Origin of the sequence: Carboxylicivirga fragile (genome assembly GCF_050589805.1) — a bacterium.
Taxonomy (GTDB): Bacteria; Bacteroidota; Bacteroidia; order Bacteroidales; family Marinilabiliaceae; genus Carboxylicivirga; species Carboxylicivirga fragile.
This window is the reverse complement of record NZ_JBNGOY010000006.1, coordinates 1-115,343: the sequence shown is the minus strand read 5'-3', so window position 1 is coordinate 115,343 and position 115,343 is coordinate 1. Positions and strand designations below refer to the sequence as shown.

Genomic DNA, 115,343 nt, shown 5'->3' with positions numbered 1-115,343 from the left:
TGACTACAGTAAATATGTTGATCCATTTATTGGTACCGGAGGACATGGACATACTTTTCCAGGTGCAACACTGCCTTTTGGCTTGGTGCAATTAAGTCCGGATACGGGTGTTGAAGGATGGGATTGGTGCTCAGGTTATCACGAATCAGATAGTTCAATCATAGGTTTTTCACATACGCATTTAAGCGGAACTGGTGGAGCTGATTATGGCGATATCTTGTTGATGCCAGCTGTGGGTCAGGTAAAATATTTGCCTGGAACAAAAGGCGGTCCTGATGCCGGATACCGTAGTCGTTTTAATAAAAAAAATGAAAAAGCATCACCAGGATATTACGCAGTTCACCTGGATGATTATAAGGTTGATGTAGAACTAACAGCCACTTTGCGTACTGGCATACACCAATATACTTTTCCGCAGTCTGACCAAAGCCATATTATACTAGACTTGAAACATGGAATATCTGATAATGTAAGGGATTCTGAATTAAAAATTATATCAGATACCAAGGTTGAAGGTTACCGGTTCTCACAGGGCTGGGCCAATGATCAACGTGTTTATTTTGCCATTGAATTCTCTAAGCCATTTTCTCAATCTGAAATTGCAATTGACGATGTAGCAACAACTAACAGCAAACAAGCTAAAGGCAAAAATATTAAAGGCGCTTTTTTCTATAAGACAAGTGATCAGGAAGTTATTCTTGTGAAAGTTGCTTTATCTTCTGTTTCAAGTGAAAATGCCTGGGAAAATATGAAGGCTGAAAATAAAGGCTTTGATTTTGAGAAAACGCATTCAAAAGCACGAAAGCAGTGGAATAAGGAATTAGCCAAAATTGAAGTTGAAGGTGGTACCAAAAAGGATCGGATTGTATTCTATTCGGCAATGTATCATACTAAAATTCATCCTAACATTTTTCAGGATGTTAATGGTGAGTACCGTGGTATGGATATGAAAGTTCATGCGGCAAAGAGTCATACTAATTACAGTCTTTATTCACTATGGGATACTTTTAGAGCATTACATCCACTTTATTCCATTACCGATACAAAAACAAACGATGACTTTATTAAGTCGATGATGGCAAAATATGAAGAGTCGGGTAAACTACCAGTTTGGGAATTATGGAGCAATGAAACCAATACCATGATTGGTTATCACTCAGTTCCGGTAATTTCTGATGCTATTCTAAAAAACTATTATACAGGCAATGAGGAAGAAGCCTATAAGGCTATGGTAAACTCTGCTATGAGTGATGGACAGGGCCTTAAGGATTACAAGCACATGAATTATATTCCACGTGAAAAAGAAGCTAATTCGGTTTCTAAAACAGTTGAATATGCCTTTGACGATTATGCCATAGCGCAAGTTGCTCAAAAACTCGGTAAAGAAGAGGATTACAAACATTTTACACTTCGATCGTTAAATTACCAAAATGTATTCGATCCGGAAACACGTTTTATGAGAGGACGTGATGAGAATGGTGTTTGGAATCCTGATTTTGATCCGATGTCTATCTCCCTTTTTGGATCAGGTGATTTTACAGAAGGTAATTCTTGGCATTATTCCTTTTTTGCCCCTCACGATATAAATGGCCTCATTGAGCTTTATGGAGGAAACGAAGCATTTGTTGCTAAACTCGATGAGATGTTTGAACAAGACGCTATTAATGATAATGATCATGCCCATGATGTAACCGGATTAATTGGACAATATGCGCAAGGCAATGAGCCATCGCATCATGTTATATACGCCTATAATTTTGCCCTTCGCCCTGATCGTGCCCAAGAGCTGATTAGGCAAGTGATTGATGAGATGTATTCGGCAAATCCTGACGGTTATAGTGGAAATGAAGATACAGGCCAAATGTCGGCATGGTATGTTTTTTCTTCAATGGGATTTTATCCAATAAATCCTGTTAGTGATCAGTTTATTATCGGCAGTCCTTTATTTGATAAAGTGACCATCAACCTTGAGAATGGAAAAACGTTTGTAATTGAAACGCAAAACAATTCTGATAAAAGCTATTATATCAAATCAGCAACTTTAAACGGAAAGCCTTATAATAAAACCTTCATTAAATATGCTGATATAATGGAAGGGGGGCATATGAGTTTTGAAATGAGCACTGAGTCACAAGCATGGGGGCAATCAGCAGATAAAGCACCTTTAGAAATAGCTGCAGACGAAGACGATGTTATTGATTTTCCTGCACCTAAAGCCTTTATGCCATATCCTGGTACATCATCAAGGGTATTTCACAGAAAGCTTGATATTGAACTGCTTTCTGAAACACCGGATGTTACAATCTACTATACGTTAAATGGAGATGAGCCTAGTACTACATCTTTTACTTATACAAAACCTATTACAATCAACAAATCAACTGTACTCAAAGCTATTAGTATTAAAAAAGGCTTTGATAATAGTGATATTAAAACCATCAAATTCAGAAAGGCTATATTTAATACCGGCAACTCCGAATATCCTGTTATCAATTCTAATGTAAAACTTGGGAAAAGCTATAATCCGGGTATATCGTCGCTTATTGATGGTCGATTGGGTTCAAATAATTATAGAGATGGAAGATGGACCGGAGTTCAGGGCCAGGCATTTATGGCAACGATCAATCTAGGGAGAAAAAAAGCAATTACGGGTGTAACAATGAATTTTATGCAAAATACAGGATCATGGATCTTTCCTCCAAAAAGCATTAAGATATTGGGCTCTCTTGATGGTAAAACTTTTAAAGAAATTACAAAAGAATCGTATGCGGTGCCAACTGAACACCTAGACATACTTATCAATACCAAAAGTTTTAAAACAGAAGCCAAGGTGCAATACTTGAAAGTGATTATTGAGGGAGCCGGAGAGTTGCCAAGTTGGCATAGTGGCGCTGGACGTCCATCCTATATTTTTATTGATGAAATAACTATAGAGCAATAGTTAAATAATTCTATTAATCGAAAAACGAACATTATGCAAATGAAGTCGCTTGTAATACTTTTTTTTAGTATCGGTCTGTTTCAACATATAAAAGCCCAGGAACCTGTTGATTATGTTAATCCATTTATTGGGAGTGATAATTATGGTACTACCAATCCTGGGGCAATTGTACCGCGTGGTATGATTTCAGCAGTGCCATTTAATGTGTCGGGTCGCCCAAATAAACATGAAAAAGACAGCGATTGGTGGAGTACACCGTATTCTTCAGCAAATGAAACTTTAACAGGTTTTAGTCATGTTAATCTATCGGGTGTTGGTTGTCCTGATTTGGGTACTATAATCCTAATGCCCACCACCGGAGATCTCAAAATAAGCAGTGGAGAATATGCATCTACTTATTCACATGAAGAAGCAAGCCCTGGATATTATTCAAACTATCTGAACCGATATGATGTAAAAGCGGAAGTTACTACTAGTGTACGAAGTGCGATAAATCGTTATACTTTTCCCAAAGGTAGAGCAAATATCCTATTGAATCTTGGTTTGGGGCTTACTAATGAGCAAGATGGATATTTAAGAATCAAGTCTGATAATGAGGTGGAGGGTTTTAGGACTGTTGGTTCCTTTTGTTATAATAATCCTGATGAAATATATCCTGTGTATTTTGTTATTAAAGTCAACAAGTCTGCAGACAAGTATGGTGCGTGGAAAAAGCCACCTCTATACCATGGAGCAGAAGCTAACTGGATGTCATACAATGGTCAAACGCGCTTGTTGAATGAATACACCAAACCACTTGTTGGCGATAGTCTTGGTGCTTTTTTTAGTTTTGATTTTAAAGAGCCAACGCAGGTAGAGGTATTAATAGGTATTAGCTATGTTAGCATTGAAAATGCTCGTGAAAATTTGGAACAAGAAATAACGAATAAATGTTTTGATGATCTTAGAGCTGAAGCACGTGCTTTATGGAATGATAAATTATCCCGGGTTAAAATAACTGGTGGTACAAGTGACGAAAAAACGATGTTTTATTCCGCCCTATATCATGCCCAGATTCATCCCAATACTCTTAACGACGTTAATGGAGAGTATCCAACCATCGGTTCAGGCAACATAGGTAAAACAGACGGCACTCGTTATACTGTTTTTTCATTGTGGGATACTTATCGGAATATGCATCAACTAACCAGCTTGTTATACCCAAAGGAGCAGTTAGGCATGGTGAATTCAATGTTAGATATGTATAAGGAAAATGGCTGGTTGCCCAAATGGGAATTGAATTCAACAGAGACTTTTACTATGGTAGGCGATCCGGCTGCTATAGTAATTGCAGATACATATATGCGAGGAATTACAGGTTTCGATACCGAATTAGCTTTAGAGGCCATGCTAAAAAGTGCCACGCAGGAAAAAGATAATCCACTGAGACCAGAACTTAGTGATTATCTATCATACAGTTATATTCCTGTACAAGAAAAATACGATGGATCAGTATCAACAACTTTGGAATATGGAGCCGCTGATTTCGCCATTGCGCAAATGGCAAAATCACTAGGACATAAGAATATATATACGGATTTTACAAAGCGTTCGCAATACTATAAAAACATGTATGATTCAGAGCTTGGTGTAATGCGACCACGCTTAGATAACGGCCAATGGCATACGCCTTTTTCACCATTGGATGGGGCCAACTTTGAGTCTGTAACCGGATTTATTGAAGGAACATCATGGCATTACTCATTTATGATACCTTACGATGTTAAAGGTTTGATTAAACTTAATGGAGGAAAAAAGAGTTTTGTGAACAAGTTGCAAAGTGTATTTGATAATGGTCTGTATGAGCCAGATAATGAACCAGACATGGGTTATGCCTTTTTGTTTAATTATGTCAAAGGTGAAGAATGGCGAACACAAAAAGAAGTAAATAAAATTATTGATCACGACTACTCCAATAGTCCGGGTGGCTTACCTGGCAATGATGATACAGGAACAATGTCAGCTTGGCTGGTCTTTGCTATGATGGGCATCTATCCGGATGCGCCGGCTATTCCTCACTATACTATTTGTAGTCCTCGCTTCGATCTTGTAGAAATTCGCCTTGATGAAGAAATATATTCAGGAGAAACGTTTAGAATAGAAGCTATTCGTACTAATACTAAAGCCCAAGAAATAAATAAGATGGAATTAAATGGGAAAGCTTTAAACAACTATTTTATAAGTCACGACGATGTCATCAATGGTGGTACTTTAAAAATTTGGCTTAAGTAAGATAGTACCGGTAAAGGCATTATCGGACATTGAGCTTAGTTTTCCAGACGGAGTTACTCTGACCATCCAAGAAGAGTTAACACTTGGCGAAGGAGGAGATCCTAAAAACTATTTTTGATATGTTTACGCTTTGTTCATCCTTTATATCTATTCGTAAAATAGTAAACCCCGATTTATGGCAAAAGCGCCTGTTTTCGGGGTTTTGCTACATCATTAATACAGCTATAGTCAATTTGCAAAAGATGTATGTCATAAACAAACATTTCTAATTAACGCTTAAACCTCCCTACAAAACTTTAATCTGACGTAGTATTCACTATTGCTTTGTTGCACAAAGTTATTCCGGAGACCATGGCGCATTTGCACCATTCCAATGATCAAAATGCCCTAATTCAATAGATTCTATAAGAAATGGTTTTTCTCTCGATATTATAAAATCAAGGGTCTCAGCAATATTTTCAGGTTTTAAAATTTTAGCATTTGCATTGTCATTCCAAGTATTTACCCCCCACGAATAGATTGTAGAAACTTTAATTTTGCCAGCAAGTTCATTTCGTAAAACATGAGCAAATTGCATTATTCCGGCTTTTGTTGCAGCATAAATAGATTCTCCTACAATTCGATTTTTAGCAGACATTGAAGACATAAAAACAATATGAGGATCGTCACTTTCTAATAACATTGGAATGATCTTTTTCGTTAAAAGAAGTTGTGAGTGTAAATTAAGAGTAACAAGCTTATTTATATCATTATCAGAAAAATCTGAAATACTATCAATTACCATTACACCTACATTATTAACCAATACATCAAGGCCTTTTGTTTTTTCTTTTAGCTGATTTACAAACTTTTCAACATTATTAATTTCTGTAAAGTCTTGACCAAAAAAATGTGCATTTTTGATTTTACAATCATTAAATGAAGATATCTCTGATGCATGGAGAAACAATTCATTTTCTTTTGAAAGTAATTCGGCTTCAGACAATCCAATACCTTTGCTGGCCCCTGTTATACAAATCTTTCGTTTCATATTTTTCTGCTATAAATGGAAGAATAAATTGTTTATTTCTTATACTCAATTTCATTATTTAACCCAAAGCCACTGAAAATTAACTTCCTTCTTTTGCTGCGGTTCGATAATCATCTCAATAGTATAAAAGCCCTTTTCTGCGAAATTCATCGTTCCAACCCTGTTTGATCTGAAATTATCAATATACCATGCTTCATTTGGTTCAGCTACAGTTTGTCCTGTTGGCCTGATATTGTGCTTAAATATTTTACCTGATATTTTTACAGTGATATCGCCAGCACTTTCTTGATTCTGAAAGCTGTAGGAAACATCTAAGTTTTTTTCACCTACCTTATCAACATAAATCTTCCAAATAAATGTTTTATTGGAATTTACCACTACATGACGTGGTATTGTGCCAGAACTAGCCAAAGGCTCTACAACAATTGACTTATCATTTTCGAACTGATTGTCAGGCAAAAGAGAATATCCTCCATCAACGGTTTTAGAAACCAAACCATCCACTATTTCCGGTTTAGAGTTATATTCAACCACCACCACCGATATATAATTATCTGGCTGAAGGTATGGTAATGAAATCTCAGTAAACACTTTTGAGTAATTAAAGTTTAAAGACTTTTTTTCCTTGTCAGCTAGCAGGTAAACTTTTTCAGGAGAAGATGAGATTCCAGTTAAATGCAGCTTTTTATTAAGTGGCCAATTATCTACGTGAAGATAAATTTTGAATTTATTTCCATCTTGTTTGCAGGTTATTTTCCCCCAATCGTGTAGATCTTTATCTAAATCAAAAGCTTCAGCCCCATAAATAGCTTCACCATTAACATTCAACCACTTCCCCATTTCAAGCATACGATTCGATATTTCGTAAGGTACTTCGCCATTGGCTCGAGGGCCAATATTTAGCATCAAATTTCCATTTAAACTGACATTCCCAATAAGCGCTTTTAACAAACTGGATGTTGATTTCCAATTGGTATCGGATGAATGAAAACCCCATGAGTGTGCCACAGTTGCGGGCGATTGCCAAGGAAAATCCTCTTTTTTACTTCCCAACTGATTATCACCAAGAGTTTTGTAATCAACATCTGGATCTTCGTCAAGAGACAAACCAAGTCGAGAGTTAACAATACAGTTTGGTTGTAATTCACGAATAGTGTTTTTTAACTGTAGCAGTTGTTCTTTGGTTATAATAGAATTCGAGTGATGAATCCACATATCAAACCACATCATCGAAATTTCTCCATAGTTAGTAAGCAATTCCTTTATTTGAGGAATTACTTTCTCTTGCCAATATTGGTCGTATTCTTCTGGTTTAAGTTTATAAATTTCACGGTTATGATTCCAACCATATTCATGCTGCCAATCAATCCAGTGCGAATAATATAAACAAAGTTTAATTCCATGTTTTTTACAGGCATCAGCCATCTCCTGTATTATATCTCTTCTGGGGTTGGTGTAATTCCCCAGATCATAATCACTAACTTTACTGTCCCACAAGCCAAAACCATCATGATGTTTGGCTGTAATTGTAATGTATTTCATACCCGAGTTTTTGGCAAGCAACACCCATTCTTCCGGTTTTAATTCATTCCAATCAAATCGCTTGAGTAAAGTCACATACTCATCCATCTCTATCCGATTTCGGTACATTAGCCATTCTGAATAATTGTTGTCATTACGAAGTTTTTCGCCTTTCCAATACCCCTCAGCACCACTATATACCCCCCAGTGGATAAACATTCCAAAACGCGAGTGAGTAAACCATTCGGCACGTTGGTTGGTGTTTTTTTGCGAAAAAGATGTCGTGCAAATAATTAGTAATAGAAATCCAGTAACTAGCTTTGTCATTCTTATGTGAATTTAAATATTAAACACTTATGTCTGCCCCTTCGATAAGTTCGTCAAGCTTTACAAACTCAACTTTTATAATTGGTATTATATGCTATTAATTGCTGTAATAACTTTTCTTTTGGCTCTGCTTCTAAAAATTTATTAATTAACAAAATACGAGATTCATGATCTAAAGTAGAAGCACCAAACACTGGGACATTCTTATGCTGATCGTTAATTTAATAAAAATTGTGCTACCATATTAGTCACAACATTAGCAATCAATTTCTCTATTTTATTTTCAATTTATTATTTATAAATTATTTCTTTCCACAAATGATATTAAAAACGCTAAGCATTTCATCCAGTTTCTCAGGATTCTTCTTAGCCAGATTGTTTTGTTGAGCAATATCTTCATTCAAATCGTATAACTGATATTCTTTACTATTGCCCAGTTCTATATTAACCTGTGTGTTTTTAGCTACTCCATTATACGGTGGTATCATAAGCCATTTTCCTTTTCGTAAAGCCGTCTTTGTGCTTGCCTCTATGATAAGCTCATCTCTGCCTTGTTGGTTTTTTCCTGTAAAAACATCTAGTAATACTTCGCTATCCTTAGCTTTCTTGACGCTTCCAACAAGACTGGCAAGTGAAGAAAGCAAATCAATCTGACAAACCAGCGCATCCGAAACCTGCGGTTCAATTTTCCCTTTCCAATAAGTAATAAATGGGACACGCGTACCAGCTTCATATAAACTATATTTCCCACCTCTAAGTATACCATTAGGATTATGATTTCCAAGTTTTTCAACCGCATCATCATAATACCCATCATTTAAAACAGGGCCATTATCACTCGTGAATACAATTAAGGTATTTTCTAATAAGCCCTCTTTTTCAAGTGTATTTATAAACTCGCCTATGCACCAATCTGCTTCGGCAATAACATCACCTCTGGGCCCTAATCCTGTTTTACCAACGAAACGCGGATGTGGTGTACGCGGCACGTGTGGCTGCTGCATAGCATAATATAGAAAAAACGGCCCATTCTTATGATTTATTACATACTGTTTCGCTTTGAACAAGAAATGATCTGCCATATCTACATCGCTCCATTTGGCCGAATTCCCACCCTTCATGAACCCTATTCTTGGAACACCATTTACAATGCTATTATTATGCCCATGGTGCCATTTCATAGTAACTAATTCCGGATTGTCTTTTCCGGTTGGTTCTCCTTCAAAATTATTTACATAATCTACTTCAATAGGGTCATTAAGATCTAAACCAACCACAAGGCTATTTTCAATATAAACCGTTGGCACTCGGTCTTGTGTTGCAGCCATAATATAAGAGTAATCAAACCCTACTTCGTTAGGTCCTGGTGTAACTCTTTGATTCCAGTTTGTATGTCCGCTTCCTAAACCAAGGTGCCATTTACCAACAATACCCGTATAATAACCTTTTTCTTGTAACATTTTTGGCAATGTTAGTTGCATTGTATCAATTAGCAAAGGTGCTGTTGCTGGTAGAATTTTAGCATCTTTATTCCTCCAGGGATATACTCCAGTTAGTAATGCATATCTACTGGGAGTGCAAGTTGCTGACGAGGAATGTCCATCTGTAAATCGAACTCCTCCATCTGCCAGTTTATCAATATTTGGGGTTTGTATGTCTTTAGCACCGTAAGCACTAACATCCCCATAACCTAGATCATCCATATAAATAAAGACGATGTTCGGTTTTATAGTAGATTCTTTTTTTTCCTTTTTTCTATTATCTTGACATGCTGTAAAAATCCCACAAGCAATTATTATCAAAAGAAAGTTTCTGAATAGTGTCTTCATCATAGTTATCCCTCATATAGGTTAAAATACCTTATTCATATTTTATATAAAGAAATATCTTATCAATCAGCGATATAAGCTAGTTCTTGGCATCCAACGGTCCGTATGTTATATATAGCCTATCCCAAATAAGGGTCAAGTTATCCATTGATTTCCGGAACCTGGTATAATCTTTATTGTCTTTATTCGTCCATCCTACTTCGGCATAAGCCGCTATACGAGGGTACGTTTGACGTTCAACATGCTTATTGGTCGGCGTCCATTCGCTCCACATCTGGCAGCCCAAGCCAAATATGTTTTTATGGTATTGCTCATCCAAATCATCAGGAATTGGGTTAAATCCATATGCCTTTTTTAGGTCAATACTTCCGTAATCATAGTCCAAATAAGTATTAGTATGCAAGGAATTAATTATGCTATAACCTTTTTGTGCGGCATCGGTAATCAGATTAATGTCCCCTTTCCAGAAATGAACAACTACGTTTTTAGCTAGTTCTGTTTCAGCTTCCATATCAACCTTTTTCTCTTCAAAATCTTTATGAATATTGATCCCCATAATTTCGTTCCAACCCATCATACGTCGTCCCTTACTCTCGATGAATTTTGATATTTTATTGGTAAAAGCAATCTGTAAATCGGCAGGCGTATTTATGCCATTCTTTTTCATGTATTGTTGCACATGCTTCGATTCTTCCCATACTCTGTAACCAACCTCATCGCCACCAATGTGGATGACTTCCGAAGGAAACAACTCAAACAATTCGTTTAGTACATCTTTTACAAATTGCTCTACTTCAGGCTTTGTAATATCATAATTATCGTAATGACGGCCAAATTTAACCGGAACCTCAATATCTTTACCTGCTGTCCCCAACCATGTATATGCGGCAATTGCGGCACTTGAATGCCCTGGCATCTCAAATTCAGGAACAATAGTAATGTTTCTTTCTGCGGCATATTTTACAATGTCTTTTATTTGCTCCTGGGTATAAAACCCTTCATGAGCATCTCCCGATGTTTTACCACTTTTCCATGTACCAATCTCCGAATCGGCTCTTTTACCTCCAACTTCGGTAAGTAATGGGTATTTTTTAATCTCGATGCGCCATCCGGCATCATCAACAAGGTGCCAGTGAAAGACATTCATTTTTAACATTGCCATTTGGTCAAGCACTTGTTTAACGAATGTTTCGCCATGAAAATAGCGAGATTCATCAAGCATGTAGGCACGCCAGCCAAATGCAGGTACATCTTCAATTTCAACAGCCACAACCGTTGCTCCATTCACCATTTGCAGTAAGGTTTGAATGCCATAAAAATGCCCCCTATCACCATTGGCTGTAATTGTTATTGTTTTTTTCTTTGCTACGAAACGATATCCTTCTTCGCCTAAATTATTTGGTTCCTCTGCGGATTCAAATACAATTTTAGCTCCTTTACCTGCCGAAATACCTTGCTTACTTAATTCAGCGGTAAGGTACCCTAAGTGAATTGTTTCACCAATAACTTTAAAACCACGAGATAGATCAACACAACCTTCACCCGCTACCAGTTGATTTGGGTAAGGAATAATCTCAATTGGCTGCTCTTGACACTTGTTTGTTGTACACGATGCTATAAAAGCAGTTGCCACGGCAATAATCAGTAATTTTAGTTTGTTGTTCATAATTTAATTATTGATATTTTAAATATTATTTGAATTCTAAGCCCATATCCTCAGAAATCTCTTCTCTGGCAGTACGTATCAATTTAATGTCCTTTGCCAAAGGTTTGCCTATGAGTTTTGTATCTTTAATTTCCACTTTTTTACAAGCCTCAACTTTGAACATATGCGGATTGTAATGCCATGGCTTGAAGGACTTAATTTGCTCAATGGTGTTATTTTTGAAGTGAAGACCATTAACTGAACGAGCAAAAAGAATAGGTGCATCAAAAACCCTAAAGACGTTATTTTCGATGAAGATATCTTTGTGGTAGCAATCACCACCGAGAGCTGTTTTCGGAATCACAGGGTCAATAGAGATTTGAGCATGGGTAAATTGATATTTATTGGTCAGGCAAGCATAGAATACATTGTTACGAATGATCAATGGCCCGTGAATACCAACTGGGCCGGATTCAAACCAATAATTACAATCACCGGCAACAAGAATGGCTGAACCTGATGTTTGTACGTAGTTGTCTTCTACCAACATTTTCCCGGCACCATTAAAAAGCATGCCACGAGCCCGGTTGTTACGTACTGTGTTGCGACGAAAAATAACTTCTGGTGTCCAGGTAATATTCTCTATCCCGTCTTTGGCTTTCATGCGCGATGGGATTTCTTCTTCGAATACATACTCCATTTGCCAAAGATCAATATTCCTGAAGTTCTTCACTGTTAGCGTAGCATATGGCAGCATGGTTTCATTGTCGATAAGCATCACTTTGTCGCCAGGCCCCGCATTATCCAAGGCTTTGGCTTGTTCGTGTTTAAAATCTGCCAAAAGCGTATTCGATCCTATTTTTCGTTGAATTTGAACATATGTACCATGAATATTAATGGCATCATCGAACATGTATTCAAAGTGTGAATCTTCAACTGTGATTATGCCTTTACAACCAGCAAAATGAGTTCCATCGGCATAAGTTGTAATTCGACGCCCCCTTGAAGCTTTGACACGAAAATTACTCAAAGTGATATTTTCACTGCGTTGACCAATAACACCCATGGCACAGGCAAAATGAAGGTCAATATTTTCCAGCGAAGTATCTTTTGACCGATAGATGTGGAAGCCTGGGTTGTTACGATCTAAGTGGCGAGAAAGAATGACATCGCCTTTTTTATAATAGGAAGGCAATTTGTATTGAATTCTCACTGTACGTTCACCTATTTTCTCAGCATGCTTATCACCAAGGCTATTTCCATCAATTCCTCCGCCGTCGGCAGTGCAGTAGATTATACGTCCTGTTTCACCATCGTGTGCCTGAAGTGAGCCACCGAATTGTCCCCACCCTTCTCCATAGAAAAAGATACGGTTGTTGCGAATCTCAAACTTAGCCTCTTCAAGGAATTTAATATCGAAGAACTTATCGGTGATATTCACAACTGAACCTTGTGAGAAGGTTGGACGCTCCCAATCGATAGAAAAATTCTTGAGTGAGACATTCTTACAATCTATAATCTCAAACGGAATCATTTCTCCATGAAAGATAAATTCTGAGCCTTGACCATCGATGGTGATTCCCTCGAAGCCCTCCAGCAGAAAGGCAATTTTCTTGGGGTTTTCATCAGCATGATTGGCGATATAGATCTCTTTTTCAAAAGCCTTATCTTGCCAAAAATCGTAGCGTCCCTTTGGAAATACCAGGTTAATATCTTTCTGACCTTTTAGTGATTCCAGCATTTTACGCAATGCAACCATTGCATTTTTGTGCGAATCAGGCTGAAAACCATAGTCAGTAACATTAGTCGAGGATTTTAGTACTGGGGTTTCACCTTTAAACGAGATATTACCATCAACTGATTTGTTGACCTGGGCTCTGTTCCTGCCGTGGTGTTGAGTATTGAGACCTTCGGGATTGATTTGAGATGCCTGAGTACTCATTACTATCCCCAAGAGTGCAATCAAATAACTAATTTTCATAATTGTAATAGTTAGAGGTAAAACTTATGGTTTAAAATCAAATACTGCAGATTCAGTATGCGCTTCTTCAAAAAGAATCTTCATGTTTTTTATAATATCCGGGTGCTGCGATGCAATATTAAAAGATTCACTTATATCATCTTCCAAATTATATAGCTCTAAACTTGTTTTATCAGGATTTAGAACATTGTATTTCACAGCCTTCCATTTCCTATTACGTATGGCCTGCCTACCTCCCAACTCATGAAACTCCCAGTAGAGGTAATTATGTTGCCTTTGCTCACCTTTACTCAATAAGGTTGGCAACATCGATATTCCATCGTTAGTCTTACTTTCATATCCTGTTAATTCGGCAAACGTTGGCATCATATCCCAAAAAGCAGAAATATGATGACTTACTGTTCCTTTCTTAATCATTCCTGGCCAGGATGCAATAAATGGAACGCGAATACCCCCTTCATATAGATCGCGTTTATATCCTTTCAATTGACCGTTACTGTTAAAATAATCGGGTTGAGCACCACCTTCTTTATGTGGTCCATTATCAGAAGTAAATATAATAAGTGTATTTTTAGCTATCCCAAGTTCTTCCACCTTAGCCACTATCTCTCCAACTTGTTCGTCTAATAGGTGAACCATAGCAGCGAAAGCAGCATGTGATTCCACTTGTGAGCAATATCCTCCTTTTCGAAAACCCGGACCTTCATCAAGTCCTTTATAGTGATGCTCCGGTTCAAATTTCCCCCTATACATAGCCATGTATTTCTCTGGAGCCAATAACTCGGCATGAGGAATAATAGATGGTACATAGCAAAAGAATGGCTCATCTTTATGTTGTTCGATAAAGTCAAGTGTTTTATCATGTATAAGCTCCGGTGCATATACTTCGCAATTCAAACCTACATTAGCTTCTAAAACCAGACTATCCTGATTATCACGTAAGAAATACGGATAATAGTGATGTCCAAGCATTTGACAGTTGTATCCAAAAAAGGTATCGAATCCTTGCTGATTGGGATCTCCTTCAGAACCAGGATAACCTAAACCCCACTTACCAAATGCCCCTGTAGCATAGCCTTTTAGTTTCAGCATTTCCGCAATGGTAAATGATTCATTATTCAATGGATGCTGCCCTTCGGGTCGGCGCTCTTTATTGCCACGGATATATGTATGTCCTGTGTGTTGGCCTGTCATGAGTGCTGAACGGGATGGCGCACACACAGTACTGCCGGAATAATGCTGCGTAAAAAGCATTCCCTGCTCAGCCAGCTTATCAATATTAGGAGTTGAAAACCGCGTTTGCCCATAGCAACTTAAATCGCCATATCCTAGGTCATCAGCCAGTATGTAAATAATATTAGGTGATTGTTCCTTCTTCACATTTGAACAGGCTGTTATAGAAACCGCCATTAAACTTAGAAGAATAAATTTTAAAAAATAGCTTGCTGTCATTTGAAGTTCATTTTTAAAGTCATTTACTTTTTTTGTATACTCTCACGTAATCAAATATAACTTGATCTGGAAAATCAGCTTTCTCACAATCACCTCCCCAGCCAGTTAGCTCTGCGCTTAAAATCATGTATTCGGCTATGTGAGAAACTGCCTCTTTCGTTCGCCATGTTTCGATCCCATCCACATAAAATATGTACTCCTGCTCTGTCCATTCAAGTGCAAAAGTATGAAAGCCATTATGGACATCGTCGACCAGTACTCTTGTACCAGTACTTTTATGCTTTTTCTTATATCCGTTCCAATGCAAGTTATGGTATACATAGTCGAGCCCCTCAGCAATATGGTATTCAAAAACATCTATCTCGGTTCCAAAATCACCAGGATTATCGTGCTCTTGATGAATGGTAGGTGACTGCAACCAAAATGCTATATGAGGTCCTAGCTGCTGGTTCATTTTTGCCCTACACTCAAAATAGCCATACTTCGTTTGAAAAGTGTTTTGCGACCCTATCTGACCTATTCTATAGGTACTATCAACCTTTGTCACCCCTATTATTAAATGCCCCTTACCATCTACAAAACAATTCTCTTCAAAAACCACCCCTTTCTTTCGCAATTTACCAGTATCCCTATACTTCCATTTAAGAGTATCGATGGAGACACCTTCAAATTCATCGTTCCAATGGAGTCGGTAATTTTCCAAGATATGATTGGGGGTTTGCCCTTGTGTTGCATGTATGCATGAAATAAAAAAAAGTAATATTAAAACTCTCATATATTTTTAAGTTTATATTTCTAATCCGAATTATAGTTGCTACATATTCCTACCAATGAAAGCGTTCAAAACGCCATTTGATGAACTCCGGATTCATATTAACACCATCCTTATCAATTGGATGTTGCTCTGAATATTCCAATAAACTATTAGGCACTACACTATTGTCTGTTTTAGGATATGCCTTACCATCAACGGTTCGTTCCTGATAGTAAATTTTGAAATACTCAAGATAGGATTGTAAGCGACATATCCGTTCACTGACTTTATCATCACTTGTTTTGCTCAATAATAACTGAAGTTGATCAATTACCTTATCACATGACTGTTGCGACATCAGATAACCATCTTCATGCTTAGCTATTTTTGCTCCTTCCATAGGATGAATTATTTCCCAATGATAAGCCTCCATCATATAATTGTTCTGAACATCGAAGCGGATAGCATTCAGCACTTCAAATATATCATCAGATAACTCACCATAATAGGCCTCACAATAATTACGTAACTCCAGATCAACATCCAAATCAGAGTTCCAGTAGGCTTTTGCCATGAAATAATTATTAAATGCTGAACGCCACCAGTTACGGATAGGCAAGAATAATGACACGACACCTCTAAAGCCAGTGTCAACCACTTTACGCTCCAGCCAAGGGCCATAACCAGGAATCATCCAAACATTAGTACGCCACCTGTAGTTATCGCCAAGCACATATTCGAAATAATATTGGCCTTGACTTCCATTCTCATCCAATAGTTCAGACCATCGCTTTGCATTATCATCCAGGCGGTCACACATTAATACCGACAGGTTCTCAGGTATCTCCAATCCTTCGGGGGCACTAAAGGTTTGATCAACATAAGCCAGAAACTCAATGGTGGTTTTTGGATTAACTTTAGCAGCTTTTTTAGCCACCTTACTTATGGCCTTGTATATTGTTAATGGGTCTTTACACCCTTCACACTCGCAATACCCTCCGCCATCCAACGGCCAAGTACCTACAATATCAGCTTCGGGGTGCTGCCCAACATATTCAGCAACACGATCGCCAAAAAATTCGCTTGCTTCCTCATTTGAAAAACAAACCTGACCGGTTCCACTACGTTTTCCATTGACTAAAGCAAACCACTCCGGATGCTCTTTACCCAATGATGGTGGGAAGTAAACGTGTGTCATGTGTTCGCTCAACTCAAGTAACATTCCTCGCTTCATCAACTCTGGATACAACACATCCTTTACTTCAGGCCAATGCATGCATTGCGTCCCAATTTCATCGATCCGATCTTCCGATGTCATTAATAGGTTAAGTTTATTCTTACCCATCCAATCGATCATATCGGCACCCAGGTCAACCGTTTCACCATGTAACTCGTATAAGCCTAAACCACGATGTTCCACCGATGTTTTTTCATACTTTTCCCCGATTTGAAGAGATACGGTTGTCAAAGCAGGAATATGCTCCTCTGCTTCGCCCGGATATATCCACATGCACCCTATCTTCTCTAACAAAGCATATACGGCATAAAGCACACTCCGTTGATTTTGACCTAGTAACGTAAGTTTTTCTTTATTCACAGAGACAGTGAAGGCATCCACATTTATTGCATCATCTGTAACAACACCAAGTTTGATCGGGATGAGTCCCTCTAAACATTTGTTGACAACCTGCACTTTCACGCCCGAAATCTTATACAAATACTCCTGCAGTTCAGTAGCTGCAAACTGAAGCACTCCCTCACTATTTTCGGGAAGAACGATACATATATTTGACTGACTATCATCAATTAACGCAATGGAATCGGATGAACTTGATAATTGTGTACATCCCACCAAACCTACTGATCCAATAAGACTAATCAATAAAACAATAAAATATTTTTTAGTAGTCATAAGTGATTATATTTTTCATTAATGATGTTTCAATTAATCTATATTATCTCAGTAGCCAAATTAGGGCTCAATTAGTTGGTGATGTTTAATCATTAACCGCATCAACTACTTTATTACTCCCTATTGTTTTTTATCCGATCCAAAGCTTCAATTTCAAACCTAAAAGCTAGGATATATGGCTCCTCTCCTTTATCCCAGTGCCCATAGGCAGTACATACAAGAGTGCCATCAGGCAGCAGTTCCGCAGCTGGGTAGGCGGCATCCCCACCTTTTTTATTATCCTTAAAACGAATTCTGTATTGGCCTTCATACCCATGCTTCAGGTCATCCCAAGTACCAACCCAGCCAACCCAGTCGCCTTCGGTAGGACTATGCTCATTTCCAGGTCTGTTCCAAGGTGTTATATCTCTAAACTGCACCAACAGCCTGCCATTGGGTAAATAGATGGCCTGATGTCGGTCGCCACAGAGCGAGCCAGGCATTGGTTTGGGTGCACTCCAACTCTTACCTTCATCATTACTGAACATGATTTGACTGTTGTAATTTTTTGCATTCTCACGCAATAGCATGGCAATTTCAGAGCTGTCAGGACTATAAACCAATCCTCCCTCACATAAATGTGCTATGGAAGAGCGGTATATTTCTTCAGGATCACCCCAGTTTAGTCCACCATCCTCGCTATATACCTGATAAAGAATCATTGAATTCTCTGGCCCACGGATATGAAAGGTAGCCAGATAATGTCCCGCTGTGCGAAGCGGAATACAATCAGCCATGGCTACAATTCCTTTGTAATCGCCAATCGATGCCAACTCACTCCAACTTTCTCCCTGGTCTTCTGAAACTGACATACGTATAGCACCTCCAACATAATCCTGGCTACCGCTAAACAACAACAAACGAGAAATACCATCCTTGTCCACGGTTTGGTATAATGTTGGTACTTCTTTACTAGTAGCCCAACTCTCGGGAGTGGGCAAACGATCGGACCAAGTCAATCCACCATCACTTGATTTTTTATATACAATACCCCCTTTGCCATGCCCCTTAGGATAAACACACAAAATGGTTTTGTTGTCTTCCAGCAAAACAGTTGTAGGGTGACCTAAATATTGTCCGGCTTCCTTATCCACTATCACCTGCATTTGCTTTTCCTGATTGAGGTCAACAATTGGTATATTAAACCCTTGCTTACCCCACACAGAAGAAACACGCTTTTCGCTATAGTTACATGCCGATAACATTATGGATACTATTAACACCACTACACTGTTTAAATTCATCATTTTTTCAGTTATTTAATCATTATTTCATCCGCAAAAATCCAAGATGGCTTACCTGCTCCATTATGCCCCGGAGGACACACATTAGCTTTAGCTATAACCCGCACATACCTAACTTTCTTAGCTTTAAAGAAAGTTTTAAAATCATATACGAGTTCAGCTTCATTTGCATCAATCGGGTTTACAACTCTACCAACTTCCTTAAATTTCTTTCCATCAACAGATACTTCAAAAACCACTTCCTTAGGCATAAAAATCCAATCTCTATACTTCTGTAAACAACCAAGCTTAATATCAGAAATTGATTTGATCTCACCCATATCGAGTGTGGCAACCAGATCATTTTCGTTAAATGCGTGCCAAAATTTACCTACTGTTCCGTTTCCACGTATACCATCTGTCAATGAATTTGGACCATCCGCTAGATAATAAGTACTAACCGGATTGGTATAAAGAACATCACAACCAATTCCTTTATGCATCACAAAATTTTGACTCGATGGTTCTGTTCCAACCACAACCCCATTCGCTATTACTGAGGCTTTCAAAACCGCGGTTGAATTAATTTTGATAGCTTCATTGTAAGCTTTGCTTTTTAGAGTTGGATCCTGACCATCCAGTGTATATACGATCTCACCATCTAATACTTCAGTTGACATTTCAACTGATAGATTACCCGCGTGTGAAATTGGTTTAAAAGCCACTGTTGCATTTCCTCTGCAAAAGTTAAGTCCCTTTTGCTCATAAGCATTGAATTGACTATTGATACGTTTGTTAAAACTATCCCAATCCTTATTAGACTTAGGCGTCCACACGACTTCAGCTAAAGCAGCCATACGTGGCAAAACCATATATTCAAGGTGTTCAACCGTAGTCATATATTCGGTCCACACATTACCCTGTGCACCTAAAACAAAATGGGCATTGTCAGTTGATAATTCATGAGGAATAGGTTCATAATCATAAACCGTTTTTAAGGTATTAAAACCACCTATTGCCAGAGGTTCACCTGTAGGCCCAGCCTGATAGTGATCAAAATAACAAGGTTTACCAGGAGTCATTACAACATCGTGTCCCATTTTAGCCGCTTCGATACCACCAGCTTCACCACGCCAGCTCATTACCGTTGCCTCAGGAGCCAAACCACCTTCTAAAATTTCATCCCAACCAATCATCTTACGATTTTTACTAATCAGGAACTTCTCAATGCGTTTTATGAAATAGCTTTGTAGCTCATTCTCATCTTTTAAATTCTCGTCCTTCATTCGTTGTTGACAAAGCTCACACTTTTTCCATGAGTTTTTATTAACCTCATCGCCTCCAATATGAATATATTCCGATGGAAACAGCTCAAGCACTTCGTTTAATACATTTTCAAGAAATGTAAAAACGGCATCGTTACCAGCGCAATAATTCGATGACATATTGGTATAGTTTCCTCCTGTTAAAGGTAATTGTGGCTTTTGTGTACAACAATACTCAGGGTAAGCAGCAATGGCAGACGCTATATGCCCTGGCATTTCAATCTCGGGTACAATGGTAACATTACGCTCAGCTGCATAGTTAATTATTTCTTTTATCTGCTCTTGTGTGTAATAACCTCCATATGTTGGTTCTTCACCCGGTTTAGCTTGTGGTCGCTTATCCCAAACTAAATGATTATAATCAACACGCCAGGCGCCTACATCGGTCAATTTAGGGTATTGTTTGATCTCAATACGCCAACCTTGATCGTCTATTAAATGCCAGTGAAACACATTCATCTTATAAGAGGCCATTAAATCGATATATTGCTTAATAACGTCCGGACCAAAAAAGTGACGACTCACATCTAAATGCATACCTCTCCATTTGAATCTTGGATAATCTTCAATTGCCAGACATGGAATAATAAGTTTTGCATTGGTTCGTACTGCAGGCAACATTTGTAAAATAGATTGCATTCCATAAATTACACCAGCCTTAGCGTTGGCTTCTAATACAATTCCATCTGCTGAAACATTCAAATTATAGCCTTCATCTCCAAGCATATTTGCTGAAGTCAATTTTAATTGAATCTGATGTTCTGTTTCCTCATTAAATGATAATTGAATACCCGAAATAGATTCAATAGCATCAGACAAAAAATGGGCTGCTTGTTCTAATTCTGTCTGTCGTGAATTAAATTGTATCGAAGTTTTTTCTGTTATTTCAAAACTACCTGAATACATTTGCAATGAAACAGGTTTTGGAATAATATCCACACTTTGATTTGCCACGACTTTCAGACAAGCAAATAATATTAAAAAGGTAATTAAATTTCTTAAATACATATCTCGTAATTTTAACTCTTATTTATTTTTTCTTCTCACCAAACGCTTCTTGCTGACGCTCTACTTCTTTAAGTTTTAAATTATTCAACTCTTTCCTAACCCGCTCAAGTTCCTTTTTCATTTCTGTATTAAGCTCCATATTAGGTAAAGAATCTGGGACCACAACACTTTGCTTTTCACTCCACTCTTCGGAAGAGTATAAAAGCTTATCGGTACTTGAAACACTTGAAAACTCAAGCTCTGCGCTTATTGGCGTCTGACTGCCCTCGAACAAAACAGATGCCTGTACCTTTATTGTTCCTGCTTGTACTGAAGCCTTCACTAGTACAGGTGCTGTGCCCCAGTTAACTGGTCGTGGATTAGCCAATACTGATTCATTGCCTACAATCTGACCTTCGCCCTCTATCTCAAACTTGATAAAATAATTATTCAAGCGTTTGATATTTCCATTCTTATCAGTAATAGCGGCAACTATAGTTACACAATCCGAACCGTCAGCTTTTAAATCCACCTTCTCATTATCCAACCAGAGCATTATTTTCTCAGGGCGGCGAGCAGGTTCAATACGGTGGCTTGTTACCTTTATTCCATCGATGTATCCATCGGCTTGCATATACACTTCGTTTTGCTTTCTGCCTCTCGACAAGGCTTTATCATCCATAAAGTCATACACGTCTTTAAAAACAATAATAGGACTTTGGATTCCTTGCTCTTTCTTCTCTTTTGTATAGGTGTATTCCCTTCCTTTTTCAAAAACCTGCAAGCGCACTTCATCACAATTGGAGTAGACTGTGACATCAGGAGATGAGAAAGGCGTCATTTCATGAGCAATAAAAACCATTGGTCCAGTTTCAGCAATAAGATCACTATTTAAAAGAGATCGCTGTGCTTTGAATAATTCATATGAATACTTCGGCTGGCGAAACACATCCATAATACCGCCATAAAATGGATCGGGATGATAACCACGTTGGTGATCAAAAGAGTGCCACAAAGTACCTCCCACATGCTGACGCGTTGTTCGGTACAAAGCATCAAAACAGGTTTTTTTATAATCAGGAAAGGCATAATGCTTAGCTTGAATTAACATGGCTTGCTCACCCCAGGATTTATTAACACGGCTTGGTGAATTATGTGAGTTCCAATCATCGACATTATCTCCCCACTCACGCGTAAAGTATGTTTTATTTGGATCTAAGTGTTCTAATGCCCAATTGGTGTCACCTGTTTGTGGATGTCCAAATAAAATATCAAAGTGCTCATTACCTCGTGCTTCAGCATCACAGGCACAGTAACAATTAGGGTATGGAAATTCTTCTTCAACAATATTTCGTGTGTTTTTTGCAAAATCATCAGGATACCAGGTCTCATTTAAAATGGGCTCCCAAAGCCAAATACTGGCATGATTACGATCGCGACGTACCATATTTCGGATATCTGAATAAACACGCTTTTCAAATATTGGATCTTTATTCCAAAACTGCCACCCCGGAGTATTTACGATAACAAATAATCCCAATTCATCACAAGCATCCATAAAGGCCGGATCTTGAGGATAATGGGCATTACGAATTACTTTCATGCCTACATCGCGCAATTTCTTGGCATCGCGCCAATGCAAACTATTTGGTAAAGCATTACCCAAAACAGCAAAATCCTGATGACGATTAGCACCTATCATTGGTTGTGGATAAGGTTTGCCATTGAGCCAAAAGCCTTCTTGCCCTTTAAACTCGATACTTCTTATACCAATTCGTTTGCGGTATCCATCCACTACATTTCCTTTGTCATCCTTTATACGAACATGTAATTGGTATAAATAAGGTGAGTCGGGCGACCATAAGTGAGGCTTTTCAATATTTATAGTTTGTGCTGTAGAACCGGCTGATTGACCCTTAACTTTTAGTGCAGCATTATTTGAAGCCACAACTAGTCCATTCTTATCGATCAATTCATAGTTAACTGTACCTCTGAATCCTGACTTTAACTCATTTCTCAAATGTGCTTTTAGCTCGATATCAGCTTTTTGCTCCGACACATTATTGAAGGCTACTAAAAGTCCTCCGCCTGCTACTTCATTCTCATAATTAGGATTTGTTAAATACACCTTATTATGAGCCACTAACCAGCAGTCGCGATAAATTCCTCCGAAATAAGAAAAATCCAATACTTCCTGAGCTTTACCGGGAGGATACAAAGGATCATTACTATTATCGGCCCAAACAGCAATTACATTATCACCATCCCAATTGATATATTGAGTTATATCAGCAATAACAGGCAAAAATCCACCAAAGTATTCTTTTACCAAATGCCCATTAATCCACACTTTTGATTTTCCCATGATAGCCTCAAAGTGCAAAAACAGTTTCTTACCTTTTAGTTGTTTGTCAGCTTCAAAATGCTTGCGATACCACACCTCACCTTGATAATTTATACAACCACTCGCTTCGGTAGGTAAATACTCAATACCATGTGGTACGGCTACAACATTCCATTGGCTATCATCAAAATCTTTTTGAAAAGCACTTTCCTGTTGCCCTTTATGAAAACGCCATGCCACATTCATAGAATAAACATCACGCCCAGTATTAGCCAACTGAAAAAAACCGGCTGTTGAAAATTCCGGTTGATGAGTTGCAGAAACATCAACAAAACACAAAAAACCTATTACTAAAAAAAGATACCTCATCACATTATTTTTTTTCACTTACTAGTTATATTCATAAACATTGTATGGCTTCGAATGGCCATCAACTCGTAATAACACAATACCGTGACCGGGAACATCAAAACAAAGGCTAGAATCACGAAGGCTTTGTGACGTCTCTTTCTTCCATAAGTCGCGGTACTTATAGCCTTTACCCGAATCAATTCCTACGGACTCCAAATCAAATTCAATGGATTGCATTGTGTCGGTTCTGTTGAGTAATGCTACTGCCACCTGGCCACTCACTGTAGATACCAAAGGCTTACCCCACACTTCTAATTCGCCATGATCGATTAGGCGGCGAGCTTGGTAACAAAACGGATCCTGATTTAAGGCAATTACTTCTTTATTGGTCAGAATTGCCAGAGTTTGTCGCGATATACTACGTAGATCGTTACCTGCCATAAGAGGAGAATTTAGTATGCTCCACATTGAAAAATGAGCCTTATCTTCTTCAAAACTCATACCTCTCCCAACCTGTAACATATCCATATCGTTGAAATGCCCTGGAGATGCATACTTCCATAGATCTGCATTTTTGTCGATGATGTGTAATATTGACTCAAACTTGTTTTCAATATCACCTGATATACGCCACGAATCAGCAATATTTATAGCCCACGTACCAGGGAACTCCCAACGACAAATATTATAAATGGTACCTGGTTTAATCTCATTAATTAAATTGGATATTTGGGTATACCTTGTTTGCTCATCCAAACCTAACCACTGACCGCCACACCAGTCTACCTTTATAAAATCATATCCCCATTTTTGCAGCATTAATGTTAAATCTTGCCTATCATGACCAAACAAACCCATACCAACACCAATAGTATCTTTATCCCAATAAGAGGCACAGGTATTTATTCCTGCATCGGAATAAATACCTGCTTTCAGTCCCTTACTATGTATATAATCTGCTACTGCCTTCATTCCATTTGGAAATCGGGTAGGATGAGGAATGATATTACCTAAAGAATCGCGACCGCCAAAAAAGCCATCGTCGATATTCACAAAGGTGTATCCCGCATCCTTCATCCCGGTTGTAATCAATGCATCGGCCTGCGACTTAATGATGTCTTCATTGATATTAACCCTGAATTGATTCCAACTCGCCCAACCCATTAATGGAGTTAGAGGCTTAATAGCTGATTGCCCACCCACGGTATTGCTATTCTCTACATTATTCCTACAGCCAGTAATTAAAAAAACTACCGTTACCAATAATATTAAAGGTTTTTTCATCTTTATTCTTGTATATTTTAATGATTCTAACTTTTTATTCCTTGATACAACGTATTGAACATCCACTAGTAATTGGAGGAGTGGAATTAATACTGATTTGGAGAGATAAAGCATAAGTACGATACGTAAGAAATCCCCTAGAATTCTCATTTTTCTCATCAAATAAGCTAGATGTATATAAAGTAGTCATTTTATTTGTTCCCAAGAACATTTCGCTCTGGCGGATGCCTGTTGGTAGCAGGGAGAGTCCGCTACTATTGTCTGCTCCATCATTGGAAGGCTGCCAGTGTAGGGAGCCCGCCTCACGCAACATGCCACCCACAATAGTATTGCCCCAATCGTATGTAATGCCTTCATCAGTATTTAGATGGCTTATCAGGTCAAATACGTCTTCTTTTGTAGGGATGCGCCAGCCCTTGGGAGCAACTTGTCGCGCATCGGCCACCACATGACCGTTGTACAGCAGACCAAAGGTGGCGATGCTGTCGATGTGTTTGCAGTTATTTACTGCACAATAGGCAGGTTCTTCAATAGCGTACCAATCGCCGTCGGGATGAGCCACTATTGGATCGCCATTACGGAAGTGTTTTGAGCGCAGATTTTGGGCCATCCACACCTGGTTTCCTATTTGTATGGTGCGATACTCGTTCCCATCAATATCGGTCATAACGCCATAGGTTTTATCGGGATTAAACACCGCGTTGGTTTGGCCTTTACGTGGTTCTGAATCACTTTTCCCACAGCCAACACCAATAAACAGCGGCAGTAATAAAGCTATACGAATTAATAATTCTCGTGTTCTCATAAGTATAAGTTCTATGTCAAAAAATTAATAAAACAACCTCACTTAATTGTCCCTTACTACGTATGTTTTACTTAGTAATTACGCCCAATTCACCAACGGCGATCCAGTCCTCATTATAAATACCTTCTTTACTTTCGAACTTAAAGTATCGAGCTGAATATGATCGTTGAAAGCGTATTTCTTGTTTCACAGGATTATTCTTGATATTACTGAATTCACCCTTCGTTTTTACTTTCTTCCAGTCTTTACCATTGTTACTCACATAGAAAGCGTATTTAAAAATCGTTCCACTTTTGTTGTCATCTGTACGTGGTGTATAAGTAAACCCTTTCAAGGCTAGTTTTTCACCCAAATCGACACTTATATGGTGAGGGTGTTTAGGAACATCCTGTCCCCATGGAGTATGCCACATTGTATTTGGGTTTCCATCAATGGCATTTTCAGCTCCAAAATCACCTGCTTTATAACTATAATCAATCACACTCCATTTGGCCTTGCAAATATCATATTGTTGCGATTTTGTTCCGCTCGCTTTTTTAAAGTCTTGTATAAACGCTTTAGCCTTTACCGTACCACCATTAGGCAATGCAAAAGGTTTTGTATATACTTTTGATTCAGCACTTGGTTCACTACCATCTAAAGTATATGTTATTACCGGGTGAGGTGTTTCGGCAACAATGCTAACTTCACCATCAAGAGATCGACTAATTATAGGGTCAGACAGTATATCGGGGGAGTTAAATAAGCCAAAGGTATTTATCATAGCACCATCTCTGGCTTGCAGAATGGTCAATTTTATTTGTTTAGATGTAATACTTGGAAATCGTAATAAGCGCTTATATCCAATGCTTGTACCTGTAACTACTTCTTGCCATTTATCATCTATTTTAACTTCTACCTTAAAACGTTCAACACGCTGGCCTTTGGCAATGTACTCTTGAAGCATTACAACATTCATCTTCTTAGCCTCTGGTAGCTCATAAACAACGCTTGCCGGTAATTCATTCAATTCCCAATATGTGTCATAATCACCATCAATTGCTTTATTTGCATTTTTATCTCCTAGTGCCTGAGCTCCGGCGCATAAGTTATTCTCAAATGTTTCATCAAGGTAGGTTTTAAACTCCTTCAATCGAGCAACATCATTTTCGTGAATTAAACCACGGGTATCGGGTGGAATATTTAATAACAATACAGCATTCATACCCACCGAATTGAAATAGATATCAACCATTTTAGTCAGTGATTTCACCTTATCATCCTCATGTTTATGATAGAACCAGCCCGGACGAATCGACACATCTACTTCCGCCGGATACCAAAAGAGGTGATCCGCTTTTTCAATCATAGCTCGACTTCCTAAATCTTTAGATGTAGCCGACAATCCCAACTCATCATTAATGGCTTGCATTTGAGGAGTAGCTCCGGGAGCAAAAGGAGTAACACTCCACTCTGTTTCGCGCCCATAACCTGATTCGGTACCAACCCAGCGTACATCTTCACCACTGACTGCAACCACAGCATCAGGCTGTAGCTTTTTTATTGTATTATAATATGATTCCCAATCGTACTCCTGCTTTTTTCCATTGGGACCTTCACCACAAGCTCCATCAAACCAAACTTCATCTACTTTACCATACCATGTTAAAAGTTCGGTTAATTGCTCATTAAAAAAATCGTTATAACGTGGTGAGTCACCATAACATTCGGCATTACGATCCCAAGGAGAAAGATATACTCCAAACTTTAAGTCAAACTCATCACAAGCTTCCTTCAATTCTTTTACCACATCGCCTTTCCCATCTTTCCATAGTGTAGATACTACTGAATGCTTTGTTGTTTTAGTCGGCCACAGGCAAAAACCATCGTGATGTTTGGCAGTTAAAATAACCATTTTCATCCCGCCATCTTTTAAGGTTTTAACCCACTGACGAACATCTAACTCTGTTGGGTTAAAGATAGAAGGTGATTCATCTCCATGTCCCCATTCCATATCGGTGAAAGTGTTTACTGTAAAATGAATAAAGGCTGTCATCTCCAGCTTTTGCCAATCTAGCTGCTGTTTTGTAGGTACAACATGCGCTGATTTTACTACTTTCTCTTCCAAGTCTGTCCCTTTTTCAAATGCCAGGAGCTTTTCGTAAGAACGCTCTTTCTCTATTGTACAAGCAGATAAACTTACAATCGAAACCAAAATAAAAAACTTCCAATTCATCACTTATGCTTTATATTTATTTAAATGTTTTTGATCAAGTTATAATGTTTCATCGGGCCATGGTACTTTTTGCCCTGATGATTTTAATATTGGTCGCTGAGCATTAACACTACGTAAATAGTTACCTAGTTTCTTACTTAACTCTTTTACTTTTTCAGGTTCTTGCTCTGCCAAATCAGACAATTCACCAATATCATCCTGAATATTAAACAATTCATAACTCTGATCTTTATACCAGTATATTAATTTCCAATCTCCACTACGAATCGTACTTGTTGCGCCAATACCAGGTCCTGTCGGCCCCCAGTTATTTGGAAAATGCCAGAACAGATCCCTCTCTCTTGCTGTAGTTCCCTTTCCTTTTAGCATGGGCACAAAACTTTTACCATCAATGGGCTGAACAGTTTTATAATCGTTAACCCCGGCCATTTCAAGGATAGTTGGGTAGAAATCTTCAATAATTAAGTAATCATCACATTTAGTTTTAGGCCTAACTTTACCAGGCCATTTCACAATCATAGGCTCCCGTATACCGCCTTCATAGGCTGAACCTTTCCCACTGTTTAATGGTTTATTATGTGTATGTTGTTTACCAGATCTTGGGTGTAAACTAAACCCGCCATTATCAGACATAAAAAGCACAATCGTATTCTCTGCTATTCCTTCACTATCGAGGTATTTCATAAGATCAACAAGGCTTTGATCCATGGCCTCAATCATAGATGCATACATGGCCTCAGACTCAGGTAAGCCCTTGTCAATGTATTTTTGATAGAAGCGTCTATCCGCTTCCAAGGGAACATGAATTGCATAATGAGACATATATAGATAGAATGGCTTATTTTTCTGATGGGCAACATTCATAGCTTGTATAGCTTCGCGTGTCAGTGCTTCAGTAATAAATATTGAATCGCCATGGTATTTTTCCAAACCAGGCACTCCCCATGGTAATGTATGTGCCCCCTGCTCTTTATTTCCAAAATTCTTTGTCCCCAAATAACTACCTAATCCTCCAGCAGCGTGGCCTGCTATATTCACATCAAAACCACAGTTAACCGGATCAGCTGCTGGTGTACCAACAGCACCAAAGTGAGCTTTTCCACAATGAATCGTATAATAACCATTATTCTTTAATATTTGTGGTAGCAATGTTGCATGAGTTGATCGTTCGATTGTATCGGTAGCTTGCACTCCATTCACATTCCATTGCGGATAATCAAGTATTTTACTCTTCCCATCCTGGGATACATTTCTTTTGAGTGTCCAGTTTGTCACACGGTGACGGGCTGCATTCATCCCACTCATTAAACTAATACGGGTTGGTGAACAAACTGAAGTGGCATAAGCCTGAGTGAACATCATCCCTTCAGAAGCCAACCGTTCCATTCCTGGCGTGTTATATATTTCATTATAAGGTGTTTTTTCTGTCCAGAATGGAACTGATGTGTCCTGCCAACCCATATCATCAACCAAAAAAAGGATAATATTTGGTTGTTCTTTTTTCTCAACACTAACACAAGATGATACTAAAAGAAATGCGGCTAAAAATCCAAAAACAACATACGCTTGAAGTCTACTTGTCATTATCATAGTTTCGTTAATAAATATTTACTGTTGTATTTTAAAAACATAAGCATAATCACAGGGCAATTCTTCAGGTGAAAGGTGAGGTGTTTTAATGATCACATTCTTACCTTTTTGTATGTATTCCATATTTATATCTGTGCCTAACAAAGTAATTTTTGCTTTACCATTTAGTTTTAAATCCCTGATAAGCAATTCATCTTTAGGCCACTTTGGAACAATGGCATAAACAGTGTTTTCTTTTTTTGTGAAAAATATTTCTTTAACAGCATATCCTGGCTGTTGATCAATGGTTTGCTTTAGTATAAAATCGGCGGGTAAATAATGGGTGCCTTCTGGTTTCCAATTCTTTTTACCCTTTTCTGACCACTGACATACTCGCTCCCACTTGCGTGTTCCGTATATGGCTTCGCCATTTACCTTTAGCCACTGTCCAATAGCCAATAATCGATCTTGCATTATGGGTGGAATATTACCGTATTTATCAGGACCTATATCGAGTAAGAGATTACCACCATTACTAACCACATTTAACAACATATATATCAATATTCTAGCTGATGCATAGTCAATGATATCCTCATTAATATTATAGCCAAAAGAAAAACCAATACCCCGACATTCCTCCCAAGGATGCGATCCATCGAGTCCGTCCTGATATTCTGTGGAGAAGTAACCACCATGCTTAAAACGACTACCTTTTCCCCAGCGGTCATTAATAACTACGTCCTCCTTTACAACTGATTCATTAAATAACCATGCCAATAACTCAGGCGATTTCCACTTCTCCGGTCCCATATCCCAATCACCATCGGACCAGATAAGATCAGGTTTATAATTCTCAACCAAATCTTTAAATTGAGGATGCATATGCTCAATTGCATATTCTTCCTTATTCTTTAACCACAAAGGGTTGTACCATTCGTAAAGCGAGTAATAGGTTCCAAACTTCACATCTGTTTCTTTCACTGCTACTTCTAATTCTTTCAAAAGATCGCGCTTGGCGCCGGTGTCTTTTGCATTCCATGGAAAGCCCCATGAAGTATTTGCCTCTTTACTTGGCCAGAGACAATAACCATCGTGATGTTTTGAAGTTATTACCATGTATTTGGCTCCTGCATCTTTAAATAATTGAGCCCACTCGTCAGCATCAAAATCACGGGCGGTAAACATTTCGCCAAAATTGTAATAACTAAAATGTTGTCCATAATTTTGAACATGGTGATCATACACTTCTGATCCACTAAATTTTCCGTTTCCAAAAAGGGTTTTGCTTTGTAGCCAATACTGATACCATTCAGAGTAGGTGCCTTTAGGACTCCAGGCTGGAACAGAGTACGGTCCCCAATGAATAAATATTCCAAACTTAGCATCCTGAAACCAAGGTGAGACGGGTCTTGTATCGATGGATTTCCAGTTTGCCTGATAGGGTTGTTGTGAAAAAATACCATTCATAGAAACCAGAAACATAAAAAGAAAAATATATTTCATATGTTAATTTAATTCATTTATACATTAAGATAATTTTTTATCATCCATTGTTTCTTATTCAGTAGTCTCTGAATTTACTTTCACTAAAAATCCACAAACACACAATAATTCCAGCGTATATACATATCAATTCTTATCATACTTTCTCATTTCTATTAAAAAAAACGAATCAAATTGCAAAGAGAAAACTTGTTAAAAAATAATTTCATCAGGAAAAACAACGACTGTTCTTCCACCTTTCATATTAACAATTGCAAAAAGCTCAGTATTTGAAAACATAATGCTCAAGTCTTTTATTGAATCTTCCTGATAGCATTTTGTTAGACCATCTTCATCAAAAAAAGAAATACATTCAATCATCTTTGTGTTGATACCAAAAAAAGAAACCTTTTCCTTTAAAATGTCCACATTTGTTAAGTGACTACTTTCCATATTTTCATTCAATTATTAACTACACTTAGTGCTTAAAACTAAATCAACCTGTTCTTGAGTATTAAAACTTACTCTATAAATAAAAGTACACTTAATAGTCAATATTAACTTAACATCAGCAGATAAGGGTACCCCACCCATATTAATGAAGTACCCCTAAAGTATTTAACTAGAAATTAATCATTAATCTATCGGTTGCCCATTGGCTTCAATTGGCCAAGATGGATTTTGGTAAATCACAGAACTACTAACATCACCATTACTTGTCAGTAAGAAATGCTCAAAAGCAATAGGTGATAAATAATGAGCATTGTGCCAATTATAGCCATCATAGGCTAAGTTATTAGTTTTAATAATTTGATACGGTCTTAAGTAATTGCTATTCGTTGGACTTGAAACATTAGGCGTTTTACCGTCAGTTCCTTCTGGTATTAATATGGATTCTCCTGTTTCATCATCAATGTACCAATCTTCCATAGCTCCACCCCAAAGGTTAAATCCTTCTATCTGGTAATTCTGTAATTGATCAAGACTTCTCCAACGCTTAATATCTCTATAACGATGTCCTTCGGCAACCAATTCACAACGACGTTCACGACGAATGTTATAAAGGGTTGCGTCAATTAATGTACCAGCTGAATAAGCTCCCCAGTCTCCTTGTCCTTCTATGGACATATCGGTTGATGCAATTGTAACGTTAAAATCTGAAGCTACACCTGCGCGAGTTCGCAATGCTCTCCAGCAATTTTCAGCCGTTGCATCCAACGATCCATTAAGCTCATAGTAAGCCTCCATATAATTTAAATAAGCTTCTGAAGCTCTGAACACAATTGAGCCGGTGTAACTGCCAGAACCATCACCTTGAGAATCATCACGATTTACACCTTTTTTAACAGCATAACCCGTTACATACTTAACTTCAGGAATACCAGTTATATCAGGATACTCTTCAACATTAACATCTGTAATTTGCTCACCAGGTGCTTTCATGAAAAGTTTCAGGCGATCATCGCGCATTTCTTTAACCACATTTACAGTGGCATCTCCTTGATAACCCGATCCCGCAGCGTATATTGGCAAGCCATTTTCCATCAAAAAGCTTTCAACAAAACCCTTTGTATAACCCGTATTGCCTCCATTTCTCTGCAAATAATGTTGGTTTTGGTGATATACATTCTCCTCAACATCATATGAACGCCAGAATAAAACTTCACCAAAATCTGTCATGTCATTTGATGCAAACATCTTATAATAAGGGTTATCAAAGATTTCTAAGCCTCCATATTCACCATTATTTGTGGCTAAACTAGCCTCATCAACAACGGCTTTTGAAGCTGTAAGTGCTTCGTTTAAAAAGAAATCTATTTCAGCATCAATATCAATTGTAAAGCCACTTAAATAATCGGCATTGGCACCAGGCCATCCCTGACCACCCGGAACATGTGCAGTACCCTTATGGTATTTTAACCAAGTACCTTCGTGCAAAGCTACACGTGACTTAAATAACTGTGCGGCTACCTTTGTTAAACGATTATTGCCCCCTACAGGTGAATTGTTCATAAGCATTATTGCTGAATCTAAATCAGCAATAATAAAGCGAGCTACTTCGTTACGTGGACGACGTTTAGAGGCTTCAACTAACTCTTCCTCATTGTCCGATAAGGTTTTTTTAATAATAGGAAAATCACCAATTGCTTGAACCTTGTTGAAGTATTCATAAGCACGTAAAAAATACACCTCTCCGATATAGTGCTCTATATTTTCAGGATTACCAGCGATGCTTCCACTTTTCCATTTTGGTACAACATCTCCCAAGAAATAATTACACTGGCGTATTTGTCCAAAACTCCATGAACCACCATTTTCACCAACACGCCACTCACCTGGTAAGAAACGTGCATTAACGCCCGATGTAGCTTGATTATCGGTATGGTTATCGTAATTAAAGGTACCATTTCCCCATCCACTATGAGTTGGAAAGTCATATTGATTGATGGCATATGCTGCCAATTGATCTTCTGCATTTAAATACACCTCTGGTGTCACCTGATCCAAAGGGGCTCTATCCAGAAAATCATTACAACTACTTAAAAAGGCTATTGAAAGCACTCCAAAGCTGTAGAATAATAATTTAAAATTATATTTTTTCATTGTTATAAACTGTTTTAATTTTTATTACTTCTTTAATTTTGTAAGTACTATTTGTCAGGTGGTTAATCCAATAAATAGTATTTAGAATGTCAGACTCAAACCTCCAGAAATTGTCTTTGATAGTGGGTAAATTTTCCCATCACTCCAACCTCCATCAATTGTTTCTGGATCAAATATTTTAGTCATTTGGGTAAAAGTGATTAAATTCTCACCCGACACATAGAAGCGTAACTTTTGAATGCCATATTTTTGCGTGAAGGTCTTTGGAATAGTATAACCCAATTGAATGTTTTTCAAACGAATATATGCTGCATTCTGCAAGTATTTTGTCTGTGTCTGAGTATTTTTATTTGACTCCCATGACATAATCGGGCGTGGATAGTAACCATCAAGATTTGCGCCCATTTCATGGCCTTCAGGCCTGAAATAATCCATATGTTCTTCGAAACCGGCTGATTGCCACATGTTACCATTGGCTCCCCAAAAATAAGGCCCTCCCAAAGCATAATCGCGTTTTCCAACACCTTGCCATAACATTCTGAAATCAATACCTTTCCATGCGGCATCCACATCAATACTATACTTATAGCGAGGTGTCCTATTGCCAATTATGGACTTATCACCAGTATCTCCTAACACTCCACTACCACCATTAATAACTCCATCATTGTTTAGATCTTGGTACATGATATCACCAGCTGCCCAGTTTCCACCAAGTACACTCTGATCATGATTCGCTAACCAATTATTCATTTCTGCATCGCTTTTAGCAATACCTTGGGTTGAATAACCCCATATCTCACCACTCATTCGGCCGGCATACCATTGATCAATTCGGCCAGTCTCATTCGGATAACGTGTTATTTCCTGTTGATCATCAGCCAAAATACCTCTTACACCATAAGATACTTGACCGATTTTATCGCGCCATGCAATCTCCAGTTCAAATCCAGTTGATTTCATATCAGCATTATTTATCTTAGGAACTGATGTCCCCAAAGTAGCTGGCAATTCAGGTGCTGGCCCAACCATATCTTCCGTGAAACGTTGGAAATAGTCAAATACTAAATTTAACCTATTATTTAACAATCCGGCATCCAAACCAATGTTCCACGATCGAACCGTTTCCCATGTAAGCATTGAGCTAACCAGACCAGGACTACTTGCTGTGTTAGGGCGTACTCCATTAACTAACCACGAGCCATTGGCTGCACCTACAGGCATAGTAGTATAAAAAGGGTACCATTGTTTGGTATTTTGATTACCCAACTCACCCCATGATCCTCGGACTTTTAAAGTATTTACTTTGTCTAAAAGTGGTTCCCAGAAATCTTCACGAGCAATGTTCCATCCAACAGAAACTGATGGGAATAAATTCCAACGTTGCTCCCTTAAAAAACGACTTGTCCCATCGTAACGTGCATTCAACTCTACCAAATACTTTTCTTTGTAATTGTAGTTAACACGACCGAAAAAGCCTGCTGTTGCCCAATGTCCATAACCTCCTTGAGTAATTTTATCATCTCCCGAAGCTGTATTTATGGTCGGCAAATCAGGTGTAATCAAATCGTTACGATAGCCACCAAAATCTCGATTATTAGTTTCCTCACTCTGGAAACCTGCTAAAGCTCTTAAGTTGTGCCCATCACCAAATGACTTTACATACTCTGTGTATAAGTTTGGACTCATGTATGTCGTCTTTCGTGCATATTCATTTGCCCTCGTACTACCTGGTGACATCCAACCAACACCAACAGCATAAGGATTACCTTGCACATCGTGCGAATATGCAGGGAGCACATTACTGTTATTAAAATAGGTATCGGTGCGGTAATTAAGCTCTCCAATTAATTTCCAACCTTTTAGAACTTCTACATCAACGCGAAACTGTTGATACATCTGATCCTTTTCAGAAATGTTTCGTCCACCTTCACGCAGTTGCAAGATCTCACCTCCATCGGCATAAAAACCATTGGGGTCGCGCACTGGGTTTGTTGGCCAACGTCGTGCAATATTATGGTAAAACAAACCAAATTGATGGGTCGCCTTTTCATACTTTTCACGGATAAACTTGGTGTTGTAACGGATGCTTACATTTTCACCCAATTGAGCGTTGACGTTTGCCGTTAAGGTGAAGCGATCGAAAGAATCATTGGCATGTTTCAACAAACCATTTTGCCCTAAATAATTAGTTGACAAATAATATTGAACTTTATCACTACCACCGCTTAGGCTTAAGGCATGCTCTTGAGAAGGTGACCAGCTTTTATAATGTTCGTCAAACCAATCGGTATTCCCATTGGAACCCGTATACTGATTCCAACGATCGCCATTGTTGTTAGGCACTGTTCCATAATCAATTTCCCCCCTTTGGTAAGCCAAAATTCGATCCATTGTTTCATCATCAAAAGCAGGGTTTTGTCCTGCATTAGCTTTTGAATCATTCCAATATTTAGCGAAAGTATATGAATCAAGCATATGTGGCTTCAATAAAGGATCGCTCCAACGGAAGTTATTATTGTAGTTGATCTGCATTTTACCTTCTTTACCACGTTTTGTTGTAATTAAGATAACGCCAAAAGGTGCACGAGAACCATAAATGGCAGATGACGCTGCATCTTTCAATACCGATATACTCTCAATATCCTGAGGGTTAAGAGAATTCATATCACCTTCCATTCCATCAATTAAAATTAATGGACTTGAATTTGAACCTTCTCCAATAGTACCCGCTCCACGAATGTTAATTTTTAATGGGTTATCTAATTCCCCACCTCCCGAAGAGGTAACATTTAATCCTGGAATAATACCTTGTAGAGCCTGTGATACATTTTGTACAGGTCGCTCTTCGATCTTATCTGATGTTACCGCAGACACAGCGCCAGTTACATTAACTTTTTTCTGTGTACCGTAAGCAACAACCACTACTTCATCCAGCCCGGTAACCTCTTCAATTAATGTCACATTAATTGAGGAGCGTCCTGAAACTTCAACATTTTGATCCTTAAAACCAATGAATGAGAAACTTAATATTGCACCTTCAGAACTCACTTTAATTGTATATGAACCATCACTACCAGTAATAACACCACCTGTTGGGTTGCTTTGTTCAAAGATATTTACACCAGGCAGTGGCTGCCCCGTATTATCTTTTACAAAACCGTCTACTGTAAATTGTTCCTGCAACTGATTATTTGTTGCAGAGACTGCAAAGCTAATGCAAAATAAAAGTACACTCAGCACCTTCATTACACGATACATTTTTCGTCTCCGATTATCTTTAAAATAATCCGGATAAACTGATTTTTTTTCCATAAAATTTAAGTTTTAATAAAAAACATTAATTAATCATCGTGGGTAACAATCAAATGCACCCACTTCTTTTTCGAGTTTTAATTACTTTTAATTAAACTATAATCAACTGAATTTTAGATTCATGAGGCTCAAACAACAATACTAATAGGTAGCCAGATCAACATCGCCATACGCAACTTGTAATTCATTAAGTTGTTTTTTAAGCTTTTTAACCATAGGCTGCATGCCACTATCGTGGAATATATTTATCATCTCGTCAGGATCGTCCACTAAATCATAGAGTTCCCACTGATCAATATCGTCGTAAAAATGAATGAGTTTATACCGGTTTGTACGAATCCCGTAATGCCGTTTTACCATATGTTCATTCGGGTACTCGTAATAATGATAATAAATGGCATCTCTCCAACCTGATTGTTCATCCTTAAATAAGGTCACGAGCGACTTTCCTTGGATATCGTTTGGCATATCCAATCCTGCCAACTCCAGAAAAGTAGGTGCATAATCAATATTTTGAACCAGTTTATGCGATTGGCTATTGGGTTTAATTAATTTAGGATAACGCATAACCAAGGGCGTACGCAAAGACTGCTCATACATAAAACGCTTATCAAACCAACCATGTTCGCCCATGTAAAAGCCTTGATCAGATGTATAAACAATCAGGGTGTTGTCTAATTCTCCATTTTGTTCTAAATATGTCAGAAGTCGACCCACATTATTATCAACAGAAGCAACACACCTTAAATAATCCTGCATATATCTTTGATATTTATACAAATCCAACTCCTTACCCTTCAGGCCCTTTCGCTTAAAATCAGCAATAATTGGGTCATACTCTTTATCCCATGCTTTGCGTTGCTCATCTGTCAATTTTGAAAGCATATATGCATAATTGGCTCTGTATTTTGTTTGAATATCACCCGCTTCATCGAGTAATTTCAAATCATACACCAGATCCATATCTTTGGAAATACTCATGTTTTGCTCAGCCGCAGCTCGCCGTCCCTCATAATTATCAAAGAATGTTTCTGGTACATCAAATTCTATTCCTTTAAATAAATCAAAAAGAGCGGTATCAGGCTGCCAAATGCGGTGCGTTGCCTTGTGATGTACAAGCAGACAAAAAGGCTTATCGCTTTCTCTATTTTCCAACCAATCAATACTTTTATCAGTAATTATATTTGTTACATACCCATCAGATGAAATAGTATCTCCATTATGAATAAAATTAGAGTTATAATAATCACCTTGACCGATAAGGACTTCATAGTTATCAAAGCCAGTTGGTAAACTTTTAAGGTGCCACTTACCTATCAAGCTAGTTTGATAACCGTTTTGTTGCAATAGTTTTGGAAAAGTCTGTTGTGCCCCATTAAAGCGGACCGAATTATTTATTTGACCATTTTCATGACTGTGCTTACCTGTTAACATAACGGCCCTGCTAGGTGCGCATATCGAATTTGTAACAAAACTATTTCTAAAGACAATTCCTTCGTTTCCTATTCGATCTAAATTAGGTGTTTCAATAAAACGTTTGTCATAAGTACTAAATGTTTGCAATGAATGATCATCACTCATTATAAACAAAATATTTGGCTTCTTTTCTTGCTGTTTCTGCTTTATACTAACTTGACATGCTCCTAGTATTAGTAAGCAAAATAAAACAACAGAACCATTCGTTATTTTTCCTAAATTCATAACTAATTCTTATTTAAACGCCAGAACATTTCTGGCTGATCTATACTTAACCATATTAAAAATCATTCCACAGGGAGTATGGAATAAGAAAACATATAATTTTTAGGCTTAATTCTATATTGCGCAATAGGCTTAGCTTTGATTGACCATGAATTCTGTCCTCCAACTCCCACTTGCTCTAGATCAATATTAACCGTCAAAAATGAGGCTTCTTTCAACTCATTTATATGCCTAGCATTCTGAATATTTTGCGCGGTCCATGGCCAAACAGATGTACTCAGAGGCTGATTACCTTGAATACGTATACCATAACCATTTATATTTTTTAACTCTAGCCATCGTACACTGGTAAAATTACTACACTCCTGAGGCGTGACGTAATGGTGAATAAAATCATTCACTTCTCCCTCAAACAGACCTATATCGGCTGCAAAAGATCGATCATTGTAATTTTCCCAAGGCCCTTTTCCGTAAAAGGTCATATTCTGCAACGTATTATTTACCTTTAATTCTGATCCAATTCGTAAAGGCATGGGCAGGTTCTCATTCATTTCTATTGATAAAGTCACATCCACCTGAGCCTTTTGGTCAACCTTATAAGTAGTAGCAATTAAAAGGCTATCAGAGTAATGTTGTTTGACTACTATTTTCCAATATTCTTGTTTTGAATCGTCAACCGTAATATCTACCTCCGCAAACATGTCCGAAAACTCTTGCCAGAAAGCTGAGGCCTTATGTGATTTCCAACCACGAAAATCATTATCGGTTTGCGGTCTCCAAAAATTAGGTGTTGGTCCTTGTTCAATAACTGTGATGCCTTTAAGTTTATAATCTAGCATTTGACCGCTTAACTTTGACCATGACAGTTCAAAGCCCGCTCCCATAACCTTTATGTGCTTACTATTCTCCTTTAGTTTTAACCTATTTGTACCAACCTGATCATTATTTGAACCGAACTCGTAATCACTTAATTTAAATTGTTTCTTTGCCACCTCAAACCCAACATTAGAATATAGAGTTTCAGTTTTATGGTGCATGCTTATTCGCAGCCAATACTCCTTATCATTTTTTTGTTTGACCTCATGAATAGGTATATGCAACTGTTGAATTTCTCCAGGTTTAATGATAACATCTTCCAAATGACCAGATTTTACTACTTTACCTTCTTCAGAAATAGTCCATTTAAAATAATAGCCTTTTGTTGATGAATGACTAAAACGACTTTTAACATTGATAATTCCTGCGTCTAAATCATGTGGTGTAAATTCGATTGGTTGAAAAACATATTTACATTCTTGAAGTTGTGGTTTAACCGCTCTATCGGGTCCAACTATTCCATTAATACAAAAATTACCCAGGTTTGGTTTATCCCCAAAGTCGCCACCGTACTTCCAATAAACAGTACCATCCTCATCAACACTTCTGATGCCTTGGTCAATCCAATCCCATATAAAACCACCTGATATATTGGGGCTAGTATAAACAATGTCCCAATATTCTTTAAGGTTTCCCAAAGAATTACCCATGGCGTGTGCATATTCGCACATTAGTACTGGCCTAACGAGTACTGTATTATTAGCTAAAGCTGATAATTGTTGGAGTGAAGGATACATGCGACTCACCATGTCAACATAATATGGATCAGTGGGGTTGACCATTGTATTTTGATACTTTTCTTCCCATTTTGAAGAATTTATTGGTATATAATCCGAATGCATAGGAATACCTTGTGCCCCCTCATAATGGATTAGCCGTGTTGGGTCAAAATCTTTAATCCAGGCAGCAGCTGAGGCATGATTAGGGCCACATCCCGATTCGTTACCCAAGGACCATGAGAAGATTGAGGCATGATTTTTATCTCGTTCAACCATACGAATAACGCGATCCATAAAAGCCGTATTCCAAGTTGGATTATTCGCCAACTTACCACCAATACCATGCGACTCAATATTAGCTTCATCCATTACATAAATGCCGTATTGATCGCACAATTCATATACATAAGGATCGTTCGGATAATGAGCTGTACGCAGAGCGTTGATATTATATTGCTTCATTAATTTAATATCTTTTCTCATCTCGTCTCGTGTCATTGTTTTACCTCCTGTATCACTATGGTCATGCCGATTCACCCCTTTTAATTTAACAGCCTTACCATTTACGCTGAATACACCTTCTTTCGTATAGCAATATTCTCTAAACCCAATTTGAGCGCTGCGAACTTCAACTGCCTGATTTTTTTCATTTAGGAGTGTAATAATTGCTTTGTAGAGATATGGGCGTTCGGCACTCCACAACTGAGGGTTCTTAAGTTCACTTTGCATCATTCCAAAAAACACATTATCGCGTGGAGGATACCTTTCATGAATTATATCTTTAACCGACTTCCGCAATGCTTCTTGTAAAACACTTTTATTATTGCCATCCAACAAATCTACTTCTAAGTGCCAGCCATCATAAGTACCATCAGCACCAATTATCTCTGGTCTAATCTGAAAACAAGCTTTTGTATAATTATCATGTAAGGATGAACGAATAAAAAAATCATTAATATGCACTTTTGGTTGAGCCATTATATAAACTTCACGATGAATACCACTCATTCGCCAGTGATCCTGATCCTCCAGATAACTACCATCCGACCATCGAATAACCTGTACTGCCAACTTGTTCTTTCCGTCAATTAAATATGGTGTGATATCAAACTCACTTGGCAAACGACTGCCTTGACTATATCCTACATACTCACCATTTAACCATACACTAAAGGCAGAGGAAACACCACCAAAATGAATGATAACTTGTTCACCTTGCCATTTATCTGAAACGGCAAACTGACAAATATAGGAACCAACAGGATTTTTGCGATCGATATATGGTGCATTAGGCGTAAATGGATACACTTCATTGGTATAAATAGGTGTTCCGTAACCTTGCATTTCCCAACAAGATGGAACATCTATCAAAGCCCAATCCTTGGAGTCAAAATCAGGTTTCGAAAACTCTATACTGCTTGTTTCACTATGTGGCGTAAACTGAAAAGACCATTTTCCATTAAGGAATTTCACTTTTGCTTTTTCACGAGATAAACTTATAGCCGCTTGTTTTGATGCATAAGAATAGGAAGTTGCCCGTGCTGGCAACTTATTTTCTTGTATTATATTCTCATTCTCCCATTTATTTGTTTGCCCATAAGCTTGCAGCATTACTGAAACAAAAAATACAATGATTGTTATCCGATTCATATTATAATTATATTGCAACCTGTTAATTTTTGTTAAAACAAACTTACTAGAAGTAAAACTTTTTTTAACTGAGGAAACAGTCATTAAACAGCGATTTATCATTCATACTAAAGAATGTCAATTCAATCAATAACAGGGGACACATCAATCACTACAACTCACAACGAGCTCAATAGTTGATGATTACAAATGCATGCAAAAATCAAACAAACATGCATTCAGACCTTAATAAGGATTTTTGTATTTTTGGAAAGTAATACATAATACAATGCCGAAATATATACTAGGTTTTCTATTAACCTTTTTTCATGCTGCCTCAATATTAGCAGCCGATTACTCTATTAATGTAGATTACATTAATATGCAAGATGGTTTATCAGACAATAATGTAAACGCGATATTAAAAGATAACAAGGGTTTCATTTGGTTTGGGACTTCTGATGGATTAAACCGCTACGACGGTTACCAGATAAAATCATTTTATCCAGTAAATGGTTCTGTTAATATTTCGGTTCTTTACCAATCGCCTAAAGGTTATATTTGGGTTGGCACCGCAGATGGCTTACATATCTTCAATCCAGAAAGTGAATCCTTTATTTCTCACATAGAAAATCTACCTAACATACCTTCATTTTCTATATCTGGAATAGCTGGTGATATTAGAAATGGCATTTTATTAACAACGCCTTTAGGTATAATATGCTTAAATTTTGAAGATGAAACTATTGATGTAAAAACCATTAGGTGCAACCTTTATAATAAAGGTAATACATCGGGCCTTGACTACGATGTTCTTTCCAATATTACTAAAGAAAGAGATGGGGTATATTGGTTGGGAACAAATACAAATAAAATAGTAAGGTTCGATATCAACAATCATGCTTTCAAATCATTTTCTCTTCCCTCCTTAGAATCTAGCAATTCACAATTCATCATAACAAAACTGAGTTACATACACGGCCAATTGATTATTTCGACCATTGGCAATGGCGTATTTATTTTTGAGCCTGACACATATCAGATTACTCAATTAGAACATGACTCAAATAATACAAGATCCATAAGTCATCGTGATGTTTATGGTGTCGAGAAAGATAATCGAGGTGACTATTGGATCGCGACCTGGGATGGTTTAGATCAAATATCAAACTTGGATAATTTATCTGATATTAAACACTACAATTGGGATCATCCTCTGTTTACTGATAGATTTGAAAATAGAGCTATTTCAATACTATACGATCCATCTGGTGTCATTTGGGTTGGTACACACGGAGGTGGAGCCGTAAAAATTGACATTGAAAATCAATTTTATCGTTCTAGTCGTTTTAATAGCTTATATGAAGTGCAAGATTTCACTATCGATAACTCTAAAAACTTGTATATCTCACTTTATCATGGTGGAATTAAAAAAACATCCCTTCCGCTTCCCCTCGATAGCTCCATTCATTTTGATCAATTCTCAACAAGGCATGCACACAGTAGACGTATTCCTGAAGATATTATTTTATCGTCAACAAAAGATGAAAATGGTGATATCTGGTTTGGTACTATCAAATCTTCACTACTGAAGTACGACCCAAATATAGATCAAATAAAGAGAGTTGATATAAAAATAAGTAATTTCCCTGATTGGCAAGGTCGCATTGAGTCTCTACTCATTGATTCTAAAGGCCGATTTTGGATTGGTAGCAATAATGGTTTATTACTATATGACCGTATTTCCGAAGCATTTCATCTTACACAATCAAACGACAAGCCTAAATATCACTTGTCAGGAAATCATATTAGGGTAATCCTTGAAGATTCGGATAGCAGCATATGGATTGGAACCAATTTAGGTCTTAACAAACTCATATACCATGAAACAGATTCTTTTAAATTTAACTCTTTTAATGACAAAAACAGTTCGCCTCATACACTTCATAATAAGGAAGTTTGGGCCTTACATCAAATGCCAGATGGAAAACTATGGATAGGCTATAGAGGAGGCTTGGGTTATTTCAATGCCAAGGAAGGTAATATTCATTTTTTAAATAAACGAGATGGCTTATGTCATAATTTTGTGACTTGCTTAACAAGTATAGGAGATAGTACTTTATGGATTGGAACTAATTCAGGGTTATCTAAATTTGATATTTATTCTAAAAAATTTATCAATTACTACATTGCGAATAATGTTAGAGCTGTTCAAAAAACAGACACAGACCAACTTATTTGGGGCAACAATAAAGGGATCATATATTTTCATCCTGATAGCATTCGTAAAAACACTTTTATATCTCCGACTGTAATTACAGAGATTCGAGTTAAAAACCGAGCTATTGAAGTGAATGAATCATGGGACGGTCAGACTATCCTGAGCAAGGCTGCGCCCTACACATCTGCCATTACGCTTAAGCATCCGTTCAACAGTTTTGCCATCGATTATGTAGGCCTCTCCTTTTTACATCAGCAAAGTAATAAATATGCATACCGTCTCGTTAATCATGAAACAAATTGGATTCATACCAATGGTACACAACGAACTGTCACTTACAATAATTTATCTGCCGGCGATTATATTTTTGAGGTAAAATCATCTAATAATGATGGCATCTGGAATACCAATACGACTTCTTTAGAGATTAGCATTCAACCACCTTGGTATTCAACCCTGTGGGGCATAGTTACAATTTTCCTAATTGTTATATTGCTAATATATACAATCCTTAAAATAAGAATAAGGCAAATTTATAGAGAACAGCAACTAAAGAGTCAAGCAAAAGAGTTAGAACATAAATTAACTATTGAAAAAGTTGAACGCGAAAAAGAACATGATATCGCCGAAATGAAAGCACGTTTTTTTACAAATATATCCCATGAGTTACGAACTCCTCTAACACTTATTACTGCCCCACTAAAAGAAATCCTAGATAATAAAGACATATCTAAAACAATAAAAAACAAACTCAAAATTGTAAATCAACATGCGCGACAACTCCATCAGTTAATATCTCAACTATTGGACTTAAGAAAAGCGGAAATGGGAAGCATGGTGTTAAATGTATCAAAAAACAATATAGTTAACTTTGTCAAAGAAGTCGAAAACTCCTTCAATCAATACGCACAAAAACAAAACATTACAATACACATACTACATTCCAGACACAAGATACCAATGTGGTTTGACACAGAAAAATTACGCATCGTTTTATCAAACATAATTTCGAATGCCATTAAGTTTTCACCAACAAATGAGACCATTACAATATCAATTGATAAAGAAGAGGATTGGTGCAAAATAAGCATAACGGATAAGGGACCAGGCATTGAACTCAATCAACAGGAACTAATATTTGATCGTTTTTTTCAAGGGAAAGAGAGCAACAATATAAAACAAACGGGTACTGGTATTGGTCTATCCCTTGCGCGTGAATTAATCCACCTACATAAAGGATCTATTAATGTGGTAAGCAAACCTAAGCAAGGTGCCACCTTCAACATAAAAATTCCAATAGATAATAAACTTACCAATGAAAGAAACACATTAAAGCTAGGCGACTTAAAAGAAATATACATTTCCGAAGAACCATTTATTGATCAGGAAGACACATCGAGCACTCAAGACATCTCGAATAACGAAAAGAAACGCCCTCAACTCCTTATAGTGGAGGATCATCCTGAATTACGTCAATACATTCGATCTATTCTTGATGATGAATTCGAAATATATGAAGCCACAAACGGACAGGAAGCGTTACAACAAATAAATAATAAAATACCTGTTCTCATCCTGTCGGATGTCATGATGCCAGTAATGGATGGAATAGAACTTTGCAAAACCATAAAAACAAACCAAACGCACTGTCATATTCCTGTGGTTTTATTAAGTGCAAAAAGTACTGATCAAGATGTATTAACAGGTCTGGAAACTGGCGTTGATGACTATATAACAAAACCATTTACACCAACAATATTAAAAGCCAAAATTAATAACATTATAAAAAGTCGAGCTCAACTAAAAGCATATTATGGCAATAAAATAACGCTATCTCCTAGTGAAATAGAAATTGATCTGCATGAAAAAGAATTTATACATGATGCCATCCAATTTGTTGAAGGCAATTTGACTAATCCTAAATTTAATACCCAATTACTGGCTGAGCATTTACATATGAGTCAACCAACCTTGTACAGGCGTATTAAAACAATTACTGGTGAAAATATTTCGGTTTTTGTTCGTTCCATTCGAATCAAAAAAGCGGCGCAAATGCTAGTAAAACAAAATATTCCAATTATAGAAATTTCGGAACAAATTGGATTTAATGATGTGGCCTATTTTAGAAAGTGTTTCACAAAACAATTTGGTGTAAATCCATCAAAATACAGAGCAAAAAACAGTGGTGATTAATAAAACAGTTCTCTCACCTTTATGTAAATACAATTTTAAATAATGAACTTGTATATGAAAGATTAATTGTCCCTTAAAACTTTTAACATAGCACTTGGAGAAAAAAATTTCTAAGGTTGTCCCAACCTTCTTGCCATTAAAATCGTCTTATTAAAATGAACCATTGCAAGTGGCTTTTTAAGCCTATTCTAATAGTACTTATCTTTCTTTATTCATGTCAGAAGAAGGAATATACAGTACCAGTTAATGTTGAATTAGAAGTTGCTTTAAAGAATGGCACTTCAAATCATTTATCATTTGATAGTGGTACAATTTTATTCAAACAAATTTTTTTTGACGGTCATAGAACTCAAGGGGGAGATGTTCATTTCGCCACTAAAACTGATGATGAAATTGGCCCATTTCAATTCTTCTTTGACCATCCTGCACTTATAGAAAATTTTGATATCCCGCAAGGGGTTTATTCTTTAATAGAATGGGAACTTACCCTAGATGAAATCGATGACATTGAAAATGATGATGATGACAATGATGAAGGCAATAACATTGATAATAATTCTAAAATAGAGGACTTTGAAACTGAAGGAGGATTAGTATTCAACGGGACATACAATAGTCTATCTGGACACATCGTACCCCTTTTTATTATAATAGATGAAGATGAAATCTTTAAAGTTAAAACCATTAATAACGATGGATTACAAGACATTACCATTTCCGCTGAAAAGCCTTATTTAGCTCAAATTAAGTTTGACCCTTATTATGCGACAAAAACAATTAGTGTAGAATCGTTGGAAAGTTCTGACCTAAGTCATACTGATTTAGGAGCTGCATATATTGAAATATCTTCGGATCAAAACGAAGTATTATATGAAAACATTTTGTTCCGACTTCAAAACTCTGTTAAAATAATAATAAACTAAGTAGTGATTATTGGTTTATGGAATTGAATGAAAAATTGATGCTCGAAGGCTGTCGAAAAGATGACCGCAAGATGCAAGAGCAGCTTTACAGAGCCTATGCAGGAGAAATGCTAAGTGTATGTTTAGCATATGAACCAGACAGAGATGATGCCAAAGATATTTTACAGAATGGCTTTTTAAAAGTGTTCAGAAATATTAACACTTATAATGGACAAGGTTCATTAAAAGCCTGGATCAGAAGAATAATTTCCAATACAGCAGTTGATGCTTTTCGGAAAAGACAGCAAAATTTAACTCTAAGAATTGATGATTTAAGAGCTAATAACGAGCCATCTGAAGATGTATCTGATCCATTGATTTGTCAAGACTTATTAAAAGAAGTTGAGAAATTACCAGATGGCGCACGTATGGTATTCAATCTACATGCTATTGAAGGATACGGACATAAAGAAATTGCAAAAATGTTGAATATCTCGGAAGGGACATCAAAGTCACAACTTAATAGAGCAAGAAAATTACTAAATGAACAACTAAGCAAAGTAGGTTAATCTATTTAATGAAGAATAAGAAGCTACATAAAGAATATCTAGATCTATTAAAGAAAAATGCTTTAATGGCACCTGATGATGTGTGGAATCGTATAACTTCAGATTTGGATAATGATCGCAGGTCTAAATCAGAAGATGAGGAACAGAATAAGATATTAGATGACTCTTGGAATAAAATAGAGAACGAATTAGATATTGATAATGTGTGGTCTAATATATCGGCAGAATTGGACAAATACAACAAAACGCATACTATATTTCATCGTTTTAACTATTGGGTGGCAGCAGCGATCATTTTATTTATGATTAGCTTTAGTGGAGTCCTACAATTCTATAGTAAACAAACGAAGCCAGAACTTTACACAAACAATAACGCACAAAAAAGTACTAATTCGCTTGGGTATACTAGTGAGACAAAACTAAACAATGCCATTTCGGGGAAAGAAATAGATAACCAAACGATAAATGCTTTTCAAAAGGCAAAACTATTTCACCCAACAATTGAAGAACAAAAAAAGAAAGTTCGTATCGCTTCTGCCCTGAACAACACAAAACTTTCATTCTCAAATGAGGAAAATGAAACATTTATAAATGCAGAAGAATCATTTTCGCTTAATACAAAACTAAAAAACAAAAATGCCTTAATAAGAAAACCCATCGATTATAAAATTGTACCATATATTGCTTTAGAAAAAGAAAAAGTATTTGAAACAGATTGGATAAAAGCAATGCCTATTCCTTCTCCTAGCAATTCAAAGAACACACTTGCTTTTGACCGAAAAGATAGTCGATGGACAACGGGTATTATTACATCTTTAAAAAATACATATCTTCTAAGTGCAGAAACTATTGAAGGCTTTTCTTCGTCAGGAATGAATAGTTCAAAAATAACCATATCGCCAGAACTTGGTTTAAACATTAAGTATGCATTAAACAAGCGTTATTTAATTAACTCTAATTTATTTCTATCCTCTTCATCAAAACAAAACTACAGCAGCTATTATTATGGACAGTATACATCCAAGGAGTTAGATTTAAATTACATAGCCGTGGAAATGTCTATTATGCAAAATGCGAAACACAATTTTCTCGGTTCGGATAAAATAATTCGTCGAAATGTTGCTGGCATATATATTGCTCATTTAAAATCTGCCTCTGAAACAATTGTTAATGACGCACAAGATATTAGTGAAATATATGCTTCTATTGATTACGGACTTATTTTAGGTCAGGAGTTTGAAATTAGGTCACAAGGTCCTATCAAGGTTTCAACTGGCATAAATATAAAATACGGATTACCCAATATTTATACAGGTGATAATTCAATACCTGGGCATCTAAACAAAACTCACAATGCATCAGTCGAATTTAGAATTGGAATTGCGTATCGATGGAGTTCCAAAATTGGTATTGACCACTACCTAGGGTTGAAGACAAAATAGTATCTACAAACATTTAGGAACTGAATTTTCAAATAAATTTATTAAAAATTCAATCTCGATTCCAACCTTCCTTACAAAACTTTCGTCATACCCTTGAAAGAAGAAATTTATTTAATTATTCAAAACAACCAATATTATGAATTTATTGAAAAGCGTCTTAATTGCCTCAGTTTGTATTGCAATATTTGCAAGTTGTTCAAAAGACGATACAATCGATAATAAGAGTCGTGTAGAAGTAGCAATAAAAACAAGCACAGCAAAACAACTAAAAAGCACAGCAACTGATGATCTTGTTATAGAGAAATTTGAAATTAATATCGCTGAAATTGAATTTGATATTGATGATGATATGGAAGACCTTTTGCCAGCTGGAGATACTTTGTTCACAGATGTAGAATTAGATGGCCCATTTTTAATCGATTTAATGTCAAGTGATGCTGCAACAGGCATTAAATTAGCTATTGCAAATGTTCCAAATGCAGTTTATGAAGAAATTGAATTTGATTTTGACATTTATGAAGAAGATGATACAAAAGATATTTATGGCCATTCTATTTTTGCCACTGGAACCTATTCAAACACTCCTTTTGTAATTATAAGCGATGAGGAATGGGAAATAGAATTAGAGTATCCAAATGGTTATAAATTAGATGGTGCTGAGTCTAAATTATGGATAGACTTAAACCTTGACTTATTTAAACAACAAGTTGCAGCCATAGACTTTACTCAAGCTGAAATTACAGATGGTACTATTATTATTTCAAAAGATAGTAATAAAGAAATTTTAAACGCTTTCGAAAAAGCTTTAGAGAACGCCTTTGAAGTGGAGGAAGAAGGCGAAGATGAAGATTAATAGCCTTAGATTATTTATTTAATCTACCTAAGCGTTCTGATAATACTTATCAGGGCGCTTTTTTTATTTCATTACATTTTCAGCTATGGCTACCATATGTTTACACTTGGTTCATCCTTAATATTTCAACTGGATAGTCAGCCCACTGATATGCACAAAAATTTCGATAGTTTGCCAACTGTACCTCCATCGTCAAGGTTAAGTTTGTGTTTGATGATCAGTGCAGCGATAACAGTCCTGACATTGATACTTTTCAGACCTGATAAAGAATCGAGTTTTTGGCAATACACTGCAAACGTTGGTTGATCTTATCCAATTCTGTTTCGAACAGGTGACCAAAAAGTTCGAATCTCAGTTGGTTGTGTGACATTTAATTGAGAATATCCGCAAGACACTTGATCCTAATTCATTCAACAACAAAATACACTATAAATTTACGCTGAATTAATTAACCGTTTAGCTTAGTTATCAACATCTAAAAAGCAATTTAAAAGAAAATCAGTAAACTCGAGTTAAATAAATCCGCTTGACAAACACATCACAATCAATTGACATATGATACATTACTGATACACCCTCACAAAATCCACAATCATTTGAACAGGCAAATCATCAGGATTTACATCGCCAACCCATGCTCCCTTTAATTGCTGATCAATAAGAAGAAAAAAAGGTTGATCATATGGCCATTGTGTTTTATCAACACCATTTACCCTAGGGTACGCAAACGTTTCTTTTTCGTTTAGGCTAAATACCAAACGATCAGGATACCACATTAATCCATACGTATTAAATTGAGTGACATCAACTTTTGCCGTTCCAGAATGAGGTGGATTTTCAGTTTGTTTCAATTTTAAAGTATAATAGGAATGAGTTGTTTGATAGATGATATTGTCATAATTAAGATGTTCCATAATATCAATCTCACCATTCATAGGATAAGAACCATATTTCTTCTGTTCAGCTAGCATCCATATAGCTGGCCAAGCACCTTGCGCACATTCTAACTTGGCTCTTATTTCGACCTTCCCATATTGAAATGCGAATTTCCCTTTACTATAAATACCTCCTGTTAAAAAAAGTCTTGAATCACTTACTGTATCAGGATTAATAATACCTTTTAAAAACAACTTTCCTTCAGATATTTCATAACATCGGTCATCACTCGTCATATGCTTGCCCCAATCTGCTTTATTCGGAGGAATTCTCGTCCATTTTGTTGTATCTATGTCTGTGCCATTGAAATTATCTTGCCAAATAATTTCCCAGTCCTTATCCTCTCGATTATCTTTCTGTATATAATTATACGAGTCAATTATATTGTATGGAATTTCAGTACAACCTGCGTACAGAATGATTATAATCAAGATCGGCAATTTGTAGAAACTCATGTATTATTTTTTATGGTATTTTTAAAAAACAGGCTCCATTATAAAATTAAACTCATAGTCTTGAGCCGGCAACGTGTATTGCTCATAAGGTTTAGCCCCCCATGAGTTATCACCGGCAACACCCATCTGTTTAAGATCGAAAGTAACGAACACACCATCTTGCTTAACTATATCATTCAAGTGTTTGTTTTCAGAATGAGTTTCCTGATCAAAATCTTCAATTGGGTTGTGTAGGGCTGAAAAACCTATACTAGGAGCTCCACTAATTCTCAATCCCCAACCATCACTATTCCTCAGTTCAAACCAGCGAGTATCAGTTTTATACCCATTCTCCTGAGGACGAACATAAGGTTCATATTGATCTTCCACTTTACTCTCATATAAGCCAACAAAAGCACTACGGTTACGATCGCAATAATTTTCATGAGGCCCACGTCCGAAATATTTCAAATTGTCAAACTCAACAGGTAAAGTCAATCGCATACCATAGCGCGGCATATCCGGTAAACCTTTTTTACCTAAACTTAAAGTATTACTAATATGAATGCGACCATTACCTAAAATCTCATATACTATGGTTTGATTTGAATTAATAGCTGGCAACTTAATATCTACGGTAACTATAGCTTTTTTACTAGAACTCTGTTCAAGAGTAAGTTTATCTACCTCAAAATTTGAAGATACCTCACGCCATATACCCAAACGCTTAATCATATTGCTGCCTTTGTCATTATCGTTTGGTGCTCGCCAGTAATTAAGCGATGGTCCTTTCTGAATCAGTTGAATACCGTTTACCGTCCACTCTCCGATTGTACCTGTCGATTTATTAAAGTTAATTGTGAAATTTTGCCCATTCACATTAATCACTTCATCATTTTCAGTAGTTGTAATATTACCATGTTGCTCTTCTTTTGCAATTGGATGAACAGGAACTGCAATAGCAAACTGGTCATGTGCCACTTCATGTCCTTCGGCTAATATTGATGTTGGTTTTTTCAATCGCACAGAGAAATCAATAAAATACTCTGAATCTTGTTTGCCTTTTATTATAGGAATTGCTATTTCAAATACCTTACTCTCATTGGCATTGAGAGTAGCTTCAACAAACCCATAATGAATTTCTTTTCCGTTCTCAGTGATAGAACAACGAATATCAAAACCATCCAAGTCGATAAAATCATAGTAGTTTGTAATTTCATATTGACCAAAAGGTAGACCTTCATTACTGAATCGGACATACTGGTAGGCATATTTAACCTCCCACATGGCAGGTTGCGGTGCCATATCAGGATAGATTATACCATTACACACAAAATTATCATCGCTAGGCATGTTTTCACCATAATCACCACCATAAGTCCAGTATCGGCGTCCTTCTTCATCAAACTCCAATAAGCCCTGATCAATCCAGTCCCAGATATATCCACCTTGGAGTTGTTTATTGCTACGGTCATGAATCACATCCCATAGATCCACCAAATTTCCAGTACTGTTACCCATTGCATGTGAGTATTCACTCATTATCATTGGTTTCTTCTGATGCTTAGAAGCATATTTTTTCAGATAACGTACACCCGGATATTGTGGACAAAACAGCTCTGTATTTTCACGCATCTCAGCACGTTCGTAATGAATAGACCGTGATTGATCGCGAAGCTTAATCCAGTCAAATGCGGCCGTAAAATTATCGCCATCGCCAGCTTCATTACCCATGGACCAAACAATGATACTAGGATGATTTTTACTACGTTCCACCATACGTTTATTACGATCAAGGTGTGCTTCTTTCCACTCCGCATTTTTTGCCAAAGAATGCTTGCCATAATACATTCCGTGCGATTCAATATTAGCCTCATCAGTGACATACAAACCATGCTCATCGCATAACTCGTAAAAACGTGGATGTGTTGGATAGTGTGAATTACGAACAGCATTGATGTTAAACTGTTTCATCAGCTTAATCTCATGAAGCATGTCCTCTTCATTCACTACATGACCAGTATGTTGATTATGCTCGTGGCGGTTAACCCCTTTAATCAACACTGCAACTCCATTTATATAAAACACATCATCAATTATTTCCACTTTGCGAAAGCCCATTTTTGCAGAAACTATCTCCTGATTATTACCCTTATCATCTTCTAACTTCAGAACCAATGAATATAAGTTTGGCGTTTCAGCAGTCCACTTCAACGGGTTTTCAATTTCCTTTTCGAACGACAGTTTTAAATCTTCTTTTTTATCAATATTAACCTTTAAGTTTTCCTGAGCTACAATATTCTTATTTTGGTCGAATAACATATAGCTTAAATTATAACTACCCGATCGCAAATGATCAACATGGTTGGCTAAATCAACTTCAACGCTTAGCTTACCGTTGACATATGTTTCATCAAGATCACCTTTTACAAAGAAGTCACGAATACGTACTTTAGGTGTCGAATAAATAAATACATCACGTTCTATTCCACTGATACGCCAAAAATCCTGACACTCCAGATAAGAACCATCACTCCAACGATAAACTTCAACAGCTAAAGTGTTTTCACCTTTTTGCAAATATTTGCTAATATCCCATTCAGCTTCTGTTTTACTACCTTGACTATAACCAACTTTTTGTCCGTTCACCCATATGTAAAAGGCCGATTTGACTGCACCAAATTGAATGAATACCTGGCGATCATCCCAGCTTTCGGGTACTGTAAAGGTGCGACGATACGATCCAACAGGATTATAGTCGTGGGGAACTTGTCCCGGATTGGCCGGATAAATTTTATCAACATATTTTATTTCATCAGACACAGGAGCTTTATAACTGGCAAATTCGTACTGATGATTACAATAAATAGGTATCCCATAGCCTTCAAGCTCCCAATTCGCCGGAACTTTAATATCATCCCATTGGCTAACATCAAAAGAAGGCTTGTAAAAATCAACAGGACGATCAACAGGTTTACGTACCCAATTAAACTTCCAGGTTCCGTTTAAGCTTTTATAATAAACCGATGCTTTATGTTTTTTTGTTAATGCATTATCTATGGACGAAAATGGCATTAATGATGCGTGAGGTAACTCCTTATTAAGGTTGAACACTTTAGGGTTCTCCCAATCGTTTTTTTCACTCGCATTAAGTATTAAACTTCCGAAAAAGAATAATAGTAGTAATGCCACATGGCTGAATAATCCCTTAATCATATCTTATTATTTTTTTATTTGCTAAACGTACTAGGATTGAACATACCTTACATTAAGGCAGAAGAAGTTTGGTATAAAAACCATCCAAGTGGTATAAAAGATCAGCAGGCCATAGAGCCCACTGTCCATTTAAACTTTAGTCAAGCGACAATTGTCCTCTAGTATCTGCTTTCTTAAGATTACGAACTGCAGTAGTACCTCCTCCTTTTAAGCTTAGTTCAACAGGGGCATTTGTTTTCCATGCTCCACGTGTAAAATCCGGAACATCAATAGGTTTAGATCCATTGGCAATTGACCATTCGCTCAATGGCGTAATACAGCTCCACGAAGCAGCATCATATACGTCCATATCCATTGGTAATCCATTACGCAAACAATCAATCAAGCGCCAATCCATCATAAAGTCCATACCACCGTGACCTCCAACTTGCTTGGCCATTTCGCCCATTCGTGTCACAATTTCAGGAGCATACTTTTCTTGTAGCTCTTTCATTTTTGCATCATCAGCCTTATTATGCCCGAAAGCGATGTGCTGCAATGGCCACTTTTGAGCAAAGCATTTGGTTCCGCTCAACATATGGATTCTAGAATATGGTCGTGGTGAACTAATGTCATGTTGAATCATAATGGTTCGTCCTTTAACCGTACGAATCATTTGCATATCCATATTACCACGCATTTCTTTTCCAACAAACTGTTGCAAATCGGGTCTGTCTGGTGCTAATTCTTTGATTCGATTAGCCAAAGTAAAATCATCCGACATCATTGCCGTCAGATAATCCATCCTGTCGCCACGATTAATATCCATGGCCTGACAAATTGGCCCTAAACCGTGTGTTGGGTACACATTGGCCTTGCGGCTATTTTCATGTAAGCGCCATAGTTTGTCATAGGCACCATCACCACGTGGCTTATCATCTTGTGGTTTATTAAAATGCCAGTAATCTAGATCATGAATGTAAGCACCTTCGCCATGAACCAAATCACCAAATGCACCCTGTCGAGCCATATTGAGGGTTAAAAGCTCAAAAAAATCGTAACAGCAGTTTTCAAGTATGACGCAATGTTTTTTTGTCTGCTCCGATACTTCAACCATTTCCCAACATTCATCCATAGATTTAGCTGTAGAAACTTCAACCGCTGCATGTTTATCTCCTTTCATAGCAGCTATAGCAACTGGAACATGCCACTCCCAAGGCGTTGCTATATATACCAAATCAACATTTCCACTCTCGCACATATCCTTAAACGCCTCATCACTACCAGTATATTCTTTAGCCAGAGGCAGGCCTAGCTTTTTCAATACATCCTGAGCACCATCAATAGCAGCCTGACGTGTATCACAAACTGCCGTAATTTCCACACCCTCAATATAAGTCATACGCTCAACAGCACCGATACCCCTATCGCCAATACCAACAAAACCAACACGAACTTTATCGAGCTTTGGAGCAGCATATCCGCACATATTAAAATTCATTTTAGGCAGACGCTCAGCGGAGGTCCTGATATAAGCTACTGCTTCTTCTTCAGTTGACTTTGCATTACATCCTGCCAATGGAGCTGAAGCTATAACACCTGTTCCAATAGCTATATTCTTTAAAAATGATCGTCTACTTGATGCCATAATTCTTATATTATAGATTAATTAACCTGGTTAGTTTCTTCAATTTTATGCTTATGATCTAAATCAATTTCGGCTATTTCCCCCAACCGTTTTCCATTTCTAAATGAAGCTGCCTTAATCAAAGTCTCATTCCCTAAATAAAATGGACCTTGATAAACCGGTGAGTGAATCGAAGGTTCTTTTCCGTCTAATGTATACCTTATGAGATGCCTATTTACTTCGTTTGCCATTGAAATCATATATTTGTTATCAATGGAATCTATTTGCTCTGAAATTGCAACATTATATGCACTCATGGAATAATTAATCCCGTCTTTTTCTAACAGCCTATGGTGTTTTTCCAGTCTGGTCATAAAAGAATCAAAGTTTAAGTTCTCCTTAACAGACCATACTGTTTCTGAAAATGCTAACAACCTCGGAAACAACATATACTCTGCATGCTCAGGAGTTCGCACATGTTCAGTCCATAAACAGGCATGCCCTCCTAAAATATGATGCTGTTTTGCTGGGTCAATATCTTCGGGAACTGGATCAAATTTATAAACATCTGTCAGATATAATTTACCATATGCCTTTGGTTCTATTGAAGGATCCCCTTGGTATAAGTCGAAATAAGTATGAGAAATAGGTGACATGACGACATCATGTCCTAAATTTGCCGATTTAATACCTCCTTCATAACCTCGCCATGACATTACCTTAGCATTTTTAGGCAAACCTCCTTCCATAATTTCATCCCATCCAATTACTTCTCTTCCTTTACTATTAACATATTCCGTTATTCTTGACATAAAATGGCTCTGTAATTCCTTTTCATCTTTTAAACCTTCCTTTTTTATGAATTGTTGACAACGGCCACATTCCTTCCATGCACTTTTACCTACTTCATCTCCTCCAATATGAATTAATTTAGAAGGAAATAAATCCATTGTTTCATCTAATATTTTAGTAAAAAACTGATAGGTAAATTCACTTCCCACACATACTACATCTTTGCCTCTTAGCCCATCTATAGCAATATTATTATTTTCACAGACCAATTCTGGATAAGATAGTAGTGGTGGCAATGAATGACCGGGCATTTCGATTTCTGGTATTATCTGAACAAATCGTTCTTCAGCATATTTTATTATTTCCCGAATTTCATCTTTTGAATAATATCCCCCATAAGCAGGTCTGCCATCTGAAGGTTTACCCATTTCTGTTGCACGCCAATTCCATTCGTCGTGCGTTTTATCCACACGCCAGGCGCCTTCATCTGTTAATTTTGGAAAGGCATCAATGGGGATTCTCCATCCAGGACCATCTACTAAATGCCAATGAAAAACATTTAGTTTGTAACGCACCATATGATCAATGTACTTTTTTATAAAATCAACCGAAAAAAAATGACGACTTACATCAAGGTGAAGTCCTCGCCAGCCAAAACGGGGTGCATCTTTAATACTTACAACAGGAATAGCTAATTCGCCTTCTCCACCATGCTGTTTATTAATACTTACAGGTAACAATTGCCTCAATGTTTGGGTGCCATAAAATAGCCCAACATCTTCCTTCGCTTTTATGTGAATATAATCCTTTGAAACATGTAATTCATACCCCTCTTTATCTTTAATATCCACGCAAATCTCAAATATTATTACATTCTCTTTTGATGGGTTCTCCTTGACGACAGACAAATCTATTTCACAAGATGCATCTATAATATCTTTCAAATGATCAACTACCTTTTGGGTTTTACCTGTACCCTTAGCTATGGAAACTTGAGTATTTGAATTGAGTCTAAATGAACCTTTGTTAATATCTAAACTAACTGGCTGAGGTATTATACTTACTTCTTTATCTATTGATGATTCACATGCCATTGTAAGTCCCAGAACCAGAATAAGCACAAGCTTCATTGTTATAATATTCGCTTTCATATTAATCAATTTTAACCTCTTTTATAACAGGCCAAGATGCAACATCCTTGGACACTTGAATCCGTATTTTTTTTATAAGTTTTCCTTTAACATTTGCTTTAGCTACCCCAAGTTCGTCAAAAGAGGCATGATGTTCAAATTTTTCTCCATCGAATGAAATCAACAAATCTCCATATTGAATATAATCTTTAGAATCACCTGTTATAACCTTAACTGTATTAGCCTTAACACATTCGCCTAATTCTATCTCATACCAATCCCCTTTTCGCATACTTCGTCCGCCCCAATAAAACGTATTTGAACGTCCATCGAAAATATATTCCAAATGGTAGTTCCCATGATTTGGAATACTTGTACTTAGCATGGCATGTCTAACCAACGAAGGCTTCTCTTTTTTCGGAACGAATTCTAACTCATTAATCGCATCGTCAATAAAATAGCTAATCCCCTGATTTGTAAGCAAACCGTAATTATTTTCTAAGCGGATTAAAAATGATTCCCAATCTCGTTGTTTTTTACTAGTCCAAAGTACTTCTGCCAAAGCAATCAATCTTGGGTAAAGCATTTCTTCAACTCTATCTTGGGTACTTACTCGTTCAGTCCATAAACATGCCTGCCCTCCTATGACCAAGTGATTTTTATTCAACATTGTTATTTCCGTCGATATTGGATCCCACTCATAAACCTTACGCGTTGAATTACCGGCGTAGCCCCAATCAAAATAACATCCATGTTGGGGAGCCATAATAACTGGCACATCTCTTTCCAGCGCTTCTATTGCTCGTTCAAAACCATAATCTCGCCATATCATAATAATATCTTCTGATGACGCAGCCTGATGATCATTTATTTCATCCCAACCAATCATTATTCTATTATTATTTGCGGCAATCTCTGACATTTTCTTTGTAAAATAATCTTGTATATTATGCCATCCCTCCATATTATGTTGATGATGCAGATCTTTACATTTATCACATGTTTCCCACACCTTGGTAGGAACCTCATCGCCTCCTAAATGAATTTTTTTTGAGGGAAATATGCTGGCCATTTCTTCAACAATGGTTCCTACAAAATCATATACTGCCTTATTTCCAACACATATCATATTAGCAGTATTCTTATATCTCTTTGAAGGAGGCATCTCTTCCGGATAAGGCTCAAATTTCCCACCTTCACAGGAGTACTCAGGATAAGCAGCTAAAAGAGCAATAGCATGGCCTGGTAAATCTATCTCTGGTATTACTTCAATATTTCTTTTTGATGCATATCTAACAATTTCTTTTAAATCATCTTGAGTATAAAATTTATCCGATAACTCAGGATAATCCTCATAGTAAGTTCCAACACTGGTTAATTTTGGAAAAGCTTTAATTTCAATCCGCCAAGCATTATTGTCGGTCAAATGCAAGTGAAGTTTGTTAAGTTTAAATAATGACATTTGGTCAATCGACTCTTTTAATTCGTCAACTGTCCAAAAATGTCGACTACAATCCAGCATCAATCCACGGTACTCAAATCGAGGCTTATCTTTTATTTGCAGGTATTGAATACTTCCCTTTTCGCTCTGACTTACAATTTGTTTATATGTTTGTAATGCATTAAATGCACCAGCATAATCCGAGGCTTTTATTAAAATACCTCTATCATTTATACTTAATATATATTCCTCATTGCCTAGCTCTGCTGATTGTTGAAAACGAATACCTTTCGATTCAATCTTATCTGCGACTTGTAATATGTTTGCTTCATATTGCTTCTGAAATGAATTAATTTGTCCACCTAACTCTATCCATTCCTCAGGTAATACCAGTACTTCTAATTCATCCAAATTCATGTATTCTCCAGAGTAATCTACTGATGATACTTGCGGAATAAGCGAGAATGGTGTTTCATTTTTTGTTTCACACCCACTTAGCGATATATATACTAAAAGCAATACAAATATAAATTCTCTCATTTTATCATTTCTTTTAATCCTACTTACAGGATAGTTATTCTTTAAATTGGAAGGAGAATAATATATTAGTATAAATCATCTGGGTTTACACTTGCAATTTCTCTTAAAGCATTTGCAATCGACTGTATAAGAAATTTAAAACATTTCTCTCCTTTCTCCGAAGTAGCCATTTTTGGATTTCCAACACCGGTATCGCTTGATATTTTTGCCCAGTTACGAGGTGTCCAAACAACTCCCTTTTTTAATGAATTTAACTTAAACCCAATACTTCTACCATCTCCAGCCTCTTCAACAGTCACCAAATCCGGATGTAAATATTGAATCAGAGAGGTCTCCATTTCCCCTGCATGATCTCCGGGTTCATCAAAAAACTCATCACAGCCAACAATTTTAAACCAATCAATCACCCCAATAAAAAAATCATTGAACTGAGTTTGGAAATCTCTTACCAGTGATTTAAAATCATTGCCACCATGGCTATTAATAATCACAAGTCTTTTAATACCCTGTTTCTGCAAAGACATCAAAATATCCTCCAGAATAACTTTTTGAGTTGAGAGCCGTGTATTTAAACAAAATGGTAAATCAAGCTGTCCCGGATTTTGTAAGCCTAAAGGAATGGCAGGAAGAACCATTGTTTTTACACCATCTTGCCATGCAATCGCGGCAGCACCAACAGCTATTTCTTTAGCCTGAATAGTATCTGTAGCATACGGTAAATGATAATTATGAGGTTCTGTTGCACCCCAAGGCAAAATGGCCATTTCATACTTTTCCTGCTTAACAGTGCCCCAATTGGTTTGATCAAGGATATAAGGAAGGCTGGATAATTTTTTGGTCATCTTCTTTATAAAATCATATTAATACATTCATTTCAACAAATTAAATAATGATTCTGCCTGCCTTGTAATAGGGTACTAATTGAATGCTGTTTTTCTGAAAGCAATATTTCAAATCATCATAAAAACCCCTTTTCTGAAGTAATTTATAATGATTTCCTCCCGAGGCAATCTGCTCTAAATCTTTATTTGTCTCATAAAGCTCCTTCATTGCCAATGCACCATCCGATAGTTGAATATCAAATATTTGACCTAGGATACTTATTATCATTCCGGCACACAAAGAATCTTCAATCGTAAAAAAATCATTAGATCCACTGCAAACTAAAACCGGATCATCACCTTCTGAAATACTTTCAACAATAGACTTTACATTAAGAAATGAGGCGATAACAATTTTATTGGCAGCAACAGATCCTTTAATGGCTCTCGTTCCATTGGATGTTGTCATCACTATGGTTTTGTTTTCAACTACCCCAGGGACATAATCCAAAGGTGAATTTCCATAATCAAACCCCTCAATTGCCAAAGTATCTCTTTCGCCTCCAAGTAACACCTGTTTCGGATTTTCTTTTTTAAGAGCAAAAGCTTCTTCTGGTGACAGAACCGGTATAACTTCTTTAGCTCCATTATTTAAAGCCGTTACCATTACCGATGTAGCACGTAGTACATCGATAACAATAGCAACTTTTCCTTTGACTTTTGCCTCAGCTAGATCTCCTGCTGCAAATACAACGTCTACTTTCATGGTATTTTAGTGACTAAAATATTCAGAAATATTAGTTATGGTTTCTCCACCCGGTGCTACAACAGACACTTTTAGGTTCTCTCCTCCAGTTGCTTCAAAATACACCACTTTAATAGGATAAGTTCCTACTTTGAGTGCAACACTTGCTTTCTGATATTCCATTCCGTGGTATCCATCATTATCAATAATCAACTGATCGTTAAGATATAACACAGATCCATCATCAGAGCCAAGACTAATTTTATACAATCCTTCTTGAGGAATTGTAACAAAGCCTTTCATTTGCAAACCAAAATGGTCATGTGGCGCATTATCCGGTATCGAAATATTATCAACACTAATAATTTTACCATCCGCTTTTTCAACCTCTTTACACGAACTAAATTTGCCAACAGACAACTTACAACTTAAGCCGTTTTTGGCTCCAGGCTCTGCAGTTCCCTCCATGTACTTAAGGTTAACCGCTTCAATTTCTAGCACTTCACTACTTTCACCTTCCAGATTAATTGCTACAGCTTTAATAACACCTTCAGTATCAATTTTGATGGCACTAGTATATAGTGTTGAACTTTTTGTTGGCGTAGATCCGTCCAAAGTATAATAGACTTGAGCACCTACAGCATTATTCTCCAACACTAAGTGTTCTTTGTTTAAAAACTCCACCTTAGAAACAAGTGCAGAAGGCATAAGTATTTTGTTAAAATAGTTCACGTCAAGCATATCTAAACGCTTAAAATGCTTTTGTAGTCTTAACGCAAACTCGTCAAAATTACGTTTCTTATAATCCAACCAACCAACTTCTGAAATAGCACATGCTCTCGGATAAGCCATATATTCAACATGATCACTAGTTTTCATATACTCAGTCCATAAATTACCTTGTACCCCAATAATATATTTCATTTCATCGGCTGTTAATTCTGATGAATAAGGGTTATATGAATAAACTTTACTCAAAGGTAAAAAGCCTCCAATAGCTAGCGGTTCCTTGTCTGGATTATTCTGATAATGATCGAGATAAAAGTGTGAATTAGGCGTCATAATAACATTATGTTTTTGCTTAGCTGCCTCAATTCCTCCTTGAATACCTCTCCACGACATAACCGTTGCATTAGGGGCCAATCCACCTTCCAAGATTTCATCCCAGCCGATAATGTCACGACCATGACTATTTAAAAACTTTTCAATTCGACTAATAAAGTAGCTCTGTAATTCATGTGCATTTTTGCAATGCTCTTTACGCATGCGCTTTTTACATTTTGGACACTCGTTCCATCTTGTCTTTGGGCATTCATCGCCTCCGATATGTATGTATTTAGAAGGGAATATTTCCATCACTTCAACTAATACATCTTCTAAGAACTGAAACGACTGCTCATTACCAGCACAAAAGACATCATCAAAAACGCCCCAAGTCTTGGCTACTTCATATGGTCCTCCGGTACATCCAAGATTCGGATAAGCAGCCAAAACAGCCTGTGCGTGTCCTGGTAATTCTATTTCAGGAATAACAGTAATATGACGATCAGCAGCATACTTAACAATTTCCTTTGCTTGTTCTTGCGTATAAAATCCTCCATATGGTTTTCCATCATACTCGGCTGTACTACTACCTCCATGTCCTACTCGTGTTTCATTACGATGGGCAGCTATTTCGGCCAATTTCGGATATTTTTTAATTTCTAATCTCCATCCCTGATCCTCGGTTAAATGCCAATGAAACACGTTCATTTTGTGTAAAGCCAGCAAATCAATAAATTTCTTTAAAAAATCAACTGGAAAAAAATGACGACCAACATCGAGGTGCAGACCTCTGTAAGAAAAACGAGGAGCATCTGATATTTCAACTGACGGTACATTCCATTGTATCCCTGCTACTTTATTTTTGCTTTCTATCTCAACTGGTAATAATTGACGTATTGTCTGAAAAGCATAATATAAACCTACAGGATTATTCGACTTCACCAGAATACCATTTGGTGTTACTGTCAATTTATAACTGCCTTCCTCACCTTCCAACTCTTTATCTTCAATAAATACGATGGCACCAGTAACCATGGTTTCCGTAGATACCGATGCAACTTTTAGCTCGTGAGCAGTAGCTGGTTTAATAAACTCAGCGAAGGTCTTTGCCACAAACTCCGCATTCTCACTTCCAGAGAATAATACTTCAGTTTTATTATTTATTGTAAATACACCAGTATTCTCGACCAATTCCTGCGGAAAAGGAATAATGTTGTATTCATTCTTTTTTGACTCTTTACAACCAAAGCTTACCGATAATACAGCAAAGGCAAGCACTAACATTACATAATGTCTCATTAATATATCTTTAATAGTTTAACTCAAACCCTTATAAATCAGTGTTTCTCCAGAAACACAATTCCGGATTCAACAGCTTCTAAAATGATTTCTCAGCACCATACATAAAAACAGTTTTCTTTTTCAGATCAACCGGAATTAGTTCAAGCTGAAATCTATATGTATTTGTATTTAGCACATACTGTGGTAATACGCTTGGTCCGCAAGTAGCTGTTCCTAAACCTGCTTGTTGATGATCGAGATTAAGCGTTACAAACTCAGCTTTATCCAACTCATTAGCATGACGAGCTTTATCAATATCTGTATCTGAATATGGGTAAGCACTGAAATTTAGCTTTTCCTCTCCCCTAAAGAAGAAGCCAACCCCTTCTACATTAGTAATTGATCCCCATTTGGTTTGACTTTTATTAGCATTATCTTGCGGAACCACTAAATTAGAATCAAATAACTCCATTGCTGTTGCCTCGTAATAGCCGACGCGACCTGCTGCATCTCTATCTGAATAAGTTGACACAGGCCCAAACCCATACCACGAGCATTGATCCAAAGCTTTATTCAATAAGGTTTGATAGCCAACCTTTGCTACGGCCTTAATATTTGATGAAAGCTCAATATCAACATCTATATTAACAGCACCGTTATTACTAATCGTATATTGTTGATTGGCTCTAATCTCTGTTCCCTTTTCAGAATTTACCAAAACCACAGGAATTATAATCTTCACACGACTATCCTGTTCTTCAACAACTTTAATTTTACCAGATACTTTTTGTTCCAGATTATTAAGACCAGCATCCAGCCACGCTCTTTTTCCATTACCGTCGCGCACATCATTTTCGGTTACCGGACGATAAAAATTAAGCTTGGGACCTTGCTTAACAATCGATTGACCTTCAAATATGTATTCCGACATAAGCCCATCAGCCTTTGAGAAACTCATGCTAAAATTAGTTCCTTCTATAGTAACAGCCAGATCATTCTGATTAACAGATATTGAACCTAGTGATTTAGCAATTTTATATTCCTTTGCTTCGATAGGTAACACAAATTGATCCCATGCCAATTCATGTCCTTCTGTAATTAAACCCTTACGATTTTTTCGAGCAAAAGAAAACGTAAGCGTATAGTTTTGGCCAGCTTTTAGAACTGGCAATTCAGGTAATTTCAACTGCACCTCTTTAGAGTCCTGAGCTTCAATATCAGTATCCAAAACTTGCTCGGCCACAATTCCTTCTGCATTAGCAATAGTCCACTTAACAACAAACTCGTTTATATTAGTAAAGAAGTATTTATTATAGATAGCAAAATGCGCCTTTTCAATATCAATGGCCTTTACTGATATATTTTGATATACTTTTTTTGTCTCGTGTAGCTGTGGGTTCGGCTGACGATCCGGATTCACCAAACCATTTAAACAAAAGCTATTATCACTTGGCATATTAGTTCCATACTCGCCACCATAAGCAAAATACATACGGCCATTTTCATCAACTTCACGTAAGCCTTGATCAACCCAATCCCAAATACAACCACCTTGCAAAGCAGGATATTTTTCAATTGCCTCCCAATAGTCTTTCAAACTACCACAGCTATTACCCATCGCATGCGAATACTCACATTGAATCAATGGTCGATCCGGATTGCTTTTAGCATATTCGATTGTACGCTCAATACTGGCATACATTGGGCAGTAGATATCCGTATTATCCTCTAATCCCGACCTTTCGTACTGTACTGGACGTGAAGAATCTTGCGCTTTTAACCAATTATAAGTTGCTACAAAATTATCACCATTTCCAGCTTCATTACCGAGCGACCAAGTGATTATAGATGGTTGATTTTTATCGCGTTCATACATCGCAATTGTACGCGCCATATGTGCATCTTCCCATTCAGGATCTTTTGCCAATGAGCGATCGCCATACCCCATACCATGCGATTCGATATTAGCCTCGTCAATGACATAAAGACCATAAATGTTACACAGTTCATAAAAACGCTCACACGTAGGATAGTGGCAAGTACGAACCGTATTGATGTTATTTTCTTTCATCAAACGAATGTCCATCAACATACTGGTCTCATCAACAACATGCCCATTATCAGGATCATGCTCATGCCTGTTAACACCTTTAATTAATACTGGCTGTCCATTAACCAAGAATTGTCCATTTTTAACTTCAGCAGTTCTAAAGCCAACCTGTTGTGTTAGACTTTGTAAAACTTTACCCTTTTTGTCTTTCAGATTAATAACTAGACGATATAGGTTAGGTTGCTCGGCACTCCATTTTCTAGGATTCTCAACTACATCTTTTTCAAAGTTAGCAATGCTTGTTTGTTCAGTAACCTCCATGGTTACCGACATGTCGATTAGCTGCTCTTCTTTATTTTCGCTTAATAACTTTGCCTCAACCGTATAACGACCTGGCTTCTTCTCGTAGTGATTAGCTAATTCCACTTGAAGGTTAAATGTGCCATTTTGGTAATTATTATCCAGGCCTGTAATAACATTAAAATCGCGAATACGAACTTGTGGACGAGCTGATAGCGTTACATCACGCTGAATTCCACTTAAACGCCAAAAGTCCTGACACTCCAGATAGCTGCCATCTGACCAACGATAAACTTCCAAGGCAATTGTATTTTCGCCCTGCCTGATGTATTTTGTCAAATCAAACTCTGCGGGTGTTTTTGAACCCTGACTGTAGCCCACTTTCTGCCCGTTTATCCAAAGGTAAAAAGCTGATTTTACAGCTCCAAAAGTGACGAATACTTGTCTTCCATCCCATGATTCAGGAATATTAAAAGTTCTTTTATACGAACCAACCGGATTATAACCTTCCGGAATGAATGGCGGTTCAGGTCTTTTTTTAGCAATTTGCCAAAATGGATAAGTTGTATTTACATAAATAGCCGTATCAAAACCTTCAATCTCCCAGTTTGCCGGTACTTTTATATCATCCCAGCCACTAACATCATACTTCTCATGATAAAAATCCTTAGGTCGATTCTCTGGATCTTGAGTCAAATTAAATTTCCACGTTCCATTAAGGCTCTGATGGTAAATTGAATTAGAAATAATTCCATCCCATGCGTCACGCTCCGTTTCGAATGGCACAAAATAAGCATAAGGTGCTTCTTTATTAATCTCGAAAACTTTTGGATTTTGCCAATCAACAATTATTTGTGCACTTAAGCTGTTTATAGATATCATCCATAAACAAAACAAACTCAGCTTTAATATTTGCTTCATCTTTTCAGTATTTATAATATATAAATTTTATTTAGAATCTCTCATGACACAAATATATGATGTTAGTGCTACGCTATGCCATGACATTTTCATCAAAAAAAGTGGTTTTTCATTCATAAAAACATGTTGCGTTCATTCAAAACATGACAACATTTTATTCAAATCAAAAGACAGCGCACTAAACTTAAATATCTTAGCATAATTGCGACTCAATAAAGAAAATCCTTAAAGTTGACTATCCTCGTTGTAAGCCCCCGAGTTATTTTGCCAACTTTATTTCAGCTCCGCTAAAAAGAGGGTTTTCTTCATTCACCCCCATCCGGTACATAATCGGACATCTTCTCTGTAAAAACAGGAGAGAACTATAAAACCCACGAGGCAAGCCTCGAAGAATCCGTCTAATTAAAATATTAAGAAAACACCACTTAAAGTGTTTTCTTAATATTTTCAAGCGTTTGCAAGGCAATCATCAAGCCTCGTGGCACATGAAAACAACCCTTCCATTTTCCACCTTTCAGCGGCAGTAGCACCTCACCGCGACGGTTCAGGTAGCCGAACCATTCGCCATGTTCTGGGTCTGAAAAGTGTTTAAATGCATAATCATGTACCTTTGTGAACCATTCCCAGCAAGCTACATTACCTGTATGTTGATAGCCCTTTAATAAAGCAACTAATGTTTCAAGATGAACCCACCATAGTTTTTGATCCCACTCCAACTGTTGATTAGGATGTCCTTTTAAGTCCATAAAGTAGAAAATACCTCCGTGCTCTTTATCCCATCCATATTCCAAAGTATCAAGCGTAATTTTAACAGCTTTTTCAATTAATTCAGGACGTTTTAGCTTTTTACCCAAATCCATCATAAACCACATCGATTCAATGGCATGCCCTGGATTGAGGAGGCGCCCTTCAAAACAGTCTACAAATTGACCATCAGGACTTACATTTTCAAGGATAAGACCTTGATCTTCGAGATAAAAAACATCCATTACCTCATGAATCACCTTATCTAAAGTCTCCGTAATAAAAGCCTTTGGCAAAAGTGTCTCAATCTCCATTGCAAGGTTGGATAGAATCATAGGCAAGGCAAAATTCTTAAGTTCTCGTGTTCCTGGCACTATTTTATTATAAGTGCCCTTAGGGTTATTTTGCCGTTTTATGATCGAATAGAAGGTATCCTTAGCTAAAGTAGCATAATTCTCATGCCCGGTTGCTTTATAAAGTTGACCAAAGGCCATGGTAGCAAAACAATCGGAAAAGATATTGTATGGTTGTACTAATGGCTCTCCGTTTTGATTTAAAGAAAAATACCAATTACCATCTTCATCTTTACCATGCTTCTGCAGAAATTCAGCGCCATGCAAAGCCATATCAAGCCATTCTTGCTTTGGCTCAACTGTATTATAGAGCTTAGCGAATTGCCATACTTCACGAGCTTGCAACCAAATGAATTTATCCGTATCGTAAACCTGTCCGTCGCGAGACAAACAGGTAAAATAACCACCATATACTTCATCTTTAGAATGATTCATCCAAAAGGGAATAACCTTTTGGAATAACTCATTACTATATTGTTTGATATAACTATCAATCTTACTCTGTTCCATAACTATAAACTATCTACATTACGAATCTCACTATTATAAGTGAGTTTATCTATGGCCTTCTTTTGCGGCCAAATAAAACTTAACACATAGGCTACTGCAACACTAATTGCTATACCAACTGCACCGTATAATAAAAATGACATTGGCGAATAGCTTCGCAACCATAACAAGGCAACAAAACCAACTATAACACCAATAAAGGCCGCAATACCTGAAATACGCTTGAAGAATATTCCCATTACAAACAATGCTCCAAGTCCACCGGTTAATAGACCGAGGAAGGTATTAAATTGATCCCACAGAGAAGCGATGTCCCAAGTGGCTAATATAAGTGCCATACCTATTCCAAAGATACCAACGATAATTCCAGATAGACGAGCCACAAGCATACTACTTTTACCTTTTGCCTTTGGTCGTAGCACATCAAAGAAATCAGATGTAATAACGGCTGATACAGAATTGATATTAGATGACAAGGTTGACATCGCTGCAGCAAACACGGCAGCAATAAGTAAACCAGCTAATCCAGCTGGTAATTCAGAAACAATAAAATGTGGAAATACGGCATCCAAATTAGGAATTGAAACTGATAAAGCCTCTGGCTTGGATGTATAAAAAGCATACAAGCCTGTTCCTAATAAAAAGAAAATTACTGATACAGGTATACTAATAATTCCATTTAACCATATACTCTTTGATGTGGCCTTTTCGTCCTTGGTAGTCATATAACGCTGTACAACTGACTGATCACTTGTATAAGCTATTAGACTATTCGCAAATCCTCCGAGCAATACAACCCATAGAACCGGTTTAGACCAATCCATATTAAAATCTAAAAGAAACAGTTTTTGATTATCAAAAGATACATCAATAAATCCACCCATTCCTCCATCAACACCAAATATCATATAAGCCAAAGCTAACAATGCACCAAACATTAGGATAATCCCCTGAATAACATCACCCCACACAACAGCCTCTATTCCACCACTGGTGCAATAAATAATTGTTACTACACCCATAACAATTATTGACCAATAAACACTAAAGCCTGTAACGGCGTGTAATGCCAACGATGGTAAAAACAAGACAACTGCGATACGTGTTACCATAAAGATGATAAAAAACAGAGAAGCCATCCAGCGCACACTTCTATTAAAACGAAGCTCTAGATACTCATAAGCTGTTCCAATATTTAATCTTCTAAAAAAGGGTAGATAATACTTAATCACTACCGGAGCAACCAGTATTATAGTCAGGTTAAAAATCAGCATGCGCCAATCAGTAGCATATGACTTAGCCGGAATAGCGATAAATGTAATGGCACTTAATGTTGTAGCAAAAATACTAATACCTGCAGCCCACCAGGGGATACGTCCTCCTGCCTTAAAGAAATCCTGCTCATCATTTTCGCGTTTCATAAAATAGAAACCCAAATACAGCATACCAATAAAGTAAAGTACCAGAACAACGTAGTTCAATAGACCAAATCCTTCCTGGCGTGCAAAATCAAGAGTAATAACTTGATCTGTACGGATACCCGGGCGAATTTCACCACTTGGTATAATCACTTTATTCTGCAATAATACAGCAGATGTTACAGCCGGAGCTTCTGCTTCCAACTCACCGGCACTAAACCAACTATCCGTTATTGTATTATAGAGTAGAATCTCTTTATTAAATCCCGGATGGTTTATCCATAAGCTATCGCGAATTTGTTGTGCCAATACACGCTCGTCACCTTCCGAAGCTTTCATTTTGTTTATAGCATGCTCCACTTGATTAAATGTAGAACCATCATCTCCACCAACAATCAATATATGAGAGGCACCGGTTTTTACACTTGCAGCTGCGGCAATTGTAATTGGATTGCCACCTTTTAGCATCCAATCATTTTTCTTTATCCAATTATTTGCAGATGGCTTATACTTCCACACCTGACTACTGAAGGTTGTAATTGCTTCACCATGTAGCTTATAACGCCCACCTATTACAAATAAGCATTGTTCGCTTCCATCAGTTTGGCTAACTACAGTAGCATGACTTAAAGCCTGAGGTAGTTCAGTGATGGTCTCCCACCCTTTGTCAACAGCATTTAAATCAAGTTGAAGCACTTTCAAATTATACCCATCAACGGTTACGCCACCAACAACATAAACGGTTCTTCCAATTGCCGTCATTCCATGACCCTTTAGAGAAAATGGAAGGGCTGGCATATTTGTAACTTTAGCTTGTTTATTAGAATATGAAATCAAAAAAGATTGATTTGATATACCTTTCGGATTAGACCCTCCTGTGCAAAACACACCTTCGGGCAGAGAAACAGTTGCACCTCCGGCTAATGCTTCAGGCATTCGCCAATTGACATTACTCTGCCACTTGGTACCGTCAAACACTATAATTTCATTCGAGAATTTTTTAATGCCATTTTCCCATGGTTTAGCATCAGGAAAGGCTGAGCCACCAGCCAATATCAATGTATTGTTATGAACACCAACAAACGAAGCTGCCCATCCATGATGAGGATTTGAATCTGACAAGGCAGGTAACTTATTCAACTTACTTTGCTGAACATGTGCGAATATTGGAATCGTAACAAAAAGAGATACGATAAAAAATAAGGTTCTAACTGTATGCTTCATCTTATTTTATTTTTGAAAAAAAGGCATTCATATTAAGTGCATCAACATCTTTAGTAAATTCATCATAAGCACTATCTGTCATTGGTTTAATTGGTAAGCGAAACTGCCCACACTCAATACCCACATATTTCATAAAGGCTTTACCGGTACCGATTCCACCATATTTACCCAAGAGGCGAATCATATCAATTGATTGTTGTTGCAATTGACGTGCTGATACTATATCTCCCTTTTTATAATCATCAATCAACGTAAGATAAAGCGGTGTTGCGTAGTTAAAGGTACTTCCAACTCCTCCTTCGGCACCAATCGCTAGTGCTGCTAATAAGTTTTCATCACGTCCCCACAACATATCATATTGTCCATCGGCAAAGTGAAGGCATGAAAGAAAATCCATAAAGTCCTCATGAGTATATTTAACGCCAGCAAAATTCGGCATCTTTCCATGTAAAGCCTTAATCAACTCAATCATTGGAACATCAACACCTGTTAATACTGGTATGTGATAAAAGTAAACCGGCATGTCAGGTACAGAAGCTCCAATTTTCATCACAAATTCGGCCAATTGCTCAGCAGTATTAGGCTTGAAATAAAACGGTGCCATTACAGCAATTGCATCCATTCCAACTTCTTGTGAGTGAAGTGCCAACTGAATTGCCTGCTGATAAGAAGTACCTCCTACGAGGTTTATTAATTTTAAAGGATCAGTATCTTTTTTCGCTTCATTTGTCCATAAAGAAGCCGTCAACTTACGTTCTTCAACAGATAAAGAAACTCCCTCACCTGTACTACCATTTAAAAAAGCGCCAACAAGGCCATTTGCTTTTAAAAAACTATAATAGTCTTTAATTACTGATTCTTTAATTGACCCATCTTTATCCATAGGGGTAAAGGGTGCTGCGATTAATCCTTTTATTTTTTCCATCATCTTAATGTTGAGTATCGTAGTTTTATTTTTTGCCTAACTATTTAATATATGGTTTAATAATATCTGCCCAGAGAAAATACCCTGCCCCAGTCAAATGCAAACCATCATTTGTATATTTTATTTGCATTAAGTTATCATCCTCATTTTTAAAATGAGAAAATAAATCGATATAGTGCGAACTATGCCCTTGACACCAAATTTTTAAACCTTTGTTAATCGAAATTATCTCTTCGGTTTTGGAGCAATGCCCACTGAATTTCTTGAACACCGGATTAACCGGCAGTATACTCTGGATATACACTTGGGTATTTGGTGATTTCACTCCAATCTGCAAAGCAATCTGCTTAATTTTACTTACAATAGTATCGCTGCTCGTTCCTCGAGCTAAATCATTAACTCCAATGAGTAAAAACACTTTTTTTGGTTTCGATTCAGTAACCTCATCCAAGCGATACAATACACCATCCGTTACATCACCACTTATCCCCCTGTTTCTTACCTTTTTGTTATTAAGTAACTCAATCCACTCACCTCCATCGGTAATGCTATTACCTAAAAAAATAATTTCATTTTTAGTATTCGGTAGTTCTTCAAATAATGATTTCCGTTGATGATAATAAGTGGAAAACCTATCGCTTTGAGCATGTAAGTCAACAATACACCATTGAGAAATAAGCATCAAAACCATTACTACCAGTATCTTGTTGTTTTTCATAACTATTGATTTGTTTTTTTTTGATATTTATAATATTTTAAAAGGATGTTCTAAAAGAAAAGTAGAAACTGGAACACCATCTTCATTCACCAGATTGCCACTCGAATATGGTTTCCATGCATAGCGTACTGCTTTTATAAATTGTCCTTTAGTTTTAACAATCAGCTGATTTCCTTTTAGAATGGCTCTGACCGGATGGAATAAACCATCCTCTCCAGCTACCTCCAGCTCATGCAATTCATTCTCCTCTGATATTTTCAATCGATTCGTATTCGTAAATGATATGCGTAACTCATCTATTGTGCTCTCGACTTTTTCAATTTTAATATTGCCTTGTGGTGTTGCTTCCGTACCATATAATTGATGAAGTGCTAAATGTGCAAAACGCTCGCCAACTTGTTTCTTTTGTTTTGGGTGAACATCTGTTTCATTACCTAAATCACTTGTAACAACCATTGACACATTCGCTAATTGATTTGCCATTCTACGTTGACTATCTCTAAAATGAGGCCAACTCGGACGGTTTAATGATGAGAGTTGAGCAAAATAAAAGGGTAGATTCGGTTGTTCCCAAACGTCACGCCACGATTGAATTAATGTTGGAAACAGAACTTCATGTAATTCAATATTATGCGCATTGGATTCGCCCTGATACCAAAGCACTCCCTTTATTGAAAAGCCTGCTATCTGCTCAATACCTGCTTCAAATAAATAAGCTGGTTGATAGGGATGGCGTTGCATTGGGTCATCTGACTTTTTAATATTAATCATTGCCCGCTGACGACACCATAACATAGTATGATCATTGTTTTGCCAATCGTAAAGCATATTCACTAAGTGAGGATTAAACTCAAGCGTTTTACGATCAACCCAAGACTCAGCAGGAGAGCCACCTACTGCCAGTTGAATTAAACCAATGGCCACATCCAGTTCTGATTCTAATTCCTTACCAAAATACCAAGCAATAGCAGAAAAATCAGCTATCGTTTCAGTATTAGGCATGTGCCACTGACCCGATAGGTAATTTAAGTTATTCACATGATCGAGCATAGCCTTATCCCAAGCCATGTCATTTGTATAGGCACTTTGCCTGAAATTCATTAAGCGCAATTGGGAAGGCATTTTATTTTTAAGTTCTTCAGCACCAAAAGTTGATTCACTTAATTTAAAGGCCATATTCGATTGTCCGGCACACAGCCACACTTCGCCAATCATCACGTTTTCAAAAACGATTTCTTCATTTGTGGAATTGATCTTCAATTCAAAGGGGCCACCATGCTTCATCGCGGGTAATTCCAGATGCCAACGGCCATCAGTGCCAGTTGTAGCTTCAGCCTTTGCACCATTGAATTCAACGCTTATTTTCTCGGCCCCATTAGCTTTGCCCCAAACTGGAATTGGTTTATTACGTTGCAATACCATATGGTCGCCAAATACTGATGCCATTTGCAAACCACCAAAATCACCAGTAAGGTGTTGATATGCCAAACGAGCCATAATGCTCGCGCCTTCTTTAGTTGGATGTAAAGCGTCGGGAAACAAATTTGGACGTGCATGCAAAGGAGAATGCCAGTCAATTATATTTGCCTTGCAGTTGAATGCAACTTGTCCTATGGCTTCTTGAATCTGCCAAAACCAATCACGCGTACCCGATTTAAAGCGTGGATGCCAATGAAATATTGGCGTCATACGACCAACATACAATTCTGGCTGAGTGCCATCTGACTTTTTTACACTATCGATTAAAGCCATATAATCAGTTACAAACTCATCTCGATAATTTGGCCAGTTGCGAGGATCGGTATCATTCAGACCTAAGGAAACAATTAAAATATCAGGTTGGAATTTGACTGCTTCCCTAAACTCATTTTGTTCCATATACGGGCGATGCCCTTTTTGCAATAAGGTGGCACCACTCTTCCCAAAGTTAGCCACCTCAAAGGCATCTCCCAATAATTTTTGTAACTGAGCGGGGTAGCTATAAAGCTTCGGATTGTCAATATTGTAACCATAAGTGACACTATTGCCGACACAAGCCACCTTTATCTTCTGAGCTAGTACTACCTCAGTGGTAAACATCCACAAGATCATAATGTGCAATACTGCATATAGAACTTGTGAAAACATTTTACCTCTGCTCATCCCAACTGTTTTTATATTTATGATTCTTAAAGTGAGCGATCAGGTGAATAAACTATATCCTCCAAAGCATCACGCCCTTCAGGCGTAACTATCACCGCGTTAAACATCCATTTAACTAATCTAATCTCATCAGACTTAAACTTACCAACGGGCATTTTTAGTAATACCTTATTCCATCCTTTATTTAATGTAATTGAAATAGGTGGTCTTCCTTCCCAGTTTTCATTACGCAAGGACACTTCATTTGATAGCTCACTATGGGTATTCTCCCATACAGGAGGCATTATTTCAGTATCATTGAGCCAAATACGACTTTCTTTATAATCCCATTTACCCTGAGGTGGTGGTAAGTCTTTTTCAGAACGGCCATAATTTTGAAAGCGAACATATATTCCAGCATCCTGTTGAACAGGTGAATATACCCATGTATAAGCATAAGCCGTATGATTCGTTTGTGGATCTTCATAGAAAGCTGGAATTAAAGTACCCCATACATGACGTAAATAGATACCAGCCCCAATGGCTTCATAACTTTTATAAGTCTTTCCGTTGTGTTTATAAACCTTTTGCAATTCCTGTTCCGGAGGGAATATTTTTAGTAAGTTACCATTGTTTGGAAATGGATCGGTAATATGCCATTTCACATTTGTTTGACGAACATAAGCAAATGGCTCATCCTTAAAAACTTCCTTCTTAAAATGAAGCATCCGATCCTCAAAATCTTTAAACGATTTAAAATCATCACTGCCCTCAGCACCAATCTTTAAACCTTGCTCATAAAAGTAATTCTCACGCCCACCTCTCCATGTGCTTTCGGCAAGCGTGAGCATACTCGGATAAAACCCATTTTCAGCGGTGATCTGATCTACATCGTCTACATATCTATCGTTCCATACGGCAATAATACAACCTGCTACATCATCACTACCTTCGCTTACCCCAGCAACATTACTATGGTATAAGGCCACAATGTCGGCGAAGGTATCGAAGTGATTGATGTAATGTAATCGGGAATCGATGGCCGGAACACCCGGATGCAGTTTACCTCTCGAACTCCACATTTGGATCATATCAATTTCACCCGTTTTATAGTTTCAGCCAGGATTCCAACTAATCACCTTCTTACCTTTAGCACGAATATAATCAACCATCTCGGGAACAAAATCACGATTAGTGAAACGTACTTCATCCGTTCCAATATGTAAATAAGGCACATCGGCAAAAACCTCACACACCTCATCCATCAACTGTTTCAAAAGCCTCATACCTTCCTTTGATTGCATATCATGACCTAAAGCGCGAGTAAAAGCAGCGCTATGCCCAGGCATATCAATTTCAGGTATTAACCACACATGACGGTCAATACAAAACTGAACTAACTCTTTAGCTTCCTCAATGGTATAATATTGCCCGTGCAAACGTTCAAAATTATCTTTAGCGGTTAAGCCCGGAAAAACCTTACTCTCCAGACGCCAGCCTATATCCTCGGTAAGGTGCCAATGGAAAACATTAACTTTAAACTGCGACAGCAAGTCAATTTGTTTTTTCAATTCATCAACAGGTATAAAACCACGTCCAACATCGTGCATAAAACCGCGCACTTTAAACGCAGGCCAATCAATGATATCGCAGTTTTGTACAAAAAGCTCATCTCCTTCTTTAGCAATCAGCTGACGTATTGTTTGAAAAGCCCAAAACACGCCTTGATCGCTAATAGCCTCAATTTGTATTTTGTTATTCTCAATTAATAAGTGGTACGCCTCATTGGGATTAACAGATGCCTTATCAATTTTCTCCACCATATTAATCTTCAATTGAGTAGAACTATTTACATCAATCGAACTTCCCAAACTATTAATTAATTGTTCTATAACATCACTATTCTTATTGACGGCCAAAGAAACCTGATCAAATGGCGTATTACCATCTTTCCATTCCACTTGCTGTGGACTTGGCAGTAGAGACGGATAGGGCATTTGCGCATGCCCCAAAAGCGACAGAAACGAAACAATAAGAACCAATACTACTTTATTCATTTTCAATTACTTTACAGGCTTTTTATACTTATCTTTACCATCTGTTAACCAATCTAAAGAGAAACTAACAAATGGGTTTTCCTTATACCCATCCTTCTCAAAAAACACACCAATATCACCATTTTCAAGAATTGCTAGTGAAGAATAAGCAGAACCACCTTTATATATCGTTTTTCCCTTGCTCCATGTCTTTCCTTCATCATAACTGATTTTCACAGTTAGATTACTACGCTTTTTTTTATGGTTAGCGTTACAAAACAACAAGCGATCCTTGTCATAGCCATCTTTGGTTGATGTATAACGAATGATACTTGCGTTACAAGTCGGATCCACCAACTGTTCATCTGCTTTACTCACCCAAGTAAGTCCTTCATCTTTAGAAATATGAACATAACGGTGTCCAATACTTTTGACTCGACTATTAATCATCCAGTCTCCATTGTTAAGCTCAATTATCTTTGATTCATCAAAGGGTTTAATAGCCTGATTGATAACAAACCATGTAAGACCATAATCATGAGAACCGAACACATGCCCCCCTTTTTCGAGATTTACAATGGTATGTAATAAAACACCTTTTGAGGTTTGAATACCTCTACCAGAAGTAATAAACTTAAAATCATTCTTCCATTCTGGTAGGGCTATTTGTGCTGTGATATCTTCCGGTTCGCTCCATGACTTACCATTATCCGTACTTTTCACCACATGGAAATAATACACATCCTTTTCTTTATCCAGATCCATGTAATTATAAAACATAAATATGGCATCATTGACCTCGTCAACAATCATGGACGGATCAGAAGCTGATTGACCAATGGGAAAATCAACAACCGTTTCTATTTCACTCCAGGTTAAGCCATTATCTGAGCTGCGGCGCACTACAATATTTATGTCCTTACTCCATTTTAAATCACCACACGATGGTACACGTTCATCTATTGCTGCAACTAAATCGCCGTTAGGTGCTGTTATCAGTGCCGGTATGCGATAACACGCCACATGTTCATTTTTAGAAGCGTTAAATAAATCTTGATTTTCAATTACTCCGGCCTCTATAGAATTTGATTTTTGTGCTGAAACCGAAGTCGATGCAAAAATCAGAACCCATATAATAAGTTTGTTCACTAGCATGATTTTGTTATTTTTTAGTTATAATTTGATCAATGGTAATCTTCTGAAAATACAACTCTCTAACGCCCTCATACAATATGCCAATATTTTTTTCATCAACAATACTCAGGCATGAGTATCCAAAACCATCATTTTCGTTAAGTTCTAACTCATATGGCCAGGTCTTTCCGTTATCGAAACTTGCCTTAATTGTCATATTTTTTCGAGCCTGTTTATTATTGGGGTTAGAGAAAAACAGAACATGCTTCATTTCTCCATTTACTTCTATTTCTGCACTTATAAGGCTTGCCATGCAATTTGATTCCTGCAGAACAGAGTTTGAGCTCACATGCATTTCCCATGTCTTACCAAAATCTTTGGTCACAGCAATAGCGCGCCCATTGGTTTCACTCTTATCTTTTCTATTGCGGTCATCGCGCATATTCAGCATCAAGCTACCATCTGATAGAGTGGCCACTTGTGCTTCGGTGGTATTATCTTTAGCTCCAGTTCCAATTTGCCATGTATTGCCCTGATCTTTACTATAAACAATGGTAGAATGACAGGTGTATGGTCCGCCATCAAGCGCTTTGCTACCAATATCTGCTTTAAACTGTGCTGGAAACACCAGTGTTCCATCCTCCAACGTTATTCCTCTACCTGGCCCCTGAAGCAATAACTGCCATGCCGGATCTTTAATTTGATCTGTTATATTTATTGGCTCAGACCATGTAAGACCATCATCTGTACTTTTTGAAATAACAAACTGCCCTGTTTCGCTGGGTTTCATTCCCGGTTTTGAATCCCACCAAGCCATCTTATCTGGTGTCGATCCGTTTAACCATAAAGCCGCTACCCAAATAGTATGGGTATGATGATCGTATAAAACACAAGGGTCACCAATGCCATTTAGCTGCTGAGGCTGTCCACCCCATTCGCCCATATCCATAATTACTTTCATGGGCTCCCAAGTCTGACCTCCGTCAACACTTCGGCTCATGCCCACATCAATATCTTCTTGTAAATCTTTACTATTATTGTATCGGTTGTCGTAAACCGCAATTAAAGTGCCTTCATTAGTTGTAACCAATCCCGGAATCCGATAGGTATGGCAGTTATCCTGATTGGCTGCACGTACTACATTTCCAATGCGCCAACTCAAACTATTTTCTTCTAAAAATGGGCGATAAGTTTCACCATTACTAAACTTAAATTCTAAATTTACTATGGAAATTAACTTTGTTATATCTATAGAACTATTAACATTTAAGGCCAGTTTAAAATGATGTAAGCCTTTACTTAATTTTTTTGAACCTGTAATAGTATTCTCTATGCCTTTTATGCTACTCTCTCCGAATAATTCTTTGACATCATCTTTTCCCAAATAGTTCACTTGCAACTTTGACAGTTCCGTACTTTGAGTATCATTTGTTAAGTGTACATTTATGGCTGATAACTCAATGGGGGCATCAAGAACATTAAACTGAAGAAGTATAATGTCGTTACTCTCTTTCTCTACTAGAACAGGAACATTTATAGCTGAAACTACAACTAAGTCCGTATTTATTGAACTCGCTTGCTCCTTCGTTACTGAATTACAAGACACTAAACCAAGCAGCAATACTAATGGGATAAAATGAAATACACGCATAAAAGTAATTTATTATTAAAAAAGGAGTCATTCGACCTGAAAAATCAGGCCGAATGACTTATTAAATAATATTCTATTCTAAATTAATTATACCCTTCGGTTTGTTTAAGCATTTCATCGTTAGCCAACATACTTTCTGAAATAGAATAGTAAATTTTGTAAGCTTCCGATTGATCCATTGATGGTACTTCATCAAAAATAAAAGTTTCACCAGCTCTTACTAAATCCCACCAACGTTTTCCTTCGCCAATGAACTCCTTATACCTCTCATCAAGTATAGCCTTAGCATTTTCTGCCTGTGAGGCATTGGTATATTCATGCCCAACAAAGTTCTCACCATAAGCACGCTCTCTAACCAAATTTATCTCTACAGAAGGATCTTCAGTTAAATTATTTTTGGCTTCAGCTAGCAATAGCAAAACATCGGCATAACGATAAACAGGTACATTATTGTAATTAAATCGAGATCCATCGTCTCCTATAATACCTAGAAACTTATTAAGAATTGCCCCTTTATAACTAGGGTTATTAGGTACATAAGGAATGTGATTTGCTCCATTATCATACATATGCAAAAACGTATTCCTTCTCATATCATCTAAATCTTCTATAATAAGAGAAGTTTTATCAGTAGGCCCAAAACGACTTGCTCCATTAACAACAAAATCGGCTAATGACTCACCGGTTTCATCATATAAACTGGCCACGTCAACCATTCTTCCTGTAAAATTACCATAGAAATTACCGCCTTGATCTTGTTGGTAATCAATGGCAAAAATAAATTCATTATTAAACTCATTTGCTTCTCCCCATAATTCCGAATAGCTTACTAAATCATGTCCGCTAACTTGTGATAAGGCCGATTTAGCCTCAGTAAAATCAGAAGCACCTCCACCTAGAACTTTACCTGACCACAGGTAAACATCGCCTTTTAGCACCAGAGTTGCTGCTTTTGACCAATATACGTTTTTACCATTCCATTTACTATCATCGTTGCCAAAGTACTGCAACGACATGGCCAAATCATCTTTAATTTGATCCATAACTTCAGTCTTAGGTGAACGTGGCTTTTTTAGTTTTTCCAAATCAACCTCAAGAAGTGGCTCTGTTGTTATTGGCACATCTCCCCATGCCCTTACCATTGTATAATAGATTTGTGCACGCACGCCATATACCTGACCAAGCATATGATTTCGATCCGCTTCATCACCGAAAGGAACACCAGGAGCATTCTTAATAAAATCATTAATGTAATGCATCAAGCCATAAAAATTGGCCCAATTACCAAAGTGTACAATAGTGGTACTGATATTATTATCAATTAACTCCTGTCCAAAAGGCGACTCAATGGTATTACCACCCCAAACATCGGAACGTAATTCACCCATTTGCCATTGTGTTGAAGCATAATCTCTATACTTCGAAAATATTCCTACATGCGCAGCTTTGGCAGCCTCTTCGGTATCCCAAAACCCATTATAGGTTAATTCACTTTCGGGCTGCATATCAAGCTCACATGAGCCGAGCAAACTAACAGCCAGAAACAATATGATATATCTTATTTTTTTCATCTTTCGTATTGTTTAATTATTAAAAGGTAACGTTTAAACCTAAGGTATATGTCCGTGGCAATGGGAATCGGCCAGTATCAATACCTCCACTAGCGACTTCTGGAGAACTTCCTGTGAATTTATTAAAATAAGCCAGGTTAGCGCCGGTAACATAAACCCTTATATTCTTGAATACATCATTAGCAATGGCCCCTTTAAGGTTATAACTCAGCGTAACTTCTCTTATCGCAAAATAGTCTCCTTTTTCCCACATACGTGAACTACTATTACTTAGAGAACCTTGGTCTCCTCCTCCTGCAAGGTGGTTTCTTTGTCTATCCACTAAAGTAAAAATAGGTACATTAGAAGTAGGGTTGTCTGGCGTCCAAGAATCACGAATTTCTAGAGGTCCATTTTGGTTACCTTGTGTCTGCGCAATACCTTTCACTCTTCGGCCATTTATAATATGATGACCAACAGCAAAGTCCGTTTTCACAAATAGATTGAAGTTTTTATAAGATAAATCAGACATAATACCTCCGGTAAAATCAGGAGTAGTACGACCAATTTCTACCCTATCAAGCGTATTAATTACACCATCACCGTTTATATCTTTCCAACGGGTATCTCCTAAGAAACGTGTATCTTTACGGTGAGCAAATTCGACAATACGTCCGGCATGCGCATCAATATCCGCCTGTGTTTGGTAAACACCATCAAAAACATAGGCCGTAATTAAATCATAACCCACACGTTCTCCTTCCTGAAGTCCACCGACATATTTGGTGCCCCCTGTTGCAGGATCATAAATTTCAGTACCACCTTGTCGATTTTTATCAACCCCATTAGCAGGTAGTGATTTAGCATAGTTTCTTACCGAATAATAAATAACACCCATGTTCCATGTTAAATCATTATTTTTGATGATGTCAGCATTTAACTGTAGTTCAAAACCTTTATTTCTTAATGTTCCATTATTCGTGGTAATAGATGAAAAACCTGTCCACAATGGTAAGGTAAGGCCAGCTAACTTATCTTTCACATCACGTATAAAATAATCAGCCATTAATGTGATGCGATTATTAAGGAAACCAACGTCTAATCCCATATTTAATGTAGTAGCTCTCTCCCATTTCAAATCAAGCAATGGCAGCCTATTGTTCACATATCCTGCTTGTGTATCATAAACAGATGTAGTTGCATAAGTACCAAAAACTCCAAAATTAGATAAGATATCGATATTACCATTAACACCATAACTCAAGCGAGGTTTTAAACTACTAACTATCGAGCTTAATTTTGAATCTTTATAAAATTCCTCATTGTGTGCATTCCAACCTATGGATACTCCAGGAAAGAAATCATATTGATTGTTTCCTAAGCGTGATGTACCGTCACGACGGAAGGTTAAACCCAATAAATACTTATAATCATAGTCATAGTTAACCTGACCAAAGACAGAAGCAATCTCGTACCCAGTTCGATATGAATAAGGAATACCAGAAGCCTCGGAACCTACATTCATTGTATATATCAAGTCGGTAGGTGAAAGGCGTGTAGCAGCACTAAAATTGAAGTCATTCTCTTGGAAATACTCATGACCAACTAAGGCATTGACATTGTGTACGTCATTAAATTGCTTCCTATACTTAATCATCGTGGTTATCTGATTCCGCATTAATCGATCATGAGAAGCAGACGATTTTCTATCCGTATTTAATCTACCTGAACTTAAATAGGCTTTATTAAAGGATTCATTCGAATTATTGATAGTAAAATGGCTACCACGAACAGATAACGTGAAATCATTTAAAAATTTATAATCCAATTGAATAGATGCGGTCAAGCGTTGTTCTAAATTTGAACGAACAAACTTATCCTGATAATAGAGTGGATTACCAAAACCTAAATAAGTACCAGGTTGATACTCATCAGACAATGAACCATCAGGGTTATTATTATAAATACGAGATGTAGGTGCTAAACCAGCGGTACGTTGAAACAAGTTATATTCATTATCGTAAGGCAACGTTTGATTGGAGTGCGCATAAATAATATTTGATGTCACCTTAAAGTTATCAAACAGTTGATACGAGGCATTGAAAGTTCCCGAATAACGTTTAAACGCGGATCCAAAAACCAATCCTTTATCATCGAGCATACCTAAACCCAAGTAATAGGTTCCTTTGTCGTTACCTCCATCAAGTGCTAGGCTATAATCCTGAGCATGACTCTCCTGGTAAAACAATTCATTCATCTGATTTTCCTGAAAAATCAGTGTACTAGAAGGATCAATCGGGTCTTCCATTGTTTGCCAACCATCATAATTTAAAAGGTGCTTGTTGGCATCCGACAAATACATGGTCGTATAAATAGAGTTCGTTGCATTGTTACCTGTTGCAGCAGCATGTCCACCTGTTAAAAACTGATCGAGCCATGCATAACCCATTACATCCTGAGCAGCTCTAACCCCAAGTCGATTAAACTTCACATAGTCAGCTGCCCCCAGATATTCCATTGGGTCCTCACGACGTTTATTTGTGGTGAATTTCGATCTAAATGTCACATTTGTTTTTCCAGATTTTCCCTTTTTAGTGGTCACTATGATGACCCCATTTGCTGCTCGTGCACCATACACCGCAGTTGAAGCCGCATCCTTCAATACTTCCATAGACTCAATATCATCAGAATTGAGTGCATAAAATGAACCGGGAACACCATCGATTAAAATCAGAGGTGTACCCGAACCATCAAAACTGGTTCCTCCACGAAGTACCATAGAAGGTGTAGAACCAGGCTGACCAGTTGTTTGAGTCACCTGCAAGCCAGCAATAGTACCTTGTAATGCTGTTGCAGCATTGGAGCGAGGCGCACTTTCAAGTACTTTTGTATCCAACTTGGCAATCGAAGTTGTCATTTCAGCTCTGGATTGTGTTGTATAACCAGTAACAACCACCTCTCCCAATCTTTTTAGTTCATCAGACAATACAACATCAATTTGCTGTTGTATTCCAACTAATATTTCCTGCGTAGTAAATCCAATAAACGAAAAAACTAAGGTTTCGCCTTCTTTTGCCTGAATTTGATAATTACCATCAATATCAGTAATCGTACCGTTTGTAGTACTTTTCACATACACCGACACGCCGGGTATAAGCTCCCCATCGATATCTCTAACTACACCTGTGATAAGGCTTTGCGCGAACAAACCACTTCCGATTAACCAAGGAAGCAGGAGGATTAAACCAATCCTTCTTTTTGTAGATTTTTGTTTCATAAAAAATAATTTAATATTGCATTATGTCATACATAAGACGCATCAAATTTATGAGAAAATTTTTTTAATCCAAATTTTTTTAACATTTTTGTACATATATCATCTAAATTACAACCATGTCAATATCAGATAAATCACAGGACTTAAATATTAGCTCAGTTGACTCCAGTAGTCTTGTTGATAAGGTTGAGTCCACCTTAATAGAATTACTAATCTCACAAAAATTAACTCCAGGTGATTTAATTCCTAAAGAAATGGAATTAACAAAAATGCTTGGCGTATCACGAACAGTTATACGCGAGGCGCTTAATCGACTTAAAACCATAGGACTAATTGAGACAAGTAAACGTAAAGGCTCAATTATTAAAAGCCCGAACCTCCTATTTCTTTTACAAAAAAGTTTAATCCCAAGTATTCTTGATCATGCCACTTTAAAAGACATTTTTGAATTGCGTCTTGTCATGGAAATTGGGATGAGTGATTTAATCTTTCGCAGAGCTAAACCAAAAGATATTGAAGAACTAGAAGCCATAGTTAAAGAGGAACCAACTTCAGCAAAGGAAGTTTTATTCGATATCGATCATGAAATTGCTTTCCATGGAAAATTATATGAAATAAGTGGCAATCAAACGCTGATGGATTTTCAATCCATATTATTACCCGCCTTCAGGTACGTATATGATTCAGAAATGATTAAAAGCCCTGAGCACGACTCTAAATGGATATCGCATAAAGATTTGGTTCAGATTCTCAAAAACGGCACTCCGAATAAGTTTAGAAATGCCATGCGTAAACATTTAGACAGGCATTTCAAAGGCCATTTCAAGGACATAAAAACAACTTAACTCAAATAGGATTTAAATTGCTCAGTATATGACTTTGAAATGGGTAAAAAATCCGTAATATGATTAAGTTTCACCTGTAATTTTTGACCAGTCTTCTTTATCATTGCAATATTGTCAACATTAATCATGTAAGAGCGATGGCAGCGTTTTATGGATTGTCCTTGCAGAAACATTTCGAGTTTCTTTAAGGAGTTACGAATAAGCTCTTTCCGAACCTGCCCATCTGCTAAATAATAAATATCAACATAGTTATCTGTGGAAACTAAGTAAAGTACATCACGTGAGAGAATAGTCACTTTTACATTTGCATTCTCATCCATAAATTTGATTAAAGTATTCTCTAATTCATCCGGTTTGAAATGTCTTCTCAGTTCAATTACTTCGGTACGCGATTTAAACAATGATATAATAGAAAGGGCAAAACTATAGGGCAATACAAGGGTAATAAAGATATACTTCAAATTTGATAAATACTCAAAAACATTCGTCCAGAAACCCATTACATCATCATAAATAATCGTGAGCAATAAGGTGAGTAATAAAATTTCGACTAAAGTCCACAGCGCAAAATGCTTAATTGTAAACACCGTAAACCTAATAACTCTTCGCATAAACAATTGTGAAAACGCATAATAAACGCCACCAATAGCACCTAAAAATATTAGTGCCAGTGTTTGATTTACACTGGAAAAAATATACCAATCTTCAAGATTATACGGCCTATAAATAGTTAAGAATAAAATTAAGTAAGTGGTTAAAAACAGCACAAAAAACAACCTGTCTTTATAAGAGTCTAATAACTCAAATGGTTTAGCTAGAAAGAGATGTACTTGCATTTATTAAAGGTTAGTAGTGTTTGCACTATTTACAAACAAAATTAAACTTTACTTTAACAAATAAAACCTCGTGCGTTAAAAAAAGGTGATGGAAAAACCATCACCTTCTCAACTTTATTTCTTAACCGTACGTTTTTTAAGGAACCAAATTCGGTTGAACACTTAGTGCATTTAAAATACAAAATTTGTCTCTGGTGGTAAAACGGCTTCTTAATATTAATTAAATTTTGATCGTCATTATCTGATTTTTAAATTGACTATTGCAGAAATTTTAAAATCAGTTTTCTTTTAACACCCATTTCTATTGGCTTAATGTGTAACCAAGCATGCCTTGTTCCCTCTAAAAGCTCAAGCTTAGATTCCATTGGCAACTCCCTTTTATTAAGTCGATTTACATCGGGGATAAAAACCATGGTGGACTCTTTCGTTTTGAGACTTCCCTCCCAGGCCATTTCAAAGACAGATGTATCGTGATTATAACCGTAGGACAATAATTTGCCATTAGTATAGGCTGGATAAGGACGTAATAATGCGCCTTTGAAATATCCATTATTTTCAGCTCCCTGACCATAAGACCAATAAGCTTGTCCAAATTTGTGCTTTTCAATTAGACTAATTGCATACTGTGCAACCGGTACAATGGCGTCACCATGACTATAGTAAGCACCCCATTCGCCCAACCACACAGGCATTTTTAATTGTTCACCTTTTTCCTTAATTCGATTATAAATAAACTTTACACGTTCAGAGTTTGCCCCTGCTGCATCTTTGGTGTCTGTTACTAAGTCATAACCATGAGGTGCATATGCAACCAATGGATCTGCTTGCCCGTTCTTAAGCTTCACCCGCTCAATGCTACAAGGCACACCCATATTACTGTAATAACTATGTTCCAGGAATAAAATTGAATTTTGATCTACTTCTCTAATTGCATCAGCTACTCTTTGGTACATCGCCTGTAAATGCGTGGTTTCAAATTCTTTATTTAGCTCATACAAGGTATCAATAACATATGAGTAGTTTTCTTCAGTTGATAATAAATCAAGCGCTTTTGTCCGATTACTCTCATCAGCCCATGTCATTAACAACTCGAATTCAGACATGATTTTACCCTGCGTTTTATACACTAACTCACCGTATGCTTTAAGCATGGCTGGCATAGCCATTTGCGCTGTTGACCCGGCGAATGGTTCATTCATTATGTCATAACCAATTACAGTTGGATTATTAGCATAGCGTTTGGCAATATGCTTCCATAGTTTCGCATAATGATCTTGAATACCAATGCCATCAACAGCCGGTGTGTTATTCCAGAAATTATCAAAGGCAGTTTGAACCGCTTCACTTAGCATATATGCATCGCTCCAGATGGCTCCGGTAGTATGCTTTTTACCGTCGGTTATAGTTGCCCATTCGGGAGCACCGTCCGAATAGTTAACACTGAATAAATCTTGGTGCATGTCCAAAACAACAAACAGATTGTTGGCTGTTGCCCATTCAATCCGTTGATCGATCTCTTCTAAATAAGCTTCATTATACACTCCTGGCTCAGGCTCCAATCCATCCCAAATGATAATAAATCGAATGCTATTAAAACCCTGTTCTTTTAGTAGCTTATAAAGCTCAGGCCCACCTTTGTAAAGGTAATTATCTGCTTTATTTTTACTCCCCACATTTATTCCGTTCAAAATAACTTGACGTCCGTGTTCATCAATAAACTTATCGCCCTTAACGGTTACTTTCTTTGGAAAAGTAGTATTGCCATCGCTTACATTACATGATACTACGAGAAATAAACTCGTAATAACTAGAAGCTGTCTTAATAAAATTGAAACATTCATTTATCTATACAATTTTAAATTAAAAATGAAATTATCTAAAACTTCAGCAAACATATTACTCAAGATTTATATGCTAGAGAATAAAAAAGTTTTTGGGATAAAAAATCCGTATTCGGGATAGAATTTCACTTAAAGTTGTACAACTCCACCTCAATTTTGTTATACAATTACTATAAACTCTTTTTGATTGAAAGGCATTTAAAAAAAACAGCTCGACAACAGCCGACTTAATATTATGACTTTCAACGTAGTGAACAACTAAATAAGCATACTGCAGGCGTTGGGTTCTTTTGGTCTGGATATACAAATCAAAACTTTTGAAGGACTCGAAACAATGCTGACAATATTGCTATTGTAGGTTCTTCAATATCCCTTGTGAAGACAAAAATATTATTCCTATAACTATTGCCAATTTCAGATATGAAATCATAATGACTTGTGCTTCCCTGCGGGAAATAAATTCCTCATTATTTCAATATAAAATAATTCTATTCCCGCGTATTTACCATCCAGTTTCATTTTCCATCGCCAAATGATTGAGCGGTTTAACAAAGTAGAATAGTTGAAGGAGTATCCCTTTTTTAGCAAAAAATTTTAAAGAAGTGTGATAAAAATTATAATTCATCATCAATTAGAGAACTAAATTAAAACTATGATTACTGTATAGATATTACCTAAATTAATAAATTCTTAAATCAGAAAAACACTTCGGTTAAAGATTTGATTAGTATAGAGTCTCACAAAACGGGCGGTTTTTTTGGTATGTCGGGCATGGTAATGTGTAAGCTACCCTGTTTTTAGTACAGAGTTGTTAAAGAAATTATCTTAAGTTTTAATCTTAAGACGTTACCTTTACCTTCATAATGAACATCTAATGTTGATGCAAATTCCCTACTTTTACTCTCGACATTGATATTTTCCAAACTTATCACGTCTAACCAGCTGGTAGTGTGTCATTTATTTTTCATTATATACTTAGGCTTTTTTTATTAAAATTGTTATAATTGAATAAATATAAATTTACAACGGTTTGAACTATACAAATAGTGAAATAATAAAATTGATTGAAGAAGGAGATCTAAAAGCTTATAAGTCTCTGTTTTCTGAATATTTTAATAGTTTAGTTCAATTTGCATCAGGTTATGTTTTCGACAAAGAAGTAACTAAAGATTTAGTTCAAGATGTCTTCATCTATTTATGGGAAAATCATTCCCAGCTCAAAATTAAAAATTTAAAATCCTACCTTTATACAGCTGTAAAAAACAAATGCTTGCACTACATAAACCATCTTAACGTGAGAGATAAACACAAGGTGTTTATCGTTAATAACTACCTAGAATTACATGACGATGCGATTGATTATGACCCAGAATTGATTAAACAAATAAAAGCAGTCTTAGAAGCCTTGCCTAAAGAGATGAAGCGAGTTTTTAAAGCTAAATACTTCTACGACCTAACAGTTCCTGAAATTGCAGAGGACTTAAGTATATCTCCTAATACCGTTAAAACACATTTAAAAAGAGCAAAAGCAGCCCTTCGGGACAAATTATTTATCTAAACGTTAAGAAAATTCATTTTTCTGTCACCCCATTAAATTGTTTGAAGGTCATAAAGGCATAAAAGACGGAACATATATGCCTGTGAAAATTGAAATAGAATCAAAAACCCTTTGGAAAGTATATAAAGATACTGCCTCTGTCGATGAGTTAAAACAATTCAATCAATGGCTCAAAACAAGTGATCAGAACAAACTTTACTTTGACCTATTCTGCGAAAAGATTGAAGCTGAAAGACAAGAATTAGATAATTCTGAAATAGAAAAGTCGTGGAAACAAATTTATTACTCCATTGCAGTAAAGAAACGATTTAATTCAATTCTTAAATATGCCGCGGCCATTACCCTTCCCCTTATTTTAGGCTTAAGTATTTTTTATTTAAACAACACATCACAAACTAAAACGACAGCGCATAATGAAATACTTCCAGGCGTTAGAAAAGCCACTTTATTTCTTAGTGACGGTAGTACCATAGCGTTAGACGTCAATGATTCTGACATCGTTTTTAAAGAGAACGGACAAGTGGTAGGAAAGGATTCGTTAAGCACTTTAGAATATATAGATGTTGGAACAAATGAGTTGATCTATAACACCATTAAAATCCCTTATGGAGGTGAATACAACCTGAGATTGAGTGATGGGACCATTGTTTGGTTAAATGCAGGTAGTGAATTAAGATATCCAGTCAATTTCATTGGAAACAAACGAGAGGTATTTATTAAAGGTGAAGGCTTTTTTGATGTTGCTCATATTGTCTCCAGCCCCTTCCTTGTGCATACGGACTACTCCACCGTAAAAGTATATGGAACAGAGTTTAATGTGATGAGTTATAGCGATGACAAAATAGAACAGGTCACACTTGTAGATGGCAAGGTAGGAATTAACATCAACGGCAAACAAACATTGCTTAAGCCTGGAGAACAAGCGGAGGTTACCCCCCATTCTTCAGTAGTCGCTGTTAAAAAAGTGGACACCGAACTATATACAGCCTGGACTGGTGGTGAATTGATTTTTGAAAACATGCCGCTTAATGAATTGGCTAAAAAACTGGCTCGTTGGTACAAAGTAGACTTCTTCTTTGCTAACGATGGCGTTTCGCAAAAGCGATTCACAGGTATAATTGATAAAAATAATGATTTTGAGTTTTTTATGTCACTAATTGAAAAAACCACTAACGTAAAAATTATAGTAAACGGCCGTACTGTTTTGGTGAAGGAACAAATATAAAACCAGAATGTGCTGCAAACACATTCTGGTCTGTAATTATAAATCCCAGGGTAATAAATTAAGACACATTGCCCTAAGTCTAAATGTAAACTACAAAATTATGAAAAAAAATTGGAAGTGGACTACGCTTTTGCCAAAGCTTAGTATGCCACGTAAACTGTTATTAATTATGAGAATTAGTTTTATTCTTCTGTTCGCAGTTTTATTGCAAGTATCGGCTACAGGACTTGCCCAGAAAGTAGTGATTGGTGAAAGTAATGTCACTTACAAACAACTATTTAAGGAAATTCGCAAGCAGACTGGTATCGTTACCGTTTTGAGTAATGATGAAATTGATCTAAACAGTTATGTTACTATTGAAAGTGCTGAATTCGAATTAGAAAACTTATTGAAAGAAATAACAACAGAAATAGGATTAACCTACGAGTTAATTGACAACTACATTGTAATTACTCCTTTAAGTGTAAAAGAAAAGATAATAGAATTTGTAACTCTTCAACAGGAAAAAAGAAGTATTACAGGAACTATTAAAGATAATGAGAACTCACCATTACCTTTTGCAGCAGTCCGTATTAAAGGCACTAGTATTGGTACCGTTTCAGATGTAAATGGAAACTACAACCTACAATTTGATGTGCAAGAAAATATCATCTTGGAAGTATCCAGCCTTGGTTTCGAAACTCAAGAGATTGCCATTGATGGGAGAAGCGTTATTCACATCACGCTAGTAGCTTCAACATCTGGTCTTGATGAAGTAGTTATCATTGGCTTTGGTAGCAAAGATAAAAAGAGTCTCACCAGTTCAATCGTTTCTATGGATAAAGAAGAAATGGAAAGGCTGGCAACCACCAGTACTACTGTCGACAACATGTTAGGCGGAACAATGAAAGGCGTACTAATGACACAAAACAGTGGTGAACCAGGTGCTACACCATCAATTAATATCCGAGGTATTACAACACCCTACCCTAACATGACTTCTGGTCAAGCCAATAATATCCCATTATTTGTTATTGATGGCATCCCAATGTTTGTGGAATCCAATGCGATTAATCCCTTATTAGCGCTTTCTCCCAACGACATAAAGTCCATTGACGTATTAAAAGATGCAGCCGCTACAGCTATCTATGGATCACGTGGAGCCAACGGTGTGATTATTGTAACCACAAAAAGTGGTTTCAAAGGCGATAAAGTAGATATTGAAGCTGGTTATACATTCTCCATAGGTAACCCTATCAACCAGTTTGATCCGCTAAATACGGATGAATTTAAGAATCTGCAAGACATGATACTTAGTAGTACAGTAAAGGCCATTAATGATTTTCGCAGTTACGCAGATCCTTTTGTATTAAATAGCCTTGGTCACGTTAGCATGGACTGGAATACATGGATGGTTACTTATGATGGCTTACGAGAAGATGCTTTCGGTACCAAAACAACAAATTGGGTTAAAGAAGTGCAAAACAAAAATGCACCTACCCATCAGTACAACATTGCCTTTCGGGGCGGAACAAAAAGCTCTAAATATTCAGCATCCTTTAATGGCATGAATCAAGAAGGTTTGTTCATCAACGATAAGCTTGATCGCTATGGTGCGCGCCTGTCATTAGACAGTGATATTTCGGACAAATTAACACTTGGAGCCATGATGAGTTATTCGGTTTCAGAGCGTAATAGTGCCACTGAACAAAGTTACATGACCAACCCTATAAAACCGTATATGGTACGACCTGATGTACCTGTTTACAATGAGCGCGGCGACTATAATCGCATTGATGCCTCTATGATGTATTATGGCATGCAAAATGATTTAGCGAACCCTGTCGCAGCAAGAGAAAAGGAATCTTTATTTGAGAGCCAACAGTTCTTAGGGAATGCCTATTTGGACTATGACTTCACGGAACATTTTGCTTTTCATGCAGATATCAATCTTTCGAACTATCATTTTGAAAACAATTATTTTTCACCGTTAGTGAGTAAAGACATTACTTATGGTTTACCTGCTTTATCGTCTTTAGATGCGAGTACAAGTTCATCAAGTACCTCAGCTGTTAACTTCCGCTTTGATTATAAACGTAAAATAAACAAACATGACTTTGCGGCTATGGCAGGGTATGGAGCCGATCGCATGTACTCAAAGTATCAGAGCTCATCATTCCAAGGCTTTCCAAATGACGAGCATATGAATAACGCAGGTTCAGCTCGTGAATTAACGTACTTTACTGATGGCAACAACAAGAGTGGTTTAAACTCTATTTACGGACGATTAAGCTATAATTTCGACCACCGTTATTTGGTTGAGGCTGCGATGCGTGCCGATGAATCATCTAAGTTTGGTCCAGAAAACCGATGGGGTTACTTTCCTGCTTTGTCGCTAGGTTGGCGCATAAATAATGAGTCCTTCCTAAAAGATGTGGGACAAATTGATGATCTTAAATTTAGAATAAGTGCAGGTAAAACAGGGTCAACTAATGTGGCCGACTTCTCATACAAACAATATTTTACACGTAGCAGTTCTGACTATTATGGCGATGAATTATCTGTTCGTATTAAAGATTTGCTGCCTAACGAAGGTGTCAAATGGGAGCTAACAACCGAGTATAATGCAGGTCTTGATTTTTCATTCTTTGCAAACCGATTGTATGGTAGTATGGATGCATATTATCGCTATACCGATGGAGCATTGGCGCCAGCACCACACATATTAGAGTCAGGTTTAACAACTTATTATGCAAACGTTATAGACATGAGTAATAAAGGAATGGAATTTTCCTTGGGTGGCGATATAATCCGAAACAGCAATTTTACATGGAACAGTAATCTTAACATTTCTTTTAATCGCAATAATATCGAAAAGCTTAACAATGCATCTATCAGCCCTTACATGCAGGATTCTTTTATTGAAGGGCAACCCGCAGGAACACTTCGTGGCTATAAGGTTAAGGAAATCATACAGGAACAATCTGTCATCGACGAACTAAATATGAAGGCCATTGAAGCTGGCTTCAATAATTATCAGGAATTTAGCACTGGTGTTGGCGATTACTTAATGGAAGATATCAATGGAGATGGACGTATAACAAGTGAAGATGCAGTAGTGCTTACGAACCCTGAACCTGATTATTTTGGTGGTTGGTCTAATACCTTTGCTTATAAAAATGTATCGCTGTCATTTTTACTGCAATTCTCTAAAGGAGTTGAGGCTTTATGGAATAATCTATTAACAGACTCAGGTGGTAGTGTTGGCATGAGCGTAAACAGAGAATTATATGGTAACACCTGGACTCCAGACAATACAGGTGCGCGATATGCTCAGTTAATCAATTCAAGTTATGGATATTACAACTTTGCGCAATCAGATCGTTTTGTATTTGATGCATCGTATCTACGTATGAAGAACATAAACTTATCGTATCAACTACCAAAAGGATTTCTGAACCGTTTTAATATTGCTAACGCTTCTGTTTTTTTGGCAGCAACCAACGTATTGACAATTACAAACTGGCCAGGGCTTGATCCTGAATTATTGGGTAGCGGAGTAACCAGTATGTCAAGTAATTCAGATCCATATCCGTTAAGTAAAACTTTTTCGGTAGGTATTAAGATTAAACTTTAAAAAGAAGGTAATGAAACATTTATTTATAATATTAGCAATAACACTATCCATCATCAATGCATCATGCGATATGATGGGTGATTTGGACCAAATGAAACCTGAAAACGTGCTGACTGACGAAACCTTAATAACGGATGAAATGTCAGCAGAAACAGCAATTAATGGCGTTTATGCTACCTGGAGAACCATTGAAATTGGTTGGTTTACCCATTTAATGTCTATGCGAACAGGAACGGAGCAAATGCGATACATTGGGGGTTACCAGGGATTTCCAGAAAACGATGTTAAGATTGAAAACATTGGAGTACAAAAAAATTATACGGCACTTTACCGAGTAATTAACATGGCTAATTCTGTGATTTCACAGTTGGATGGTAAAATCATTGAAGGTCTTAGTGATCAGCGGACAACCGAAATTCTTGCTGAAGCAAAATTCCACAGGGCAATGGCGCATTTCCACTTACTAAGGGAATTTGGAGAGTTCTGGGATAAAACCTCTGAATATGGTATGGTAACCTATGAAGAAACGGTACGTGGTGACTTTCCTAAAGCACGCAATACCGTACAAAACACTTACCAAATAATACTTAATGACTTAAATGAAGTTGTTAAGATGGCGCCCGAAATGCCCAAGGCACATTACTATATCAGCCAGTTAACTGGCAAAGCTCTTTTGGCTAAGATTCATTTGTACATGAATGATTTTGAACAAGCTGCTATTCTAGCACAGGAGGTAATCAATGATGGACCAGCGCTTGGTTATAATTTGGAAACGGTTTATTTTGATGTTTTCGAAAACGCTTTTTACTCGCCTGAGGTATTATTTGCGTTACATGCCAGTTACCCTAACGAACCAACTAGCATCTATGGCTCCACACTAAGACCTGGCGGAACACTGACAAGCATTGCTGATCAAATGGTTGATGGTGATGGTATTTATGATAAGCGTTATGTCGATGCCTACCTTAATGCTCGAAATAAGTACGTTCAGGAAGACTTTGCGTCTAATGAACCGGCCAATACACAATTTTTTTTACGCATGGCCGAAATGTACTATATCGTTGCTGAGGCGCAGACTCGCTTGGGTGAACCTGAATCTGCCCGTGTAGCCCTTGCAACAATTACGGAACGTGCTGGATATAGTCAGACTGATATTGATGCCATTGCAGACGATATGTTATTAGATCAAATATTAAAACATAAGTGGATGGAATTGAATACTGAGAATAATGAAGAGTGGTTTGATTTAGTCCGTTATCACATTCTGGATAATTATGTTATCGCTCCTGATTTTGTGATGTCTGACAAGCACCTCTTATTACCTATTCCAAGAGCTGCTATGGCTGGAAACAACCTACTTAAGCAAAATAAAGGTTACTAAATTAACTTGTAATTTAATTCACAAAAACTTGCTGATCCACATCAATGTATAGTGTGGAATAGCAAGCATAGTTATAACATTAATAATATTGATTATGAAGAAATTATTATATATGCTAACGGCTGTCATAGTATTGATGAGCTGTGAAGCCGAAGAAAGGTATTCACTCACTGGTCATGTAAAAGGAGATGTTGATGAAGCATGGGTTTATTTGCAGAAAATGGAAGTTGAAGGCCCTTTGAATATCGACAGCATGATAATGAATAATGGAAATTTCAATTTTACAGGTAAGGTAGATTATCCGGGCTTATACGCTATTGCAATTGATCGCACTCCGGTTGGAGAAGAAAGAAACTATAAGATGGTGAATGTAGCCAAGTTCTACTTGGAGAACGCTGATATTACTTTTGACGGTGACATTGAAACACTACCTACCTATTACTATAGCAGAAATAAAAAAACTGTGAAACCAACTATCTCTGGATCACAGACGCACAATCTCAACCTTCATTGGGACAGCATCCAGAAACCTCTGGCCTTAAAGCTTCGTGATTTGGATAAGAAATATATGAATGAATACTCTATCCCTTATTTCGACGATCATGTTGAAAACATTGAAGTTGGAATAGCCATTGCAGAGCAAATGACAGAGACAGAAATTGAGTTGCGTGATTTAAAATTAAAATTTATAAAAGAAAATATCAATTCGGTTTTAGCTCTGGATCTAGCATCTCATTTTTTCACAGGCATGTATGTTGACCTTACAGTGGAGGAGATAAATGAAATGCTTAGTTGGTTTAAAAAAGAATGGGCAGAAACACCATTACTAGTAAAACTTAAACAACAAGCTGAAGCGGCTAAGCGAATGGCTATGGGACAACCCCTTAAGGACATTGATTTATTAAACACAAAAGGAGAACATGTTCCTCTATCCTCACTGATTGAACCTGGTAAATTAAATATGCTGGAGTTCTGGGCCAGTTGGTGTGGACCATGTCGTGGTGAAATACCCCACTTACGCCGTGTTCATCACCAATATAAAGACAAAGGATTTAATATTATCAGCATCTCAATTGATGGCAAGGAAGCTGACTGGCAAAAGGCGATGGCGGAAGAAGCCATGGTTTGGAATCAATTACGCGATCCCAAAGGCATGAATGGTGATGTAAGAGACGTCTACAACGTATTTGGTGTTCCTACCTGTATCATTCTCGATGAAGAAGGTAGAATATTTAAAACCAACATGAGAGGATCCTATTTGGATCTTTTCTTACAGGAAACTTTTGACAATTAATAATAGATTAAAAAAGAACATCTATTATACTGCAAAATCTCTTCTTAAGATATGTAGTGTCTATTATAGTAGACATTACTAACAAATGTAAAATGGTGTGCCAATTTAAAGGATTGACACACCATTTTTTTGGTCAGAGCATTAAATCAATTCTTTTTTAATTTTCTTTTATCGCTATTTTAAGCTGGACTATCTTAAGTTAAAAAAATCAGCTAGTTTAACTTCAGTTTCGTTAACCCTTTATCGTTCGTTCAGAACATAAAAGAATAAACTAATTTACTATCTAAAGAGCAACTTTACAGCTTAAAATGACAGACATAGAAGTTATTTAATAACCCACCAAGAACACCTCGTAACCTCTCTAATCAATGTATGATTAACAAAAAAAAAGATTCTACACTCTAATTTATAAGAAAAAACAACGACGTTCATCAACTAAACTAACTTTCCTATTTTTTGTTATATTCTTATATTTATGGTTTTAATTAAAAATAAATATATTTGAATTTAGGTTTAACATACTCTGGAATACTATCTTCTTTTGATGTGGTTAAAGAGAAGATTCTTGATTTTACATTTTTAGTTTTCACCCTTTTAATTGGACCTTTATACCTGTATGGTATCTTTTGGTACGGCTTTACAGATATCTTAATATCCATAATGAATAGCCTTATTCTGATAAGCCTTATAACTATTTTAATCTTCATTAAAAGAATTAGAGTCGACTTTAAAAAAAATATACTCTTATTCATATTGGTATACGGGAATCTGTATAGTGTTTATAATTATGGTATTTTTAGTGGTTCACAATTTTTCATGATATTAACATTTGGATTGGCGACATTTTACTATCCAAAATGGATGGCTATAAGCATCAATGTCGGAATTGCTATTTCCTATATATCCTTCATGATATTATATACAAACGAAATACTAATTTATGATATTTCACCAATCAAATTTGCTAGTAACGGTATTATATGGTTATCTGATTTTCTGCTAACGCTAATGACTATTGGCATTGGCGGTTTCGCACTGAATAAAACCTTTTTAGCCTATACCCAACAAATAAAAGAAAAAATAGAAAATTCGAAAAACATGCATTATACTATTGAGAACCTACCAATACCTGTTGGAATACTCAATCGCAATAAAGAAATCATTCATGTAAATAAACAATTTAACACATACTTTGGATACAAAACCAAAGATATACCAACATTTGATGATTGGATGTTAAAAGTATATCCTGAACCTTTTCAACACGATCGAAAAAAGGAAGAAGTAGAGTTATTAATGAAAGAGGGATTTAAAGCGCAACATATTGCTCCCATCGAATTCCATAATTTACAAACTAACAACAATGAGTTAAAAAGTGTAGAGGTACATTATACTATAATTGGAGATATGGCCATATGCACATTCAATGATTTAACTGAAAGAAAACGACAAAAAAGACTTATTGTTGAAACAATGATGCAGGCTGAAAAAAAAGAGAATGGTAGGATTGCTCGGGAACTTCACGATGGCATTGGCCCACTACTCTCCACCGCGAAAATATATGCCCATAGTATTGGTAATAGTTGTGTTTATAATATGAAGGGCGAACACATTGAACGCTTGAACCACCTATTAGACAATTCGATAATCGAGATCAGAAACATCATAAATAATATAGGCCCTCAAATATTAGAACAGTATGGCTTATCAAAGGCTATTCAGTCATTTATTGAACACATTCAACCAATATCAAATATCCAGTTTGAATTTAATAACAACAACGTACACGTAAAATCAAAACTCATAGAATTTGCATTATATAGATCCATAAACGAATTAATTAATAATTCAATAAAATATGCTTCTCCTGTATCCATCAGCATTGATATGAGCGAAAACTCAAAAGGTATTAAACTGACGTATAAAGATGATGGAATTGGCTTTGATTATGAAGAGGCAAGAGGAAAGGGGTTTGGACTTGAAAATATAAAGAACAGAATTGATAACCTTGGTGGTGATTTAACGTACTTAACATCAATTGGCAATGGTGTTTATGTTGATATTCAAATACCCGAAAAAACTTAATGATATGATTAAGGTTGTTATTGTTGAAGATCATGAAATGGTACGAGAAGGATTAAAAGTGCTTATAAATCAATGGCCTGACATGGAAATAGTTGGCGAATTCAGCACCGGTAATCAATGGCTTGACTCCATCAAAACGATTGAAAGCGATATCGTTTTACTGGACATTAACATGCCTAACATGGATGGATTAACAGCAATAAAACAAGCCTTAGCGATTGATGCAGAAATTAAAACGATAGTGTTAACTATGCATAGCGACAGTAATTATTTTAGAGAAGCATTTATTGCTGGAACAAAAGGTTATATACTTAAACAACTTAGCGCCAAGGATCTTGAAAAAGCCATAAGAGAGGTATATAAAGGAAATACGTATTTCTCAAACGATTTTTTAAATAGAGTTGCTGCAAACATAAAAGAAGTACAGAACAAGTCGTCCGAAACACACAGCAACACTTTTTCTCTTTCTGAACAAGAACAACAACTATTAAAGAATATCTGCAAAGGCTATACTAATAAACAGTTAGCAGAGTCTATGTTTTTAAGTGTTAAAACAATAGAAAGTCAAAAATCAAAGCTAATGAGAAAATCTAATTCAATGAATAATGCCAGTCTTATTGTATGGGCAATTAAAAATAACATTGTTAGCGTATAGCCTCACAATAGGGAAAACCCTTCATGCGAAATAGCATTTTCCCTACACACAAATAGGGATTTCTGACAAACTTATTTAGCTCCTTTCCGTTCAATAAAGCATGAAAACAGAAGAAAATTATAAGGTAATCATTGCCGATGATAGTCATATATTTATAAATGGTATTAAATTATTATTTGAAGAGTTACCACAATATGAGATAATTGACTTTGCTTACAATGGTGACGAAATTGTAAACCATCCAAACTTGGGAAATATTGACTTGTTGTTATTGGATGTTAATATGCCTTTGTTGGATGGTATATCAGCGGGTCGTCAAATCAATTTTCAATTTCCATATTTAAAGATGGTAGCGATTACCTTAAATAGTGATCAGGTTTACCTGGAACAATTAATTCGTGCAGGATTTAAAGGATTTATTGATAAAGCTAATATTACAAGCCAATTAGATACTGTTCTTAATCAGGTTATGAATAATAATTTTGCTTTCCCTAAAGAAATTTTATCCAAACTGGTTAATAAATCAGAATCCTCTTAATCACATTTCAAATAACCTACATCAAATAGAATAACATCCACTCATTTTATCGTAAAAAAAAGTTGCTTTTACTTTTTGAGTCAAATTTTCACCTACCATTTCATCATTTAAGTACCTCTTTGTCTCGCGCGGAGCACAAGTCGTTATTTAAGTATGAAAAATTATTACTATTATGAAAATTAAAAATTTAAAGGTTGGAACAAAGCTGGGAATAGGTTTTGGAGTCATCCTAGCATTAACTATAACAGCTAGTATTATAGGCGTTATTATTTTTAATAATGTTGTTTCGAGAGTAAACAATAGTCATGCCATTAGAGATATCGTTGATGAAACGCTTCAAATGAGAAGGTCTGAAAAAGATTTTATATTACGTAAAGATCATAAATACATTGGCAAGGTACATGAAGGAGTAAACAATATTGTAAAAATTGCTAAGCAGTCAAAAGGTAAACATTCGAAGCAAACGGACAAAAATGAAAAAAACAATATCATCGGAAAAGCTCAAGCATACAAAAATGCTTTTGACCAATATGTTGCCTTAGAAACCATGAAGAATGACAATATGGCCACAATGCGTTCTTCGGGGCAGACGGTAATAAGTTTTTTAAGCGAGGCAAAAGGAATTGTTATGGATTTTTTCAACTCTAATTCAAACATAAATGCTTCGAAACGGTATGCTGTATTACTATCAGATATTGGTGAAATTACCAGGCTATTTTTAGAAATACGAAAAAGTGAAAAGGACTTTATTATTTTTAATGAACAAAAATATTTTCAGAAGTTGAATACGAATTATCACAAGGCTATTGAACTTACAGAAGGCTTAAGAAAAAATGTTACCCAAGCTCAAAGTTTAAAACTAATCGACGAGCTTTTAGTAAACTTAACGACATACAAGACTGAATTCAATAGCTTTCATACTTCAATGCAGCAGCAAGAAAAAGTTGCTGAAATAATGGTCTTAAATGCACGCGAAGTAATTGATTTGTCAGAAAAAGCTTCTTCCTTTCAAACAGAAAGAATGTATAATGAAATAATTAATGCAAAATCAGTTTTAGTTATTTTCTCATTAATAGCTGTTATTTTAGGTACTATAATTTCAATTATCACCGCAAGAGGAATCGTCATTCCATTAGCGAAGGCTGTTACATTTGTTAACGCAATTTCAAAAGGTGATTTAAGCAAGAGCATTAACATTAATCAAGAAGATGAAATAGGGCAGTTAGCTAAAGCTATGAATATAATGGCTAGTAAACTTAAAATAATAGTTGAAGATATAGTCTCTGGTTCAATCAATATAGCAAGCGCCAGTGATCAAGTAAGTTCTACTGCACAACAATTATCACAAGGCGCAAATCAAATGGCATCAACGGTGGAGGAAGTATCGTCAACAATGGAAGAAATGACAACAAACATTGAACAAAAGACTAACAATGCCATGGACGCGGAAGCAATAGCTAATTTTTCAAAATCTGGTATTAAAGATGTACAGAAGAACTCAAAAGTTACCATATCTGTAACAAAAGTTATTTCTGAAAAAATAGCAATAGTATCTGACATTGCCTTTCAAACTAATATACTAGCATTAAATGCGGCGGTAGAAGCAGCACGTGCTGGTGAAAACGGCAAGGGTTTTGCAGTTGTTGCAGAGGAAGTTCGTAAACTTGCAGAAATTAGCAAAAAAGCAGCTGAAGAAATTGTCAACCTTACTCAAGACGGATATAATCAGGCAGACAAAACAGGCAAGCGAATGGAAGAGTTATTGCCTGAGATTGATAAATCAGCGTCCTTGGTAAAGGAAATAGCAGCAGCTAATAGAGAGCAAAATAACGGAGCTCGTCAAATCAACAATGCCTTACAACAGCAAAGCACTGTAACCCAAGTAAATGCTTCCGCTAGTGAAGATTTGGCAACAAGTGCAGAAGAAATGGCAAGCCAAGCAGAACAGTTGAAAGAATTAATAAGCTTCTTTAAAACAGACAAGCACAATAATAAAGGTTAAACACCAATATTTAGCTCTTTTAATTAACATTCATCCAAAAGTTCAAATCACGATAACTTTACATAAGACAACATGAAGGTTCGGAATAAACTTTCGTAAAATGACTACTTTTTTCATTACAATCCAACTATAAGTAACACTATACCTCTGCTGTACTTAGGTCATTATTTACCAATGAAAATCAATTATTATTATCACTATGAAAATTAAAAATCAATTATTTTTAGGATTTGGAATCTTGATTCTTTTTCTATTAGCTGTCGTACTATCAATTCTCATACTAAATACTAAAAGTGTTAAATATGCAAATGAGACATCAACGGATGACGTACCAGGAGCCATACATTATTTATTTGTATTAGATGAAATTAATGATATGAATTCTAATACACTAGAGTACCTTAGTGGCGAAGATGATGAAAACATTGCCTTTGAAGAAAACTACCAGGAATTTCTTAATTACTACTCAATTCTTTACAAATTAGAATCTGCCAATACAAAGGATAAAGCAAATATGGAATTAATTGATAAAACTGTTACTGAATATGTTCAGGTTATCAGAAATGAAGTATTTGCAAAATACAACCCCATCCAAGAAAAAGAATCGCTTAAATTGGCTAATGATCTAAAAAACAATGAAGGCACGGAGTTAATAAAATTATTAGAAAAACTAAGTAATGAAGAGTATAAAGATGCCCTAAGGTCAGGTGATTTAAATGAAAGCTTACACGATGATATCCCTGGTTTAATATACTATTTTGATTTGCAGAAAAGTGTGACTAATATGCTATTTTCGTTGTCGGAGTATACTTCTGGAGGAGTTGAGGGCAAGAAGTATTTTTACATTTTTGCCGAGAAATTCTTAAAAACAGTAAAGGCTTTAAAGCCATTAGAACGTAAATCAAGTGAAATAAAACAGCTTCAGATTGTAGAAGGTTTGTTTAATACAATTAAACTAGAGGGAGATCAACTATTTAAAACCTTCGATCCACTAGCTAAAAAAGATGCAATAGCAATAGTAGATAAATATGAAAACGAAACCTTCTCAAAAATAGAAGAGTTACTTGATGAATCGGTTATTAGCGAAGTAAATGAAGCAACCACAGGCTTAAATCAACTTATTGCTTTTCTTAAAAAAATAAATACAATTTCAATTACTTTAACTCTATTATCTATAATATTAAGCGCTGCCGTCATATATATCATTATAAAGAGTATAATTCCACCGCTAAATAAAGGTTTAAAATTTGCTAAAGCTCTTTCTGAAGGTGATTTCTCATCCACACTTTCGATCGATAGTAAAAATGAAATTGGTACTCTTGCCACATCTCTCAATGATATGATGCTTAAAGTTAAAAGTGTATTGGAAGCAATTACAACATCTTCTCAACAAGTAAAAGCTGGTACTCAACAGGTTTCAATAACCTCCCAAGGGTTAAGCACTGGATCAAGCGAACAAGCATCAACTGTTGAACAGATTGCATCTTCAATAGAAGAAGTAACTGCTAGTGTTTTGCAAAACAACGATAATGCTCACAGAGCAACTTCAATTACAAAACAAGCAGAAACTGGCATACAAGAAGTAGCTTCTTTAAGTAACGAAACAGTTAAGGCTAATAAAACTATTTCAGAAAAAATTCATATCATAACAGATATTGCTTTCCAGACAAATATTCTTGCTCTAAACGCAGCAGTTGAAGCCGCACGAGCCGGAGAATATGGTAAAGGTTTCTCTGTTGTAGCCGCTGAAGTTCGAAAGCTTGCCGAATTAAGTAAAAATGCAGCAGAAGAAATTGTAAGTACAACAAACAAGGCTTACGAAATATCAGAAAAGGCAGAAAACAAACTAAATATGATGTTACCAGAATTAGCTAAATCATCACTACTCATACATGAAATTTCAGCTTCTAGTAATGAACAAAGTTCAGCTATAAATCAAGTAAATAGCGCAGTATTACAATTAAATAATCTTGCTCAAAACAGTGCTTCAAACAGTGAAGAGTTGGCAGCGAGCGCAGAGGAAATGTCTAGTCAATCAGAATCTTTATTGCAAACAACAGAATTTTTCACCCTTGAAGTGAAGAATCAAAACAAGATTGAAAGAATGAAAGCCTCATAAAAAGCTAAATTAACAGATCTAAATTGAGCACCATAACCACATCTTCCAGTGATGTATAAAGTAGAGGCAGAACATCTGGAGTGGAATTTATGGTGGTGTCAAATCTTGAAATAGTAGCACATGATGTAGTTCAATATTATCCATACCTCAAGAACATAATGAATACCAAATAAATTTATATTTTGCCTGTCGATTTATTAATTTTGTGAATATGGAAAAATACCCAAAATTGCTTATTGCAATCCTTTTAACTCTAACTTCTTGTAACCAAATACATATTAAAAGTAAGAATACAGCTCAAATAATAAGCTTACCAGACAGTTCTTTGATAATCCTAAATATCGATAGTAAAATAAGTTTCAATAAAGATTTTCATGAACGAAAAGTAATACTTCAAGGGGAAGGTTTTTTTATCGTAAATCCAAAGAGCAAGCAATTCATTGTTGAAACTAATCACGGGGATATCTGTGTTTTAGGAACCTCATTTAATGTGGAAAGCAACAAGGATCAGCTTAACGTTGAAGTCGATGAAGGGGAAGTAGAGGTAATAATTAAAGATGAAAAGAAGAAACTTCTTAGAGGAGAACGAATTCTTTATAATGATGCTAAACAACTTTTTATTAAAAGAAAGGCTGAATTTAAACACCATATATGGACTGAAGAGTTTAAAAATGATATGAGCTACCTAGAAAAAGAAGTGGAAAAAGGTGGAAAGAAACTGCATAAGAGATTAAAAAAGTGGAGAAATGAAATCAAAAATAAATTATAGTAGTTAATAGATTGGTAAGCACTTTACTTCTTTTTTAAATTAACATGATTATTTTTATGATGATGCAAGAATAAGAAAACTTAAACAATAAATAGAAGAATATCTACATTGCACCCACACAAGATGCTGCTAAAGCGGTCCAGTTTTAGAAGGAAAAGACCACCACTGAGAGGTTCTGACTATATTTTTTGAGTTTCCTATGGAAACAAGGAAAATAATGTACCCAACTAACTTAATTGAAAACTTGAATGGTAAAATCGAAAATTCACGAGAAATAAACTCCCTTTTCCAACAAATAAAGCAGTCATAGTATTCCTTTGAATAATGGATCTAGCTATAAACAACCCAACCATCGGTATTTTGTTGATTTACACACTTTGTTCATCATTTCCAATTTTGTTTTTAGCTACTTAATAGAGAAATATCAACTTTTAATAAATTGGCTCTTTATGTTCTCTTGGATTAAGATTGTTGAAATAATAGATACTCTCCTCATTGAGAAACTTAAAAACCATGGGTAAATTTTCATGAAACCGCGATATATCTTTATTCTTTTTCTTTGTCCAGGCAGATTCTGACAAGGCAATTATTCGCGGAAAAGTCATATAATCAAACCTTCTGCTACTCTTAACAGTTTCTGTCCATAAGTTACCTTGAAGACCCTCAATTAGAACTATTTCTTTTTCTGAGAATTCGTGTACATCATCAGGATAATTGTATACATCATTGATAGTGCCGAAAATATCACCCCAACGTCTGCCAACACTGTCCTTTTCATATTGTACAAAATCAAAATATAAAGGTAGGCGTGGGCAAAGAACGATTTGAAACTCCTTATCTAGGGCTTTTTGAAGTTGTTCCACTTTGTCGTGACGCCACCAATAAACTAAAGCTGTTTCATTACCAATACCTGAATCTACAATTTCATCCCAACCAGCTATACCTTTGTTGATTTCAAATAGATAATTTGCCATCCTTCGCATAAAATAGTGCTCTACATCCAGAGGCGTTTTTAATTTTTCACGTTTCATCAGCAATTGGATAGAATCATTCATTTTCCATTTATTATTCCCATAATGAACTTCATCTCCACCCAAATGAATGTGCTTGGAAGGAAAAAGTTGTGCTACTTCTTCCAATATCGTATTTAAGTATGTATATGTTGTTTCTTTGCCTACATCAAATGTGAAGTCAGGATGCTTATCACTTCCTCCCCCTGAATATTCAGGATACGCTCTATTTGCCGCAGAAGCATGCCCGGGCATATCTATTTCGGGTATAATTTCAATAAACCGTTCTTTTGCATACTTTACCACTTCCCGAATCTCATCTTGTGTATAATATTTTGCCTTTCCTCTTTGATTGGTATAATCACCAATCCCACCTATTGTGGTAAGCTTAGGTAAGGACTCAATTTCAATTCGCCAACCATGTTCATCTGTTAAGTGCCAATGAAATTTATTTAATTTAAACATGGCCATTATATCAATTATTTTCTTCACTTTCTCTTTCCCAAAAAAGTGCCTGGATTCATCTAACATATATCCTCTATATTCAAATCTTGGCTCATCTTTAATGGTTCCACAAGGGATTGTTTTTCTATTGGAAAACTTTAATTCTTGCCAAATTGTCATTAAACCGTAAAAAATACCATGAGCATCTGATGCTGTAAGTGTTATTCGTTTTTTGTTAACAACTAATTCATAAGCCTCTGATTTTATTTTACATGAATCTACCAACATCAATTCTATTGTTTCGATAGATTTATCATCAGTTACAATATCAAAATCTTTAAATCTTTCTTTGAATAAGAATACAGTTTGATTTAGACAGCTATCTGAACTCAGAAAAGTAATTCCATTTTTAAAACTAAAGTTTCCAGCGCAATAAGAAATTGAATTTGGGTATGGAATAAGGTTCCATGACTCGATTTCTTTCGTTTGACAACTAGAGAGTAATAGTAAAGTAAAATATAGGGTTATTAGATTTTTCATTGCCTATTCTTTAATCACCTTTTCTTTGTATACTCCATCTTGTTTCTCAAGCATAATAACCTCTCCACTTAAAAATTGGTCATTCACAATAAAAAAATGTTTCGTTCGATTATGTCTGACAATGATCGTATACTCTTTATTCTCAAAAGAAATAGTAAGAGCTTCCGCCTCTTTATCAGTAAATAATTGTCTATTAAGACTATAGACAGGAACACGTTGATAACTTATATTTGTTTGTTCTGGAAAATACAGCAAAGTAATAAATGAGTCAAAGCCGGTTGACTCAATAGATAGTTCTGCTCGTAAACTCTTCTTTTTAAGGTTGTATTCAGGAGACCACCATGCATCAGACAGCTTAATATCAACATCTTTTATTGGCTGTATTTTTAAATTATTTGCTTCATATGTCGTGACTAAAGTACCATCTTCGATAAGCACATTTTTATTTGGAAAATTGAAGTACTGTGAATAGGTATGCCTTTTATTAGCTGAAAAGCTATCAAATACGAGCCAAACATTAGCTTCCTTTAAAAACAACATTCTTCGTTTCATTATAACAGGATCTTCCAGCCTCTTATAAGCAGTATTCTCTGCTTCACCATAATCATAAACATCTTCCAGCTTTGTGAATACTCCCTCAGACCTTGCACCGTATGAATTCTGCCACGAATTGGCATAAACGGAGTTAGGCAAGTTATCTACTCCTAAGGTATTATGACTGATATTACTTTTAAACAATTTGCGCCACTTACTCTCTACATATGTATACCTTCCGCCATCAACCAGATAATCTCTCCCGTTAGCAAATAAATTAATATGCAAAAGGTCGTCGTGCCCATGACCACAACCTAATTTTTTCATATGTAAACTTGTATAGCTTGCATCTTCCGTCCAAGAGTTACGCATATATAAATCACCTGAGCTATTCTGATAAGTAGATACAAAACTAGGACTATGTGAATCCATTTTCTTATAACTAATTAGCTTATCTTTCCCGAATAGAAACATATTTTCATAATCAAATTCAGAATAAGCCCTTGACTTTAAAGTTGGATCTAAAAACAAATAAGCTGCGGTTGTAAGTATACCACGCGTATCCGTATCATCACTATCTCCTAATAAAGGCTGATGGTAATTTGGTTTTTGCCATTGAACATTCGCATAAGCCATGGCTTTGGTTTTCTCAACAATCAAAGATGATAATTCAAAATTATTATGCCTTGCAAGAAAAATAACGTTCATATAACAATGAAACACTTCATTATGGTACATTGGAGATTGCTCCCATTGTGTTCCATCTTCCATTATTTGTAGACCAATACAGGTATTCAAACAAGTTACGGCACTTCTCTGCCATTGATCGGCTACTTTAAAATCCTCTAAAAAGTGTGTGAGTGTATACAAACCATTAAACTCAATCACACCCCAATTACTCGTTTTCGAGAAGTTACTAAACCCACTGTTTAAGTACTCCCCATGCTGATATAAGGAACCTATGAATTTAGAAAAAAAATGAGGCGTAATGCTTTCTGAATTCTTAAAATATTCAAATGCTTTCACCCAGTTTTCACAACGAATACCAGATTCAAGTCTTCTCCATGAATAATACTTCAAACTATCTTCTAACGGGTTCTTATCAATCCAATGACTAACTTGCTGGGTGAATACCTTAGCATATTTCTCATCTTTTGTAAGAAAATAAGCTTTCCCTAAATCAATCCAGTATCGGTGCCTGTTTAACATGAAGCACCACTCCTCATCCCCATTGGGTATGGCAGTCCAATCTATTTCTTCTTTAAACTGATAGGGAATATTCGTTTTCTCCATATCCCAATCATAGCGAAATAAAAAACATTTATTCAGCACCTCATCAGCCGTCTGTATTGATTTCCTTACATCACTTTTATAATGCGACTTTATGTATGAAAGGTCCTTATTTGAAACATTCAAATAGATATTTTCTTTTGAGCGATATAATTCTAGTAATTCATTCATTGCCTGATCATATTGATCTGCTTTAATGAATTCATTAAGAACCGTCAATCGGGGTAGTTCACCATTGATTTTATTTAAGATATCTTCATTAATATTTTGCTGTGCACACAAGCCATTAGCAATGAATAAAACTATGAATGTGCCTATTATTTTTGATCTCATAAATAAAATATTTTCAGATTATTTTTAACTAAGAGGCTATGAACTTTATCAATAGTGAACTCATCTACTTAATCTTTAGCGGAACTTAACGCTTATCGGATACTTAATCTTTTCAGCAAAACTATTCAGATAACTCTCCCAAGCATCATTATCTCCATATTGCTTACTTCCACTCCAGGTAAAACCGGCATAAAATTCCACCTTACCGTCGATCACTTTCAGGTGCATCAATGCATGGCTTTCATCTTTTATATCTGATTTGATCTGTGATGTACTTAGCAAATAATCAGGATGTGCGACCATAGCTGTATTTAACTCTTCACCTTTATGCGGTGTATGATAATTGATCCAAGTGCTGTTTTCAGTAACTTTACCAAGTTGATCGTGCAAGGTTAATCCTACCGTTAACGTATCGGCACCTTCCACTTCAACCACATACTTGGTAAAATTAGTGCCTAACTGGATCGAAACATGTTTCGTTTCTTTCACAGTTGAGGCTCCTACTTGGTATGGCGCATGGTTCAATGTAAATTCGGATAATAAAGGTCCATTGTTATGAACCTTATGTGCTGTAAAATTAAATGCTGCAAATAGTTTTCCATCGAACATAACACCAGTTGCCCCACATCCACGACTAGGCCCAACATGGTAGTTATCCAGGCCTTCGCCATGGTCGATATGATAATAACCAGGCTCATCGACATTGCCCTGATACCACTTATTGATGATGGAATAATCTACTTTTTTTAACCAGCAGTCAATCCCACTGGATAAAGTACCACCCTTTTCGCCAGCTTCAGCCATACGCTGAGCTTCTGGTCCGTATGTACGAAACGCCACTCGATCATTTTCCCAGGCAAAATCATCAGTGCGTTCTGGTACAAAACGTGCGAACGTTCTCACTTCATCGGTGATTTTAGTAGTTTCTCCAGGCACAATTAAAAAAGTCTTTTCCTCTTGAGCTTCCAGATTAACCATAAAAGTTATGGCATCTACCTTATCATCCCCATCCGAATCTAATAGTTGACTTGGTACTTCGAGCCCATTGACATTCTCCTTAACTACCAAATGAGAACAATCGAACCCTTTATCTGTCAAGCTGACGCGAACCAACTCATTGCTTCGTTGTAAATCAGAAGGATTACTAACAGATAATTTTACTTGCTGTTGGTTGCAGCTGCTCATAACGAGCAGGACTGCAACAAACACTATAGAGACTATTTGCTTCATAACTATTCTTCTATGTCATTTTCACCTTTCACATATCCGAAATTGGCCAAAATACCGCCATCTACGTAAAGTACGTGACCGTTTACAAATTCACTAGCTTTAGAAGCTAGAAACAAAGCTGCATTACCAATGTCTTCAGGCTCGCCCCAACGAGCAGCAGGCGTACGTGTCATCACTAAATCGTTAAACGGGTGACCACCTTCACGAATTTCTGCCGTTTGAGAAGTCGCGATGTAACCTGGTCCAATACCATTGATTTGAACACCATACTTCGCCCACTCACAACACATGTTAGCCGTTAGTAATTTCAGTCCACCTTTGGCCGCTGCGTATGCCGAAACAGAATTACGACCGTACACACTCATCATCGAACACATGTTGATAATTTTACCAGCACGTTTTTTAATCATGCCAGGCGCTACACGTTTAGCTACAATTAATGGAGCAACTAAGTCAACTTCTATTACTTGCTTAAAATCGGCAATCGGCATATCCAATATTGGAATACGTTTGATGATTCCAGCATTGTTAACCAAAATATCGACACCACCAAGATCATTCTCAATTTGGCTAATGCCCTTATCCACTTCTTCTTCGTTGGTCACATTAAATACCAAAGTATATACATCAATGCCAACTTTAGCATACTCAGCTTTACAGGCTTCCAATTTCTCTTCCGACAAATCGTTAACACATATTTTAGCTCCTGCCTGGCCCAACACCTTACCAATAGCCATTCCAATACCGTGTGTTCCACCTGTGATTAGAGCAACTTTACCTTCTAATCCAAATAATTCGTTTATCATGAGTTTTCTTTTTTCTAATGATTAAAAAATGTGAATTTACCAGCCTAACGTAACTCGTCAGGCTGAATGTGATCCATATCGGTATAATCAAGGTTTTCGCCTCCCATACCCCATATAAAACAATAATTGCTTGTTCCTACACCTGAGTGAATTCCCCATTCTGGAGAGAAGACAGCTTGCTCATTGTGGATAAATAAGTGACGCGTTTCTTGAGGTTCTCCCATCAAGTGACAAACAGCTTGTCCCTTTGGCACTTCAAAGTAGAAATAAGCTTCCATGCGACGATCGTGTGTATGACTTGGCATCGTATTCCACACCGAACCTTCATGTAATTCGGTTAAACCCATTACTAACTGACACGACTCAACAATACCTGGTACGATCAACTGATAAATTGTACGCTCGTTACTTGTTGCCTGCGAACCCAAGTTCAGGATGTTCGCCTTTTCTTTATTAACAACTGTTGTTGCATACTCCTTGTGCGCTGGAGTTGAGCTCAAGTAAAACTTAGCTGGATTACTTTTATCTGCACTGGCAAACTTCACTTCGTTACTCCCTCGGCCAATATAAATAGCCTCTTTATTTTTTAACCGGTACTCAATACCATCAACCGTTACAATACCATCACCAGCAATATTGATGGCACCTAACTCGCGACGCTCACAGAAATATTCGGATTTAATGGCATCAATGGTCTCCATCACCAACTCCTGGTCAACAGGAAATGCTCCCCCAAGAATGTAACGTTCGTATTGTGAGTAACTCAAGTTTATTTCGTCTTTTACAAATAAAGTCTCCACCAGAAACTCTTTTCTTAACTTCTCTGTATCGTAGTTTTTAACGTCTCCCGGATGACAGGCTCTGCGACGGTCGTAATTTATTGTTGTCATAACTGTATTATTTAAATATTATTCTTTTACTAAATTCAAATTCTCATCAAGCGGAGTCATTTTAGGTACAAGTAATTGTACAATACCTAAAAGAACTAAGTACATGGCGCCACCAATAAGGAATGCCCAGAAGTAACCCGTATTTCCAGAACTATCAAGAACAGTACCTAAAGCAACATCGGCAATAGCAGCAGCGACTACTCCAACCATACCTCCGATTCCAGTAACAGAAGCGATTGCTTTCTTTGGGAAAATATCAGATACTATTGTAAAAATATTAGCCATCCAAGCCTGATGACCAGCCGCTCCAATACCAATTAAAACAACCGCTACATACAAGTTCTCAGCAAAAGCTACATAACTGACCGGTAAAATTATTAATGCACAAGCTAACATCGTTCTCTTACGTGCCTTATTTACAGACCATCCTTTGCTCATAAAGTGACCAGATATCCATCCACCCATGATACTTCCTCCATCTGCTAAAGCATATATTATCAAAAATGGAAGTCCCATACTTTTAATATCTATACCGTATGTAGAAGCCATGTATTTAGCACCCCAGAACAAATAGAAGAACCAAACCGCATCAGAAATTTTTGCTACAGCGAAAGCCCATGTTTGTCGCTTTGGCAACACTTTAGCCCAGGAAAGTTTTTCAGTACTTTCGGTAACAACTTCATCGGAGTTAATATAATCCAATTCCTCTTTTGAGATATTTGGATTCTCTTCAGGTTTCTTATAAACTTTTAACCATAAAACAACCCATATAGAACTTAAAGCCCCTGTTATTAGAAAAGGAATTTTCCAACCTTCACCGGTATGCTTATCAACAATTGCTCCTACCACAAATGGCGCAGCAATCGCCCCAATACTTGTGGCAGCATTGTATAAGCCCGTTGCAAACGCGCGTTCTTTTTTAGGAAAATACTCTGCAACAGTCTTATTGGCTGCAGGGAAATGCCCCGCTTCACCAAAACCTAAACCAAAACGAGCAATAGCAAATAAACCTACACTGGTAATTGTCATATTAAAAAGCGTAATCTCTTGAACGACCAATGCATGTCCCATACCAAACAAACTCCATATACCAATGGCCAGCATGTAACCTTTTTTAGTTCCCAAACGATCGATAATACCACCCATAGTAAGCATACCAATTCCATAAGCTACCTTAAAGGCAATAACAATTGTTGCATAGTCTGTGTTAGTCCAATCAAACACATCTTCTAATATTGGAGCCAAAACACCAATAATACTTCTATCGAAGTAATTAATGGTAGTAGCAAAAACCAGCATCAATAAAATTCGATAACGATACTTCGTTGTTACATTTGTTGATTTTGTCATATTCTTATATTTTGCTTTTTATACTGCGGATTGTTTCAATCAATTCTTTAACTTTCTCTTCGAGTGCTAGCCAATCCTTATTGTCTATAATATCATTAGGAAAAAGATTAGACCCCATACCTACACAAGTCACGTCTGCGGCAAACCATTGTTTTAAATTCTCTTTTTCACAGGTAACCCCGCCAGTAGGCATAATGTCAGTCCATGGCATTGGTGCTTTCACTGCTTTCACAAAAGATGGCCCACCGACTTCTGATGCTGGAAATACTTTCACTACTTCTGCACCAAGTTCCTGAGCTTTATTAATTTCAGAAATGGTTCCACAACCTGGTGACCACATAATCTTACGACGACTACAAACTTTCGCCATCTGTTCATTTAAAAGTGGTGACACTATAAAGTTGGCACCATTTTGAATGTAAAGAGCTGTCGTTCCTTCTTCAACTACGGATCCAGCTCCCATAATCATACCAGGCAATTCAGCCAAAGCAAACTTATTTAATTCGGTAAATAGTTCGTGAGCGAAGTCGCCTCGATTAACAAATTCAAATACTCGTATTCCACCGTCGTAGCAGGCTTTAGCAACTGCTTTACAAACTTCAATATCAGCATGATAAAAAACGGGCACGACACCTGTCGTTTTCATTGCCTGATACACTTCTATTCTTGTATACTTTGCCATTTGTTTATATAGTAATGTGAGTCGGCTGTGCTGAATTCCGTCTTTCAAACTTTCCTTCAACACAGCCTAATCCACCAAAAATTTTAACGACTTACTCGACCGGAGGCATCACCTCCCATTAGTTTTTCCACTTCTTCAACTGATACTAAATTATAATCACCTTTAATAGTGTGCTTTAAACAAGAAGCTGCTGTGGCGAACTCTAGCGCCTTCTGATCATCACCTTCATAAGTTAATA

The 115,343-nt window shown here is 36.7% G+C and carries 69 protein-coding genes and 1 pseudogene (1 of these 70 running past the window's edge); 20 read left to right on the top strand and 50 right to left on the bottom strand.

The features are described from left to right. Window positions 1–2,941: the 3' portion of a GH92 family glycosyl hydrolase gene (locus ACRD7B_RS04145; protein ID WP_430823210.1), read on the top strand. 122 nt of this gene lie to the left of the window's left edge; the window shows 2,941 of its 3,063 coding nt (coding positions 123–3,063); the start codon falls outside the window, past its left edge; its stop codon occupies window positions 2,939–2,941. Window positions 2,942–2,974: 33 nt separating this feature from the next. Further along, the gene (locus ACRD7B_RS04140; RefSeq protein ID WP_430823209.1) at window positions 2,975–5,212 is read left to right on the top strand and encodes a GH92 family glycosyl hydrolase; all 2,238 of its coding nucleotides are present in this window, start codon (window positions 2,975–2,977) and stop codon (window positions 5,210–5,212) included. Between the two features lie 337 nt (window positions 5,213–5,549). On the opposite strand, the gene ACRD7B_RS04135 is transcribed toward ACRD7B_RS04140, so the two are convergent. The 21 genes from ACRD7B_RS04135 to ACRD7B_RS04035 form a co-directional block, all read right to left on the bottom strand. Next, on the bottom strand, window positions 5,550–6,242 hold the full coding sequence (locus ACRD7B_RS04135; RefSeq protein ID WP_430823208.1) for an SDR family oxidoreductase: 693 nt from the start codon (window positions 6,240–6,242) through the stop codon (window positions 5,550–5,552). 54 nt (window positions 6,243–6,296) lie between these two features. Then, window positions 6,297–8,090, bottom strand: a complete 1,794-nt coding sequence (locus ACRD7B_RS04130; RefSeq protein ID WP_430823207.1) for an alpha-L-fucosidase — start codon at window positions 8,088–8,090, stop codon at window positions 6,297–6,299. 302 nt (window positions 8,091–8,392) lie between these two features. After that, the gene (locus ACRD7B_RS04125; RefSeq protein ID WP_430823206.1) at window positions 8,393–9,922 is read right to left on the bottom strand and encodes a sulfatase family protein; all 1,530 of its coding nucleotides are present in this window, start codon (window positions 9,920–9,922) and stop codon (window positions 8,393–8,395) included. A 76-nt stretch (window positions 9,923–9,998) separates the two neighbouring features. After that, window positions 9,999–11,585: a beta-N-acetylhexosaminidase gene (locus ACRD7B_RS04120; protein WP_430823205.1), complete on the bottom strand. Its 1,587-nt coding sequence runs from the start codon at window positions 11,583–11,585 to the stop codon at window positions 9,999–10,001. 25 nt (window positions 11,586–11,610) lie between these two features. After that, window positions 11,611–13,545 (bottom strand): alpha-1,3-galactosidase-related protein, encoded by a 1,935-nt coding sequence (locus ACRD7B_RS04115; RefSeq protein WP_430823204.1) that lies wholly within the window; start codon window positions 13,543–13,545, stop codon window positions 11,611–11,613. 24 nt (window positions 13,546–13,569) lie between these two features. Continuing rightward, a complete protein-coding gene (locus ACRD7B_RS04110) occupies window positions 13,570–14,997 on the bottom strand; it encodes an arylsulfatase (RefSeq protein ID WP_430823203.1) in 1,428 nt (475 codons plus the stop codon). A 19-nt stretch (window positions 14,998–15,016) separates the two neighbouring features. Further along, window positions 15,017–15,772, bottom strand: coding sequence for a glycoside hydrolase family 16 protein (locus ACRD7B_RS04105; RefSeq protein WP_430823202.1), 756 nt, complete (start codon window positions 15,770–15,772; stop codon window positions 15,017–15,019). Window positions 15,773–15,821: 49 nt separating this feature from the next. Beyond that, the gene (locus tag ACRD7B_RS04100) at window positions 15,822–17,663 is read right to left on the bottom strand and encodes a DUF4838 domain-containing protein (RefSeq protein ID WP_430823201.1); all 1,842 of its coding nucleotides are present in this window, start codon (window positions 17,661–17,663) and stop codon (window positions 15,822–15,824) included. A 113-nt stretch (window positions 17,664–17,776) separates the two neighbouring features. Next, the gene (locus tag ACRD7B_RS04095; RefSeq protein WP_430823200.1) at window positions 17,777–18,949 is read right to left on the bottom strand and encodes a sialidase family protein; all 1,173 of its coding nucleotides are present in this window, start codon (window positions 18,947–18,949) and stop codon (window positions 17,777–17,779) included. An 8-nt stretch (window positions 18,950–18,957) separates the two neighbouring features. Further along, window positions 18,958–21,258 carry a glycoside hydrolase family 20 protein gene (locus ACRD7B_RS04090; protein WP_430823199.1) on the bottom strand — a complete coding sequence of 767 codons (2,301 nt, stop codon included), beginning with the start codon at window positions 21,256–21,258 and terminating at the stop codon, window positions 18,958–18,960. A gap of 22 nt (window positions 21,259–21,280) precedes the next feature. Beyond that, complete coding sequence (locus ACRD7B_RS04085) at window positions 21,281–23,950, bottom strand: glycoside hydrolase family 2 protein (RefSeq protein WP_430823198.1); 2,670 nt, start codon at window positions 23,948–23,950, stop codon at window positions 21,281–21,283. Between the two features lie 21 nt (window positions 23,951–23,971). Continuing rightward, window positions 23,972–25,216 (bottom strand): glycoside hydrolase family 27 protein, encoded by a 1,245-nt coding sequence (locus tag ACRD7B_RS04080; protein ID WP_430823197.1) that lies wholly within the window; start codon window positions 25,214–25,216, stop codon window positions 23,972–23,974. A 34-nt stretch (window positions 25,217–25,250) separates the two neighbouring features. Further along, complete coding sequence (locus tag ACRD7B_RS04075) at window positions 25,251–26,021, bottom strand: fibrobacter succinogenes major paralogous domain-containing protein (RefSeq protein ID WP_430823196.1); 771 nt, start codon at window positions 26,019–26,021, stop codon at window positions 25,251–25,253. A gap of 67 nt (window positions 26,022–26,088) precedes the next feature. Further along, complete coding sequence (locus ACRD7B_RS04070) at window positions 26,089–28,236, bottom strand: alpha-L-fucosidase (RefSeq protein WP_430823195.1); 2,148 nt, start codon at window positions 28,234–28,236, stop codon at window positions 26,089–26,091. A gap of 39 nt (window positions 28,237–28,275) precedes the next feature. Further along, window positions 28,276–29,820 (bottom strand): sulfatase, encoded by a 1,545-nt coding sequence (locus tag ACRD7B_RS04065; protein ID WP_430823194.1) that lies wholly within the window; start codon window positions 29,818–29,820, stop codon window positions 28,276–28,278. Window positions 29,821–29,844: 24 nt separating this feature from the next. Continuing rightward, on the bottom strand, window positions 29,845–31,311 hold the full coding sequence (locus ACRD7B_RS04060; RefSeq protein WP_430823193.1) for an alpha-L-fucosidase: 1,467 nt from the start codon (window positions 31,309–31,311) through the stop codon (window positions 29,845–29,847). A 192-nt stretch (window positions 31,312–31,503) separates the two neighbouring features. Further along, window positions 31,504–31,743, bottom strand: a complete 240-nt coding sequence (locus ACRD7B_RS04055) for a hypothetical protein (RefSeq protein WP_430823192.1) — start codon at window positions 31,741–31,743, stop codon at window positions 31,504–31,506. Window positions 31,744–31,926: 183 nt separating this feature from the next. After that, the gene (locus ACRD7B_RS04050) at window positions 31,927–33,894 is read right to left on the bottom strand and encodes a RagB/SusD family nutrient uptake outer membrane protein (protein WP_430823191.1); all 1,968 of its coding nucleotides are present in this window, start codon (window positions 33,892–33,894) and stop codon (window positions 31,927–31,929) included. A gap of 81 nt (window positions 33,895–33,975) precedes the next feature. Next, window positions 33,976–37,209 (bottom strand): SusC/RagA family TonB-linked outer membrane protein, encoded by a 3,234-nt coding sequence (locus ACRD7B_RS04045; protein WP_430823190.1) that lies wholly within the window; start codon window positions 37,207–37,209, stop codon window positions 33,976–33,978. A gap of 141 nt (window positions 37,210–37,350) precedes the next feature. Next, window positions 37,351–38,910, bottom strand: coding sequence for a sulfatase family protein (locus ACRD7B_RS04040; RefSeq protein ID WP_430823189.1), 1,560 nt, complete (start codon window positions 38,908–38,910; stop codon window positions 37,351–37,353). Between the two features lie 62 nt (window positions 38,911–38,972). Beyond that, window positions 38,973–42,155 (bottom strand): glycoside hydrolase family 2 TIM barrel-domain containing protein, encoded by a 3,183-nt coding sequence (locus tag ACRD7B_RS04035; RefSeq protein ID WP_430823188.1) that lies wholly within the window; start codon window positions 42,153–42,155, stop codon window positions 38,973–38,975. A gap of 268 nt (window positions 42,156–42,423) precedes the next feature. Between ACRD7B_RS04035 and ACRD7B_RS04030 the strand changes: the two genes are divergently transcribed. The 5 genes from ACRD7B_RS04030 (at window position 42,424) to ACRD7B_RS04010 (ending at window position 50,314) form a co-directional block, all read left to right on the top strand. Beyond that, window positions 42,424–46,548 carry a hybrid sensor histidine kinase/response regulator transcription factor gene (locus ACRD7B_RS04030; protein ID WP_430823187.1) on the top strand — a complete coding sequence of 1,375 codons (4,125 nt, stop codon included), beginning with the start codon at window positions 42,424–42,426 and terminating at the stop codon, window positions 46,546–46,548. A gap of 155 nt (window positions 46,549–46,703) precedes the next feature. Further along, window positions 46,704–47,471, top strand: a complete 768-nt coding sequence (locus tag ACRD7B_RS04025; RefSeq protein WP_430823186.1) for a hypothetical protein — start codon at window positions 46,704–46,706, stop codon at window positions 47,469–47,471. Between the two features lie 38 nt (window positions 47,472–47,509). Continuing rightward, complete coding sequence (locus tag ACRD7B_RS04020) at window positions 47,510–48,019, top strand: RNA polymerase sigma factor (protein ID WP_430823185.1); 510 nt, start codon at window positions 47,510–47,512, stop codon at window positions 48,017–48,019. Window positions 48,020–48,027: 8 nt separating this feature from the next. After that, complete coding sequence (locus tag ACRD7B_RS04015) at window positions 48,028–49,461, top strand: hypothetical protein (protein ID WP_430823184.1); 1,434 nt, start codon at window positions 48,028–48,030, stop codon at window positions 49,459–49,461. Window positions 49,462–49,597: 136 nt separating this feature from the next. Beyond that, window positions 49,598–50,314, top strand: a complete 717-nt coding sequence (locus ACRD7B_RS04010; RefSeq protein WP_430823183.1) for a hypothetical protein — start codon at window positions 49,598–49,600, stop codon at window positions 50,312–50,314. 563 nt (window positions 50,315–50,877) lie between these two features. Here the strand turns inward: ACRD7B_RS04010 and ACRD7B_RS04005 are convergent. The 20 genes from ACRD7B_RS04005 to ACRD7B_RS03910 form a co-directional block, all read right to left on the bottom strand. Further along, window positions 50,878–51,705 (bottom strand): glycoside hydrolase family 16 protein, encoded by an 828-nt coding sequence (locus ACRD7B_RS04005; RefSeq protein ID WP_430823182.1) that lies wholly within the window; start codon window positions 51,703–51,705, stop codon window positions 50,878–50,880. A gap of 21 nt (window positions 51,706–51,726) precedes the next feature. After that, entirely contained in the window at window positions 51,727–54,900 is a 3,174-nt protein-coding gene (gene lacZ, locus ACRD7B_RS04000) for a beta-galactosidase, LacZ type (protein WP_430823181.1), read from the bottom strand. 136 nt (window positions 54,901–55,036) lie between these two features. Then, on the bottom strand, window positions 55,037–56,527 hold the full coding sequence (locus ACRD7B_RS03995; protein ID WP_430823180.1) for a Gfo/Idh/MocA family protein: 1,491 nt from the start codon (window positions 56,525–56,527) through the stop codon (window positions 55,037–55,039). Window positions 56,528–56,544: 17 nt separating this feature from the next. Then, window positions 56,545–58,449, bottom strand: a complete 1,905-nt coding sequence (locus ACRD7B_RS03990) for a beta-N-acetylhexosaminidase (protein WP_430823179.1) — start codon at window positions 58,447–58,449, stop codon at window positions 56,545–56,547. Window position 58,450: 1 nt separating this feature from the next. Further along, entirely contained in the window at window positions 58,451–60,409 is a 1,959-nt protein-coding gene (locus tag ACRD7B_RS03985; RefSeq protein ID WP_430823178.1) for a beta-N-acetylhexosaminidase, read from the bottom strand. Between the two features lie 65 nt (window positions 60,410–60,474). Beyond that, window positions 60,475–61,251, bottom strand: a complete 777-nt coding sequence (locus tag ACRD7B_RS03980; protein WP_430823177.1) for a creatininase family protein — start codon at window positions 61,249–61,251, stop codon at window positions 60,475–60,477. 40 nt (window positions 61,252–61,291) lie between these two features. After that, window positions 61,292–61,996 (bottom strand): 2-phosphosulfolactate phosphatase, encoded by a 705-nt coding sequence (locus ACRD7B_RS03975; RefSeq protein WP_430823176.1) that lies wholly within the window; start codon window positions 61,994–61,996, stop codon window positions 61,292–61,294. A gap of 6 nt (window positions 61,997–62,002) precedes the next feature. Continuing rightward, entirely contained in the window at window positions 62,003–64,318 is a 2,316-nt protein-coding gene (locus ACRD7B_RS03970) for a family 20 glycosylhydrolase (RefSeq protein ID WP_430823175.1), read from the bottom strand. Window positions 64,319–64,397: 79 nt separating this feature from the next. Next, entirely contained in the window at window positions 64,398–67,571 is a 3,174-nt protein-coding gene (lacZ, locus tag ACRD7B_RS03965; protein WP_430823174.1) for a beta-galactosidase, LacZ type, read from the bottom strand. A gap of 425 nt (window positions 67,572–67,996) precedes the next feature. Beyond that, a complete protein-coding gene (locus tag ACRD7B_RS03960; protein ID WP_430823173.1) occupies window positions 67,997–69,178 on the bottom strand; it encodes a n-acyl-d-glucosamine 2-epimerase in 1,182 nt (393 codons plus the stop codon). 2 nt (window positions 69,179–69,180) lie between these two features. Beyond that, window positions 69,181–71,820, bottom strand: a complete 2,640-nt coding sequence (locus tag ACRD7B_RS03955; protein WP_430823172.1) for a sodium:solute symporter family protein — start codon at window positions 71,818–71,820, stop codon at window positions 69,181–69,183. Window position 71,821: 1 nt separating this feature from the next. Continuing rightward, the gene (locus tag ACRD7B_RS03950) at window positions 71,822–72,745 is read right to left on the bottom strand and encodes a dihydrodipicolinate synthase family protein (protein ID WP_430823171.1); all 924 of its coding nucleotides are present in this window, start codon (window positions 72,743–72,745) and stop codon (window positions 71,822–71,824) included. Between the two features lie 40 nt (window positions 72,746–72,785). Next, a complete protein-coding gene (locus tag ACRD7B_RS03945; RefSeq protein WP_430823170.1) occupies window positions 72,786–73,463 on the bottom strand; it encodes a GDSL-type esterase/lipase family protein in 678 nt (225 codons plus the stop codon). Window positions 73,464–73,490: 27 nt separating this feature from the next. Next, on the bottom strand, window positions 73,491–75,605 hold the full coding sequence (locus tag ACRD7B_RS03940; protein WP_430823169.1) for a sialate O-acetylesterase: 2,115 nt from the start codon (window positions 75,603–75,605) through the stop codon (window positions 73,491–73,493). Between the two features lie 26 nt (window positions 75,606–75,631). Next, window positions 75,632–76,675 (bottom strand): glycoside hydrolase family 20 protein, encoded by a 1,044-nt coding sequence (locus ACRD7B_RS03935; RefSeq protein WP_430823168.1) that lies wholly within the window; start codon window positions 76,673–76,675, stop codon window positions 75,632–75,634. A gap of 24 nt (window positions 76,676–76,699) precedes the next feature. Then, complete coding sequence (locus ACRD7B_RS03930) at window positions 76,700–77,641, bottom strand: family 20 glycosylhydrolase (protein WP_430823167.1); 942 nt, start codon at window positions 77,639–77,641, stop codon at window positions 76,700–76,702. Between the two features lie 6 nt (window positions 77,642–77,647). Continuing rightward, on the bottom strand, window positions 77,648–78,775 hold the full coding sequence (locus ACRD7B_RS03925; protein ID WP_430823166.1) for a sialidase family protein: 1,128 nt from the start codon (window positions 78,773–78,775) through the stop codon (window positions 77,648–77,650). 7 nt (window positions 78,776–78,782) lie between these two features. Beyond that, window positions 78,783–80,405, bottom strand: a complete 1,623-nt coding sequence (locus tag ACRD7B_RS03920) for an exo-alpha-sialidase (protein WP_430823165.1) — start codon at window positions 80,403–80,405, stop codon at window positions 78,783–78,785. An 83-nt stretch (window positions 80,406–80,488) separates the two neighbouring features. Continuing rightward, entirely contained in the window at window positions 80,489–81,976 is a 1,488-nt protein-coding gene (locus ACRD7B_RS03915; protein WP_430823164.1) for a RagB/SusD family nutrient uptake outer membrane protein, read from the bottom strand. A 19-nt stretch (window positions 81,977–81,995) separates the two neighbouring features. After that, complete coding sequence (locus ACRD7B_RS03910; protein ID WP_430823163.1) at window positions 81,996–85,232, bottom strand: SusC/RagA family TonB-linked outer membrane protein; 3,237 nt, start codon at window positions 85,230–85,232, stop codon at window positions 81,996–81,998. 116 nt (window positions 85,233–85,348) lie between these two features. Here ACRD7B_RS03910 and ACRD7B_RS03905 point away from each other — a divergent pair, with 116 nt between their 5' ends. Continuing rightward, window positions 85,349–86,077, top strand: coding sequence for a FadR/GntR family transcriptional regulator (locus tag ACRD7B_RS03905; RefSeq protein ID WP_430823162.1), 729 nt, complete (start codon window positions 85,349–85,351; stop codon window positions 86,075–86,077). On the opposite strand, the gene ACRD7B_RS03900 is transcribed toward ACRD7B_RS03905, so the two are convergent. Further along, window positions 86,074–86,913 carry a LytTR family transcriptional regulator DNA-binding domain-containing protein gene (locus ACRD7B_RS03900; protein WP_430823161.1) on the bottom strand — a complete coding sequence of 280 codons (840 nt, stop codon included), beginning with the start codon at window positions 86,911–86,913 and terminating at the stop codon, window positions 86,074–86,076. The two genes, ACRD7B_RS03905 and ACRD7B_RS03900, sit on opposite strands and share 4 nt — an antisense overlap. Before the next feature lie 257 nt (window positions 86,914–87,170). Next, complete coding sequence (locus ACRD7B_RS03895; RefSeq protein WP_430823160.1) at window positions 87,171–88,754, bottom strand: cellulase family glycosylhydrolase; 1,584 nt, start codon at window positions 88,752–88,754, stop codon at window positions 87,171–87,173. Window positions 88,755–89,784: 1,030 nt separating this feature from the next. On the opposite strand from ACRD7B_RS03895, the gene ACRD7B_RS03890 reads away from it, so the two are divergent. The 12 genes and pseudogenes from ACRD7B_RS03890 to ACRD7B_RS03835 all read left to right on the top strand — a co-directional run. Further along, the gene (locus tag ACRD7B_RS03890) at window positions 89,785–90,312 is read left to right on the top strand and encodes an RNA polymerase sigma-70 factor (protein ID WP_430823159.1); all 528 of its coding nucleotides are present in this window, start codon (window positions 89,785–89,787) and stop codon (window positions 90,310–90,312) included. A 76-nt stretch (window positions 90,313–90,388) separates the two neighbouring features. Next, entirely contained in the window at window positions 90,389–91,537 is a 1,149-nt protein-coding gene (locus tag ACRD7B_RS03885; protein WP_430823158.1) for a FecR family protein, read from the top strand. 100 nt (window positions 91,538–91,637) lie between these two features. Beyond that, window positions 91,638–95,153: a SusC/RagA family TonB-linked outer membrane protein gene (locus ACRD7B_RS03880; RefSeq protein ID WP_430823157.1), complete on the top strand. Its 3,516-nt coding sequence runs from the start codon at window positions 91,638–91,640 to the stop codon at window positions 95,151–95,153. A 10-nt stretch (window positions 95,154–95,163) separates the two neighbouring features. Then, on the top strand, window positions 95,164–96,534 hold the full coding sequence (locus ACRD7B_RS03875) for a RagB/SusD family nutrient uptake outer membrane protein (protein WP_430823156.1): 1,371 nt from the start codon (window positions 95,164–95,166) through the stop codon (window positions 96,532–96,534). Between the two features lie 94 nt (window positions 96,535–96,628). After that, window positions 96,629–97,828 (top strand): redoxin domain-containing protein, encoded by a 1,200-nt coding sequence (locus ACRD7B_RS03870; RefSeq protein WP_430823155.1) that lies wholly within the window; start codon window positions 96,629–96,631, stop codon window positions 97,826–97,828. Window positions 97,829–98,737: 909 nt separating this feature from the next. Continuing rightward, window positions 98,738–99,913, top strand: a complete 1,176-nt coding sequence (locus tag ACRD7B_RS03865; protein WP_430823154.1) for a sensor histidine kinase — start codon at window positions 98,738–98,740, stop codon at window positions 99,911–99,913. 4 nt (window positions 99,914–99,917) lie between these two features. Next, the gene (locus ACRD7B_RS03860; RefSeq protein WP_430823153.1) at window positions 99,918–100,568 is read left to right on the top strand and encodes a response regulator transcription factor; all 651 of its coding nucleotides are present in this window, start codon (window positions 99,918–99,920) and stop codon (window positions 100,566–100,568) included. Between the two features lie 100 nt (window positions 100,569–100,668). Continuing rightward, window positions 100,669–101,106 (top strand): response regulator transcription factor, encoded by a 438-nt coding sequence (locus ACRD7B_RS03855; protein ID WP_430823152.1) that lies wholly within the window; start codon window positions 100,669–100,671, stop codon window positions 101,104–101,106. Window positions 101,107–101,278: 172 nt separating this feature from the next. Further along, entirely contained in the window at window positions 101,279–103,108 is a 1,830-nt protein-coding gene (locus ACRD7B_RS03850; protein ID WP_430823151.1) for a methyl-accepting chemotaxis protein, read from the top strand. Between the two features lie 199 nt (window positions 103,109–103,307). Further along, entirely contained in the window at window positions 103,308–105,227 is a 1,920-nt protein-coding gene (locus ACRD7B_RS03845; protein WP_430823150.1) for a methyl-accepting chemotaxis protein, read from the top strand. A 211-nt stretch (window positions 105,228–105,438) separates the two neighbouring features. Continuing rightward, window positions 105,439–105,996 (top strand): FecR domain-containing protein, encoded by a 558-nt coding sequence (locus ACRD7B_RS03840; RefSeq protein ID WP_430823149.1) that lies wholly within the window; start codon window positions 105,439–105,441, stop codon window positions 105,994–105,996. A 169-nt stretch (window positions 105,997–106,165) separates the two neighbouring features. After that, a pseudogene (locus ACRD7B_RS03835) lies at window positions 106,166–106,305 on the top strand (transposase); the annotation flags it as partial. 122 nt (window positions 106,306–106,427) lie between these two features. On the opposite strand, the gene ACRD7B_RS03830 reads toward ACRD7B_RS03835, so the two are convergent. From ACRD7B_RS03830 to ACRD7B_RS03800, 7 genes are all read right to left on the bottom strand, one after another. Next, window positions 106,428–107,990, bottom strand: coding sequence for a beta-N-acetylhexosaminidase (locus ACRD7B_RS03830; RefSeq protein WP_430823148.1), 1,563 nt, complete (start codon window positions 107,988–107,990; stop codon window positions 106,428–106,430). A 3-nt stretch (window positions 107,991–107,993) separates the two neighbouring features. Continuing rightward, window positions 107,994–110,147 (bottom strand): alginate lyase family protein, encoded by a 2,154-nt coding sequence (locus ACRD7B_RS03825; protein WP_430823147.1) that lies wholly within the window; start codon window positions 110,145–110,147, stop codon window positions 107,994–107,996. Window positions 110,148–110,222: 75 nt separating this feature from the next. Next, entirely contained in the window at window positions 110,223–111,377 is a 1,155-nt protein-coding gene (locus ACRD7B_RS03820) for a BT3233 family polysaccharide utilization protein (RefSeq protein WP_430823146.1), read from the bottom strand. A 2-nt stretch (window positions 111,378–111,379) separates the two neighbouring features. Beyond that, window positions 111,380–112,183 (bottom strand): gluconate 5-dehydrogenase, encoded by an 804-nt coding sequence (locus ACRD7B_RS03815; protein WP_430823145.1) that lies wholly within the window; start codon window positions 112,181–112,183, stop codon window positions 111,380–111,382. Between the two features lie 44 nt (window positions 112,184–112,227). Beyond that, a complete protein-coding gene (kduI, locus tag ACRD7B_RS03810; RefSeq protein WP_430823144.1) occupies window positions 112,228–113,073 on the bottom strand; it encodes a 5-dehydro-4-deoxy-D-glucuronate isomerase in 846 nt (281 codons plus the stop codon). Window positions 113,074–113,091: 18 nt separating this feature from the next. Further along, window positions 113,092–114,423 (bottom strand): MFS transporter, encoded by a 1,332-nt coding sequence (locus ACRD7B_RS03805; protein ID WP_430823143.1) that lies wholly within the window; start codon window positions 114,421–114,423, stop codon window positions 113,092–113,094. Between the two features lie 4 nt (window positions 114,424–114,427). Then, complete coding sequence (locus tag ACRD7B_RS03800) at window positions 114,428–115,105, bottom strand: bifunctional 4-hydroxy-2-oxoglutarate aldolase/2-dehydro-3-deoxy-phosphogluconate aldolase (protein ID WP_430823142.1); 678 nt, start codon at window positions 115,103–115,105, stop codon at window positions 114,428–114,430. Window positions 115,106–115,343: the final 238 nt, after the last annotated feature.

What these genes read in the sequence shown, in the direction of transcription:
- ACRD7B_RS03925 (WP_430823166.1), bottom strand. Translation starts at nt 78,775, where the DNA reads ATGCTAGTGAACAAACTTATTATATGGGTTCTGATTTTTGCATCGACT.
- ACRD7B_RS03980 (WP_430823177.1), bottom strand. Translation starts at nt 61,251, where the DNA reads ATGACCAAAAAATTATCCAGCCTTCCTTATATCCTTGATCAAACCAAT.
- ACRD7B_RS04095 (WP_430823200.1), bottom strand. Translation starts at nt 18,949, where the DNA reads ATGATGAATTTAAACAGTGTAGTGGTGTTAATAGTATCCATAATGTTA.
- kduI (WP_430823144.1), bottom strand. Translation starts at nt 113,073, where the DNA reads ATGACAACAATAAATTACGACCGTCGCAGAGCCTGTCATCCGGGAGAC.
- ACRD7B_RS03940 (WP_430823169.1), bottom strand. Translation starts at nt 75,605, where the DNA reads ATGAGCAGAGGTAAAATGTTTTCACAAGTTCTATATGCAGTATTGCAC.
- ACRD7B_RS03850 (WP_430823151.1), top strand. Translation starts at nt 101,279, where the DNA reads ATGAAAATTAAAAATTTAAAGGTTGGAACAAAGCTGGGAATAGGTTTT.
- ACRD7B_RS03995 (WP_430823180.1), bottom strand. Translation starts at nt 56,527, where the DNA reads ATGGCATCAAGTAGACGATCATTTTTAAAGAATATAGCTATTGGAACA.
- ACRD7B_RS03800 (WP_430823142.1), bottom strand. Translation starts at nt 115,105, where the DNA reads ATGGCAAAGTATACAAGAATAGAAGTGTATCAGGCAATGAAAACGACA.
- ACRD7B_RS04055 (WP_430823192.1), bottom strand. Translation starts at nt 31,743, where the DNA reads ATGGAAAGTAGTCACTTAACAAATGTGGACATTTTAAAGGAAAAGGTT.
- ACRD7B_RS03825 (WP_430823147.1), bottom strand. Translation starts at nt 110,147, where the DNA reads ATGAGATCAAAAATAATAGGCACATTCATAGTTTTATTCATTGCTAAT.
- ACRD7B_RS03955 (WP_430823172.1), bottom strand. Translation starts at nt 71,820, where the DNA reads ATGAAGCATACAGTTAGAACCTTATTTTTTATCGTATCTCTTTTTGTT.
- ACRD7B_RS03970 (WP_430823175.1), bottom strand. Translation starts at nt 64,318, where the DNA reads ATGAGACATTATGTAATGTTAGTGCTTGCCTTTGCTGTATTATCGGTA.
- lacZ (WP_430823174.1), bottom strand. Translation starts at nt 67,571, where the DNA reads ATGAAGCAAATATTAAAGCTGAGTTTGTTTTGTTTATGGATGATATCT.
- ACRD7B_RS04045 (WP_430823190.1), bottom strand. Translation starts at nt 37,209, where the DNA reads ATGGAAAAAAAATCAGTTTATCCGGATTATTTTAAAGATAATCGGAGA.
- ACRD7B_RS04090 (WP_430823199.1), bottom strand. Translation starts at nt 21,258, where the DNA reads ATGTATTTAAGAAATTTAATTACCTTTTTAATATTATTTGCTTGTCTG.
- ACRD7B_RS04035 (WP_430823188.1), bottom strand. Translation starts at nt 42,155, where the DNA reads ATGAATCGGATAACAATCATTGTATTTTTTGTTTCAGTAATGCTGCAA.
- ACRD7B_RS03815 (WP_430823145.1), bottom strand. Translation starts at nt 112,183, where the DNA reads ATGATAAACGAATTATTTGGATTAGAAGGTAAAGTTGCTCTAATCACA.
- ACRD7B_RS04075 (WP_430823196.1), bottom strand. Translation starts at nt 26,021, where the DNA reads ATGAGAACACGAGAATTATTAATTCGTATAGCTTTATTACTGCCGCTG.
- ACRD7B_RS04020 (WP_430823185.1), top strand. Translation starts at nt 47,510, where the DNA reads ATGCTCGAAGGCTGTCGAAAAGATGACCGCAAGATGCAAGAGCAGCTT.
- ACRD7B_RS04100 (WP_430823201.1), bottom strand. Translation starts at nt 17,663, where the DNA reads ATGACTACTAAAAAATATTTTATTGTTTTATTGATTAGTCTTATTGGA.
- ACRD7B_RS03910 (WP_430823163.1), bottom strand. Translation starts at nt 85,232, where the DNA reads ATGAAACAAAAATCTACAAAAAGAAGGATTGGTTTAATCCTCCTGCTT.
- ACRD7B_RS04105 (WP_430823202.1), bottom strand. Translation starts at nt 15,772, where the DNA reads ATGAGAGTTTTAATATTACTTTTTTTTATTTCATGCATACATGCAACA.
- ACRD7B_RS04115 (WP_430823204.1), bottom strand. Translation starts at nt 13,545, where the DNA reads ATGAAAATTAGTTATTTGATTGCACTCTTGGGGATAGTAATGAGTACT.
- ACRD7B_RS03875 (WP_430823156.1), top strand. Translation starts at nt 95,164, where the DNA reads ATGAAACATTTATTTATAATATTAGCAATAACACTATCCATCATCAAT.
- ACRD7B_RS03880 (WP_430823157.1), top strand. Translation starts at nt 91,638, where the DNA reads ATGAAAAAAAATTGGAAGTGGACTACGCTTTTGCCAAAGCTTAGTATG.
- ACRD7B_RS03975 (WP_430823176.1), bottom strand. Translation starts at nt 61,996, where the DNA reads ATGAAAGTAGACGTTGTATTTGCAGCAGGAGATCTAGCTGAGGCAAAA.
- ACRD7B_RS04070 (WP_430823195.1), bottom strand. Translation starts at nt 28,236, where the DNA reads ATGAATTGGAAGTTTTTTATTTTGGTTTCGATTGTAAGTTTATCTGCT.
- ACRD7B_RS03840 (WP_430823149.1), top strand. Translation starts at nt 105,439, where the DNA reads ATGGAAAAATACCCAAAATTGCTTATTGCAATCCTTTTAACTCTAACT.
- ACRD7B_RS03885 (WP_430823158.1), top strand. Translation starts at nt 90,389, where the DNA reads ATGCCTGTGAAAATTGAAATAGAATCAAAAACCCTTTGGAAAGTATAT.
- ACRD7B_RS03860 (WP_430823153.1), top strand. Translation starts at nt 99,918, where the DNA reads ATGATTAAGGTTGTTATTGTTGAAGATCATGAAATGGTACGAGAAGGA.
- ACRD7B_RS04005 (WP_430823182.1), bottom strand. Translation starts at nt 51,705, where the DNA reads ATGAGTTTCTACAAATTGCCGATCTTGATTATAATCATTCTGTACGCA.
- ACRD7B_RS04140 (WP_430823209.1), top strand. Translation starts at nt 2,975, where the DNA reads ATGCAAATGAAGTCGCTTGTAATACTTTTTTTTAGTATCGGTCTGTTT.
- ACRD7B_RS04135 (WP_430823208.1), bottom strand. Translation starts at nt 6,242, where the DNA reads ATGAAACGAAAGATTTGTATAACAGGGGCCAGCAAAGGTATTGGATTG.
- ACRD7B_RS03915 (WP_430823164.1), bottom strand. Translation starts at nt 81,976, where the DNA reads ATGAAAAAAATAAGATATATCATATTGTTTCTGGCTGTTAGTTTGCTC.
- lacZ (WP_430823181.1), bottom strand. Translation starts at nt 54,900, where the DNA reads ATGATTAAGGGATTATTCAGCCATGTGGCATTACTACTATTATTCTTT.
- ACRD7B_RS04040 (WP_430823189.1), bottom strand. Translation starts at nt 38,910, where the DNA reads ATGAATTTAGGAAAAATAACGAATGGTTCTGTTGTTTTATTTTGCTTA.
- ACRD7B_RS04120 (WP_430823205.1), bottom strand. Translation starts at nt 11,585, where the DNA reads ATGAACAACAAACTAAAATTACTGATTATTGCCGTGGCAACTGCTTTT.
- ACRD7B_RS03820 (WP_430823146.1), bottom strand. Translation starts at nt 111,377, where the DNA reads ATGAAGCAAATAGTCTCTATAGTGTTTGTTGCAGTCCTGCTCGTTATG.
- ACRD7B_RS04085 (WP_430823198.1), bottom strand. Translation starts at nt 23,950, where the DNA reads ATGAGGTATCTTTTTTTAGTAATAGGTTTTTTGTGTTTTGTTGATGTT.
- ACRD7B_RS04010 (WP_430823183.1), top strand. Translation starts at nt 49,598, where the DNA reads ATGAATTTATTGAAAAGCGTCTTAATTGCCTCAGTTTGTATTGCAATA.
- ACRD7B_RS03900 (WP_430823161.1), bottom strand. Translation starts at nt 86,913, where the DNA reads ATGCAAGTACATCTCTTTCTAGCTAAACCATTTGAGTTATTAGACTCT.
- ACRD7B_RS04050 (WP_430823191.1), bottom strand. Translation starts at nt 33,894, where the DNA reads ATGAAAAAATATAATTTTAAATTATTATTCTACAGCTTTGGAGTGCTT.
- ACRD7B_RS04125 (WP_430823206.1), bottom strand. Translation starts at nt 9,922, where the DNA reads ATGATGAAGACACTATTCAGAAACTTTCTTTTGATAATAATTGCTTGT.
- ACRD7B_RS04025 (WP_430823186.1), top strand. Translation starts at nt 46,704, where the DNA reads ATGAACCATTGCAAGTGGCTTTTTAAGCCTATTCTAATAGTACTTATC.
- ACRD7B_RS03845 (WP_430823150.1), top strand. Translation starts at nt 103,308, where the DNA reads ATGAAAATTAAAAATCAATTATTTTTAGGATTTGGAATCTTGATTCTT.
- ACRD7B_RS03990 (WP_430823179.1), bottom strand. Translation starts at nt 58,449, where the DNA reads ATGAAAGCGAATATTATAACAATGAAGCTTGTGCTTATTCTGGTTCTG.
- ACRD7B_RS03895 (WP_430823160.1), bottom strand. Translation starts at nt 88,754, where the DNA reads ATGAATGTTTCAATTTTATTAAGACAGCTTCTAGTTATTACGAGTTTA.
- ACRD7B_RS04015 (WP_430823184.1), top strand. Translation starts at nt 48,028, where the DNA reads ATGAAGAATAAGAAGCTACATAAAGAATATCTAGATCTATTAAAGAAA.
- ACRD7B_RS03985 (WP_430823178.1), bottom strand. Translation starts at nt 60,409, where the DNA reads ATGAGAGAATTTATATTTGTATTGCTTTTAGTATATATATCGCTAAGT.
- ACRD7B_RS04065 (WP_430823194.1), bottom strand. Translation starts at nt 29,820, where the DNA reads ATGACAAGTAGACTTCAAGCGTATGTTGTTTTTGGATTTTTAGCCGCA.
- ACRD7B_RS03905 (WP_430823162.1), top strand. Translation starts at nt 85,349, where the DNA reads ATGTCAATATCAGATAAATCACAGGACTTAAATATTAGCTCAGTTGAC.
- ACRD7B_RS03930 (WP_430823167.1), bottom strand. Translation starts at nt 77,641, where the DNA reads ATGAATAAAGTAGTATTGGTTCTTATTGTTTCGTTTCTGTCGCTTTTG.
- ACRD7B_RS04110 (WP_430823203.1), bottom strand. Translation starts at nt 14,997, where the DNA reads ATGACAGCAAGCTATTTTTTAAAATTTATTCTTCTAAGTTTAATGGCG.
- ACRD7B_RS03855 (WP_430823152.1), top strand. Translation starts at nt 100,669, where the DNA reads ATGAAAACAGAAGAAAATTATAAGGTAATCATTGCCGATGATAGTCAT.
- ACRD7B_RS03920 (WP_430823165.1), bottom strand. Translation starts at nt 80,405, where the DNA reads ATGCGTGTATTTCATTTTATCCCATTAGTATTGCTGCTTGGTTTAGTG.
- ACRD7B_RS03945 (WP_430823170.1), bottom strand. Translation starts at nt 73,463, where the DNA reads ATGAAAAACAACAAGATACTGGTAGTAATGGTTTTGATGCTTATTTCT.
- ACRD7B_RS03950 (WP_430823171.1), bottom strand. Translation starts at nt 72,745, where the DNA reads ATGGAAAAAATAAAAGGATTAATCGCAGCACCCTTTACCCCTATGGAT.
- ACRD7B_RS03960 (WP_430823173.1), bottom strand. Translation starts at nt 69,178, where the DNA reads ATGGAACAGAGTAAGATTGATAGTTATATCAAACAATATAGTAATGAG.
- ACRD7B_RS03870 (WP_430823155.1), top strand. Translation starts at nt 96,629, where the DNA reads ATGAAGAAATTATTATATATGCTAACGGCTGTCATAGTATTGATGAGC.
- ACRD7B_RS03935 (WP_430823168.1), bottom strand. Translation starts at nt 76,675, where the DNA reads ATGATCCAAATGTGGAGTTCGAGAGGTAAACTGCATCCGGGTGTTCCG.
- ACRD7B_RS04130 (WP_430823207.1), bottom strand. Translation starts at nt 8,090, where the DNA reads ATGACAAAGCTAGTTACTGGATTTCTATTACTAATTATTTGCACGACA.
- ACRD7B_RS03805 (WP_430823143.1), bottom strand. Translation starts at nt 114,423, where the DNA reads ATGACAAAATCAACAAATGTAACAACGAAGTATCGTTATCGAATTTTA.
- ACRD7B_RS03830 (WP_430823148.1), bottom strand. Translation starts at nt 107,990, where the DNA reads ATGAAAAATCTAATAACCCTATATTTTACTTTACTATTACTCTCTAGT.
- ACRD7B_RS04060 (WP_430823193.1), bottom strand. Translation starts at nt 31,311, where the DNA reads ATGAAATATATTTTTCTTTTTATGTTTCTGGTTTCTATGAATGGTATT.
- ACRD7B_RS04030 (WP_430823187.1), top strand. Translation starts at nt 42,424, where the DNA reads ATGCCGAAATATATACTAGGTTTTCTATTAACCTTTTTTCATGCTGCC.
- ACRD7B_RS03865 (WP_430823154.1), top strand. Translation starts at nt 98,738, where the DNA reads ATGATATTATATACAAACGAAATACTAATTTATGATATTTCACCAATC.
- ACRD7B_RS04080 (WP_430823197.1), bottom strand. Translation starts at nt 25,216, where the DNA reads ATGAAAAAACCTTTAATATTATTGGTAACGGTAGTTTTTTTAATTACT.